Origin of the sequence: Flagellimonas meridianipacifica, from assembly GCF_003001695.1 — a bacterium.
Taxonomy (GTDB): Bacteria; Bacteroidota; Bacteroidia; order Flavobacteriales; family Flavobacteriaceae; genus Flagellimonas; species Flagellimonas meridianipacifica.
Window position 1 is genome coordinate 1,441,786 of the sequence record NZ_PVYX01000001.1, and the last position, 115,343, is coordinate 1,557,128.

Annotated in this window: 115 protein-coding genes and 1 tRNA gene (2 of these 116 only partly in view); 45 read left to right on the forward strand and 71 right to left on the reverse strand. The window is 38.9% G+C overall.

Going from position 1 to position 115,343, the window contains the following annotated elements:
• From mgtE to CLV81_RS06615, 7 genes are all read right to left on the reverse strand, one after another.
• Window positions 1-1,282, reverse strand: the 5' portion of a protein-coding gene (gene mgtE, locus CLV81_RS06585; protein WP_106144235.1) for a magnesium transporter. The gene continues 71 nt to the left of window position 1, outside the view; the window shows 1,282 of its 1,353 coding nt (coding positions 1-1,282); the start codon lies at window positions 1,280-1,282; the stop codon falls past the left edge of the window.
• Window positions 1,269-2,120: a 16S rRNA (adenine(1518)-N(6)/adenine(1519)-N(6))-dimethyltransferase RsmA gene (gene rsmA, locus CLV81_RS06590; RefSeq protein ID WP_106144236.1), complete on the reverse strand. Its 852-nt coding sequence runs from the start codon at window positions 2,118-2,120 to the stop codon at window positions 1,269-1,271. Before rsmA ends, mgtE begins: the two co-directional genes overlap by 14 nt.
• A gap of 67 nt (window positions 2,121-2,187) precedes the next feature.
• Complete coding sequence (locus CLV81_RS06595) at window positions 2,188-2,514, reverse strand: DUF4286 family protein (protein ID WP_106144237.1); 327 nt, start codon at window positions 2,512-2,514, stop codon at window positions 2,188-2,190.
• Between the two features lie 34 nt (window positions 2,515-2,548).
• Window positions 2,549-4,333, reverse strand: a complete 1,785-nt coding sequence (locus CLV81_RS06600; protein ID WP_106144238.1) for a tetratricopeptide repeat protein — start codon at window positions 4,331-4,333, stop codon at window positions 2,549-2,551.
• A 53-nt stretch (window positions 4,334-4,386) separates the two neighbouring features.
• Window positions 4,387-5,658: a serine--tRNA ligase gene (serS, locus tag CLV81_RS06605; protein ID WP_106144239.1), complete on the reverse strand. Its 1,272-nt coding sequence runs from the start codon at window positions 5,656-5,658 to the stop codon at window positions 4,387-4,389.
• Window positions 5,659-5,713: 55 nt separating this feature from the next.
• A complete protein-coding gene (locus tag CLV81_RS06610; protein WP_106144240.1) occupies window positions 5,714-7,030 on the reverse strand; it encodes an HTTM domain-containing protein in 1,317 nt (438 codons plus the stop codon).
• On the reverse strand, window positions 7,023-7,958 hold the full coding sequence (locus tag CLV81_RS06615) for a bifunctional riboflavin kinase/FAD synthetase (protein ID WP_106144241.1): 936 nt from the start codon (window positions 7,956-7,958) through the stop codon (window positions 7,023-7,025). Before CLV81_RS06615 ends, CLV81_RS06610 begins: the two co-directional genes overlap by 8 nt.
• Window positions 7,959-8,015: 57 nt before the next feature.
• On the opposite strand from CLV81_RS06615, the gene CLV81_RS06620 reads away from it, so the two are divergent.
• Window positions 8,016-11,777 carry a reprolysin-like metallopeptidase gene (locus CLV81_RS06620; RefSeq protein WP_106144242.1) on the forward strand — a complete coding sequence of 1,254 codons (3,762 nt, stop codon included), beginning with the start codon at window positions 8,016-8,018 and terminating at the stop codon, window positions 11,775-11,777.
• Complete coding sequence (locus CLV81_RS06625; RefSeq protein WP_106144243.1) at window positions 11,774-12,463, forward strand: hypothetical protein; 690 nt, start codon at window positions 11,774-11,776, stop codon at window positions 12,461-12,463. Before CLV81_RS06620 ends, CLV81_RS06625 begins: the two co-directional genes overlap by 4 nt.
• A 2-nt stretch (window positions 12,464-12,465) precedes the next feature.
• Here the strand turns inward: CLV81_RS06625 and pth are convergent, their stop codons facing one another.
• From pth to CLV81_RS06640, 3 genes are all read right to left on the reverse strand, one after another.
• Window positions 12,466-13,095: an aminoacyl-tRNA hydrolase gene (gene pth / locus CLV81_RS06630; RefSeq protein WP_106144244.1), complete on the reverse strand. Its 630-nt coding sequence runs from the start codon at window positions 13,093-13,095 to the stop codon at window positions 12,466-12,468.
• A gap of 79 nt (window positions 13,096-13,174) precedes the next feature.
• On the reverse strand, window positions 13,175-13,825 hold the full coding sequence (locus tag CLV81_RS06635; RefSeq protein ID WP_106144245.1) for a 50S ribosomal protein L25/general stress protein Ctc: 651 nt from the start codon (window positions 13,823-13,825) through the stop codon (window positions 13,175-13,177).
• 17 nt (window positions 13,826-13,842) lie between these two features.
• Window positions 13,843-14,784 carry a ribose-phosphate pyrophosphokinase gene (locus CLV81_RS06640; RefSeq protein ID WP_106144246.1) on the reverse strand — a complete coding sequence of 314 codons (942 nt, stop codon included), beginning with the start codon at window positions 14,782-14,784 and terminating at the stop codon, window positions 13,843-13,845.
• 223 nt (window positions 14,785-15,007) lie between these two features.
• Between CLV81_RS06640 and CLV81_RS06645 the strand changes: the two genes are divergently transcribed.
• The 9 genes from CLV81_RS06645 to CLV81_RS06690 all read left to right on the forward strand — a co-directional run bounded on the left by CLV81_RS06645 (window position 15,008) and on the right by CLV81_RS06690 (window position 24,445).
• A tRNA-Leu gene (locus tag CLV81_RS06645) sits at window positions 15,008-15,089 on the forward strand.
• A 326-nt stretch (window positions 15,090-15,415) separates the two neighbouring features.
• Entirely contained in the window at window positions 15,416-16,588 is a 1,173-nt protein-coding gene (locus tag CLV81_RS06650) for a hypothetical protein (RefSeq protein WP_106144247.1), read from the forward strand.
• 764 nt (window positions 16,589-17,352) lie between these two features.
• Window positions 17,353-17,697 (forward strand): single-stranded DNA-binding protein, encoded by a 345-nt coding sequence (locus CLV81_RS06660; RefSeq protein WP_106144249.1) that lies wholly within the window; start codon window positions 17,353-17,355, stop codon window positions 17,695-17,697.
• Between the two features lie 73 nt (window positions 17,698-17,770).
• Window positions 17,771-18,151, forward strand: coding sequence for a DUF6876 family protein (locus tag CLV81_RS06665; RefSeq protein ID WP_106144250.1), 381 nt, complete (start codon window positions 17,771-17,773; stop codon window positions 18,149-18,151).
• 444 nt (window positions 18,152-18,595) lie between these two features.
• Window positions 18,596-18,976 carry a BfmA/BtgA family mobilization protein gene (locus tag CLV81_RS06670; RefSeq protein ID WP_211297987.1) on the forward strand — a complete coding sequence of 127 codons (381 nt, stop codon included), beginning with the start codon at window positions 18,596-18,598 and terminating at the stop codon, window positions 18,974-18,976.
• A gap of 11 nt (window positions 18,977-18,987) precedes the next feature.
• Window positions 18,988-20,019 carry a MobB family relaxase gene (gene mobB / locus CLV81_RS06675; RefSeq protein ID WP_106144252.1) on the forward strand — a complete coding sequence of 344 codons (1,032 nt, stop codon included), beginning with the start codon at window positions 18,988-18,990 and terminating at the stop codon, window positions 20,017-20,019.
• On the forward strand, window positions 20,016-21,458 hold the full coding sequence (locus CLV81_RS06680) for a type IV secretory system conjugative DNA transfer family protein (RefSeq protein ID WP_106144253.1): 1,443 nt from the start codon (window positions 20,016-20,018) through the stop codon (window positions 21,456-21,458). Before mobB ends, CLV81_RS06680 begins: the two co-directional genes overlap by 4 nt.
• Window positions 21,459-21,557: 99 nt before the next feature.
• Window positions 21,558-22,451, forward strand: coding sequence for a helix-turn-helix domain-containing protein (locus CLV81_RS06685; protein WP_146129844.1), 894 nt, complete (start codon window positions 21,558-21,560; stop codon window positions 22,449-22,451).
• Window positions 22,452-22,519: 68 nt separating this feature from the next.
• Window positions 22,520-24,445 (forward strand): alkaline phosphatase family protein, encoded by a 1,926-nt coding sequence (locus CLV81_RS06690; protein WP_106144255.1) that lies wholly within the window; start codon window positions 22,520-22,522, stop codon window positions 24,443-24,445.
• A 31-nt stretch (window positions 24,446-24,476) separates the two neighbouring features.
• On the opposite strand, the gene CLV81_RS06695 is transcribed toward CLV81_RS06690, so the two are convergent.
• The 9 genes from CLV81_RS06695 to CLV81_RS06735 are packed head-to-tail and all read right to left on the reverse strand — an operon-like array spanning window position 24,477 to window position 31,608.
• Window positions 24,477-24,839: a hypothetical protein gene (locus CLV81_RS06695; protein WP_106144256.1), complete on the reverse strand. Its 363-nt coding sequence runs from the start codon at window positions 24,837-24,839 to the stop codon at window positions 24,477-24,479.
• Window positions 24,840-24,846: 7 nt separating this feature from the next.
• The gene (locus tag CLV81_RS06700; protein ID WP_106144257.1) at window positions 24,847-25,671 is read right to left on the reverse strand and encodes a DUF4138 domain-containing protein; all 825 of its coding nucleotides are present in this window, start codon (window positions 25,669-25,671) and stop codon (window positions 24,847-24,849) included.
• 11 nt (window positions 25,672-25,682) lie between these two features.
• Window positions 25,683-26,618, reverse strand: coding sequence for a conjugative transposon protein TraM (gene traM / locus CLV81_RS06705; protein ID WP_106144258.1), 936 nt, complete (start codon window positions 26,616-26,618; stop codon window positions 25,683-25,685).
• The gene (locus CLV81_RS06710) at window positions 26,608-27,222 is read right to left on the reverse strand and encodes a conjugal transfer protein TraK (protein WP_106144259.1); all 615 of its coding nucleotides are present in this window, start codon (window positions 27,220-27,222) and stop codon (window positions 26,608-26,610) included. Before CLV81_RS06710 ends, traM begins: the two co-directional genes overlap by 11 nt.
• A gap of 2 nt (window positions 27,223-27,224) precedes the next feature.
• Window positions 27,225-28,049, reverse strand: coding sequence for a hypothetical protein (locus CLV81_RS06715; protein WP_106144260.1), 825 nt, complete (start codon window positions 28,047-28,049; stop codon window positions 27,225-27,227).
• Window positions 28,050-28,052: 3 nt separating this feature from the next.
• Entirely contained in the window at window positions 28,053-28,619 is a 567-nt protein-coding gene (locus tag CLV81_RS06720) for a conjugal transfer protein (protein WP_245911969.1), read from the reverse strand.
• Window positions 28,620-28,642: 23 nt separating this feature from the next.
• A complete protein-coding gene (locus CLV81_RS06725; protein WP_106144262.1) occupies window positions 28,643-31,048 on the reverse strand; it encodes a TraG family conjugative transposon ATPase in 2,406 nt (801 codons plus the stop codon).
• Window positions 31,041-31,319 (reverse strand): hypothetical protein, encoded by a 279-nt coding sequence (locus tag CLV81_RS06730; RefSeq protein ID WP_106144263.1) that lies wholly within the window; start codon window positions 31,317-31,319, stop codon window positions 31,041-31,043. The genes CLV81_RS06725 and CLV81_RS06730 overlap by 8 nt, the downstream gene beginning before the upstream one ends.
• 1 nt (window position 31,320) lies before the next feature.
• Window positions 31,321-31,608 (reverse strand): hypothetical protein, encoded by a 288-nt coding sequence (locus tag CLV81_RS06735; RefSeq protein WP_106144264.1) that lies wholly within the window; start codon window positions 31,606-31,608, stop codon window positions 31,321-31,323.
• A 190-nt stretch (window positions 31,609-31,798) separates the two neighbouring features.
• Between CLV81_RS06735 and CLV81_RS06740 the strand changes: the two genes are divergently transcribed.
• The gene (locus tag CLV81_RS06740) at window positions 31,799-32,458 is read left to right on the forward strand and encodes an N-acetylmuramoyl-L-alanine amidase family protein (RefSeq protein WP_106144265.1); all 660 of its coding nucleotides are present in this window, start codon (window positions 31,799-31,801) and stop codon (window positions 32,456-32,458) included.
• Window positions 32,459-32,527: 69 nt separating this feature from the next.
• On the opposite strand, the gene CLV81_RS06745 is transcribed toward CLV81_RS06740, so the two are convergent.
• The 26 genes from CLV81_RS06745 to CLV81_RS06875 all read right to left on the reverse strand — a co-directional run bounded on the left by CLV81_RS06745 (window position 32,528) and on the right by CLV81_RS06875 (window position 57,602).
• A complete protein-coding gene (locus tag CLV81_RS06745) occupies window positions 32,528-33,478 on the reverse strand; it encodes an HNH endonuclease (protein WP_106144266.1) in 951 nt (316 codons plus the stop codon).
• A gap of 17 nt (window positions 33,479-33,495) precedes the next feature.
• Entirely contained in the window at window positions 33,496-35,412 is a 1,917-nt protein-coding gene (locus CLV81_RS06750; RefSeq protein WP_106144267.1) for an Eco57I restriction-modification methylase domain-containing protein, read from the reverse strand.
• Entirely contained in the window at window positions 35,413-36,192 is a 780-nt protein-coding gene (locus CLV81_RS06755; protein ID WP_106144268.1) for a hypothetical protein, read from the reverse strand.
• Window positions 36,185-37,300, reverse strand: a complete 1,116-nt coding sequence (locus CLV81_RS06760; RefSeq protein WP_106144269.1) for a hypothetical protein — start codon at window positions 37,298-37,300, stop codon at window positions 36,185-36,187. Before CLV81_RS06760 ends, CLV81_RS06755 begins: the two co-directional genes overlap by 8 nt.
• A gap of 2 nt (window positions 37,301-37,302) precedes the next feature.
• A complete protein-coding gene (locus CLV81_RS06765) occupies window positions 37,303-39,651 on the reverse strand; it encodes a sensor histidine kinase (RefSeq protein WP_106144270.1) in 2,349 nt (782 codons plus the stop codon).
• A 14-nt stretch (window positions 39,652-39,665) separates the two neighbouring features.
• Window positions 39,666-41,030 carry a nucleotidyl transferase AbiEii/AbiGii toxin family protein gene (locus CLV81_RS06770; RefSeq protein WP_106144271.1) on the reverse strand — a complete coding sequence of 455 codons (1,365 nt, stop codon included), beginning with the start codon at window positions 41,028-41,030 and terminating at the stop codon, window positions 39,666-39,668.
• A gap of 21 nt (window positions 41,031-41,051) precedes the next feature.
• Entirely contained in the window at window positions 41,052-41,780 is a 729-nt protein-coding gene (locus CLV81_RS06775; RefSeq protein ID WP_245911940.1) for a winged helix-turn-helix domain-containing protein, read from the reverse strand.
• A gap of 66 nt (window positions 41,781-41,846) precedes the next feature.
• On the reverse strand, window positions 41,847-42,509 hold the full coding sequence (locus tag CLV81_RS06780; protein ID WP_106144272.1) for an ATPase: 663 nt from the start codon (window positions 42,507-42,509) through the stop codon (window positions 41,847-41,849).
• Window positions 42,493-43,245 carry a hypothetical protein gene (locus tag CLV81_RS06785; RefSeq protein WP_106144273.1) on the reverse strand — a complete coding sequence of 251 codons (753 nt, stop codon included), beginning with the start codon at window positions 43,243-43,245 and terminating at the stop codon, window positions 42,493-42,495. The genes CLV81_RS06780 and CLV81_RS06785 overlap by 17 nt, the downstream gene beginning before the upstream one ends.
• A 3-nt stretch (window positions 43,246-43,248) precedes the next feature.
• On the reverse strand, window positions 43,249-43,533 hold the full coding sequence (locus CLV81_RS06790; protein ID WP_106144274.1) for a helix-turn-helix domain-containing protein: 285 nt from the start codon (window positions 43,531-43,533) through the stop codon (window positions 43,249-43,251).
• A 264-nt stretch (window positions 43,534-43,797) separates the two neighbouring features.
• Window positions 43,798-44,667: an RteC domain-containing protein gene (locus tag CLV81_RS06795; RefSeq protein WP_106144275.1), complete on the reverse strand. Its 870-nt coding sequence runs from the start codon at window positions 44,665-44,667 to the stop codon at window positions 43,798-43,800.
• 84 nt (window positions 44,668-44,751) lie between these two features.
• Window positions 44,752-46,962, reverse strand: coding sequence for a DUF5916 domain-containing protein (locus CLV81_RS06800; RefSeq protein WP_106144276.1), 2,211 nt, complete (start codon window positions 46,960-46,962; stop codon window positions 44,752-44,754).
• A gap of 71 nt (window positions 46,963-47,033) precedes the next feature.
• A complete protein-coding gene (locus CLV81_RS06805; protein ID WP_158259083.1) occupies window positions 47,034-48,020 on the reverse strand; it encodes a polysaccharide deacetylase family protein in 987 nt (328 codons plus the stop codon).
• Between the two features lie 4 nt (window positions 48,021-48,024).
• Entirely contained in the window at window positions 48,025-48,504 is a 480-nt protein-coding gene (locus CLV81_RS06810) for a hypothetical protein (RefSeq protein WP_106144278.1), read from the reverse strand.
• Window positions 48,504-48,929, reverse strand: a complete 426-nt coding sequence (locus CLV81_RS06815) for a hypothetical protein (protein WP_106144279.1) — start codon at window positions 48,927-48,929, stop codon at window positions 48,504-48,506. The genes CLV81_RS06810 and CLV81_RS06815 overlap by 1 nt, the downstream gene beginning before the upstream one ends.
• Before the next feature lie 70 nt (window positions 48,930-48,999).
• Window positions 49,000-49,875 (reverse strand): helix-turn-helix transcriptional regulator, encoded by an 876-nt coding sequence (locus CLV81_RS06820; RefSeq protein ID WP_106144280.1) that lies wholly within the window; start codon window positions 49,873-49,875, stop codon window positions 49,000-49,002.
• Between the two features lie 2 nt (window positions 49,876-49,877).
• On the reverse strand, window positions 49,878-50,855 hold the full coding sequence (locus tag CLV81_RS06825; RefSeq protein WP_106144281.1) for an NAD(P)-dependent alcohol dehydrogenase: 978 nt from the start codon (window positions 50,853-50,855) through the stop codon (window positions 49,878-49,880).
• A 4-nt stretch (window positions 50,856-50,859) separates the two neighbouring features.
• Window positions 50,860-51,267, reverse strand: a complete 408-nt coding sequence (locus CLV81_RS06830; RefSeq protein WP_106144282.1) for a DUF6326 family protein — start codon at window positions 51,265-51,267, stop codon at window positions 50,860-50,862.
• A gap of 63 nt (window positions 51,268-51,330) precedes the next feature.
• Window positions 51,331-52,185, reverse strand: coding sequence for a helix-turn-helix transcriptional regulator (locus tag CLV81_RS06835; protein ID WP_106144283.1), 855 nt, complete (start codon window positions 52,183-52,185; stop codon window positions 51,331-51,333).
• A gap of 6 nt (window positions 52,186-52,191) precedes the next feature.
• The gene (locus CLV81_RS06840; RefSeq protein ID WP_106144284.1) at window positions 52,192-52,788 is read right to left on the reverse strand and encodes a dihydrofolate reductase family protein; all 597 of its coding nucleotides are present in this window, start codon (window positions 52,786-52,788) and stop codon (window positions 52,192-52,194) included.
• A 1-nt stretch (window position 52,789) separates the two neighbouring features.
• Entirely contained in the window at window positions 52,790-53,590 is an 801-nt protein-coding gene (locus CLV81_RS20760) for a nuclear transport factor 2 family protein (RefSeq protein WP_245911942.1), read from the reverse strand.
• Window positions 53,587-54,285 carry a hypothetical protein gene (locus CLV81_RS06855; RefSeq protein WP_106144285.1) on the reverse strand — a complete coding sequence of 233 codons (699 nt, stop codon included), beginning with the start codon at window positions 54,283-54,285 and terminating at the stop codon, window positions 53,587-53,589. The genes CLV81_RS20760 and CLV81_RS06855 overlap by 4 nt, the downstream gene beginning before the upstream one ends.
• Window positions 54,286-54,287: 2 nt before the next feature.
• Window positions 54,288-55,247, reverse strand: coding sequence for a DUF4892 domain-containing protein (locus tag CLV81_RS06860; protein WP_106144286.1), 960 nt, complete (start codon window positions 55,245-55,247; stop codon window positions 54,288-54,290).
• A gap of 261 nt (window positions 55,248-55,508) precedes the next feature.
• Window positions 55,509-55,868: a YciI family protein gene (locus CLV81_RS06865; protein ID WP_106144287.1), complete on the reverse strand. Its 360-nt coding sequence runs from the start codon at window positions 55,866-55,868 to the stop codon at window positions 55,509-55,511.
• An 8-nt stretch (window positions 55,869-55,876) separates the two neighbouring features.
• Entirely contained in the window at window positions 55,877-56,302 is a 426-nt protein-coding gene (locus CLV81_RS06870) for a YciI family protein (RefSeq protein WP_158259084.1), read from the reverse strand.
• Between the two features lie 37 nt (window positions 56,303-56,339).
• Entirely contained in the window at window positions 56,340-57,602 is a 1,263-nt protein-coding gene (locus tag CLV81_RS06875; RefSeq protein WP_106144289.1) for an RNA polymerase sigma factor, read from the reverse strand.
• A 151-nt stretch (window positions 57,603-57,753) separates the two neighbouring features.
• On the opposite strand from CLV81_RS06875, the gene CLV81_RS06880 reads away from it, so the two are divergent.
• The 6 genes from CLV81_RS06880 (at window position 57,754) to CLV81_RS06905 (ending at window position 61,476) form a co-directional block, all read left to right on the forward strand.
• Window positions 57,754-58,074: an ArsR/SmtB family transcription factor gene (locus tag CLV81_RS06880; RefSeq protein WP_106144290.1), complete on the forward strand. Its 321-nt coding sequence runs from the start codon at window positions 57,754-57,756 to the stop codon at window positions 58,072-58,074.
• Between the two features lie 2 nt (window positions 58,075-58,076).
• Complete coding sequence (locus CLV81_RS06885; protein WP_106144291.1) at window positions 58,077-58,538, forward strand: SRPBCC domain-containing protein; 462 nt, start codon at window positions 58,077-58,079, stop codon at window positions 58,536-58,538.
• Window positions 58,539-58,550: 12 nt separating this feature from the next.
• Window positions 58,551-58,931 (forward strand): DoxX family protein, encoded by a 381-nt coding sequence (locus CLV81_RS06890; protein ID WP_106144292.1) that lies wholly within the window; start codon window positions 58,551-58,553, stop codon window positions 58,929-58,931.
• 108 nt (window positions 58,932-59,039) lie between these two features.
• Window positions 59,040-59,480 carry a hypothetical protein gene (locus CLV81_RS06895; RefSeq protein ID WP_106144293.1) on the forward strand — a complete coding sequence of 147 codons (441 nt, stop codon included), beginning with the start codon at window positions 59,040-59,042 and terminating at the stop codon, window positions 59,478-59,480.
• 102 nt (window positions 59,481-59,582) lie between these two features.
• Window positions 59,583-60,491: a TolB-like translocation protein gene (locus CLV81_RS06900; protein WP_106144935.1), complete on the forward strand. Its 909-nt coding sequence runs from the start codon at window positions 59,583-59,585 to the stop codon at window positions 60,489-60,491.
• 256 nt (window positions 60,492-60,747) lie between these two features.
• Window positions 60,748-61,476: a TolB-like translocation protein gene (locus tag CLV81_RS06905; protein ID WP_146129845.1), complete on the forward strand. Its 729-nt coding sequence runs from the start codon at window positions 60,748-60,750 to the stop codon at window positions 61,474-61,476.
• A gap of 197 nt (window positions 61,477-61,673) precedes the next feature.
• Here CLV81_RS06905 and CLV81_RS06910 read toward each other — a convergent pair whose 3' ends face one another.
• From CLV81_RS06910 to CLV81_RS06920, 3 genes are read right to left on the reverse strand one after another with little or no spacing between them, the layout of a single operon-like run.
• Window positions 61,674-62,096: a hypothetical protein gene (locus tag CLV81_RS06910; RefSeq protein ID WP_106144295.1), complete on the reverse strand. Its 423-nt coding sequence runs from the start codon at window positions 62,094-62,096 to the stop codon at window positions 61,674-61,676.
• A gap of 3 nt (window positions 62,097-62,099) precedes the next feature.
• The gene (locus CLV81_RS06915) at window positions 62,100-62,477 is read right to left on the reverse strand and encodes a nuclear transport factor 2 family protein (RefSeq protein ID WP_106144296.1); all 378 of its coding nucleotides are present in this window, start codon (window positions 62,475-62,477) and stop codon (window positions 62,100-62,102) included.
• Window positions 62,478-62,515: 38 nt separating this feature from the next.
• Window positions 62,516-63,340, reverse strand: a complete 825-nt coding sequence (locus CLV81_RS06920; protein ID WP_106144297.1) for an RNA polymerase sigma factor — start codon at window positions 63,338-63,340, stop codon at window positions 62,516-62,518.
• Window positions 63,341-63,732: 392 nt separating this feature from the next.
• Between CLV81_RS06920 and CLV81_RS06930 the strand changes: the two genes are divergently transcribed.
• From CLV81_RS06930 to CLV81_RS06950, 5 genes are all read left to right on the forward strand, one after another.
• Window positions 63,733-64,266 (forward strand): GNAT family N-acetyltransferase, encoded by a 534-nt coding sequence (locus CLV81_RS06930; protein ID WP_106144299.1) that lies wholly within the window; start codon window positions 63,733-63,735, stop codon window positions 64,264-64,266.
• A 272-nt stretch (window positions 64,267-64,538) separates the two neighbouring features.
• Complete coding sequence (locus CLV81_RS06935) at window positions 64,539-65,342, forward strand: DJ-1/PfpI family protein (RefSeq protein WP_211297988.1); 804 nt, start codon at window positions 64,539-64,541, stop codon at window positions 65,340-65,342.
• 138 nt (window positions 65,343-65,480) lie between these two features.
• The gene (locus CLV81_RS06940; RefSeq protein WP_158259085.1) at window positions 65,481-66,311 is read left to right on the forward strand and encodes a PD40 domain-containing protein; all 831 of its coding nucleotides are present in this window, start codon (window positions 65,481-65,483) and stop codon (window positions 66,309-66,311) included.
• A 17-nt stretch (window positions 66,312-66,328) separates the two neighbouring features.
• Entirely contained in the window at window positions 66,329-66,898 is a 570-nt protein-coding gene (locus CLV81_RS06945) for a Crp/Fnr family transcriptional regulator (protein ID WP_106144302.1), read from the forward strand.
• 101 nt (window positions 66,899-66,999) lie between these two features.
• On the forward strand, window positions 67,000-67,875 hold the full coding sequence (locus tag CLV81_RS06950; protein ID WP_245911944.1) for an alpha/beta fold hydrolase: 876 nt from the start codon (window positions 67,000-67,002) through the stop codon (window positions 67,873-67,875).
• A 51-nt stretch (window positions 67,876-67,926) separates the two neighbouring features.
• Here CLV81_RS06950 and CLV81_RS06955 read toward each other — a convergent pair whose 3' ends face one another.
• The 7 genes from CLV81_RS06955 to CLV81_RS06985 all read right to left on the reverse strand — a co-directional run bounded on the left by CLV81_RS06955 (window position 67,927) and on the right by CLV81_RS06985 (window position 74,456).
• Window positions 67,927-68,382, reverse strand: coding sequence for an SRPBCC domain-containing protein (locus CLV81_RS06955; RefSeq protein ID WP_106144304.1), 456 nt, complete (start codon window positions 68,380-68,382; stop codon window positions 67,927-67,929).
• Between the two features lie 36 nt (window positions 68,383-68,418).
• Entirely contained in the window at window positions 68,419-68,715 is a 297-nt protein-coding gene (locus CLV81_RS06960) for a DUF1330 domain-containing protein (protein WP_106144305.1), read from the reverse strand.
• An 18-nt stretch (window positions 68,716-68,733) separates the two neighbouring features.
• The gene (locus CLV81_RS06965; RefSeq protein WP_106144306.1) at window positions 68,734-69,924 is read right to left on the reverse strand and encodes a hypothetical protein; all 1,191 of its coding nucleotides are present in this window, start codon (window positions 69,922-69,924) and stop codon (window positions 68,734-68,736) included.
• 71 nt (window positions 69,925-69,995) lie between these two features.
• Window positions 69,996-70,769 (reverse strand): outer membrane lipoprotein-sorting protein, encoded by a 774-nt coding sequence (locus CLV81_RS06970; RefSeq protein WP_106144307.1) that lies wholly within the window; start codon window positions 70,767-70,769, stop codon window positions 69,996-69,998.
• A gap of 20 nt (window positions 70,770-70,789) precedes the next feature.
• Window positions 70,790-73,144 carry an efflux RND transporter permease subunit gene (locus CLV81_RS06975; RefSeq protein ID WP_106144308.1) on the reverse strand — a complete coding sequence of 785 codons (2,355 nt, stop codon included), beginning with the start codon at window positions 73,142-73,144 and terminating at the stop codon, window positions 70,790-70,792.
• Window positions 73,145-73,169: 25 nt separating this feature from the next.
• Window positions 73,170-73,952 carry an SDR family NAD(P)-dependent oxidoreductase gene (locus CLV81_RS06980; RefSeq protein WP_106144309.1) on the reverse strand — a complete coding sequence of 261 codons (783 nt, stop codon included), beginning with the start codon at window positions 73,950-73,952 and terminating at the stop codon, window positions 73,170-73,172.
• Window positions 73,953-73,967: 15 nt separating this feature from the next.
• Complete coding sequence (locus CLV81_RS06985; RefSeq protein ID WP_106144310.1) at window positions 73,968-74,456, reverse strand: hypothetical protein; 489 nt, start codon at window positions 74,454-74,456, stop codon at window positions 73,968-73,970.
• A 114-nt stretch (window positions 74,457-74,570) separates the two neighbouring features.
• On the opposite strand from CLV81_RS06985, the gene CLV81_RS06990 reads away from it, so the two are divergent.
• Window positions 74,571-75,017, forward strand: a complete 447-nt coding sequence (locus CLV81_RS06990; protein ID WP_106144311.1) for a winged helix-turn-helix transcriptional regulator — start codon at window positions 74,571-74,573, stop codon at window positions 75,015-75,017.
• 59 nt (window positions 75,018-75,076) lie between these two features.
• On the opposite strand, the gene CLV81_RS06995 is transcribed toward CLV81_RS06990, so the two are convergent.
• On the reverse strand, window positions 75,077-75,499 hold the full coding sequence (locus CLV81_RS06995; RefSeq protein WP_211297989.1) for a winged helix-turn-helix transcriptional regulator: 423 nt from the start codon (window positions 75,497-75,499) through the stop codon (window positions 75,077-75,079).
• An 85-nt stretch (window positions 75,500-75,584) separates the two neighbouring features.
• On the opposite strand from CLV81_RS06995, the gene CLV81_RS07000 reads away from it, so the two are divergent.
• The 3 genes from CLV81_RS07000 (at window position 75,585) to CLV81_RS07010 (ending at window position 77,898) form a co-directional block, all read left to right on the forward strand.
• Window positions 75,585-76,049 (forward strand): SRPBCC family protein, encoded by a 465-nt coding sequence (locus tag CLV81_RS07000; protein WP_106144312.1) that lies wholly within the window; start codon window positions 75,585-75,587, stop codon window positions 76,047-76,049.
• Between the two features lie 324 nt (window positions 76,050-76,373).
• On the forward strand, window positions 76,374-76,955 hold the full coding sequence (locus tag CLV81_RS07005) for a Crp/Fnr family transcriptional regulator (protein WP_106144313.1): 582 nt from the start codon (window positions 76,374-76,376) through the stop codon (window positions 76,953-76,955).
• Between the two features lie 64 nt (window positions 76,956-77,019).
• Window positions 77,020-77,898 carry an enoyl-CoA hydratase/isomerase family protein gene (locus CLV81_RS07010; RefSeq protein ID WP_106144314.1) on the forward strand — a complete coding sequence of 293 codons (879 nt, stop codon included), beginning with the start codon at window positions 77,020-77,022 and terminating at the stop codon, window positions 77,896-77,898.
• A gap of 52 nt (window positions 77,899-77,950) precedes the next feature.
• Here the strand turns inward: CLV81_RS07010 and CLV81_RS07015 are convergent, their stop codons facing one another.
• Window positions 77,951-79,153, reverse strand: a complete 1,203-nt coding sequence (locus CLV81_RS07015) for an MFS transporter (RefSeq protein ID WP_335341153.1) — start codon at window positions 79,151-79,153, stop codon at window positions 77,951-77,953.
• Between CLV81_RS07015 and CLV81_RS07020 the strand changes: the two genes are divergently transcribed.
• Window positions 79,083-79,748: a Crp/Fnr family transcriptional regulator gene (locus CLV81_RS07020; RefSeq protein ID WP_146129846.1), complete on the forward strand. Its 666-nt coding sequence runs from the start codon at window positions 79,083-79,085 to the stop codon at window positions 79,746-79,748. The two genes, CLV81_RS07015 and CLV81_RS07020, sit on opposite strands and share 71 nt — an antisense overlap.
• A gap of 52 nt (window positions 79,749-79,800) precedes the next feature.
• Here the strand turns inward: CLV81_RS07020 and CLV81_RS07025 are convergent, their stop codons facing one another.
• Complete coding sequence (locus CLV81_RS07025; RefSeq protein ID WP_106144316.1) at window positions 79,801-80,508, reverse strand: hypothetical protein; 708 nt, start codon at window positions 80,506-80,508, stop codon at window positions 79,801-79,803.
• Window positions 80,509-80,536: 28 nt separating this feature from the next.
• Complete coding sequence (locus CLV81_RS07030) at window positions 80,537-81,751, reverse strand: site-specific integrase (protein ID WP_106144317.1); 1,215 nt, start codon at window positions 81,749-81,751, stop codon at window positions 80,537-80,539.
• 545 nt (window positions 81,752-82,296) lie between these two features.
• Here CLV81_RS07030 and CLV81_RS07035 point away from each other — a divergent pair.
• From CLV81_RS07035 to CLV81_RS07060, 6 genes are read left to right on the forward strand one after another with little or no spacing between them, the layout of a single operon-like run.
• Window positions 82,297-84,138: a hypothetical protein gene (locus CLV81_RS07035; RefSeq protein WP_146129847.1), complete on the forward strand. Its 1,842-nt coding sequence runs from the start codon at window positions 82,297-82,299 to the stop codon at window positions 84,136-84,138.
• A 7-nt stretch (window positions 84,139-84,145) separates the two neighbouring features.
• Window positions 84,146-84,538 carry a hypothetical protein gene (locus CLV81_RS07040; RefSeq protein WP_106144319.1) on the forward strand — a complete coding sequence of 131 codons (393 nt, stop codon included), beginning with the start codon at window positions 84,146-84,148 and terminating at the stop codon, window positions 84,536-84,538.
• The gene (locus CLV81_RS07045; RefSeq protein WP_106144320.1) at window positions 84,519-84,986 is read left to right on the forward strand and encodes a hypothetical protein; all 468 of its coding nucleotides are present in this window, start codon (window positions 84,519-84,521) and stop codon (window positions 84,984-84,986) included. Before CLV81_RS07040 ends, CLV81_RS07045 begins: the two co-directional genes overlap by 20 nt.
• Window positions 84,967-85,446 (forward strand): hypothetical protein, encoded by a 480-nt coding sequence (locus CLV81_RS07050; protein WP_106144321.1) that lies wholly within the window; start codon window positions 84,967-84,969, stop codon window positions 85,444-85,446. Before CLV81_RS07045 ends, CLV81_RS07050 begins: the two co-directional genes overlap by 20 nt.
• The gene (locus CLV81_RS07055; RefSeq protein WP_106144322.1) at window positions 85,427-85,987 is read left to right on the forward strand and encodes a hypothetical protein; all 561 of its coding nucleotides are present in this window, start codon (window positions 85,427-85,429) and stop codon (window positions 85,985-85,987) included. The genes CLV81_RS07050 and CLV81_RS07055 overlap by 20 nt, the downstream gene beginning before the upstream one ends.
• Before the next feature lie 25 nt (window positions 85,988-86,012).
• Window positions 86,013-86,399, forward strand: coding sequence for a hypothetical protein (locus CLV81_RS07060; RefSeq protein ID WP_146129848.1), 387 nt, complete (start codon window positions 86,013-86,015; stop codon window positions 86,397-86,399).
• Window positions 86,400-86,411: 12 nt separating this feature from the next.
• Here CLV81_RS07060 and CLV81_RS07065 read toward each other — a convergent pair whose 3' ends face one another.
• Both CLV81_RS07065 and CLV81_RS07070 read right to left on the reverse strand, forming a co-directional pair.
• Window positions 86,412-87,275, reverse strand: coding sequence for a hypothetical protein (locus tag CLV81_RS07065; protein WP_106144324.1), 864 nt, complete (start codon window positions 87,273-87,275; stop codon window positions 86,412-86,414).
• Between the two features lie 297 nt (window positions 87,276-87,572).
• Complete coding sequence (locus CLV81_RS07070; protein ID WP_106144325.1) at window positions 87,573-88,016, reverse strand: DM13 domain-containing protein; 444 nt, start codon at window positions 88,014-88,016, stop codon at window positions 87,573-87,575.
• Between the two features lie 270 nt (window positions 88,017-88,286).
• On the opposite strand from CLV81_RS07070, the gene CLV81_RS07075 reads away from it, so the two are divergent.
• From CLV81_RS07075 to CLV81_RS07085, 3 genes are read left to right on the forward strand one after another with little or no spacing between them, the layout of a single operon-like run.
• Window positions 88,287-92,426: a T9SS type B sorting domain-containing protein gene (locus tag CLV81_RS07075; RefSeq protein ID WP_106144326.1), complete on the forward strand. Its 4,140-nt coding sequence runs from the start codon at window positions 88,287-88,289 to the stop codon at window positions 92,424-92,426.
• Between the two features lie 37 nt (window positions 92,427-92,463).
• Window positions 92,464-93,384, forward strand: coding sequence for a PorP/SprF family type IX secretion system membrane protein (locus CLV81_RS07080; RefSeq protein WP_106144937.1), 921 nt, complete (start codon window positions 92,464-92,466; stop codon window positions 93,382-93,384).
• Window position 93,385: 1 nt separating this feature from the next.
• Entirely contained in the window at window positions 93,386-95,335 is a 1,950-nt protein-coding gene (locus CLV81_RS07085; protein ID WP_158259086.1) for an OmpA family protein, read from the forward strand.
• An 85-nt stretch (window positions 95,336-95,420) separates the two neighbouring features.
• On the opposite strand, the gene CLV81_RS07090 is transcribed toward CLV81_RS07085, so the two are convergent.
• Window positions 95,421-96,269, reverse strand: a complete 849-nt coding sequence (locus CLV81_RS07090; RefSeq protein ID WP_106144328.1) for a DUF4249 family protein — start codon at window positions 96,267-96,269, stop codon at window positions 95,421-95,423.
• Window positions 96,270-96,272: 3 nt separating this feature from the next.
• Window positions 96,273-98,678 carry a TonB-dependent receptor gene (locus CLV81_RS07095; RefSeq protein WP_245911946.1) on the reverse strand — a complete coding sequence of 802 codons (2,406 nt, stop codon included), beginning with the start codon at window positions 98,676-98,678 and terminating at the stop codon, window positions 96,273-96,275.
• Between the two features lie 179 nt (window positions 98,679-98,857).
• On the opposite strand from CLV81_RS07095, the gene CLV81_RS07105 reads away from it, so the two are divergent.
• The 8 genes from CLV81_RS07105 to CLV81_RS07135 all read left to right on the forward strand — a co-directional run bounded on the left by CLV81_RS07105 (window position 98,858) and on the right by CLV81_RS07135 (window position 103,977).
• Complete coding sequence (locus tag CLV81_RS07105) at window positions 98,858-99,397, forward strand: RNA polymerase sigma factor (protein ID WP_245911947.1); 540 nt, start codon at window positions 98,858-98,860, stop codon at window positions 99,395-99,397.
• The gene (locus CLV81_RS07110) at window positions 99,397-99,936 is read left to right on the forward strand and encodes a hypothetical protein (protein WP_106144330.1); all 540 of its coding nucleotides are present in this window, start codon (window positions 99,397-99,399) and stop codon (window positions 99,934-99,936) included. The genes CLV81_RS07105 and CLV81_RS07110 overlap by 1 nt, the downstream gene beginning before the upstream one ends.
• Window positions 99,920-101,005 (forward strand): hypothetical protein, encoded by a 1,086-nt coding sequence (locus tag CLV81_RS07115; protein ID WP_146129849.1) that lies wholly within the window; start codon window positions 99,920-99,922, stop codon window positions 101,003-101,005. Before CLV81_RS07110 ends, CLV81_RS07115 begins: the two co-directional genes overlap by 17 nt.
• Window positions 101,006-101,078: 73 nt before the next feature.
• On the forward strand, window positions 101,079-101,750 hold the full coding sequence (locus CLV81_RS07120) for a hypothetical protein (protein ID WP_106144332.1): 672 nt from the start codon (window positions 101,079-101,081) through the stop codon (window positions 101,748-101,750).
• Window positions 101,747-101,887, forward strand: coding sequence for a hypothetical protein (locus tag CLV81_RS20535; RefSeq protein WP_158259087.1), 141 nt, complete (start codon window positions 101,747-101,749; stop codon window positions 101,885-101,887). The genes CLV81_RS07120 and CLV81_RS20535 overlap by 4 nt, the downstream gene beginning before the upstream one ends.
• Before the next feature lie 20 nt (window positions 101,888-101,907).
• Window positions 101,908-102,738, forward strand: a complete 831-nt coding sequence (locus CLV81_RS07125; RefSeq protein WP_158259088.1) for a GIN domain-containing protein — start codon at window positions 101,908-101,910, stop codon at window positions 102,736-102,738.
• 44 nt (window positions 102,739-102,782) lie between these two features.
• Window positions 102,783-103,376, forward strand: a complete 594-nt coding sequence (locus CLV81_RS07130; RefSeq protein ID WP_106144334.1) for a precorrin-2 dehydrogenase/sirohydrochlorin ferrochelatase family protein — start codon at window positions 102,783-102,785, stop codon at window positions 103,374-103,376.
• A 136-nt stretch (window positions 103,377-103,512) separates the two neighbouring features.
• A complete protein-coding gene (locus CLV81_RS07135) occupies window positions 103,513-103,977 on the forward strand; it encodes a hypothetical protein (protein ID WP_146129850.1) in 465 nt (154 codons plus the stop codon).
• Window positions 103,978-103,998: 21 nt separating this feature from the next.
• Here CLV81_RS07135 and CLV81_RS07140 read toward each other — a convergent pair whose 3' ends face one another.
• The 8 genes from CLV81_RS07140 to CLV81_RS07175 form a co-directional block, all read right to left on the reverse strand.
• Complete coding sequence (locus tag CLV81_RS07140; RefSeq protein ID WP_106144336.1) at window positions 103,999-104,751, reverse strand: LytR/AlgR family response regulator transcription factor; 753 nt, start codon at window positions 104,749-104,751, stop codon at window positions 103,999-104,001.
• An 813-nt stretch (window positions 104,752-105,564) separates the two neighbouring features.
• Window positions 105,565-105,729 (reverse strand): hypothetical protein, encoded by a 165-nt coding sequence (locus tag CLV81_RS20540; RefSeq protein WP_158259089.1) that lies wholly within the window; start codon window positions 105,727-105,729, stop codon window positions 105,565-105,567.
• Window positions 105,730-105,962: 233 nt separating this feature from the next.
• On the reverse strand, window positions 105,963-106,508 hold the full coding sequence (locus CLV81_RS07150) for a hypothetical protein (protein WP_146129851.1): 546 nt from the start codon (window positions 106,506-106,508) through the stop codon (window positions 105,963-105,965).
• Between the two features lie 359 nt (window positions 106,509-106,867).
• On the reverse strand, window positions 106,868-107,260 hold the full coding sequence (locus tag CLV81_RS07155) for a hypothetical protein (protein ID WP_106144339.1): 393 nt from the start codon (window positions 107,258-107,260) through the stop codon (window positions 106,868-106,870).
• Between the two features lie 197 nt (window positions 107,261-107,457).
• A complete protein-coding gene (locus tag CLV81_RS07160; protein ID WP_146129852.1) occupies window positions 107,458-108,456 on the reverse strand; it encodes a dienelactone hydrolase family protein in 999 nt (332 codons plus the stop codon).
• 20 nt (window positions 108,457-108,476) lie between these two features.
• The gene (locus CLV81_RS07165; protein ID WP_106144341.1) at window positions 108,477-109,421 is read right to left on the reverse strand and encodes a PorP/SprF family type IX secretion system membrane protein; all 945 of its coding nucleotides are present in this window, start codon (window positions 109,419-109,421) and stop codon (window positions 108,477-108,479) included.
• A 10-nt stretch (window positions 109,422-109,431) separates the two neighbouring features.
• Complete coding sequence (locus CLV81_RS07170) at window positions 109,432-113,316, reverse strand: T9SS type B sorting domain-containing protein (RefSeq protein ID WP_106144342.1); 3,885 nt, start codon at window positions 113,314-113,316, stop codon at window positions 109,432-109,434.
• A gap of 358 nt (window positions 113,317-113,674) precedes the next feature.
• A protein-coding gene (locus CLV81_RS07175) for a DUF5723 family protein (protein ID WP_170068327.1) crosses the window boundary here: on the reverse strand, window positions 113,675-115,343 show its 3' portion. The gene runs 497 nt beyond the window's last position; the window shows 1,669 of its 2,166 coding nt (coding positions 498-2,166); the start codon falls outside the window, past its right edge; its stop codon occupies window positions 113,675-113,677.

The following is a 115,343-nucleotide window of genomic DNA, read 5'->3' on the forward strand; positions in this document are numbered from 1 at the left end:
TAAAAGGCCCAGTCGCTATAGCTGGGTCAATTCCACGTTGATTTAAAAAAAGTGGTATAAAAGTGCCGATTATTCCAGCTACCACAATCACGGCAACCAAAGAAATGGAGATGGCCATTGCAGTTGATAAGTCACCTTTCCATATCCAAGTGAAGAACAACAGCAAAATAGCAAGAATCAATCCATTTAAAAGGGCCAAAAGCATTTCTTTCCATAGGCGATTTCCAACACTTCCTTTAAGGTCATCATTGGCCAAACCTTGCACTATGATTGCGCTGGACTGTACTCCGACGTTTCCTGCCATTGCAGCAATAAGTGGGGTGAAGAAAAAAAGTATGGCGTGTTGTGCTATCATCTCTTCAAAGCCACCCATAATGGCCGCTGCCCCCAATCCGCCAAACAATCCTAAAATCAACCAAGGTAAGCGGGCACGCGTCAATTCCCAAATACTATCGTCCGCTTCCACATCTTGGGAAATACCCGCGGCCAATTGATAATCCTTATCCGCTTCTTCACGAATAACATCGACAATATCGTCAATGGTGATGCGACCTACCAAACGTCCAATTTCGTCTACCACAGGTATTGCCTCCAAATCGTATTTGGACATGATTTTGGCCACTTCTTCACCCTTTTCATTGACGGTAACAGAATCTACTTTAGGAATGTAAACATCTTTGATGTGCGTCTTAGTGGATGTTGTCAAAAGGTCCTTTAAGGAGAGTCTCCCTTTTAATTTGCCTTCATCGTCCACTACATAAATGGAATGGACTCGGGTTACATTCTCAGCTTGAGCCCTCATTTCCTTGACACAGGTAAGCACATTCCAGTTTTCATTGACTTGAACCAACTCCTTTGCCATAAGACCCCCTGCGGTATCTTCATCGTAGCGTAACAGGTCTACAATATCCTTCGCATGTTCCTTGTCCTCAATTTCAGAGATGACCTTCTGAACAATATCCTTGGGCAGTTCACTGACAATGTCGGCCGCGTCATCCGTGTCCAGCTCCTCCAACTCTCCGGCAATCTCTTTTACCGATAGATTGTTAAGAACGGCCTCACGCATATCCTCGTCCATCTCCGCAAGAATATCCGAGGTTTTTTCGCTGTCCAATAGCTTAATGAGATAGGTAGCCTCTTCAACTTCAAGCTCATCCGCAATTTCGGCGATATCCGCATAGTGAAACTCCTTCATCATGAGTCGCAAATCGCCATTTTTGCGGTCTGCAATCAGTTGTTGGATTTCAACAAGAAGCTCATCTGTAAGTTTAAACGGAGTCATTGGCTATCTGCTGTGTCAGTGAAACAAAATCAGCTACATCAAGCTGTTCAGGACGCTGACCAAAGATAGTATCTTCTTTTAGATTATCGGAGAGATTGAAGGTTTTAAGGCTGTTTCGCAAAGTCTTTCTCCTTTGGTTGAAAGCAGCTTTCACAACTTTAAAGAACAGATGCTCATCGCAAGGGAGTTTATACTCATTTTTGCGTGTAAGGCGCAATACTCCCGACTGAACTTTTGGCGGTGGGTCAAACACTTGGGGATGAACCGTGAAAAGATATTCGGCCTTATAAAAGGCTTGGACCAAAACGGATAAAATCCCATAAGTTTTGCTTCCTGATGTTTCGCAAATACGCTGGGCGACTTCTTTTTGGAACATTCCTGAAAACTCAGGGATTTGGTTGCGCATTTCCAAAACCTTGAAAACAATTTGGCTTGAAATATTGTAGGGAAAATTACCGGTTATTGCGAATTGCTCATCACCATAAAGTTGCTTTAAATCAAACTTTAGAAAATCAGCCTCAATCACATTGAGTCTATTGTTCTTTTCTAAAACGTTTGGGTGTTCCAGCGGAAAACTATGATTGAGATAAACTATGGATTCGGCATCCAAATCCATTGCTACTAAGTCTAAATCCCTTAAAAGAAGATATTTTGTCAATACGCCCATACCTGGGCCAATTTCCAAAACATTGGTATATCCCTCTAGGGATAGGGTTTCCGCAATACGCTTGGCTATAGCTTCATCTTTCAAGAAATGTTGACCAAGATGCTTCTTTGCCTTTACTAGGTTTTCGTCATGTCCATTTGGGGTAGGTTTTTTTTTCTTTTTTTTGGACACGGTAGGTTTTTTTGCAAGTTACTGGGATTTTTTGACTTGGATTAGAGTCGGTTTCGAAAAAGCCGTTTTACAGATTTTGCGGAATCTGTTGACTTACCACCTCCAGTTCAGTTCGGAAAGCCACAAATTTGTCTGCAAAAAGCTTCAAGCCATCTTGCCTTAATCTATCTGCATCTTCTTTATAATAGGCTTCTAGTGTAGACCGGTCTTTCGTGGTATATTGAATGGAATATGAAGTTCCTCCCATTTCCTCCTCAACAAGTATTCGGGTCATTTTGGCATGGGAAAACTTGCCTGTGGCCAACATATCTGGAATATGTTTATCCCGCATCCAATTCAACCAATCATCATGGGCAGAGTCATCTATGTTTATGGTAACATTATAAATGAGCATGAAACAAAGCTTTTCGCTCTAAAAGTAGGGAGAATTAGTTAATGATATCACCTCGTAGCCTTCTAAAATGCTTCCTGGCTTTAGGGAAGTAATAGCTATCTTGATAGTTATAAATAATTTTTTCGTACTGAATTTTGGCATTTTCAGGCTCATCGAGCACATTTCTGTACAGTTCGCCCAAGGCGAAGTGGGCATCATCCGCCAAAATACCGTCCGCATAGAACTCGGTAATTTTTTTATAGTTGAATTCGGCATCCTTGTATTTGCCAATAGTTTCAAGTAACTCACCTTGTTTTAGCAAAGCCTCATCCTCAATTTTTTCACCTTTGTGATTTTGAAGAATATCTTCCAATGAATCTATGGCTTCGTTGGTTTTGTTCTGATAGGCCAGCAAATCGGCTCTTGCATATTTTTTAAGTGCGGTTTGGGTTGAATCTTCTAGTGAATTATCGGAAATAAGCAAACTCAATTGCATGGCGTCATTGGCAATGAGCTGAGAAGTAGAGCCTCGTAAGACCTTAAGTTGGGTCAAAGCCCAGTCAAAATCCCCTTTATAGAAACTTGTCTGCGCTACTTTGTAACGAGCATCTTGACCCAAAACATCGTTTTTTAGGCTTTTTTGAATCTGGGTGAAGTAAATGAGCGCTTGATTGAATTTTTGGTCGAATACCAAAATATCGCCAAGAGCCATCTTTATGTAGGCTTTGGGCATTCTTCCCATGGGAAGTTCCAGGCTTTCCTTCAGCATGGAAATCGCTGGTTTTGGAGTGTTCTTTTTGAAGGTCAAAAAGTTGGCATAGGCAATCTGAAGCTGCTGGGTTTGACTTTGATTACCATACTCCAAAATCAAATCCTGGTATTTTTTTTCTGCGGATACCAAAGCTTTTGGACTAATTTCCATCAACTCAATGTCAATAAGGTTCAGATTTGCATTAAGTTTGGTGACAGGGTCATTTGCGTTCTCAACCACAAATTCAAAGACTTCAACAGCACTATCCGTATCCCGGTCCTCCAAAGCAATATGGCCGAGACTCTCCATACGTTCCATTGAAGTTATTTCTGAGCGTTTATAGATGGCCTTTTCTTGGTTAAATGCACTTTTGTACTGCTTTTGTTGTATAAACAGCCAGCTTAAAAGTTCATTCCAAAGGATATCCGGGTTCTTTTGTGCGTTTTTTAATAACACCTTTCTCAGGGTTACATTATTTGGTTGCGAAGCATCTTCCGAAATAAACTCGTCTATGTTCCTTAGAACATTTGACCTGGACGTTCTTCCGTCAACGATGAGATTCAGATAGGCCTGGTACATTTTTTCAATATTGCCTTGTTCACCATAGATTCGGGCCAGTTGAAAGTCGTAGTTCAAATCCGGCTTTAAGTCCATGGCTCTGGAATACGCTTTTATTGCTTGGTCCAAAAGAGCATATTTTTGAAAACGATACCCTACGCTATATCCAAAATTTGGGTTTTCATCAATTTTCAATAAAGCTTTTTCATAATATTCAGCCGCCTTTTCAGGCTGATTCTGTAATGCATAATTGTAGCCCAGCTCAATGAAAAAAGTGGGAAACGCATAGGATTCTTCTACTTTTTTAAGAAGAAAGTTTTCGGCATCCTCATAGCGTTCCAATTGCTGGTAACAGGCTACCAGACCTTCACCGTAATCAGTTCTTCGTGGATTTTTTTTGGCCAATTTTTCGAAAAAGACAACCGCTTTTTCATACTCTCCATCATTGAAGTATTGCTTGGCCAAAAAGTCTTCTTGACCATAAGAATGGGAAAAAAGTAGAAATATAGCTATGATACCTATCCATCGCATCGTCTAAATATAACGGGGAAAGATTGATTTTTATGTTAATTGAATCTCAAAAATCAACGTATACTGTCGAATCCACAGTAGGGTATTAGGACCTCAGGGATTTCTATCCCATCTTTAGTTTGATAGTTTTCCAGGATTCCAGCCAAGACCCGCGGCAGTGCTAAAGAGCTTCCGTTTAGGGTATGAGCTAATTGACTTTTTCCATTTTTATCCTTGAACCTAAGTTTAAGTCGGTTCGCTTGGAAGGTTTCAAAATTGGAGACCGAACTAATTTCCAGCCAGCGGTCTTGCGCGGTGGAAAACACTTCAAAATCAAAAGTTAGGGCAGAGGTAAACCCTAAATCACCACCACATAACCTTAAGATTCTGTAAGGCAGTTTAAGGTCTCTTAGAATATCTTTTACATGTTCCACCATACCATCCAAGGCTTCATATGAAGCGTCAGGGTGTTCTATCCTAACCAGCTCAACTTTATCAAATTGGTGCAGTCGATTGAGCCCTCTTACATGGGCACCATAGCTGCCCGCTTCTCGCCTAAAACATGGAGTGTACCCTGTATATGTAATCGGAAAATCCTTTTCGGATAGCAAATCTCCTCGGTGCATATTGGTAATCGGAACTTCGGAGGTAGGAATAAGATATAGGTCGTCTTCTTGAACGTGGTACATCTGTCCCTCCTTATCAGGCAGTTGACCTGTGCCATATCCTGATGCTTCATTTATCATAAGAGGTGGTTGTACTTCAAAATATCCCGCATCGGTATTTTTATCCAAGAAATAGGAAATCAAGGCACGCTGTAGTCGAGCGCCTTTACCCTTATATATGGGAAAACCAGCTCCTGTAATTTTCGCACCAAGTTCAAAATCGATAAGGTCATATTTTTTGGCCAATTCCCAATGGGGAAGTGCATCTTCGCTCAATTTCGGAATGTCACCTTCTCTAAAAACCTCTTCGTTGTCCTCATCTGAACTTCCGGGGGGCACCGATTCATGAGGGACATTGGGTATTAGGTATAGGTTTTGCTGAAGTGCCTCAGCAGCTTGATTCAAATCCTCATTCAGTTGTTTAGAACTTTCTTTTAGTTCTGCAGTCTTTGCCTTTAAGAGGTTTGCCTCTTCAGCTTTTCCAGACTTGTATAGGGTGCCGATTTCTTTGGACAGCTTATTGGACTCAGCCAACGAACTATCCAGCTTTGCTTGAATAGAGCGTCTTTTTTCATCCAAATCCAATACGGTTTCCAGTATGGATTCCGCATCAAAGTTTCGCTTTTTCAATGCTTTGCAAACTGCATCTTTATTTTCCCGTAGAACCTGTAATTGAAGCATGGGCTGAGTTTTTGAACGGCAAATTTACATCAATCTGTGAAAGAAGAACAAGGGATTAGTCGCTTTGTGATGGTCGAATCCACTCATTGTGCGAAAAGTGCTTCCATGGCACGTTGGCTAAATCAACCTTAGGGTCGATAAACTCTGAAAATTTACTTTGGTTGACCCTTACCTTATTGATGGCAAATACTTGAATATCCTCTCCTTTTTTTGCGTACTCTTTTTTGAGATATTGGGCAAATTGCCAAGCAAAATCTGGATAACAAGCCACTTTTCGTTTCTGTTTCTTGGTCAAATGGTCATTAAGCTTTACATATTCGGATTTGCCATTTTCTTTGTTCACTACTTTAAAGCGGATGTTGCCTGAACGGCTACGCAGCATCATTCGCCAGCTTAAACGATGCCCCTCCTCAGTCCAGAGCACATCATCGGGAAAGGTATGATGGCGAAGTGGAAGCAGAACTTGGATTACAAAGTATATACCCAGTGCACTAACAATCCATTTACTGTACTTAGGAAAAGAGATTTCTTGTGGGATTTCCACTTTTTTCTTTTTCAAGAAAATGTTTCGAATGGTTTGGGGTTCATAAAAAAAGACTATGAACGCTAGGGATAAATATGGGAATATCCCTATTTGGAAAACAATGCTATTGAACAAATGGAAGAAAATGGAAAATATGAAGGCAATATTTCTGGTCGGTTTCCAAAGTAAAGCCGGGACCACCAAAAGGTCAAAGAAAATCCCGAAGAACCCTATGATTTTGTGAACCCATTTTTGCTGTAGCAAATCACCAATCAAATAATAATCCTTCTTGCCACTCATCAAAATCTCAATGATGCTAAAATCCAACCAATCACCATATAATTTGGCGATAGAGGCATAGGTGTACACGATAAAAAGTTGAAGTATGATAATCCAACGAAAATAATTGGACATGCTATGCGACCTAAAGTCAGGATTCAATTTACTGTCCAATGATACATCTCTATGGGCTGGAAACATGGCCATAATAAAGCCCAAAAGCATTAATAAGTAATAGTGGTTATTATAGGATGTTTTTTGCATTAGGTACACTCCAGCCCACATGAAGGCAAAAGTGAATGCACTGAAACGATATTTATACCCAATGGTAATCAATATGCCCATGATGCCCATGACAACAAAGTAGATGTACATTCCATTACCGGGTAAAGGTTGCAACCATTCAAACCCAATAAATGAAAAGGTGAATTTCGGTTCAATAAAGGTTCTACGTACCCAACCCGTGGCAATGGCTCCAAAAGCTTCGGCACAAATCAATAGTCCGTAGAAAATCCTAAAAACCACTAATTGCGCATTGTCTATTTTTTTAAACAGAAATTGATTAAGCATAGTGTTCATCAATTAGTTGCAATGATTTCTGTTTGTCTTTTTCCAATTGTTTCCGTAATTCTTCCACAGAATCAAACTTGTGCTCATCCCTAAGGCGATGCAGTAACTTTACCTGGACAGATTTGTTGTAGAGGTCCGCATTTATATGAAAAAAATTAACCTCAATGGTTTGTTCTTTTCCAGAGACTGTAGGATTGCTCCCAATGTTCATCATCCCAAAATACTCACTGGAATCCAAAGTGCCCTTAACGACATAGACTCCTTTTTTTGGAATGAGTTTGTAGGACTCCTTTATATGAATGTTGGCGGTGGGGAATCCAAATTGCTTACCTAACCCTTTACCTGCCTTAATAGTGCCGGAAAGTGTATAGGGATAACCCAAATAAGCATTTGCCGTAGCAATATCACCTTCCAACAAAGCGTTTCTGATTTTGGTCGAACTTACGGAAACATCATCTATTTCTTGAGCAGGTATTTCCTCCACCTCAAAATCCAGACTGTTACCAAAACCAATTAAATCTTGAATACTGGCATTCCGATTTCTTCCAAATCGGTGGTCATACCCAATGATGATTCTTTTGGTGTTCAGAGTATTTACCAAAATATCGCGAACAAATTCGGTGGCAGACAATCGGGAAAACTCCTTGGTAAATGGGTGGATAATTAGATAATCCAGTCCCAAACTCTTCAGAATTTCAATCTTTTCGTCAAGTGTGTTAAGAAGTTTGATTTCAGTGTCTTTCTGCAAAACCATTCTGGGATGGGGGAAAAAAGTAAGTACCGTGGATTTGTGCCCGGCGGTTTTGGCATCATTTATGAGGCGTTCCAGTATCTTCCGATGTCCAATATGTACACCGTCAAAAGTGCCTATGGTCACGGCAGTTGAAATTGAACTTTTGAATTGGGATATGCCTTGAATTGTCTTCACCTAAAAACGAAAAAATAAAAAGCCTTATTTTTGGACCGATTTACACCCCACTTATGCATGAGAGCTAAATTACATCTTGTTTGTTCAATTACCATATTTTTTAGCTTCTTTTACACTTCTGCTCAACAACAGTATTGGAGTCAATCGTCAGGTTCCGGAATGAAGAGTATTTCCTTGGGGAATATAAAATCAGAGAATACTGTTTTTACTTTAAATACTTTAGATTTTGAAAAGGACTTGAATGCTCTTAGTGCTTCAAAATCCACAACTAATCTTGTATATCTTCCGAAGGCTAGTGGAGACATAATCCCATTCAAGCTGCAAGAGAAATCAGTCTTACATCCAGAGTTGGCAAAAAAGTTTCCAAATATCAAGTCGTATGTGGGGCAAAGTGTAGATGGAAAATATCGGGTTAGACTGAGCAGTTCACATAAAGGCTTGCAAAGTATGATAGTTCAGTTGGATGGACTAGAAGCGACTTTTATGGAGCCTGTACTAGGACAAAAAGGGACCTACGTAGTCTATGACAAACACAATTCCGCAAAGACCGCATTCGTTTGTGGAACTGAAAAGATAAAACAACAAGTTCAAAAGACTTTGAATCCCCTTGTTGATGACCAGGTTTTGCGAACCTTCAGAATCGCGGTTTCTACTACCGGTGAATATACAGATTATCATGGAGGAACTGTGGCGGATGCACTCGCGGCCATTAATGCGACACTGACCAGGGTGAATGAAGTATTTGAAACAGATTTAGGGGCAACTTTAGAGTTGATTGCCAACAATGATCTGGTCATTTTCACAAATGCGGCAACCGACCCATACAATGGAAACTTAAATGCTCAGACGCAAAGTACTTTGACGTCGACTATTGGTGAGGCAAACTATGATGTTGGACATCTTTTTGCAAGGGCGCAACAGGGCCAGGATAATGGTAATGCAGGATTCATAGGGTCCGTTTGTCAAGATAATCGAAAGGGGAGCGCTTTCGCCTCCGGATTTATCCCGGAAGGTGATGTTTTTGATTTGGATTTCGTAGCGCATGAATTGGGACATCAATTTGGAGCGAACCACACTTGGTCCTTTGAATCCGAGGGTACTGGTGTTCAGGCAGAGCCGGCAAGTGGTACAACCATTATGGGATATGCTGGAATCGTTCCTGGGAATAATGTGGAGCCCAATGGGGACGATTACTTCCATTACAACAGTATAGTTCAAATTCGCGATTACCTAGAAACGGTTAGTTGTGGAGTTTCATCTGGATTATCCAATAATCCACCTTCGGTAACTCCTATAGGAGATTTTATTATCCCCAAAGGAACCGCCTTTGTGTTAGAAGGCATCGCAACAGACCCAGACCCTGGAGATGTGCTTACGTATACTTGGGAACAAATAGATGATGGTGTGGTTACTACTGGCTCATTTGGACCAGAGAATCCGGTGGGTGCCAATTTTAGGTCTTTGCCACCTTCCACTAATCCCGCTCGTTATTTTCCTAGATTGTCGCGAGTTGCACAGGGTAATCTAACCCAAACCAATCCCCCCCAAAGTGGTGCCTGGGAAACAGTATCAAATATTCAAAGGGATTTAAGCTTTGCGCTCACTGTTAGAGATAATGCATTGGGTGGAGGACAGGTGATTTCAGATATTTTAGATGTTAAGGTAATCAACTCCGCAGGCCCATTTGAGGTTACTTCGCAGGGGGCCAATGTTACTTACGATGCTGGAACGATTCAAACGGTAACTTGGGATGTGGCAGATACCGATGTTTCTCCTGTTAATGCCCAGACGGTTGATATTTTTCTAAGCATTGACGGTGGACTTTCATTTCCTATCACTTTGCTCGAAAATACGGTTAACGATGGTAGTGAAGAAGTATTGCTTCCAGGAGATGTAACCAGTACTGCCCGAGTTATGGTAAAGGCAAGTGACAACGTATTTTTTGCCATGAATTCCTCAAATTTCACGATTCAAGCCTCTGAAGTTGTGTTGGATTTTGAAAGTTTGTCCTATGAAGTGTGTGAGCCGAACGACTTGGTCATTCCATTTAATTATCAAACTTTTAACGGTTTTAATGAAACCTCCACTTTTTCGGCAGATGTTCCTGTAGGTATGTCGGCTGTTTTTTCCCCAATACAAAGTAATACCAATAACACGCCAGTTGATTTGACACTGTCAGGGACCAACGCGGTTGCTCCAGGAGAATATGTAATAACTGTAAGATCTGAATCCGCCTCTCAAACTACTGAGGTGGATTTGACAGTGAATGTCCAAAATACGACCTTTTCAAATGTGACTTTGATTTCACCATCGGATACAGCGACAGACGTTTCTCTTCAAACCGAATTCAATTGGCAAATTGAACCAAATAGCGGCAGTTATGATATTGAAATCGCAACAGATGCCGGTTTTACAAACATTGTTGAAGCTGACAATACTGTTTTGAATAACTACAAAACGAATTCTTTGCTTCCTGACACTAACTACTTTTGGCGAATCCGCCCACAGAATGATTGCGGTCAAGGAAGTTTTAGTTCACCGTTTTCTTTCAATACCATAAACGTAAACTGTCAAAATAAAGAGACCAGTGACACACCAATTTCCATTTCTTCTGCTGGTGTTTCAACACAAACCGCGACAGTTCAGTTTATTGATGACCTTCCGGTTGCGGATATCAATGTGAACCTGATCCTTAATCATACTTTTGTTGGAGATTTGGTGATAAACCTTATTTCTCCATTGGGAACCAAAGTGGCGCTGTTGGCCAATACGTGTGGCGATTTAAACAACATCAATGCTACTTTTGATGATGATGGTGCGGAAATAGTCTGCTCAGGAAACCCAGTAATATCAGGAACCGTAAAGCCAGTTGGGGATTTATCTGCCTTCAGGGGTGAACCAACCTTTGGGGAATGGACGCTGGAAGTTAGGGATACAGCTCCCGGAGATGGAGGTTCAATACAATCATTTTCTTTGGAAATCTGTGCGGAGGGTGAATTTAGACCGGATGATGATGGGGATGGTGTTTTTGATGATGGAGATGATCTTTGTTTGGGGACACCTGAGGGAGTAGAGGTTGACGTAACAGGATGTCCTGTGAACCGATTGCCAACTGATAACTTTTTGGTAGAAATCAATAGTGAAAGCTGTAGAAACAACAATGATGGGACAGTGGAGATAACACCAGTAAATGCCTCCTTGCTGTACACTGCTGTTTTGGATAATGGAAGCTCTACATTGAATTCCGATTTTTCTTCCTCCGGATTATTTGAAAACTTAAGTGCTGGAACCTACAGATTGTGTATTTCCGCAACTGATGGTTCAATTACTTATCAAGAAACTTGCTTTGACGTGGTATTGACGGAACCAGAGCCGTTATCAGTTGTCGCATCTGCAGAAGGCGGTACTGCTTCATTGATTTTGGACGGTGGGACTTTATATAATGTAGAGCTGAATGGAATAGTTACCCAAACCGAAGACTCCCAAATCGAACTAAATTTGAAAAATGGATTGAATACCTTAAGGGTATCCACTGCTTTGCCTTGTCAAGGAACTTTTGTCAAAACCTTTATTGTTGGTTCGGTTGGGATTTTATATCCCAATCCTGTAGGTGAAGAGACTAAACTTTTTGTCAATGAACTGAGAGGAGATGTCAATCTAAAAGTGTATTCCGTTACTGGGAGGTTGGTAATGGAAGACAACAGAACAATGAACGCCAGTGAACTGATAATGGACTTTTCTTCGTTATCAACAGGAACCTATTATTTGCGAATTGAGGGAGAAGGATTTAATGATGTATTTAAAATGATTAAACAATGAGGTACTTCATACTTATAAGTTTCTTATTGGGGCTAACAATGATTTCATGTGGTGGAAGCGATGACCCACCAAGAGTCCCAGGTACGGTACAACTAATATTCCCGGAGGAAAACTCTGAGTGCACAACAGGTGTAAGTGTAAATGAAGAACTGAGTCAGGTTACTTTTGAGTGGCAGGCTTCTGAAAATACTGAAAGTTATACGCTTAGGGCAGTAAATCTGAATACGAACGCGCCACAAACAATTACTACGGCTTCTACCTCAGCAAGCATTTCCATAAATAAGGGGACTCCATACTCTTGGTCGGTAAGCTCTTCAAATTCTCAATCCAGCGAGACTGCTATCAGTGAGACATGGCTTTTCTACAATTCGGGATCACAGACTACGTATGCTCCATTTCCTGCACAACTGGAGAGCCCGGCTTCTGGGTCAACAATTTTACCCAGTTCATCCAATGAAGTGGTTTTGGATTGGTTGGGTGCCGATGTGGAAAATGATATAGAAGAATATCAGGTATTTTTTTCAAACCAAAATCCACCAACAACTGAGCTGGGAACATTTGATGCTTTCACCTCCTCAGTTTCCGCTTCGGTCTCTGCCAATACGGTTTATTTTTGGAGGGTAATAACCCGCGATGCTGAGGGGAATACTTCAGATTCTGGAGTGTTCGAATTCAAAACCCTCTAGGTTTAGGTTCCATTAAATTGGTTCATAGTGTTTTTTGCACCTGCGAAGACAAAGGATCTAACAAGCTCAGAGGCCTTGTCCAACCGTTCAGGTAAAGACGCCCGTTCTTCTTCGTTCCATTTTCCCAAAACATATTCTATTTGTCTGCCTTTCCCAAAATTAGCGCTTATCCCAAATCGGAATCGGGGATATTGAGTGGTTTGAAGTAGGTCTTGGATATTCTTTAAACCGTTATGTCCACCATCGCTGCCCTTTATTTTTAGTCGTAGTGTACCGAAAGGGAGGTTAATGTCATCTGTCACAATCAAGACATTCTCCAAGGGTATTTTCTCCTTTTCCATCCAATACTTCACCGCTTTTCCGCTTAGATTCATGTAGGTGGATGGTTTTAGGCACAACACACTTTTTCCCTTGTGTTTGAAGGTTCCCACGGCACCCAGTTTGTCAGTTTCAAAAGAAAACCCTTCTTGTTCAGCAAGATGCTCTAGAATCATGAAGCCAATATTATGGCGTGTCTCTTCATAATCCGGTCCAATATTTCCCAAGCCAACTATCAAAAATTTTTTCATTGCGTCCTCTTCTTCAAGTAAACGTGTAGATGAACTCAGCCATGTTTTTAAACTTTTCCACATCTTGTTTTGAAATGCCCAAAAATAAAAAGCATCCCACTAAAATCTATTAGGGGATGCTATCTTACAAAAATAAAATTATCTATTCCGCAGCAGCAGCCTCTGGTGCAGCTTCTCCACCTTCAGCACCTTCGGCACCTTCAGTAGATTCTTCTCCTTCTTCCTCTTCTTCCTCATCTGCAACCGAAGTTCTAGAAGCTTTCACTTGAACAACAGCTGTGCTGTCAGGGTGCATGATAGTGTAATCATCACTTAAAAGCGTTTCAACCGAGATGGTTCCACCAATTCTAAGCTTGGAGATGTCCACAGTAATAAAATCCGGAAGCAACTCTGGCAACGCCTTGATGGAAAGCTTACGTTTTCTGAAAAGCAAACGCCCACCGTTACGTACCCCTGGGGAATTTCCTTCCAAACGTACAGGGATGTTCATGGTAACCGGTTTGTCCTTGAACAATTGATAAAAATCAATGTGAAGGATTTTGTCAGTCACTGGGTGGAACTGAATATCTTGCAAAACCGCTTCCAACTTGGTGCCATCTTCCAGCTCAATTACAGCTGTGTGGGCGTTAGGGGTGTACACTAAGTTTTTGAACGCTAGTTCATCAGCTGAAAAGTGTAATGGATTTTCCCCTCCGTACAGCACGCAAGGGACCTTTCCAGCATTACGTAAGGCTTTGGTAGATACCTTGCCCACGCTTTCTCTTTGGGATCCTTTGATTGTAATTGACTTCATTATATTGAATTAAAAATTTACATTAAAAATTTTGATGAAATTGAGGTGTTATGATGTACTCGGTGCATTACATCGGCAAACAAATCAGAACAGCTCAATACTTTTAATTTATCGTGTGATTTTTCAACAGGAATCGAGTCCGTTATTATTAGCTCCTTTAACTGCGAGCTTTCAATTTTTTCGAAAGCATCGCCAGACAATAATCCATGTGTGGTAATGGCCCTTACACTTATTGCGCCTCTTTCCATCATTAGGTCGGCCGCCTTGGTCAAAGTGCCCGCGGTATCCACTAAATCGTCTACTAGAACCACATTTTTCCCTTTTACCTCACCAATAAGTTCCATATGGGATATCACATTGGCTTTAGCTCGCTGTTTGTAACAAATCACTACATCACTTTCCAATGCCCTTGAATAGGCATATGCTCTTTTGGAACCACCCATGTCAGGTGAAGCGATACAGAGATTGTCCAAATTCAATTCCTTGAGATAAGGTAAAAAGAGGGTAGAGGCGAACAAATGATCTACAGGTTTTTCAAAGAACCCTTGAATCTGGTCCGCATGAAGGTCCATGGTGATGATTCTAGTAGCACCAGCGGTTTCCAACATTTTGGCCACTAATTTGGCAGCAATAGGCACCCGTGGTTTGTCTTTTCGGTCTTGTCGAGCCCAACCAAAATAGGGCATTACCGCCGTAATATGTCTAGCTGAAGCTCTTTTGGCCGCATCCAGCATCAACAGCATTTCCATAAGATTCTGTGGTCCCGGATTGGTAGAACCAATAATGAAAATTCTGGCACCTCGAATGGATTCCTCAAAAGAAGGTTGAAACTCCCCGTCGCTATATCGGGAAAAACGTATCTTGCCCAATTCAGCGCCGTAGGACTTCGCTATTTTTTCTGCCAAAACCGTACTTTGAGTACAGGCAAAAATCTTGGGTTCTGGAACTTGATACGGCATTATAAACTATTGTTGTCTAGTTTTTTAAACTTTCTTTTTTTCAAAAGAGGTGCAAATTTAAAAATTTATTCGGCTTGCTAAAGGATAAATGTGAAATTTTAGTTTTGCAAATACGAAGTATTTTTTAGCTTTGCAGTCCCAATTTTATGGGGAGTCTATTTTTTAGGCCTTGGTGGCGGAATTGGTAGACGCGCTGGATTCAAAATCCAGATTTTAAATAGAGGCCTCGGTGGCGGAATTGGTAGACGCGCCGGATTCAAAATCCGGTTCTTTCGGGAGTGTGGGTTCGATTCCCACCCGAGGTACAGAAAAAGCTTAGATGAAAATCTAGGCTTTTTTTATGCTCAGGTAAAACATAGGTACAACAAATTGTGATTTCTCGCATGAATATATAATCTGATGTAAATTAATAGCATATGATGATATTCTTCATTGATATTAACCTATGAAAACAGACTTACTCATCGGGATTAGCTTGTATTTATCAATTTTCATAGAAAAAGAGTGCTTTGGAATTAAATGAAACCTGTGCACAGTTTTTTTGTGTTAGCTGTTGATAATGAAGCATATAATAACCAAATATTTGACTTAAAAAATGTACATTGCTCAATAGTCAGGCTCAAAAAGAAAAATGAATTTTAAAGACGAATTTCAAAAATATGACATTGATGAAGAGAATAATCTTCGATATAAAAGAGATTTAGAGGAAAGATTGTCTAAGAAATCTAGGATTGCTTTTTATGAGAGACCAAAGTCCTTGATGAAAGGCAATCTATTATTTGCCTCTGCTCTTTTCGCGACAAGTTTATTTCTCATTCATTTTGTTGCGTCCTTCTTCGAAAATGAAAATGTTACCGCCAATACTATAATCGAAGATTTCTCCTTTTTTATCTCGATTTTATGTGGAGTGGGCTTTTATTTAATAAACCTTGCAGCTGATAAATTGAGAAGTTTTATCGTCAATTTAGTCGATTTGACGAGGGATGTTAACAGAGAAAAAGCTGAATCCTTCTTTAAAATTTACATAACGGATTTTTTAAGCAAAAAACGACAACTACTATTTGGATTAATTTTTGGAGCTCTTAATGTTATTGTTGCTCTGATTTTAGGAGTTTGTTACCAAGAGATGAAGTATTACTATGTGTTTACAACTCTCATGATTCAAATATTTATTATTGGGTTTATTGGAGGAATATCTGTAAATCAGACTATAGTTGTTTTAAAGTTGATTGATAAAATTTCTGTAAAAGACGACATTAATTTAAAACATTTTTACCCTGATAAATGTGCTGGTACTTTGATAATAGGAGACATACTATTTCGCTTTTCAATATACTTTATTACTATAGGTATATTCATTTTCATTTTCATGCATAATTTTGAGTGGACTAATCTTAAAAATGGATTTGCTTATAAGTACTATGTTAAAGGATTGGCTATTTTTTGGGAGATTTTCCCTTTTTTGTTAGCTGCTGCAATTTTCTTTCTCCCGGCCAAAAAAATAAATTCAATTTTGGATGAATATAAAGTTTTTGAACAGCTGAAGATTCGTAAAAGACTGAAACATTTATCTGATTTAATGCTAGATTTAAAACCTGAAAATCCTGATTCTAAGCAAAAACTGAAAGTGCTAAATCATCATTTTAAAAGACTAGAAAAAATTGATAGTTCTCTAGAAGAATTGAATACATGGCCTTATGATTTCAAATATAGAGCAACATTTCTAAGTGTTTTTATTCCTGTGTGTGTTGCCGTAATACTGGAGATTACCAAACAAATAATATCTAACTTTTTACAATTTTGATATTTTCGCATAGCTCTCAATACTCATATTTAGACTCTTGTCGTCGATTATTAATGAGTTCAAGCAATATTTACTTCGCTTTTGTTAGTTAACCCGTTCAGCACATTCCCCTATATTCCGTTGCTCTTCATTCTGGGAAAAGAGCTTCACTCAAATATTCTTGGACACAATCCCCAATTTTAGCTTTCCATTCTGCTAACCCTTCCCGCTGGGGGCTGGGAAGGAACTCTTCATTCCCTAGCTAAAATTGGGGATTAAGTCCGCTTTTTCAGCGGAAAGACATCGCCATGGTTTTCTTAACGGTATTTATGGCAAGGACTTCCTTAGTCCTTGCTCGGAAATCCCTAAAAACCAAACCGCTGTCTTACACATTTTAAGGGGTTTATAATGGCTGAAGCCTTTGCTGTTTTTCGGGTCATCGAAAAACAGGACGTACATAACCAATTCTACATTAAACCCAACTGCTCAAATCGCTTAACTGTCGGTACGCTCTGATCGCAACCGGCTTTAAAAGAATTGCTAATGCCCTTATGGAACTTGTCAAGACCTTGACGAGTTTTCGTGAAAAATAAGGTATCTACTTCCTTGAATCCGCCTTTGGCGTGATTACTACGTCTCAGACACACCTGATTTTTCCCAAAAAGTCTTGACAAAACCCACTTCACCCATTGGTGCCTTGCACGGAAGAAATCAAACAAACACCCCTTAAAATTTAATGTTGATTGAATGGAAAAGGGATAATAGTAATCTTTAAATCTTTAGTTATGAGTACGATTAAAAATCACGTGCAATTGATTGGAAACGTTGGTCAAGAGCCAACCATTACGAACCTAGAAAGCGGGAAGAAAGTCGCCCGATTTTCTGTAGCCACAAATGAGAACTACAAAGACAGCAAAGGCGAGAAACAAACGGACACTAACTGGCATACTATTGTTGCTTGGGGCAAGTCTGCTGAAATCGTCGAACAGTATGTAGCGAAAGGAAAGGAAGTGGGTATTGCAGGAAAGCTAAAAACAAGAACCTACACCATTGACGATGGCAACCAACGCTATGTTACCGAGGTGGTCGCAGGTGAGATCCTATTGATGGGTTCAAAGGATAACAAGTAATCAAAAGAAAGAGGGCGTGCCTGTTTAAAAGACGCGCCCTCTTTTCATTATCCAAACTTAAAATTATTGAACAATGAAAACTCAAGTTAATGAAATAAATGAGAATTTACAGCACTTCACGGGAACAGAAGTGTTTTACCAAATACCACTATTGAGAACAAGATTCACCGATGGTTTGAAATACCTGTCCGAAGTTGCCGAATGCTTTTGGCTTATTACGGATGCTTCGGTAATAGCGAAAAGTCTAATGAACCGGAGCAAGTTTATCACTATTGATTATCAAAGGTTGTCAGAGGACAAACAAGACTATACAGGTTATGAAGCTGAAATCATTTACAGCGATGGCAACGACAATGTTTTGGAAACATACCGTTACAACGCGACCGATTTTCCATTAGATGAACTACGATTGTTTTTTGTAAATAATACATTAATGTTGCCGAGTGAATATTGAGAGTTTATTGACTTGGACAATACACCCTTGACTATTCGGGGGTGTTTTTGTTTTGATAGACCATTCGAACCAAGAAAAAAACGTATCTTTATTTTGCTGAATTACAGCAATAAAATTTATATAGCTATCCCAATTTTTGACTTTCGCTGGTAGCTATATCCATCTATATTTTAGGCTTTGGGATTGTTGAAATTCCCAAAAAATGCAATCAGCTTTTTAGCTGGATTGTATGGAATTTTTGTCCCGCTCGCGGGACGAAATGGAATAGCAAGAGGGTAACACGCTGCGCGGTGTTAGGTATTCCATTTCTGTTGTAAATCATTGATTTTTAGTTTGGTGAAAATCAATCGGATTTTGAAATTTTCCGCGATTTACGTCAAATACACTCAGAATGCCTGAAAATAGGGATGGATTTACGTCAAATCTTCAAAAAAGCGAAAGAAAATGGACTCATTCATTACCATCCGGTTCAAACGGAAAACCGCAAAGCGTTTTCAGGAATTTTCCAAGATGCACTTCAAAACGCACACCGATGCGATGGAAGCAATTCTCGATTTTTTCTTCTATAACGAGATTTCACCAAAGGAAAATTTAGGACCAACGGGGCGCACCATCGAAGCCAGATTACTGAAGCGCATCAATGCGGTAATTGCCATTATGCGCGATGTGGAAAAGACCCAAACCAAACCCACGGTCGCAATGTTGCAATCGCTGTTTGAACTAGAAGAACCCAAAAAGAAACCCTTGATTCTTGAAAAGAAATTTACACAAGAAAGTAAAGAAGTCCGCTTTCGCGAAAAGCGAAACACCACCGATGAACTTTAAAAATTGTCACTATGTACTTCAATATTACCGCACAAAAATTAGGAACGAATTATAGTCAAAGTTCGGTGGATTTTGTAGACTATCTCGAAAAGGAAAATAAGGGTTTGGAAAAGGAAGAGATGGAACATTTCTTTAACCAATATGGGGATGAGATTTCAGCCAACGAAGTGGTCAAAGAGATTGATGGAAATACGGCAAAACTCAAAAAGAAAGAACCAAAATTCTATTCCATTACAGTCAGTCCATCCAAATATGAATTGCGAAAACTTCAGAACATCAGCGAAGATTTAAAGCTATACACTCGTGAGCTGATGAAGGATTATGCCGCATCATTTAATCGGGAAATAAACGGACGACCAGTTGCAGTAGATGACATAAAATACTTCGCCAAAATTGAACACCAACGCACCTTTAAGGGCACGGATTTTCAGGTGCGAGAAAACCAACCTTTTGCTACCAAGATACTTGAACTAAAACAGGAAATCCGGCAAATTCAGCGAGGCGCATCCAAAGGAAGCATCGATAGGTTAAAGCTCAAAATTGCCAAACTGGAACGTGAAGCGCCGCACCAGCAAAACAGTAAGCGCATTGTCCAGGGAATGAAAAAGGAAGGCAACCAAAGCCATATCCATGTTATCGTCAGTCGAAAGGATGCATCTAATTCCTTTAGTCTTTCCCCAGGAAGTAAGCACAAGGCATCTGAAGTTGAAATGCACGGTAAAAAAGTAAAGCGTGGGTTTGACCGAGACCAATTTTTTGAAAGGGCCGAAAAGACGTTTGATAAGACTTTCGGCTACAAACGCAACTATGCTGAGACCTATAAAGCGAAGAAAGATTTTGTGAAGAATCCTAAACTCTACTTTGCTGCTTTAATGAAATTACCAGCCAATGAAAAAGCCTTTGCTTTTAAAATGATGGGCAAATCTGGTGTGCCATTGGTGCCTAATATCCCAACAAGTAAAGCGCAACTGGCACTCAAAGCTATTAAACAGTTGCGAAAAGGCGTTGAAGTCGCAGTGAAATCAAGCTCTATAGGAATATGAGTTGGTCATTGGTAGAAATAGTAATCTATATTGTAGTGCCTGTGCTGTCATTAGTCATATTGTTCTATGCTCTTTACAATAGCGAACCCACAGGTAAAACGGATAAAAAGTATCAGGTAAAGTTTCCCACGAAATCGGGAAACTTAAAAATTGATAACATAAAGCGTGGCGCATCCGTCATAGGATCTGCAGGAAGTGGGAAGACCGAAAGTGTGGTATATGGATTTCTAAAGCACTTTAGTAAAAACGGTTTTTGCGGTATCATACATGACTACAAAGATTTTGAATTGACTGAAATGGCATATCCGCTTTTTAAGGATAGCAACATCCCTATGAAGGTCATCTCTTTTGACAAGATTATCCACAGGGTCAATCCCATTGCACCAAAGTACTTAGAGAATGAAGAAAGTGTCAACGAAGTTTCAAGGGTACTTATTGAAAACCTTTTGGAACAACGAGAATCGGGAACTACCGGAACAACTAAATTCTTCAACGATGCTGCAGAAGGGCTAATCGGAGGACTAATTTGGAAACTGAAATCCGATTATCCGCAGTTCTGCACACTACCACATTTGATCGCGATATACCAAATGCTCGATACTGATAGCCTGATTCAGTTTTTGGAAACCAATACGACATCAAGGGCACTAGCAGATGCATTCATAAGTGGCAAAGATTCTGAACGGCAGACTGCGGGTGTTAAAAGCACCTTGGCGAATGCGTTGAAACGCATCAGCACCCAACGGATTTTTATGGTATTGTCCGCAGATGAAGTACCATTAAATATCAACAGCGAAGAAAATCCAGCAGTCATTTCGGTGGTGAACAATCCCAAATTTGAAACCTCATATTCACCAGTTATTGCCACTATAATACATACGATTATCAAGCAAATGAGTGTGCGCAACTCCAAACCTTCTTTTTTGTTGATGGAAGAAGCACCTACCATAAGATTATTGAATATGCACCGCATTCCCGCAACGCTGAGGAGCTATGACATTGCCACCATCTATGTAATGCAAGATAAAATCCAAAATGATATGATGTATGGTGACAAAGCAAGCAAGGCGATTTTGAGTAACCTATCCTATCAGTTTTTTGGTAAAGTCAACGATCCAGAAACCGCTAAATATTATGAACGCTTTTTTGAAATTATCAAGAACCCTACTAAAAGTGTGAGCAAAGCTGCAAACATTTTTAAAACCGATACCCGAATTACTAAAGGTGAAAGGGAAGTTTCTAAGAGACGTGCTGATATTTTCTTTAGATTAAAGCAGGGTGAGTTCGTCACTTTTGCGGATGGGAGAGATAAAAGAGTACAGTTCATCCTACCTAAAATCAAAAAATTACTTCTTGAGAAAAAAGAAGAGTTTTCAAATGTTGAGATTAAGAAGAACTTTGACAATGTATATCAAGAAGTAAAGTCCATTTTTCAATAAACATACCTCTGATTCTTTGATTATGACCAGCACCTAAACAAGGGAGGAGGTCAATTTTGGGGAAGGCCGCGGGCTCTTTATTCTATCTATATTATAAATTTGAATCGGAATAATCATTCTAATATCAAAAAATCAATGCGCAAATTCAAATTTGATGGAAAAAAATACGGCTATGATTTAGCAATGGATTTACATCCCTTAGATGGTCGTCCTGCGGATTATTTTGAACATCAACTACATACTATAGATTTTTTTGAGATTATGTTTTTAAAAAATAGTACTGGTCACATAAACATCAATGGGTTTAATGCTGCTTTAAAACCTTTTACTATACTTTGCAGTTCACCAAATCAGAGGAAAACAAATGCTATTTTGGAGGTTGAGGGGTATCACTTAGTATTTAAAGATGATTTTTTTGCCGATTTTTTCTTGGACAAACTCTTTGTTTACAAACTACACTTTTTTTACAACGCCATACATCCGCAATTCTTCCAAATAGACCAAACTGAATATAATATCATCGCGGACAGTTTAGAATTAATTACTAAGGAAATTGAAAATTTTAGGGAAGATAGTCGCCATATTATTCGTTCACTATTATACTTTGTCCTTACTAGATTAAACCGACAGTATTCTGATTTTTATGATATTGGATTATCTACTTACACAGATTCTATGGTCTATAGTTTCAAAGACTTGTTGGAAAAGAATATAAGGACATTGCATTTGGTCAATGATTACGCTAATCTTTTGAATATTGAAAGAAGCACACTGAATAGATTGGTAAAGAAACAATTTGGCGCAACAACAAAAGAAATGATTCAACATAGGTTGCTTATTGAAATAAAAAATGAATTGGTGTTTACTACAAAATCGGTTTCTGAAATTGCCAATGACCTAAATTTCAGTGAGCCTAATAATTTATCCCGTTTTTTTCAAAGATTGTCAGGAATATCCCCATTGGATTATAGATCAAATAGCAAAATGATATAAATAAAAATGTAAATGATAGGTGTGTAGAGAGGTTTAGATTTGATTTTAGCGTCTACAAAAGTAATGACATGAAATCACGAATTTACACTTCGACCATATACTGTTTTCTATTGATGCTTATCAGTATGTCCACCTTTGGACAAAACCCAAAACAAAAGACAAAAGTTGTTCTAATATCTGTTGATGGTGCTGCGGACTGGATACTTGATGATTTACTAAAGCACAAAGCTTTGCCAGAAAATGGTGCCTTCTCTAAAATGAAGAGAAAAGGTGCATATGCCCTTAATATGATACCGGTCAGCATTAGTGCAACAGCTGTTTCACATATCTCTCTATTTACGGGAGTTCATCCAAATATACATGGTGTTGTTGGTAATAATATCCTAATGCCTGGTGAAGAAATAAAATCACCTAGGGGAACTTCAGGATTTTCAGCTTCCCTGGAAACTGAAACTATTTGGAATGCAGCTATGCGACAAGGTAAAAACGTAACCAATATAAATGCAGTAGGGCAGGACAACACCACTCCTGAAAGAAGAGGCACTAGAACCTTTGGGTATGGAAAAAAAATGGCCAATTCCGTAGTATCTGATTTAACTATCTCCCAAACCCGTACAGCTGTCCATGTAGCAGGTTTTGAGTACGTAGGCAAACTTAGTTCAAAAAGCAGGGCTTTTTTTAAGCTTTTTAAAGGGGGTGAAATTCCAGTTTTCTATTTTCTCGCTGATAGCACTTTTGATGGAATTACCAATTATGATACGATTTTGGTTGACCTTGATGAAAATATTGATAACGGATACATTGGCAAACTAAAGACAAATGAATGGTCAGAAATGACTTTTGAAGTAGGAGAACAAAAAGTTGCTAGTTGGTCCTATATCATGGATTTGAATCCAAGAACAGGAGAGTCCAAGGTTTATCTCGGAGCAATTGGTTTTAACCCTTCCAGCCCAATAAGCTTTAAACAGAAAATGGATAATAAGGTCGGTATTTGGCCCTGTGAGCAAGATAATATTAAGCTTAGCAAAGGGTTGATTACCGAGAAGATGTGGTTCGACCAAGCTGAACGCTTGGCCAAATACTACCAAAAACTAATTTTATCCAATATAAAGGAAGAGAATTGGGATTTGCTGAGCGGCTACTTTACGCTTATAGATGATGTACAGCACCGCTTTCTTCTAAAAGATGAGCGTCAATTAGACTATACCATGGAAAACGGAGATAGGCGCGAACGATATGAACGTTATATATTTTGGGCTTATCAAACAATAGATAGTTTACTAAGTGAACTTATTCAAGCTGCACCTGAAGATGTTAATTTCATAATTGTTTCGGACCACGGAATGGCTCCTATCCATTCCATTGTACTTATAAATAAGTTTTTAGAAGATCATGGAATAAATGTAAAAGGGGATAAAGTTGAAGCAAGGGCCTATAGCACCGGCCCAGCCGCTCATATATATGTAAATGTAATGGGTAGACAGAAAAACGGTGTTGTTCCCAAAAAAGAACTTTCCAAACATATAGATAACATCGTAAAAATCTGTAAAGAACTCAAGGATCCAGTAACCGAATTACCTGTTTTTCAAACCGTTTTAAAATCTTCTGAACTCAAAAAAATTCAAATAGACCATCCAAATAGATCAGGAGATGTATTTGTTAGTGCACGAATAGGTTGGTCTATTTCATCTAAACTAGTTTCCGGGATACCTTCCATTGTTCCTAACTCTTTTAACAAAGATTCCTATTCGCATTTAGATAAGAAAGTACAGCAATTTCTGAGTTCTGGTTTTATGAATGAAACTGGACTTGGTGTTCATGGTAATCTGGGAACCAGAAGAAAAATGCACGCTATTTTTTATGCTATTGGGCCTGATGTACCAAATAGGAGATTGAGTTCTATAAGTGCTTTGGACGTAGTGCCCACAATTGCTGAATTACTCAAAATTAAGCCCCCGAAAAAAGCAAGAGGTATTGATGTTTTTGAGAATTAGCAGCTGAGTTCAACTGCAAATAAGTAATGTTTCAAAAAGGCCCACGTTCCTTTGGTCCTTTACTCGTTACCTTCCACTGACCATCGACTCGAACCAGTTTAAATATGCCAGGTCTGTTGTCAAAGGAGGTAGTGTACTTCACCCAGGCGGTTTCGCCTTCAATAGCTTCGTCCAAAATTTCAACAGTGATGTCCTTATCTGAGGTTTGCATCATACTTTGAACGGTCACAAGGCTGGCATAGCCCTCTTCTGTCGTGTGCTTCTTTAAAGCGGATTCATCTTTATTGAAAAAGCTTTGCGCTACTTTCTTGCCAGTTTCCGAAGGCGTAAGGGATTCTTGTTCACCGCAGGAAACAAAAAGTATCACCATTACATAAATCATTATTTGCTTCATAATCAAATCAATTTGGGTTATTAATCAATCGATGTGGAATTTTCATTTTGATGTTGCGCTCACCATTGTCTTCATTTACCTCCAATACCACACGCCTTTCATTGGATATCGAAAACTTGGGCAACACATAAACCAACCTTTCCGAGGAACCTTCTTTGATTTTGGAAGGCAGTTGATATTTATAAATCGGTTCTTTATAGATACGTTGCAACGACTTCCTTTTGCCTTTTTGTCGGGTTTCGATGTATAAGTTTAGAAAGTTCACATCATAGTCCATCGAACTGTTGTTCTTGATTTCGACCACGACATACAATTCCTCTTTATCGAAAACAATACTTTCAAGGCTCAAAACAACACCATTGTTTCGTTTTCTTTTTAAAGCACCGTTGGTTTTTTGATTTAAAAGATAAGCGGAAAACCGTTCATAATTGTGGCTCTTATTAACTGGAATTTCATTGATGTCATCGGTATCGATTTCGTCTGTCCCAGCCCTGTTTTCATTACCGATACTACTCGAATTCGAAATAAAATAATTCAGTTTTGAAAGCTTCGCTCTATACTTAACAATATACGAAAAAATAGCTCCATTTTTGTTGATTACCAGTAGATTGCTTTCCTTGCCGGGCTTGGCTTGAAGCAGTCCCAAGTGCTGTTCTTTTTCCCTATTGAAGGTGAATACAAAATTGTCCGAACCCGTGATTCCTTGACGGATAGGCTCGGGGAAAAACAGCGCAACATTTTTGGTGTCGTTAGCGTAAATGGTATCGAGGGGTTTCTGGGCAAGTAACGGTATTGAGCAAAACAGTATTGCTGTAAAAACGAATGTTTTCATAATGAAATAATTTATTGCCGATAATCGGCTTTAAGGATGAGTTTGTAATTGTTGACCACCGTGACCTTTACATTACGGTTACTACGACGAAGTACTTGGCCGATACCGCTTACTTGTGGTACGCCGGGTACGTTCACGTCTTGGATGATGTCGTCAAGGACTTCACGGCTGGCATCTGCCCGAAAGTTGTTCTCTACGTAGATACCCTCAGAACCATCTTGTAAATCGAATGCCTTGAGACTCGTTGGATGATAGTTGATATTTTCAATCGAGATTAGGGCGCGATTGGGCCGAAAGCTGATAAAACCAAAGACGGGAGTGTTCTTGGGCATCAGCTTGCCATTGATTTGGGCCGCCTCGGTCAATCGCATTCGAAGACGGCTATTGTTTTTTACCACCTGATTGCCATCGACGATTACTTGAATCGTTTCATCGGTATGTCCAATAATTGCTAATTCGTTGGCCTTTGGCGAGGCGGCAAAGAACAATTGATGCTCCAGTCCGATTTCTTGGGCCGCGATTTTTTGTCTCTTTTGAGAGGCTATCGTATCAGTAGTTTCGGTTTTCTTTGCGGTGGTCGGCTTTCTACTGTGGCGCTTACGGCTTTTCCCTGAGTATTGAATCCTGTTCGCCTTATAGATACTATCCACAATTTGCTGTTTTCTCTGCTCTGGTAAATCAGGATTGTACAGCCCTGTGGAGTCCAACAATTTTTCATCATAGATGCTTGGCGCTGTACTCTCCCGTACCTCCTTGAGGTCGTTGATGGCATCTAGCTTTGAATCGTATTCCTTTTGGTCTTCCTCCAGTTCTGGAATCAAAGTCTGTTGCAGGGTATCTGTATCAGCATCCTCATCGTCCATCAGCATTACCGAATAAGCAATGAGAAACAGGAAAATGACAGCTAGCACCGCTGCAAAAATGATTTTATTCTTTTCAACTTTCATCGTTAATCTTTTTTAAAGTGTTCTCGAAATAATTGGTGATTAACAATCCGTGTGGATTATTGGGGAAGTTCCTATCCACTAGTATCAGATTCCCCGAGGAAACCAGCTCGTAGGTATCGATGACCGAACCGCGGTTGATTTCAAAAATGGTAACCGTTCTGAAGACAAAAGTGCTATTTTGTTGCTCTACCTGAGATTCAATGCTCAGCACTTTTTGAACTAGGGAATACTGTAACAGGCGATTGTAAACACCATCGGCTTTCTTCTGGCGGTACAGATTATCCACAGAACTGTTGCCCAGCCAAAGTGCCTTTTTCAGATTACGTTCGTAATTGCTGGCATCGATGTTATAGAAATAGGTGTGGAACAGTTCCAAGTGCGCCAACGCCTCCACTTGAAAATTTTCCTTCTGGGTGACGAGCTTCAGAGGAATGATGGTGCCATCGGTATTGATGGCAAAGGCACTGTTGAGCGCATCCTTTTTAGTCTGGAAAGCCATCCAAATTGAAAAACTACTGGACAGCAGGGAACAGACCACAACGGCCAAAACGATAAATCGATTCAGTTTGAGGACACTGTAAATGTTTTTGTAAGGTGTTTTCATAATCAATTGGTAAAGAGTCTGAGTGTAAAAGAAGTTGCACGACGATACAGTTTGAATTTCAGGAAAACGATGAATCCGACAGAACCCAATTGAACTACTGGTGCAAAAAAGCCTTGCCCTGTATCGGTACCAAAGAGTGATGTCCAAAAGTTGGTGTTGAGTTCCGTATAGAGCGCATTCACAAAAATGTTGACCAAGAAGAATGCCGGCACCAACATATACACAGCGGCATACAACTTAAAAAAGGTATAGGCCAACGAACGGAACTTTTCAAATACGGCCAAACTTATAACCAAAGGGAAAAACGCCTGCATTATTCCCAAAAGGAAAAACCGCTCGGCCAAGAACAAGGGATAGATGAACAAGTCCAAAAGCCAAAGAATCACACCTAGGATAAAGGCAAAGATTTTAAATCCAAACAGAGGAGTGACCAAAGCCTCGTACAATAAAGACATTGCGGCCTGGGCTACTTCGATAATACTTACTTCCTCCTCAATGGGAACATCCTGTAATTGCAAGGGCAGTAATGCCGGCGCGGTGCCGCGATATTGGGCTTCGATGGAAACCAAAATGGCATCGAAGAATCCTAATACTTGCGTCGAAAAGATGACCAGGAGAACAATGGCAAAGTTCTTTGCCAGTTCCCCCGGACTCAACCCCCAAGTGTAGCCATCTTTATTCGCAACCCCTTCGTTGTATTTTTTGAGAATATTGACCAGAAAGAACAGTACTGCAAGTGCCTTCATTCCCGCAATGGTGTACTGCGAGAAACTGCTGTTCTGTATGGTCTGAAAGACCGTGTCGATATATTCCAGTCCGAAAGACATTGGTTAGTAGGCTGTTTCGCGATTATTGACTTTGTCCTGCATTTTTCTGAAAGAAATGATGTCACGATACCGCTTGGTTCTGAGGTTGATGCTCGATACCATTTCGTTGGATTCCGCTTCTTTCTTTTTGAGGATTTCTGCACGCTCGGCATCACTCATTTTCAGGTAGTCACTGGATAGAATTTCATCAATGAAATCCATTGTATCCAAAGAATCTTGAACAATGGCCTCAAAGGATTCCGTGACCCGCACGACTTCCTCGGGTTTAATGTAGGGCGAGTTCAAAATGTCTTGCATATCGTTTTGCATCACTTGAATGAGCCTTTGGTTATTGCGTCCGATTTCCTCGACAGCCCTCAACTGTTGAACCACGCTGGATACCTTCTCTATGGCGTCTTTAGCATCCTTCAGAAATTTTACGGATTTAATCATCTCGGCCGTTTGCTTGCCTGATTCTATAAGCTGTTTTACGAGGCTTACGAAGTTGGTGTTGTCATAGACTGGCATCCCTTGGGCGGAGACATCAGTTGCAAATAATAGCGCTTTCGCGAAAGCGAAAACCAAAAGCATTTTTTTAAATCTTTTTCTCATAATTACTGGGTTTTAGATGTGAATTGAATGATTGCCTTTTCCATATCTTGATGCTCATTGTAGAGCTTCATTATTTGCTCGTTCTCTTCGCCATCGGTGAGGTAGGCTGCATACACTTCCCTTGGAACTTCCAGGCGGAAGATGTTGCTTTCCTTCCCGATTTTGATAAGCAGCTCGGTGTAGATGCGGGAACCAACAAAATTGTTCTTGATTGATTTCAATTGGTTCAAATCGTGGCTGGAAAGGTTGAGCCGTTTGACCAGTTCGTCATACCCTTTTTCATTGTTTAGGCTATAGATGACCTGTGTATTTTCGAGGATGCTTGCCGATGTGGAATTATTGGGAAGTTGATTGATGGATTGTAAGATGATACCGATGGCACCGTTCTGTTTCCGAATAGCCTGGTAATAGAATTCCACGCTTTCCAGTACGTTCTCAAACTTCAGTTGCTTCGCAAACTCATCAAAAAGGATGATGCCCTTTTCGGCTCGGTTACGCCAAATGGTTCTTTGGATGGCCGATTTGATGAGCTTGAGCATCACGGAAAGGATTTCCTTGTTATCCTTCACTTCATCCAGCTCAAAGACAATCAAGCGTTTGTCCTCAATTTTATAGGTCTGGTCTTCGCTGACCTCAAACAGGAAGCTGTATAGACCATCACCGACATACTCAGACATCACGTGCAGAAAGCTCGTGACATTAAAGTAGTCGGGATGGATTTTCAGGTCACTCAGAATGCTTTCCTGATGCCTTTCTATAAAATTGTAAAAACCTTCAAGCGAATAACTATCCGAGGTACTGTTGTAGTAATGGCGCAGAATCTTTTTGACTGAAACGGATTGAGCCTTGGTCACCTTTAAATCCGAAGCAAATAGTTCAAAGAGAAATACCGATAAATCTTCAAGACGCTCTGGTGTCAAGTCATTTCGGTTACTGATAAAAAATGGATTGATGCCCAGATTCTTTCCGCTTTCATAACGAAGCACGGTGTATTTGTCAGGATAGAGCTTTGCAAATTTGGTGTACGAGCCACCCAAGTCGATGATGACCAAGCGGACACCGTTTTCAAAATATTGACGTAGAATGTTATTGGCCAAAAAGGATTTGCCCTCACCCGTAGGTGCAAAAATGGCAAAGTTCCGTGCTTTGATGCGTTTCTTTTGTTCATCCCAAACATCCTTCAGTACCGGTATGTTATGCTCACGGTCGTTAAAGATGATTCCGGTATCGTCAGATTTGTAGTTACTATTGTTGATGAACAGGCACAGGGCGTGTTTCAAATCCGTGACGTATAAATCATTGTTCGAGAAATTGGAAGAGAAACAGCAAAAGCTATTCAGTATATAATTTTTCCGTTCCGTGCCTCTTGGGTAATAGGGTACGATGTCCAGCTCCTTGAACTCCGTTTTGATTTTCGAAGTAATCTTATCCAGATTTCTACTGTCCTTCGCCCAATACACCACATTTAAGTGGCCACGGATTACCCGTGCATTGTCATCGGCGTTGATTTGGTCAAGAATGTACTGGATTTTCCTAAGTACCACCTTGTTCTGCGACCCGAAGTTTGAACTCTTGTTCAGCTCTTCAACTTTCTTGTCAAGCAGTTTGCGCCACTTTTGTTTGTCATCGAGATAGAGAATCTGGTTGACAATGTGGTTCTCATTTAGGGTAAGCCCTAAGCCATCAATAAACCCTTGATGAAATACAAAATCGTCAGAAGTGAATTTCTCATTGGTCTTGCTACTCTGCACACTTTCGCCAAAGCACAGTTCGCTATTGACGGCCAGGGCATCAAAATGGTTTTTCCCTATGTAGATGTCATCTTTACCGAGAATGACATCGGTATCTAGATCTTCATTAAACCCGTTGAAATAGGTCGTGGTCAGTTCTTCTATTTCTTTCGCTTTAAGGGAAACAAACCGCATCTTTCGGCTGTTGTTGATGAAGGCTATGGAATCACTTACCGAACCCACAAAGCCTTTGATATTTTCATCATAATCCTGAATGATACTCTTAGAAACCTTGCGGAAGGGATTGACGTATTTCGCATTGTTAAGTGCCTTGTTTTTGGTCAGGATGAAAAACAGGTAGCACGAATGCTCAATGTATTGTCTTCCCTTAAAATGTTGATGGGTTGCTTCCGCCAGAAAGGTGTCATTTGGGAGTGCTGCCGAAGAATAGGATTTCTTCAAGTAGATATCCTGTTTGTGGACAACCGTTCCAACAGGCAATGATTTCAGGGCTTGGAACCAAGCACCGTGGATGTCTTCAAAATCCTTTTCGGACAAAGAATAGATTTCAGGAAGCTCGCCTCTATAACACACTACCACATTGCCATTATTGGCAAATACGATATTATCCTGAATATCAACGATGGGTCGGTATGCCGAAAGGTTGATTTTATTCATAAGTAAAACCGGAGTTGCGTTTGTTGCTGATGATTTTTGGGAAGGGATTGCCCATTTGAAACAGCTGTGGACGGTTCGCTATTCGCAATAGAATGACATAGAGACTACCGTTGCATACCATCAGCGCGATGATGATGCCAAAGCTGAACGAGAAGATGATAATAAGCAGAGACGCCAGGATGGATACCATCATCAAGGCAAAAAGGGAAATGGGCAGGCCAAAAATGACTGCCCGTTTCCGCATATTTCTATAGACCTCGAACCGCTTCATATTAAACTACGATGCCTATGAGGTAGGTAAAGATTCCGACTACGGCACCTGCGATAAGTACAAAGACCAATACACGGGTTATCCCTTTTTTGAGGTCGGCATTCTCACCAAAGAAATGTCCCGCATTAAATAGGAAGCCTATTAAGAAGATGACCCCCAAGATGATGGGGAAGATGGTTCGAATGGTATCGGAAACATCATTGACCGAATCTTCGATGCCACCAATTTGAGCAAACAATGAAGTTGAAAAGAGCGAAAGAAATGTCGCCAGATAAAGCGTTTTTTTCATAACGAATGGGTTTAAATTTTTGGTTCATTTTCATTATGAAAAATTTATGTAGATTTAACATTCAAATACCTGATAATCAGTTATTTGTTAATAAAATATTATTTGAATTCGGATGAATTATTTTGATAGTATTTGATATCAAATGCTATGAAAATTTGAAAGTCGATTGTTAATAACTCAAAAACTGTAAATGAAAAAGTGGCTCAAAAACGTCAATTTGGTGATTTTGCTCTTGAAAAGTTGCATCCTTTTGGGGCAGGATTTGGATGTAAAAAAGAGAGTTGTCATTGACCCTGGTCACGGTGGAAATGATTCGGGTGCTGTGGGTCAAAATTCGGTGCAGGAAAAAGAGGTCATATTCAATATTGCGGACGCCATTTTGAGGCTTAATGAGAAAGCCAATTCGCCTTTGGAAATATATTTGACCCGATACAATGATACGCTTGTTTCACTATCGGATAGAGCCAATTTGGCCAAAGCTTTGAAAGCGAATTTGTTCTTGTCTTTGCATTGCAATTATTCCGATAATTCTAATGCAAGAGGTGTGGAAGCGTTTGTGGCCAATCAAGATTCCAAGTTTTTGGATGATGCCACTTGGTTGGCATTTCAGCTACAAGCTGACTTGAACGAAAATGTGGGCTTTGAAATTCGTGGCGTAAAGTCTGCCAACTTTCAGGTGCTTCAAGAAACAGCGGGCTTTATGCCGTCTCTGCTGTTGGAACTGGGGTTTTTGAGTAATGGGGATGAGGGTGGTTATTTGATAAAACCAGAATCTCTTAAAGCTTTGGCGGTCGTAATATGGGAATGTTTAATCAAAAATTTAGATAGTTATGAGAGAGTTGGGGATTGAAGTGATAAAATCCTTGAAGATGATTATAACAGCTATTTGGAAAGAAATCAAGTTAATAGCAAGAAGCCTCTAGCCATTATAAATATTAGTGTTGTGCCAATCTAGATATGCTGATTTCGGTCTATGTTCATTTCTAGCAGGCATATTTATCATAGATTGACCTTGTAGCTTATAGTAGTCTTTTCCATTTTCAAACTCTTCTTTAATTTTCCTCGAAACTTCAACCTTAAATCCCTTATTGATAGTTAAATACCCTGCATCAAAAAGTTTATGCAAGTCAGCTCTCAACAGGAGTCCATTTTGGATATAATTTGGTCCTGATTCCGAGTATGGTTTTATATGGGCAGCTTCTAGAGTGGGTAGGGTTTTTTCACCTGAAATTGCACATCTTCTAGCATAGGCATCAGTAATCTTTACCCTGAAAGCACCCTGGCCCAACCTAACTTTAGTCAAATATTTCTTTGAATAGCCTACCTCGCCTTGCTCAAGAATTAATTGGCTTTTTTGGCTTTCTTCTCTATCGAATAGTTTATAACGACCTAGTCGTTCCTCTACTTGATTCCACAGGCTTTTACCAATTTCGTCGATGGTGTCATAGACCTTGCCCTGTACAATACTTTTACTCCAATTGGATGGTACAGGTATCCAGTCTTCTTCGGAAAAAAAGATCGGGTCAGTTAAAACTATGCAGCCAATATTGGAATTTTTACGAAACGGATTGTTAAGAGTGTTTCTGTATGCTGTTATCTTTTTCTTGAACTCGAAATACGAATCTAGACCATTTCTTTGCTTGAATACATCCCAAGCTACGTCTAAGGGTAGAATAGAACTTGAACTGAAAAATCCTATGCCTCCTATGGCATTCGCTGGATATTTAAGTTTAAATAGAAAAGGTGCCCCGGATTCAATTGCCTTAAAGTTGGTATTTCCACTAGGTTGCCAGAAATTGATATCCTCATTTGACCGTTGAGCCAAAAACGAAAACCATTCATTATCTGTAACACCTAGATAGAATTTCATAGTTCATCTGCAATTTGTTAAGAAGTAAAGTCGATATCAGTTATATTATATTTTTTCAAAAGGAAATTTTCGAGAGATTTTTTATTCCTATATGCCATAATACGATTCTTCTCTGCATCTGTAAAATGCGGCACGCTAAAGTTTTTAATGTAATTCTTTGCCAAAGCATAGTAATCATTTGTATAGGGTTTACTAGTATGCCTTATATAATACCAAAAAATGCGCGTCATCAAAAGTCTCTTGATAAATAACAAATCATCCTGACTATCTGAAACTAATGCATAACCGTTGTAGAAAAGTAAATCTTCATCTTCTGTTAAGACAAAATAGGGTGCATCGGAGATATATGGGAATAAAAGTTTTATACCACTGATGTAAAGTGCCTGGCTTCTACCAAAAGCAAACCAAGTTTCATATTCCCTCTTGCCTTTGTCGCGCTTTGCTAGTTCTTCTTTCTGTGAATTTAGGTATCTATAAGCGAACGGAAATCTCCTTCTAAAAGTTGGTTCATCAATAGGTTTGACATACCTATTTGTACTCTCTTCAAATAAATTGTCGTTTTGCCTGTCAAGATAGGTATAGGGAAAAATTAATTTTTCTTTGAATCTCGGAATGTCATCTTCCTTCTTGAGAATATTTGGTTTAATGGCTTCTTTGCATACCTCCCGTTCTATTTGATATCTTGTTTCATTCTTTTCAAAATAGTAGAAATCTTCATCCTCACGAATCGGATTAATGAGATAGATTTTATTTCTCAGTGTTGCAAAACCATTACGTATGGGAAACAAATCTCCTAATTTCTGCCCTGTGTTTTCCAACTTTGAGATATTCAGTTTAGTGTTTAAATCATCTAAATGCCATCCCTCAAAATCATTTAGGTCAGCATACTCCAATGGGATATAGTCCTTGGAATCTAAACTTTTGATTTCAGTTGGGAGTGACCTTGTATATTGAATACCACCAGTTTGTTTTGTAATAAGGCAGATACACGTATAGGTCAGTCTCGATTTAAATACTTGCGAACCTCCAAAATCGATGAGTTGAAAATGAAATTCATTTTCGGAGAAATATTTGCGAAGACCTCTGCCATTTAGGCTTCGGTAAAAATTGTTTACCGTTATATAGCCAAGAATCCCTCCGTCTCTAAGCCACTTAAGTCCAATTTCGAAAAATGGAATATACAAATCTAATTTGCCAGTAGATGCGACAGACCAGTTCGCCATAAGCTTTTTAGTTTGGTCATCTAGATTTGATGAACCAACATAGGGTGGATTACTAAAAACATATTGAAATCCTCCATTATTTTTGATGTTATCGTCAACTTCAAACCAGTCAAACTCCAACGAGTCACCAACATAGAGATTAAAATGGTATTCTTGCCTATCCTCACCATTGGATATTGCCAATAGTGACAGTAATATTTTGGTTCTTTCAATACTATATTCGGTAATGTCTATACCATAAAGATTTTCACGAATAATACCGGTAAGGGATTTATTTGTATTTCGGTGAAGTAACAAGGCATATTCGTATAGAAACCCGCCACATCCGCAGGCCACGTCGCAAGCGGTCGCCGACTTCGGCTTTTCAGCCTTACCCAAAGCCTCTTGAACAATGAATTGTCTTATATATTTTGGCGTATAAACCGCACCATTGACGATTTTATCATTTGGGGATATGACAAACTCAAACAACTCAATTAAACATTCAAAATTAAAAGCTTGTTTCGTTTTCTCAAAAAGCTTGCATAAGTTATCGAGTGCTAGTATTTCTTTTCTATTTGAATCATTTATCAATAAATTTCTAATGAGTTGATTCTTAGTATTGACTAGGTCGTTTTCTTTACAGAAAGCAGATGTAATTAGGCGATTTATTTGCTCGACATCATACGAATAATTTTTAAGGAAGGAGAGTATGGATTTATCTATGGTCATTTAAGCGTTCAAAATTTGCGGGTAAATACTAACACACTCCCATTCAAATCTCGAATCATCATCTGGATAACCAGGCCAGTTCCTCGCCACGGAATGTGTGTATGGCCTCCAAATCAATCTTTGAATATTACTAACTGAGGTAGTATATGGTCTTATGGCACAGAGATTTTGCCTTTGTTCTCCAAAAAAATTAGAAAGCACAAAATCAACGCCGAGAATTATATCAAGTGGAGGGTGCACGAGTCTAGGTGAATCAAGTACTAAATGCCTGCCATATGCATTGTTCGGTAGCGAAAGTCTTTTGCCTCCGTATTGAAAGTGATATGCTGGATGAGCCGAAATTGAATCACTTTTGTCAGGTTGGCGGTCAAGATGCCAACTTGAAATGTAAGTATCCCCAGATTTGTCAATACCTTGAACAGTAAGATTGAACTCAAGATGAGATAGGGGGTCTTCCGCATAATCTTCTCTCGTAAAATTCCCTATGACCTTCGAAGCAATGTTTATGGAATTAATACTCACTTCTTTTGGAAATATTTCTAGTGTTGGATTACTTTGAGTAAAGATGATTTGAAGATTTGGTATCTCATACCCCCAAGAGTTGGCATAGTCAATATTTACTCCTTTAATATCGGGCAAAGGCCCATTTATGCATTGATTTGCGGCAGTCTCGAAAACCTTTTTATCGTGAATTAAACCAGCATCAAACAGCGCTTTCCCAAATAACTTCAAATCTCTTGACAAATCCGATTTAAATACTTTCTTTTGATGCTTATTCATTCTTAAGAATTTTAGAAAACGCCTTTACCTTTTCCTTTTCGGATGGATGTGGAATAAGTCCAGCAGCTTTACTACCAACATCTAAGGCGGCCTTCATAGAGATGTATCTATTCTCTTGCCAAGGCTGGCTAAGGTTATCTTCCTCTAGTACAACACCATCAGTATAAGGGTCTAAAGGCTTTTTGTAAAACTCGCATAATGCCCAAAACTTACTACTGTAATTAGAAGCCAATGCTTTGGCAGATTTCAGTTCTTCTAGCTTAACTATTCTTTTAAGTTCATCGACACGTTCTTCTGCAGTCATAAAAGAAAGTTTGAAATTAGACTTGCTACTAAACCAATTTTCTATTAAGGGCCACCACCATCTTTCCCAGTGGTCTCCGAACGCACCTTTATACTTATAATTATTGATTTTACTTAAAAGCTCCTCTAATTCTGGTGAATTTTCATCTACACCTAGTCTAGCCAATACGTTTCCCTTATCGAGTAATATTCCCGGTGGGATTATAAGTTTATCGAAGACGAAGCTGGCATACTCGTGAATTGGTAATCTGGTTTTATATTTATTAAAGAATTCGAATACTCTTTTATCAATAAATTTTAATTGAGAATCGTTTAGCAAAAGGAATTTATCGAGTTGCACTCCCTTTCCTTTAAGGTCTGATTTTATAGAAGATAGTAGAGCGTATCCCTTTGCCAGGGATACCAGTTCATTTGCTACCGTCTTTGAATCGTCACCTAAATCTTTTGTTTTTAAATATTTCCTGTCAAAAAGGTCTTGGCCCGAAGTATCTTTGTTATACGATGCCTTTAGTTTTCTATCTGTTGAACATACTACTATAGGAATATCCTTCATAGTACCTTCCGTTGCTCTCGTTCTTATCTCTTGGGCCAAAGAAAATGCTCTGTATTCTGCATCAGACTTCTGGTCTAATCGTAAATCAAGCATTAAACCATCATATACTTCTGATTTCAATCTTTTAATCTCTTCTCCGAAGGACTTGGGTTGAGACCAAATTATTTCTAGGTCATCTCTTTCCGATTCCAACAATTCAACAATATCTTGAGTTAGCTGAATCTGTTCATCATCTAGGTATAAATACTTCATATTTAAGCTGTTTCTAAATCTTTATCAGTCGCTTCGGGTATTTCTATTCGTATACAAGTGGAAAATCCTTTTGGCGAATCAACGACTTCAATATTTCCGCCGTAAGCATCGATAATATCCTTTACAATTTTTAATCCTAAGCCAGTGCCAAGTAGTTCCTCATCCTCATCTGTAAAGTGCCCAGATGAATTGGAAGTTGTGAAAAAAGGCTCAAAAATTTTATCCTGGTTGTCCTCGGGTATTCCATCTCCATTATCACTAAATTCTAGGTATATCATATGATCATCACTACCTATCTCTATAAAAATTTCTCCGTTATTTATTTCGGCTCTTTTTATTGCCTTCAAGGAGTTTGTGTACAGATTATATAGAATAGTAGCCCATTCTGAAGAGTGCATAGGTATTGTGTACAGGTCACTTCCTTTAATTTTCAAAGGATGTATTTGGGTTTTGTTTTTATGATTGTCTAGTGAAATTGTCTTAAAGAACTGGGTAACCAAAACAGGAATTTCTTGTGGCACTAATTCCCTAGTAACATTTTCGGATACGGTCTTATCGAAATAGGAGGTGTACGTCGTTAATATTTCGACATTTTTCCTTAGACGTTCTATCTTGCTTTGATAACTTTTGTCATCTGGAAACTTTTTGGAAAGAAATTTTACTGAAGCATTGATGGATGCTAAATACTGTCTTACTTCGTGAGTATATATCCCTATAGATAATCCTAGACTCGCCAAAACCCTCAAAATACTTATCTCTTTGAGTTGAAATTGATTTTCTTGCTCTTGTTGCAGAATAACCTCATCAATTGTTTCAACTACTTGCTTCAACTTGTTTGACTTCTTGTCTAACTCTTCGGCAATATCGGATTTGGTTTTTCCGCTGTAATTTTCAATTTTGGTGTTTTCTGATTCCTTCTTTAAATCATCCTTAATAATTTTTAATCTTTCGACAGGTCTTTCGTATTTTCTTTCCCAGTTTTTTTGGTTAGTTGTTACTTTAACTTCTCTCTCATTAGCTATTCTAACTATACCTGTTGTTAGCGCTCTATACAGAAAGTCCCTCAGTTCTTGGAAGCTTTCGGTCTCTAAAAGTCCCTCGCGACTTGAGGTTTCTTCAAACTCGACACCATCTCTGTCAATTACCTCTACAAAACCAAAAAAATTAGAATTACTATGCACAGGAAGGAAGGTTCTTTTCTTTACAGATTCATCTAATTCTAGCCAGTCATCACCGAATTCACCGTATGGCAAAACTCTAAATCCGTTCCTGTAAAGTCTTATTCCACCTGAATGCTGAGCCAAATCGACAATTTTTTTTCTTTGTTGTGAGGGAATGAATTCAGGCAGATATAAAAAATAGTGTGCTTTGAAATGAACGTTCTTTAAATTGGCATATTTAGATTTGGGGAAGTCCTTTTTAGCACCCAATTCTACAAGTTCGGAAATGCCTAATTTTTTGCTCTCAATTGAAACGAAGCTACTGCCTTCTTTGTCCACATATCCTTCGAAAACTGCGGCTGCATAATCCAAAATCATTGATTGTTCATCGGCTATGGTAACAACTTTGTTTTCCTGCTTCTTAAACATTTCGGCTTTAAAGCCAGGGTCTTGACTAGTTTTATTTCTTTCTTCTTCCTGAAGAACCCTAATTTTGGATAACGGGAAAGGCTGGATGAGACCTGATACATATCGGTAGATTCTTTCGATACTTGCTTTTGTCCATTTATCCCTAAGCCCTATAAGTCTAAGACTCGTACCATTAATATCCTCCGAGGGGGTTTCTTCTATTTTATTGGTGATATAAAGCAGATTTTTGTCACCCTTGTATTTTGACCAATCGATTTCCAGCCTATGGGCAATGTTATCTCCTTCCTTTTTTGTGAGAATTACGAGTTCCTTTGCTAATCGTTGAACTGCAAAGCGTCCAATGCCTTTTCTACCTGCTCTGTGCCTTTTAAATTTAGGTGATAATGGATTGTGAATCTTATCGGTTGAGGAAATCTTCATAAAACCATTTATCAATTCTTCTCTAGACATACCAACCCCATCATCCTCAATAATAAGTGTCCCGCCCTCCTCATCCGAATTGTCAAAGATTAATCGCACAACCGTTGCATCAGCATCGTACGCATTTTTAACCAGTTCGGAAACGGCAGTTTCCTTTTTGCCAACTAACTCAGTCCCCAGTCTGTTAATAATTCCTGCATCTACTGAGAATCGAACATTATCCACATCAAGATTGGCTATTTGCTGAGATAATGATAGTATCACGTTATTATCAGGTTTAGTTTTTTCAAGCTCTAGACTTAACCTATTTTTAAGTTCTTGTATGTCTGGTTTCTTCTCCATATTGGTTTGATATTCTATCGAGCATCTATTTTATATTTTACCCTTGTTCTCAGATTAGATAAGGGCTCCAATACTTTCCGTTTATTCATCACCGAGGTCTGAAAATCAAGACCAACATATTCGTATTCCTGCATAAAAGCTATGTTCTCATCAATCACTTTGAGCATGAGTGATAGCTCATTTCGATTGTATCCTACAAACGGGCAGTTCTCCTTGATTTTTGATTGCACTTTTATAATAGGGTCACTAGTCGAAAAATTACCCTCTCTGCTCCTGTAATATGAATAGGCTGTGTTAAATGTTGCCGTATCAGTTTGGCTCAATACGAGTTCTTGTTGTTGATAAAGTACTATCACTTTATACCAATAGAAAAACGCTTCAGGATTGCTCTTCTTTAACTTATTCAACCTGTTATAAGGTGCGAGTTCTATAAGCCAATCTTTTATATCCATTGGGTCATTATATCTCTCAATGGATTGCCCTTCCCTTTTAAGAATTTCGGATAGATAAGCAACTTTAGCAGCTGCTATTATCGCTTCATCAATATTGAACCTAATCAAAGTAAAATTGGTAAAGTTGGTGATGCCTGTTTGCAAATGATTGAACGCTTCTGATTTGTCTCGGGTAGATAGCGTGAAGCAGTTTTGCTGGGTGTCTTCCAAGACTTCAATTGGTTCGATATCCAATTTTCTAAACCCTATTTCCTCGGCAACGACTTGCAAATAGCTCTTTCTTACCAGTGGTAGGTCTTTTAGATTGTCCATCAAAAAGGCGACATCAAACAGCTGCTTGATTATCTCTACCGGTCTGTTCTTTGTATATAGAATGCCTGTGGTCTGTGGTGCAAAGGCTGTTAGCTTATCACCCAATATGGAATCAAATGTTGGCATATTTACGAGTATCGGTTCCCCCTGAGTTTCTATCCAGTTATGGCTGATGGGTACTTGCATCAGTTCTGGATATGGGTTTGGTGCAAACAATAGGTCGAGAAGGATGGGCTCATTTTTTCCATCGATAGCACTATCATAGTACATTTTGTAATGCCCAATGGGTGCATCTGGGGTGTGTTTCCTGTCATTGTCGTCTTCCCAATGGGTAAAGATTTCTTCTTTGGATATTTTATCTAAAATGGCTTCGATGCCCTTCTGGTTTTCTTCTGTAATGATGTCAATGTCTATGGAAAATCTTTTCGGCTCTTCCGTAGCAAGCAATAGTGCCGTACCACCTTTAAAGATGAAATCCAGTTTATTGACTTTAAGTTGTTCTAAAAATGTCAGGGCATAGACTACCTTTTCTATGAGCTTGGGGTCATATTTTCTTCCAAGCCGGCTTCTGAGTTCAAAAATCCAATCGGGATGGTATGTAGTTGACTTAATCATATATTAAAGATTGGCAAAAATTTATTTTTTTGCCAAAGTTAAATCTGTTAGCTTTTCAACTTCCTGTTCTCTATTTCTTCGATACGCATAGCGCTTCATTTTGTTTTTATTCACCTCGTACTTATCAAAAGCATTTTCGTAAATAAACCTTAATTCACCCTGTTGTGCAGCATACAATTCGGTATCAATGGTCATGTCCACCAGAAGCTTTTCAAGAGTTGGTGTTTTCACTTTGTTCGCTTTTTTTAAAGGTGATTCTGAAACCAGTTGCTTTACAATCAACGCTTCCGAACTATTGGAAATGTATAGCTGAAAAGTCTCAGCATCGGGCTCAAGGAACACTGGTTTTCCTTCACCATTAAGAGCGTGAAATACCGATTCAGCAACCTCTTTCTCTACTTCCAATACGGTGTAATATTTAAAAGGCTGATGCCGCATAAATTCGTTCAACCACTTTGTATTCCAAACGCAGAGTTCAGCAAACGGGAACTCTTTTTTTACTCTATTGAATAGCCGTTTGAGCTTGATGTCCACATTGGGTTGGTATCCTTCCTTGCCTTTTATACTGTAAAATCCCCTGGATGGGTTTTTTATTACACCTTCTTTTTTAAGCTGGGACAGATATACATTTATAGAGCTTTTCTTAAGCTTTGGAAACTCACCATATATATATTCCAAGAGCGTTTCTTTGGAAACAGTCTGTCCTATATCTAAAAATGATTTTATTTTATTGGTAAATTCGGTGTTCAACCCAATAATTTTTAAACTTTGGCAAAATACAATTTTTTTGCCAAAGTTTAATTTTTGAAGACCACATTATTTCCTCTTATCCCCAGCCTCTTTATCAAAAGCCACCAGATTAAACAGCTCGCGCATCCGGCTACGAACACGGTTACCATAGCGTTCTTCCAATTCCTCAGCATTAAGGTTGGTGGTGGCATGGGTCTTTATTTTTCGTTTGGTGCTTAGGTATAGTTCATATCGTGAGAGTAACACTTCGCCCATCACGTTCAGATCCTTGCCATAGAAACGACCGGCAGGTTCAACGCCCAAATCGTCAAAGCAATAGAATTTAGTGTTTCCATATTCTTCAACGGTTTTGAAGCCCAAGTGGTTAAAACTAAAGGTAACATTCCGACAGGGAATCATCTCGTACGGGCGTTGCAGTGGAACGATATGGCGCAGCAGTTTCATTAAACTGGTCTTGCCACATCCTACTGGTCCTGAAAGCAAGATGCCTTTATCTATATCGATTTCATACTTTTCGCAATTGGCCTTATCACGGATGAAATAAGAACAGAGCTTCAAGAGAATCTCCTTATCCTCGTGATAAATCCTAAACTTTTTGCCAAACAACAGCTTGCCTTTGGCATTCAGATAAATCAAGATTTTAGGGAAATCGTAAACAACATTTTTTCCATCAAACTTGCCCAGCGAGTATTCCACGCCACCTTCCGTGATTTTAGAGGGGTTGTCCATAGTCTTTGTTTTTAGTGGTTCGCAAGTTGTCCTTGATTTGGGATGCTTCTTTTTGGTTTGGCTTGTTTTCCAATTCAAAAAGTTCGGTTCTATCCATCCAATTGATGGCCACAGCTCGCCAATCACGAATCGGTTCACCATCGCCTGTTTGCCATTCTCTGTCAGCGTAATGCGTATAAAACTTTTCAGCTTCAGCTATTTCAAAACTCTTTTCTTCAAAAAAGTCAATGACGGTCTGACAGTCTTTTGGCTGTTTTATAAAGTTTTCCTGTTTGGTATTGTTTGTATTAGATACCAATGCTTGTCCATTGGTGGGACGGTGCGGGTACACAGCCTGTCTGTTTGCGGGATGGTGGTGTCCCTCAAGTGGTACACCTCTGGGATAGTACTGTTCTGCAAGTTGTTCCAATATGGGATTGTACTGTCCCGTTACCGGTTCATCACTTGTACCAATAATGGTCATTTTGATTTTGCTGCCCTTATATGGATTGTTGGATGGAAAGTAAGATAGGTAAAGCCAAGCATCTAAATCAACAATGCATCTGTGGTACGTGGACTTTGACCCAATCTTTGCCACGCGCATCAGTTCCCTGCGATTCACATAAAATTCATCGGCAAAACGGCAACTATTCCATTCCTGGAACAGCGCCATATACAGACTGATATGGGTAGGATTTAGGCGGTCATCAAAATAGAACTTTTCAAAAGCCGCATTGAGTAGCTTTATGTAGTTCATACGCTAGGAATTTAATCCGTGATGCACACGGTTGGCTTCCATTACATTTTGAATTTCTTCGGCATCGTAGTAGATGATTCCACCTACTTTGGTGTAAGGCAAAGTACCATTGATACGAAGGTTTTGAAGTGTGCCCGGACTTACCTGAAGCAAATCCATTACTTCAGAAGATTTTAGATATTTCTTCAATCTTCCTTTGGATTGTTTAGCGAGTAGATTTTTGATATCATCGAGCAATTCCATCTTGAATTCCCGAAGGTCATCGGTAGTAATAATTGATGTTGGCATAATAGAACGATTTAAAAGAAAGGGACTATCGCCTTGCATTCAAGGAATTCTGATAGCCCCTGACCTGATTTGACTTTCGTTCTACAAAATTGAAGTGGATTAATGGGTTTTGTTCACAAGGTGCACCCAAGCTGTGTGATGTTTAACATTCATAATTATCATAATAGTTTGAATTGATTTGGTGGGTATTTGGAGGCGAAGCACTTTAAAATTTTTCATAATTTGAGCCCTCAAATAGGACACCCAACTTGGGGATACCTTGGGTTATTTTTCTCCCTCCTGAATCCTACTTTCCAAGGAGTTTTTTAGAACATCAATAAATTTGGTTTGGCCCGTTTTTCGAGACTTTAGCTCAAGAAAAGTTCTGTAGTAATCCCCTAGTTCGACATTGAAAATTTTTTCAAACGTGAGCGCAATTTCCTTTAGGTCCGCTGTTCCGCTATTTATTGCACCGCAACTTTGCAACGCATAGATTAGTTCTATTAGATCGGTCTTACTACTAGTCCAGAAAAGCTTCGTATTTAGATTTGTGTAAAGGGAGGTATTGTTTTCCATATATTGGTTGTTCTCAATTTTGTCTATTTCTTTTTTTAAATGGACGATTAACATATCATAAGCCATAATGGTGGCTACGACACTATCATGGCTGGTCGAAAATTCCTCATCGGTGAAGAAGTGATAAGAATCTATGGCTAATCTTATATCGGCCATACCACGCACGAAATACTGCTTATCAAAAGCTGTGGAATTTCTTCTGTAATAATGATAGAACTCTAGGTTGTCATTGAAAAATAGTTGCAATCGGCTAATATGTTCATTAAGGTATTTCACCTGGGATTTTCTACTTCCTCTGGGTTTCTTGCTCTCTACATTAAAAAGTTTTACATAGTATATCAGCTTACTATAGACCTGTGGTTTGATGTGTTTAAAAAATTGAATCTCTTCTTTTTCATCAATAAAACCTTTTTGCAAAATCTCGTTTCTTAAATCATGCAATGCTTGTTTTACAACTCGAATAGCATTCTCGGAAATCAACAATTCATCTTTGTTGTCTACTTCCAAATGCTCAAGTTGTTTTTCAAGCTCATTCAATATGTTTTCAAACCTTTGCAAAACCAATCCATTGATGTACATTAATTTCAGGAATTTATCGGTCTATGGCTTGTTGTATTGGTTCTTGAACTTAACTGAAAAGTTCATTTAAATCATCTTCAGTAATTAAAATTGCTTTAGAAACGTAATCTTGCTGATAAACTGTGTATTCCTTTGCATCGGATCAAAAATATCTGTCTGGGTATCGTTAAAGACCAAGTAAATAAAGGAAAGTGGCATATACTCCCAACTGAACCTAACATTCCATCTGCCCTGTTCGTTAAAACTATTGTATTGGTAAAATGTGGATAGCTGAACCCTTGGGTTAAGTGCCAGGCGTAAACTTCCTGTATACAGGTCTGCATCCAAATCTTCATTATCAATCCCAATCCCATTGAGATTGTTCCTTTCATAATCCGCAGTTAAGGAAACATGTGGCAAGGGTGCGTACCTTAAACCCAAGTTCAAGGTGTTTCGGGTTCCGTTATAAAAGTCTCCGAATTCAAAACGTGCAGAGCCTGACAATTTCTTTGATTGGTCTGAATTGTAGCGCATCAAATAACGCGTGTAGCTGTAATTATCTTGCTCAATTTGTATCCCTAATGGCGCAAAATCAAAATTGATATTCTGCCAAGTAGGGGTAAACGAAATCTCTAAAAAGCTGTTATCCCTAAACCAGGTATAAACGGGAAAGATGTAAAGACTGGACTGTTGAAAATTACCAAAATCTTCAAAGTCATGATAGTAGTAAAAGTATGCACCAGGATCCCACCGGCGAATAAAGGGAACCCACTTCGGGCGTAGAATGGCATAGGCCCCAGGAGTATGGTACATTACGTCTTTTTGAAATACAAATCCCATATCTGGCGTGTAATTCTGGCTTACAAAGGCATTGGTGTATCGTAGAAAATATTTATTGGTCCTTTTGCTTATTCCGATACGTCCGGCAAATCCAGTTTGGGATACTTCACTGTCCAATGATGTTGACAATAGGTAGGAGAAGGTTGTTTCACTTTTTGGTCGAATAAGTCCGTCAATGGAAATGGTGGTGTTGTTTCGGTTGCCGATGGCCAAATCTGTAGTAGAATCATCCAAACGATAGGTTACCATGGCCCCAATATTGTTCTCTTTACCATAATTTTGAGTATATCTAGCCACCCCAAAGGTGCTTCCCGGGCTATTAGCGGTTTCTCTCTGCCGAACGGCCAATGCCGCAATCGTTCGATTTTCATTTCTATCAGTGTAACGAGCTCCTGCATCCAGAGGAGCTGGAGCTGCATTAAAGGTGTTTTCCAAGCCAATGGTACGGCTAAAAAATGGTCTTACTTGGGAGTTGCCTGAACCTGCCCAAATACCGGAATTTTCCAAAAAGAACTGCCTACGTTCAGGGAAGAATATGTTGAAACGCTCTAAGTTGTTTACGGCTCTGTCCACATCGGCCTGGGCAAAATCAGTATTAATGGTCAGGTCTAAAACAGCGTTGGGGTTCATGGCCCACTTTACATCGCCACCTATCTTTGGTTCATTAAGTTTAGAGGTAAGCATATCGCCTGCTCTGTTTTCATCGTACTGATATAAGGCGTAGGGCTCGACTCTGATATTTGCTGATGGTGGATGCACCTCCAATCCTGTAAGTTTGGCGGCATATACCATCCTGTTTTCCGAAAAGGATTGGGGAATAGCTGGAAATACTATTTTTTCAAAGTCCTTTCGGGCTAAACGATAAAAGGTAATACCCCATTCTACTTCCTTTCCTTCAATCGGTTTGTCGTAACGAATGGACTTAAAAGGAATGGCAAATTCAGCGTAGTAACCTTCCTTGGTACGGGTTGTTCGTACACTCCATAAAGCATTCCAATCCGTATCGGTACTATTTCCATTGAAATTTTGTAAATCCAATTGGTTTCCGTGCGGTGTCGTTTGAAAAGATGCCGCATATTGCTTGGTGTTTTGGGCATCAATTTGAATTCCAAAGACGTCGTTTTCCGTTCTATTGAAATCACGTCTGAGGTCTTGCATTCGTAGACCTTTTTTGCCCATGGTGTCTGTGGCAAAAACTCCAAAATATAGGTGCTTATCATCAAAAAGTACCTTGACCGTGGTTTTGTTTTTAATCGGTCCACCTTGAACAGGTTCAACCCTAAAAAAGTCTGTGATAGCTTCTGCTTTTTGCCAATCCTCTTCATTTAACTTACCATCCAAATCTATTTTAGAGGAAGTTCTGAAAGCTTTTATTTCAACTGGATTTTCTGGTGGTGGAAAGTTGTCTGTTATTTTCTCCTGTGCTACTGAAATTGTTTGAACGATTAGAAGAATAATTAATATGCGTATTCTCATGTAAATTTTAAACTGGCATTTGAACTAAACTGCCATCCGATATTTTTTGGTTAAACATTCAATCTTTTGAGTTAAAGCCCTAGTTTCTCCATTTTTGGTTTCTCATAGCGACTATCCTCTGCGGGATACCTTAATTTTTCATTATAGTTGCCCGTTTCTTTGGCCATGGCCCAAATCAAACTTTCCCCGGCCGGGATGATGTTGAGAACATATTCGTATACTTCATCCGTAAAAGCGCTTCTACTATCAACCAGTTCCCATCCCTCATCTTTGAACCTTTGAATTAAATCTGGGAGAAAAAGAGCACTGGTAAGGTTGTGGTGTAGTAACAAGGTATGGTCAATATGCCTCCTAGTTAGCTCAAAAGAGAGTCGTTCATAGTAGGTAGCGCGTTCTAAAATATGCTGCAAATAGAATTCTTTGTACTTGGCAATTTTAGGGCTGTTGATTCCTTCTTCATCAATACACTTTATCAACTCTGAATTCACGTACCAATCTGACGCATCTATGGTAACATGACCGTTTTTATATCCGTGTTTCTTGAGAATCTCTCGAAATCCCAAAACCTTTTCTTCGGTATTGCCCTCTTTCAGGTAAGGGAATCGGAATAGCTTTGAAAAAGTACTGTACTTTGAAATTACAGAGTCGGTTTTTAAAAGTTCCTCTTCGAAATCGGCAACTGTTTTCTTGTCACTATTGAAATAGGGATGCGTAAATGTATGGTTGGCTATTTGGTGCCCCTTGCTTGACCAACTTTCCAATAAAGAGATTCCTTTTGCATCAAGTTTGTTTGAACCGGTAACAAAGAAGGTCGAATTAAGTTCAGCCTCATCTAAGGCATCCAAGATCATTTGATTCCACTCTTCAAACTTGAAAGTGGCGAGGTCGGTGGTAATGCCATCGTCAAAAGTGAAACTCACTTTTGGTCTGTTTTTTGGCTCGTTGATTTTATCCGCATTCACATCCGTAGTTTTGACGGATTCTTTGGAATCATGCTTCATAGTTTGATTGCAACTTGCCAAAAGTATTGACGAGACCATTAACAATTTTATCCTCATAGTGCTACTTTTTGACAAACCATTTGATAGGATACCCAAAAAGTTTAGGTTCGTAATTAATAACGGTATCATTTACTTTGTTTACCATCATACTGCTCCGCAGGCCATTGGTACTCAATATCCAATGGGTTTCATTGGCCATAGGTACAATAGACAATGTATCGCTCTTGAGGTTGGGTCGTTGTGCCCAAAAAGGTTCTAACATCGCAAATACTTCGGTTTCATTAGCTACGGTCAAAAACCTGACGTCAATCGTATGTTCAACTGAGGTTTTGCCCATACTTTCCCAACCTATTCGAACAGGATACCCCTTTCTTACCAATTCAATGAGGTTATCTTTTGAGCCATGGGAAATCTTACCATTCTTATCGGTTTCAAAAATCAATTGCCATTCGTCATTTCGTTTTTGGGAGCAGCCTATTTGGATAATGATAAAAACTGCAAGAATTGACTTTATGTAGCTATTGCTTGTACTAAGACGCATTAAGTATCAGGATTAAACCTAAACAGATTCTTTAGAAAAGTATGGTAGACGTACTTCCAAGGAATGATAAGCACATCCAGGATTATGGCCGTAATACAAACCGTCAAAAAACCTTCAGCAGATTCTGTGACTAAGTCATTCCGTTCCATGGGAAGATAAACTCCCAATATCCATACTGCCTTGTAAAACAACTGCAACAAGAGTAATGGAACCATTTTTAGGGGATAACGTAATCCTAATGCCATTAACGTAGCATAAGCCACCCAAAAGCTGTAGACAATTCCATCAATGGTTTCTAAAGGGGTTTCTGGTGCAATTACTTCTGCCCAAGCTTGATACCCAACACCAATAAATGTGAGGAGGTACAACCCTTTCATTAGGTACTTCCGGATTTTGGAAACATTTTCTTTTTGTGCTTTTCCCATCGAGATAGTTTAAGCTTTCAAGATGCAAAACAGCACAACAACTCACTTGTCAAATTGGGTCAAACAAGTGTTATGAACCAAAAAGTTCGATTTGAGCATTTTCATAGGTATCGCTTGGGTTGTACCCAAACTTCTTTTTGAATTCTTTACTGAAATGGGCCAAATCCTCAAACCCCAATTCCAAATACATTTCAGCAGCCTTTTTTTGGCGAAACTGCATTTCGCATCGGGCATAATGTAAGCGTTGGTCCTTTATCCATTGATGTGGTGAAAGCCTCATTTCTTTAACAAGGGTTCTGTAGAATCCCGATGTACTCACCCCGTATTTTTGTGCCAACTCTTCCAACGTTATATTTTTCGTAAGGTTTCTGAAAAGAAAGGATGCAAGGCGATGTTTTGAACTAGAAAAGTAATCTTTGATGAATTTTTCATGATTCATTTGTACTTTGCTAAGTACTACTTTCCTTAGGGCATCGACTTTTTGAGTATCAACCTTCTTGCCCATGGAGAATTCATTTGAAAGTTTTTCAAAGAGTTCGCTGTAGGACTTGGTCGTAATTTGAAGTGGGGCGGTTTCCTTAAAGGGTGTTGCATCTTCTTCTTTTTCAAAGCTATCTGAACCCAGGTCAGGAAGAACAAAAGCGAGTGCCTCGAAAACATCGGAGTTTCTATCGAGAATACGTTTGGCTTTGAAATCTGAATATTGCAACAATAAAATGCACTCGCCAGTATAGTAGGTTTGTGATATGCTGCCATTATCCAACTTTAACTGGCCCTGTCGAATAAAGAGCAGTATGCTCGTGTCATTCAAAGTTGAGTAAGGTTCCGTATTCACGGTTAGGAAACGTGCGGCAACGGGAACTCCCGAATGTCGTATTAGTTGAAATAGTCTAGGCTTATTTTCTTTTACTTCTTTAGCAGGCACTTCTTGATTAGGGTTTAGCAAGGTTAGAAGTTATGCGTTTTAACAATTACATTTCCTGCTTTATTGCCTTTGTCCACATATTGATGTGCCTCGACAATATCATCTAACGGAAAAACTTTATCAATCACGACATTCAACTTTTCACTTTTCACCAATTCGACCAAATACTTCAAATCTTTATTTGATTGGGGAAAGTCTTTGGCCATGATGAATTTCATCTTCTTTTTGAGTTTTGATACGAGCATTCCCAAAGTTGCTATGGGCTTTGATATGTTGATATAAGTACCTCCTTGTTTTATGGTGTTTTCTGCAATGGAAAATGAACATTTGTCCACGGCCTGAAAGAATAGATCATAGCTCTGCAGGTCCTCATGCCAGTTTTTGGTTGTATAGTCAATGGCAAAATCAGCACCCAAATCATGGGTCATTTTAAAGTTTTTTGCGCTGCAAACTGCTGTAACTTCAAGCCCTTTAAGCTTTGCTAGTTGAATGGCATATACACCCACGCTTCCCGAGGCTCCATAAATCAAAATCTTTTGACCAAGTTCAACTTGGGCTAAATCTAAATAATATAAGGCTGTTTTAGCACCGATTGGAATTGCGGCTGCTTCTAACCAACTGATGTTTGAAGGTTTTTTTACAATTGGGCCATTTTCATTGACACATAAATACTCTCCATATCCGCCAAATTTTGGCAATGAGGCACCTAGCACTTCGTCGCCAGGCTTAAAACGACTTACTCTTTTTCCACAAGCGGTCACTACACCAGCAAATTCGGCTCCTAATATTTGCCGTTTCGGTTTTGTAATACCCATCATCAAACGGGCCGGTAACCACATAAGCATAGGCACCTTAAAACTCCTAACCCTGTAATCGGCGGCGGCTACCGTACTGGTCCTTACCTCGACCAAAATTTCCTCTTCATTGGGGACAGGTGCCGCCACTTCTTGAATCTTCAAGACTTCTGGCGGGCCATATTTTGAGCAAATTGCTGCTTTCATTTGATTAATTGGGATAGGGGTAGGCTTTTTTCGATTCCCATTTAAAAGCTGTCCAAAGTATAAAGATTGAGGCAGTGATTTCAAAGAAGAGAAAGAAGAAATCATCCGTATCAGCAGTTTGAATATTGAATATCAAAAATGCCAAGATGATAATGCCAGATACCAGATTGAAAATACGGTTGAGCTTTTTCTTCAACACCAAGGAAAGGACTACCATTGCTATCGGGATTTCTGCCAGCACACCGCCAAATAGCATGAGGCCATCCGTTATTTTCACCCCATTGACATGACCGGTCAATGCTTCTTCCAAAAAATCCTTTGAAGCGAATTCGTGCAGATCGCGAAAAATCAGGTTCATTAAAATAAAAATCCAAAGTACGGACAGTTTGGTTCTAATATCAATTGAATTCATGTTGTCACTTCTTTTTCCAGCAAAGATCAAGCAATTAGGGTGTGCCAATCTATTTCAGAAGCCCTATTGTTTGACTGTAAGGTCCAATCTGAACTTGGAAGGTGGCACCCCATATTTGGATTTGAAGCTTCTTGAAAGGTGTTCCAAACTACTAAATCCACAATCGTAACCTATATTGGTGATTGAATCGTCTGATGAGGAAAGTAATTGAGCTACGCGCTCCAATCTTTTATCTATAATATAAGCGCCTGGAGTTGTTCTATAAACTCTTTTAAACTCTCGTTTGAATGAGGATAGGCTTTTATTGGTCAAAACCGCAAGGCTTTGGATGGAGAGTGGGGTAAAGAGATAGGCATCAACCGTTTCCTTAAACGTGAAAATACGGTCCGAGAACAGACTGTTGATTATCAATTGTATTTCTGGCGAACTTTCCGATTGAAGCAACAGCAATATCAACTCTTGAACTTTAAGGCATAAAATATCTTCAGTGACAGCCTCTTGGTTTTTGAAGATATTTCCGATGCCTTCAAAAAATCCTACGATTAGATTGGTGGCCGCTTGTTGAACAGTAAATTTAGTAACAGGTTGTTCCAACTCGTTCCATAGTTTTGGTTTGGAGTTTTTGTAAATCTTTTGAAGTTGTTCTTTATGAAAATGCGCAATGATAGCGCTCATTTTACCTGGCTCTTGTTTCGCTATCATGTGTCCAACTGTTCTACCACACACTGAAACTATCACGTTGCCAGATGTTGCGTCCACACCCTCTTGAACAAAAAGACTTTGCCCATTACCTTCTGAGATATAGGCAACACATGCTTCGGAAGGTAGGGGCACATCTGTTTCGTTGGGCGTGGTCAAAACTACCCATGAAAAAATAGGCTTTCCGAATAATTCAATGTCTTTATGTTCTAGAATCATACTTGTCTAGCTTTGTACTTGGCGTTTAGATTTATAAATATTCATTACTACACCATTCTCACATTTTTCTGATTTGATTAACTTTAAATTTAATGGCAAATGACCACCGCTAAATAGCCGTTTGCCTTTCCCTAGTACTACTGGGAACGTCCAAACCCTGAACTCGTCAATTAGATTTTGCTTTAATAGTTCTTGGATTAATTCCCAACTTCCGTGAACTTGAAGAAGAGGTCCTTCTCCTTCTTTCAGTTTTTTAAGTTCTTCGTTGATATTACCTTTTAGGTAGATTGTGTTCTTCCACAATGGCTTATCCAATGTAGAACTGACCACGTATTTTGAGGCATTGTTGAGTTTTTGAGCAACCAGATTTTCTTCTGTGGCATTTGGAAAGTGAGAAGCAAAAATATCATAGGTCTTTCGGCCTAATAACAAATCATAAGGCTCTGCCATTGCCTCTTTCATCACTTGTTGCATCACTTCATCCCAATAGGGATTCGCCCAACCGCCTTTTGTAAAATCATTGGATTTGTCTTCCTCGGGACTACTTGGAGCTTGCATTACCCCATCTAGGGATTGAAATGTCAAAATGGCTAATTTTCTCATATCAGTAATTGTTGGTTGCAAAGGATTTATGGATGATGCGCCATTCACCCTTTATCTTTAATAGAAGAAGGTAGTCCATCACTCTTCGATTGCGTTCAGGCATCCTAACTTCTACTTTCGCGTATGCAGCTGTATCTTCAAAATCTATCCCTACAACTTTTCCAATTCGATTGTTTTTTTTGCCTTCGGTGAAGTTTTTTAGGTAGTTTTTACCAGTCAGTATTGTTATTTTTCCATCCTTCACATAATATAGATTGAAACCCTCTTCAAATGCACTAGTGATTCTTGCTACATCACTGTTTGCGGTGCCTTCGATATAGTTCAGTAAGGTTTCATTGAGTTTGGGTAAATTGTTTGTTTCACCTTCGGGTAACTCCTCACCAATATCAATGGACTTTAAATCGATGATTTTATGGACTATTTTCCAGCCTTCATTTTCTTTTAGTAGTAAGAGATAGTCCGTTGCCACTTGCTTTCTGTCCGGAAAGTACACTTCGATTTTTCCAATTGCGGTGTCATGCTCTTGGTCTATACTGATGATTTTGGCTATTCTGTTATACGTTTTTCCGTTTTCTACACGAGCTATGTAATCACTACCCTTAATAATTCGTAACGTATCTGAGGAAACCAGAAAAAGGTTAAAATCGTCGTGAAAAGCCTTTCTTAACAAATCTTGGTTGCCAATCGCTGTACCTTCTATGTATTGATTCAAGGTTGATTTTATAGATTCAATTTCTAACTGACCATTTAGGGGCATGACCAAAAGACCGAATAGAATTATAAATGCTAAATCTTTTTTCATAGGCTCTTTTTTATTTGGACAATTGATAATACGTGCAGAAACACCGCAACAGGCATCAAAAATCCAGCGATCAGGACATAGGGATAGGTCAACATCTCCATTGGCAGCATAGGCTCAGACTTGCCCCATAGCTCTGGCTTGTATATCGAAGTCATGAACAAAAAGATAATACTGGCTATTATCGCCAGCCCTAGATAATTCCAAAGAAGAACGGTCTTTCTTGGGAGTATTTTCTTGGTATAGACCAAGAAAGCGATAATGGGTGCGGTAGCTGCAAAAACCATATCTACATTGTATCCTTCGATAGTGACCAAAGGATGAAGGATGCCTTTTGCAACAGAGAGTACAAAAAATGTTTCTACCAAAACCCTGAATGTTTGAAAGTAGATTACCCAGCTTTGGGGTATGGCATTAATCCACTCTTTATTTTTATTTCGATGGAGAAATACGCCAATGAAAATAAATGATGGTAGGATAAAGAACATTGCAAATCTAGGGGGGAAGTCATAAGACTTTAAGATGCCTGAAGAGGCTACAAGAAAAATAAAGGCTTGCCAAAAAAGTAACGCTGTTACAAGCAAGGTCATATCCTTACTCTTGTTCAGACTGGTGCGCTGAATGGCCGTCTTTCCTATCCAAATCAAAAAGATAACCGTTGTTAATGTCAGCCCAATATATCCGAGTTTTAATCCCATATTTATTTCATTACAATTTCTACCCGTCTATTTAATTTTCGGCCCTCTTCATTGTCATTTGTGGCAACAGGTGAAAGCATAGCTACCCCTTTTGCTTCCAAACGACTTTTTGAAATACCATGTTTTTCAATTAATTCTTGCATTACGGCCTTGGCCCGACCTTCAGAAAGTGCCAAGTTGTTCTGAAAATTGCCCACATTATCTGTATGGCCAACGATATATATAGAAACTTTGGAATGCCGATTTAAGTAATCCGCAATTGTACCAATGGCTTCAGATGATTCTGGTTGTAATGTCGTCTTGTTGAAGTCAAAAAGAATATCGTAAAAGACAACACTGCCCTTTTCTTTTAATCTGTCATCCATGTCCTTTACGGTTATCAAACCTGTGCCCATATTATTAGACTCAATGATGTCCAATCGATACGTACTGGCGTAATTCGCAAACCCACTCATCACAACTACGGTGGTGGTTTGATTCGATGCTTCCTTTTCTGCAACTAAATAGGTGGCACCGTTTTTTCGATAGGTATTTCCACTTTTCGCCAATTTTGGAAGTTTTTTAGCTTGATACAGTGAGTAGACAACTGAAGAGAATGAACCTGGTACGGGATTGCAATCTGCTTGATAACAAGAGTACAGTATATTGAACCCTTTTCCTTTTAGGGCATCTTCGTAATTTTTATGGAGTTCCAACTGTGATTTTCCTTTCGGTAATTCATAGTCAATTGAGGTGATGGTACCTTCAATGGTTTTTGATTTTCCTTTTGGAAAGGTATTATCCATGGCAACGGTATAGCGGTCGTATTCTTTTTCCGCAAAGCCAATTATCCACGAATCCGGAAAGCGGGAAATTAATTCTGAGTCCTTTGAATTTGGGATATCCTTTTGGGAGAGTATTGGATTTAAAAAGCCAATCGAAAATAGGAAGTAAATAGTTATTTTAAGATACGTTAATTGCATAGTAGGATTTGTTTTCTATGTTCGTGATTAAATAATAAAGCGATTGTAAATTACAACTGGTTGCAATATAATATAATTTCTGTTTGCAGTACAAATTTTGAGTTGGCTTTTCCGATTGGCTACAGGAGAATCAAATTCCTTTTTTCGTTGTATGTGATATGGATATGAATGCATAAAGAGTTGAGCATTGGATAATCTTAATCAAGCCTGTCAACACAAAGCCCAAAAGTCATGGGCTTTGTGTTGACACGCCCGATGCAACTAGTTTATTCCTTCGACCTTCATTATCTGTCTTACTTCAATTTTCCAATTCCCATCTTCAAATCTGGGGTCAGCTTTTGCAATTCGGATGGCTTCCTGCAAATCGTCAGCCATTAAATGATAATACCCTGAGATTACTTCTTTTGTTTCATTGTACGGACCGTCCACTAGACTGCCATTTTTTAACGAAACAACAGACCCCTCGCTTTCCAAAGGTTGTGCGCTTTTCATTTTGCCACTTTTCACCAGTTCTTGAATGTAGGCACTAACTTTTTCGACATGTTTTTGTTGTTCTTTCAGGGAAAAATTGGCAAGAGGATTGTCCTCATCACTTCTAATAAATAACATAAATTCTTTCATGACTCTTTTTAATTGATTCCACTTACTTGTTTAATTGGTCGTACTTCTAGCTGCCAACCATTTTCCTCAAACCTGGGGTCTGCTTTTGCAATGGCAATTGCTTCTTCCAAGTCTTTGGCTTTAACCACGTAATAGCCAGCTATAGTTTGATTGGCTATGGTGAGTTTTTTTTGACTGACCTGTCCATCTTTGGCACTAATAAGTTCACCTTCCATTGCCAATGGCTGGGCATCAATAAGCTTTCCTAATTTTGCAAGGCCACCTATGTACGCTCCCACTTTTTGAATGTGTTCTTTTTGATGTTGAGCGCTCATTTCGGTCATTTGATTCTTACCCGAATGAACAAGAAACATAAACTTGGCACTTTCCGATTTTTGCGCCATGCTGGTCAATGTTCCTACTAACAGGCACATTAGTAATACTGTTTTTCTCATAATTGTTTTATGTAATGATTCTATATTCATACAACCATTAAGAATTCGATATCGGGACAAGTGCCTCCCATTTTTTTTTGAGAAATTCTTTATCTATTTCTGTGGATGCCAAGGCTATGGCCTCTTTATAATGCTTTATTGCTTTTTTTTCATCTTTTTCATCTCCATAGAGTGCGGCTAGAGTGGCATGGTAAAGGTGATTTCTATGGGAAAGAAAATCATCCTTAAGTGACTCAAGCTCAAAAATAGCTTGCTGATTTCCATGCACGTTTGACACTGCAATTGCGCGATTCAGGCGGACAACAGGAGAATTCTCAAGTTCCAAAAGCGTATCATACAGTCTTAAGATTTCCACCCAATTGGTTTTGTTATAAGAAGGTGCCACGCAATGGTTGGCAGAAATGGTAGCCAAAATGAGGTATTTCGATACTTTTTTGTCCTTAATTGCCCAATCAAGATATTGTAATCCCTTATAGCGCATGGATTTATCCCATAGATTACGGTCTTGTTGCGATAGTTCGATGATGGTATTTTCGGAATTCATACGAGCTTGAAAACGGCTCGCGTTTAAAAACATAAGTGCCAGCAGGGCGTAAACTTCAGACTTATTTTCAATGGACTTGGAATTTGCCAAAAGCTCACAGAGACGCACCGCTTCTAGACACAAATCGTATCGTACTTGAATATTTTTTTGGGAAGATTTATAGCCTTCATTGAATAATAGGTAAATAGCTTGTTGCATCGTATCAAGATGCTTTTCCAACTTATCCAGGTCGTCCAGATCCAAACTGGACTCCCTAATCTTTTTCCGACCCCTAACGAGTCTTTTGTTAATGGTTTCGGTATTGGTGAAAAAAGCATTTGCAATCTCCTTGACACTAAAACCACAAAGGATTTTCAATATCAGGGCTAGTCTATTGTCCTCTGAAAGTTCAGCATGACAACAGGCCATCATCATTTTTAGTTGGCTATCGTTTATTTCGCCTTCGGAAAAATCAATGCCGTCTGTTGGTTTGACATCTCCCATTTCCAGCTCTAGCCTAGACTTGATGTTTTGTAGGTTATTGGAACGTGCGACGGTATTGATTGCTAGATTTTTTGCCGTTGTATACAACCATGCCTCAGGGTTGTTGGGAATTCCATCAAAAGTCCAATGTTGTAGTGCTCGGTAAAGTGTCTCTTGCACAATATCTTCCGCAGTATGGACTTTTTCAATACCAAGATAACCGGTGATTACAGAAATCATTTTTCCGTATTCATTTCTAAAGCAATGTGCTATAAGTTGATTCGGTTTTTTCATACTTCTTGTTAAAATTAAATTCCAAGATGCTTAATCACTTGTCAATTTCGGTCAGCAGGTTGACTGAAAAGTTCAACTTTTCAAAATACTGAAAATAATATTGCGCAACCAAACGATTTCATATACATTTGCTATCAAACGGTTGCGCATTATGAGAAGAGACATTTTTCAGGCAATTGCAGATCCGGTACGCAGGGAAATTATCACCTTGCTTGCCAAAGAAGAGATGACGGTCAATGCGATATCCGACAAGTTTGACATAAGCAGGCAAGCGATATCAAAGCATATAAAAATCCTTGAGGAATGCGGCATAATTTCAATACATCAAAAAGGCAGGAAGCGCTATTGCCTTATCAAACCTAAAAGTCTTATACCCGCATTTATGTGGATTGAACAATACAAAAAATTGTGGGAGGAAAAGTTGGATTCCTTTGAGAATTACCTAAACGAATTACAATCTAAAAAACAATAACAATGAACAATACAAACGATTTAACAAACCGAACATTGACCCTGGAAAGAACCTTTAACGCACCAATAGATTTGGTATGGGAAGCTTGGACTCAACCAGAGCATGTTGCCAAGTGGTGGGCTCCCCATGGTATGGACTTAGAAGTGATCAAACACGATTTTTCAGTAGGTGGAAAATGGAAATACGCCATGCCAATGCCTGATGGCAATCAATTTATATCGGAAGGAGTCTATTCCGAGATAGTTCCGCAAAAAAAGATAGTCACTACCGCAGATTTTAGGCCTATGACGGAAGGTGTTGAATTGCATATCCAATTCGAAAAGGACGGCAATCAAACCAAGTTTACCTTTAGCGTCATTCATGAGACCGAGGAATATTGCAAGCAACAGGAAGAGATGGGCTTCTATAATGGCTGGGGCTCGGCTTTTGAAAGGCTTGACAAAATGCTCAATGACTTAACTTAAAAGTTGATTATCATGAAAAAAAGAATTCCCTTCTACATTGCTACAGGACTGTTGACTTTAATGGTCTTGGCCACAATAGCCAATGCTATTTTTAATCCAGAATTTGCTAATCGGTTTTCCGATATTGGTTATCCAACCTATTTAATTATCCCCCTGATGATTACCAAGGCCATAGGTTTATTAGCGCTTTGGCTCAGTAAGAATACCCGAATTCTTGAATGGACATATTCAGGTTTTTGCTTTCTCTTTCTATTGGCTTTTTTGGCAGAGGTGAACGCTTCGAATCCAGATTATTTTTCGCCGGTGATTGCTTTGTTGCTTCTTTTTTTGTCCTATCGTTTTAAACAACAAAGGGATGGTAAACGCGAAATTGCCCTTGAAAGCAATTCTTGAACGTAGACCATAAATTATTGAACTTTTTTATCAAGCTATTAAAGACTGGTTTTATGAAATTGCCAAAAATTAAATTGCGAAGTTTCATTAATCTAAAAACAAAAAGCTATGATAAAGTCGTATAAATTCACCTCAATTTTTTTACTGGGTCTTTTTTCGATTCTTCTGATATCATGTAACAATAATGATGATGATCTTGACCCTGATGCTAGTTGTGAAGATGTCATATGCACGCTAGAATTGAGAAGAATGACCGTGACGGTTCAAGACGAAAACGAGAATCCCGTGGCTTTGGATTCTTTTGAAGTGGTCAATCTTAAAGATGGTTCAAATATAACAATAGCCGTAAGCCCGTCTGAGTTTGAAGGAGGGCAAGAGTTTGGACAATATCCCTTGATTGAAGATGGGGTTTTTGGTAAAAATCAAGTCGAGCAAATACAATTTAGGGGTTTTATTGATGGTCAAGAAGTCGTTAGCAGTGATTATGAGGTCAGTACCGACTGTTGTCATATTGGTTTAGTTCTTGGGAGTTTGCTCATTACCCTTTGATTTTCTATTCAATCATTTAAGAATTATTGCTCCAATCCAATTTTTCCCACTTTCGGATTGCTAAAGATATCATGTAGACAGAATAGTCTCAAAAACAACCCAATGAAAAACTTCAAGTTTATTCTATTATTACTTGTATTAACAATATTTGTAAATGCTTGCAATACTAAAAACCAGAAAGCAAACGATTCTGATTTTCCGGCCATGGAAAATCGCTATTTTGGACAAAAACCACCAAGTTTAATTCCTGAACTCTTTGCTCCTGATGTTCTTTCTCAAGATGGGAATTTAGAAGAAATCACATACGCTTCAGATATGAAGTCGTGTTACTTTGTACGGACAAACGGAAAACACAATGAACGTACTTTTTTCATTATCAAATACGAAAATAATCGTTGGGGGCAGGAATCTGAGACAGACATAAAATGGCCACAATTTTCTGCTGATGGCAATAAGATGTTCATTGGCAAACTGTATAGAGAAAGAAAGGGTAATGAATGGTCTGAACCTAAAAGTCCTGGTGCTTTTCTAAAACATATGGCGCATGGTCGATCTGTCTCGGTTAAGGGCACTTACTATTTCACAGTATACAAAGAACGGGGTTCGATTGGCGCTATCTATTATGCGCGACTTGTTAATGGTAAATATGAAGAGCCGATTAAATTAAATGACGATATCAATACGGGAGAATATATTGCGGGATCTCTGATCTCTCCCGATGAGTCCTATTTAATCTGGAGTGTGCAAAGAGAAGGCGGATATGGGCAATCTGATCTTTATATCAGCTTTAAGAAAAATGACGGCACTTGGTCTAAAACAATCAATATGGGGCCAATAATAAATACTGATATGGTGGAGAGCTCTCCAAAAATATCGCCTGATGGTAAATATTTCTTTTTTATACGAGGAGAATGGAAGTTAAATGAAGACGGTAACCGTACTTACATTGGAAAACAATATTGGGTTGATGTTAAGGTAATAGAGAATCTAAGAGCAAAAGACAACGAATAGAAAGGGATATCAAAGAATTAAAAAGATAAGTAACAAAGAAACGTTTGGTAACAACACCTAAACTGCATTAAAACGCAGTTTGGCTAAAACGTTGGCGGTAATTAAAAAACACAGAACATTGAAAAAAAACGGACTTAAAATTTCTTTACTGATACTTGTAATATTTTTAAGTAATTGCAAAACGGATAAATCGAACACAAAAAAGAATGATTCATCGAACGAAGAAAACTTATATCTAGGTCTAAAACCTCCAGGTTTGACTCCCAAGCTTTTTGCACCTGGCATTGTCTCAACAGAGGCGCACCTTGAAAGTGCTGTTATGTTTTCACCCGATATGAAAGAGCTCACTTTCACAAGACAAGGTGGAGAATATAAAAAGACCGAATTGTTTGCTATGCAATACCAAAACAACCACTGGAGCAAGCCAACTATCTTACCTGTCGATGATATCAATGCCTATCGAGAGCGATTCAAGCCCAGTTTGTTAGAGATAAAAAGTCAAGAACCTTTTAAGGACATTCCCATTATAGGCTTTACAGTCTCATCTTCAGGAACTATTTATTTCTATGTTTTGGACTTCAATGATGGTAGTGGCCATATGAGTTATTCCCGTTTTGTAAACGGGAAATACGAAACCCCTCAAAAAATGAATGAGAGTATTAATTCTTCAGGAAAATATATTGCCCATCCCTTTGTCTCTCCAGACGAATCATACATATTATGGGATGCTGAGAAAGAGGGTGAAGCCACCCCCGATATTTTTATCAGTTTTCGTCAACCTGATGGTTCTTGGGGGCCTGCAATTGATTTGGGAAATCAGATTAACACCCCTGCCTATGAGCAGCACGTAAACGTGACACCAGATGGAAAATATTTATTCTTTTGGAGGGGAGATAGAAAGGTTAAAGAAGATGGAAGTTCATATTTTATAGGAAGTCCATATTGGGTGGATGCTAAAATTATTGAGACACTAAGACCTCAATAGCCTTTTTTAGAATATTAAAGGTAAAACACAACTACCGCCAGCACGGTGTACAAGCTATAGCGGTTTGAGTGCTTACCCAAACCGTTACTGTATAAATTAAAGTATATTGTATTCTGAAAAGTAGTTCCTCCTTATACACAACACCGATTAATTTGCCTGTTTTCTTCCTAACCAAAAAGGGTCAGAAGGACGTGATGCTAGCTTACAGGACTGTGGAGCCGAAATCTACTGTGCATAGTTCCTAATAGAATACCAAACAGACAGAATTGAATTAATCCTACGGTCCCCTCTACTGCAATCCAACTAACAATATCAGGCACTTTATATTTTCCTGCTTCGGTAAACGCTGGATAGCTTACGAAAAGTAAAGACATTAAAAAACCATAGGTTAACCCATTCTTCCAGCTTGGACTCTCTTTACAAAAGAACGGATACATATAGGTTAAAACACCGCCCTGCAAAATCATGGTCAAAAAACCGAGGGGGAAAATAACTTCGTCATCAGGTCGCATATGGGGAACCTGGGCATAGTGCTCGGTGTTGATTACAAAATGGGATAGGGCCTGTACCGCAAAACTGATGATGATAAATACGATTGTTCCAGAAATAATTCTTTTCATAGCCTAGTGATTTGCAGACATTTCTTTTCTGAACTCCTCTGCATCATAAAACACTTTTACGGATTGTATTTTTCCATCAGCAATACGATACCACTCGCTCATATCTAATGTTATCACTTTTCCAGAGGGCGTAGATACGTTAAACTCAACTTGGGTAATGACCCAATCTTCATTGGAAACAATTTCTTTCAATGTGCTGCCTTTTATCATAGGCGCAAAAGACATGTTTAGCTCAATAAAGTCTTTTTTGCCTTTTACTTGAGCTGCTGGGCCAATAAATTGAACATCGTCAGATATTACCTCTTGCCAGGAATCTGTACCTGATTTTAATCCTTCATCAAATTTTTTGAATACTCCTAATGTTGTAGCTGAATTTACCATTTTTACTTGTTTTCATTAGTAACTACTCTTTAGACAAATTAGAAGACCTTTTCGGACGGGTTTTTTAAAATATTTTTCTTTTTGCCTTCGGCTGTCCAAGTTTCCAAGGATTCCAACATAAACGTATTCATTAGGGTATTTGGTGAATTCAGGGGGTCTATGCTCTGGGTCAGTTTCATTCGAACATTGAGAAGATGTTCTTGATTATTGGCCTCCTCATACTTTAAATACTTATTTCTGGCTTTTTCAATATGTTCTTTTTGCTTATGGTTCAATATACTTGTGAGCGTAGTGCATTGGGTGCAATGTCCTTTTTTATTGACCAAGGCGCATCTTTCATCGAATATCCTATTCATATGTTTTCTGGCATTGGCGATGGCATGTTTTGCCTTGCCTTCGGTAAGTTGGGTGATTTCCAGAATCTCAGAAATTTTAAATTGATATACCTCTTTTAGCCATAGGCAAACTTGTTGCTCCAGAACAAGCGTTTTTACAATACAATTAAAACAATAGGCAATGTGTTCCTTGGTCTCATACTGTTTGTCTGGAGTGGTCTGGAATACCTGTTCGAATTTATCCCAATAGTCACTTGGTGGACGGTTGATTTCCGCACCGTAGTCTTGTGCACGTTCATCCCATCTTTTTTGCCTCGCTAAATGATTTTTCGCGGTATTGTAGGCGATGCTAAATACCCAAGTTTTAAAGGACGAATCTTTTTTAAATGAATCTATGTTGTCATGTACCTTTACATAAGTGGTTTGCATGATATCTTCCACGTCTTCAAGATTGGTGAGCAAGCGAAACAAAAATGACTTTAATTGGTCACGTAACTTAAAAAAATCACTATTAAAATTATCGGTCATTGGTGCATGCGATTTTAAGTTTTGATTTATTTGGATTATACTTCATGTAAAAACGCTTCCTGTGTGCAAATTAAGTACTTAAATTAGGAATGTTGTTGAGGAATATGACCAGTTTCCTTATAGGGAAGTATCAACGTTCCCATCCCAAAGAGTTTAACTGTATTTTTTGAGCTGCCCGAAAAATGACTATTTCAATAGGCTATCGATACAAACAAAAGGCAAGCAAAATAAAAGTCGAAGTCATTGGAAACTTTAATTCATATCACCTCTTAACAAAAATTGAACTTATGTATCAAGTTAATGATGGATGCCTTCCCTACTTTTCGGGTATCATTAATGCTCGTAAACTGTTTCAGCATAAATAACAAAATGGTTGCTCTAAGATTAAACTGATGAGGGAGGAACACACTAAATATAAAATTCGAAAAGCGAGAAGTGAGGAGTTTAAAGTAATTGGTGCACTTCTAATCGACGTATATTCTAATTTAAGTGGTTTTCCCAAACTTGAAGAACAGCCGGAGTATTACAAGATGCTCAAAAATGTTGGAGCGTTAACCAAAAACCCGAACATTAAGATATTTGTTGCAGTTTCCGAACAAAATAAAATTGGCGGAGCAGTTGTCTATTTCCATGATATGAAAGACTACGGTTCTGGAGGAACCGCAACTAAAGAAAAAAATGCTTGCGGTTTCAGACTGTTGGGTGTTGACGTAAGTGTAAGGGGCTTGGGTTTAGGTAAAAAACTAACTGAATTTTGTATCAACAAAGGGAAAGTAGACAATTGCGAAACAATGGTTATCCATTCAACCCAATCTATGGAATTGGCATGGGGAATGTATGAAAGATTAGGTTTTCAAAGTGCTCCTGATTTAGATTTTATGCAGGAAGACCTACCAGTTTATGGTTTTAGATTAAAACTTAAGTAAAACAGACTACAAAATTGCTATGTACATATTCGTTCAGATATGTGCGAGCCATTTCATTGTATGAACTTTCGTGGTCAACGCGGGAAACACCCTATAATTTCAATTCTTCAAAAAAGCATAAAGCAACTTGAACTTATCTATCAAGTCAATTGCTTGTGGTATTCATACATTTCAAAAAAAATAAGGGTATTGTGAATATGATTTATGGCGTGTTCTGCAACATTTGACTATTCAATAAGTCATTGAAATACTTAAAATTTATCAATCTAAAAATGAAAACAAAATCTATCTTATTATTCAGGTTTCTTGTGATTTTATGCTCGGCAATCGCTTTCACAAGTAATGTAACAGCACAAATAGATACTCCTGCTGTATATCAATGTGCACCATGCGGTTGTGATTCAGATGGCAAACACTTTTCTGAGCCTGGTAATTGTAAAAGTTGTGGTATGAAGTTAGAAAAAGTGATAGAACCAAGAGCAGAGCTGAAAAGTTTGGATGTACCTCTTAACGTTGCGATATTAATTTATCATCATGCTCAGGTATTGGATTACGCTGCGCCCTACGATATATTTTTTGCAGGTGGCGAAAATTTTAATGTCTACACAGTCGCTGAAACCTCAGAAAAGGTCATTACAATGCCAAATTTTAGTGTTAATCCAGAGTATACTGTTGGCAATGCTCCAAAACCTGACATCTTAATCATTCCAGGGGGAATGTGGAACGTATTAGGAAATAAAACTAAAGAATGGATTAAACAAAGTGCTGAAGATGCAGATTATGTTTTGTCTGTCTGTACAGGCGCTTTTATTCTTGCCGATTTAGGAATGCTTGATAATTTGGAGGCAACAACGCATAGTGCGGGAGTAGATTTATTGGAAAAAAATTACCCCAACATAAAAAAAGTGCAACGTGATGTGCGATTTGTTGATAATGGTAAAATCATTACATCTGCAGGGGTAACCGCAGGAATGGATGCCTCTTTCCATCTTATATCAAAAGTACTTGGGAATGATTGGGTGGAAGCAATTGAGAGAAATTTAGAGTATGATTTTCCAAATACTGAACGAGAATAAGTTTGTTGCCAATCGTCATCTTTCAAAGCATAAAACGATGTAGTCAATTTTGATAATATGAAGTTTATAATCACACTATCTATTTTAACTTTTCTATTGATCTCTTGCCAAATCAACAAAACATCTAATCTTACACTATTGAGTGAACCCGTCCCTACGGATGAACCCTTGGTTTTTGGGGAGGGAGTTATTTCAACTATCAGTAAAGAGTTCTCGATTACCTTCAACCCAGAGATGGATGAAATGTTCTTTACGCGCCGAAGACAAGGAGCAAAAAATGAAATTTATACCATGAAGTTGGTTGAAGGGAAATGGTCGGAACCGGAATTGGCATTTTTCGCTACCAATATGGGATGGGATTTTGAACCCCATATCAATCCTAAAGGCGATAAGCTGTATTTTGGAAGTACAAGGTCGTTGAATGATACCATTGAATCTTCAGGAATGCATCAGTGGGTTAGTGAGAAAAACGGAAACGGCTGGGGTCAACCTAAACCGTTGGGAGCGCCATTCGTAAATAGGTTTGTTATGTATCCTTCGGCCTCGGATGATGAAACACTATACTTTACCTCCAGGGAAGAAGGCGTTAATCGTGAAGATTCCAGTATTTTCTTTTCGGAAAAAGAGGGAAATCAGTACACTGTCGTCAAAAACATGGCAGAGATGATTACCCTTCCTGGGAAGTGGATTGCGCACCCATACATCGCACCCGATCAAAGCTATTTGATCTTTGATAGCCAAAAAGATTCAGAGTCTGGGGATTGTGACTTATATATTGCCTTTAATGAGAATGGTAAATGGACAGAACCTTATAATTTGGGTCCTAAAATTAATACGGATCAATGTGAGATGTGCGCCTGTGTGTCACCGGATGGAAAGTATTTGTTCTTTCATAGAGGGGGCAAGGGAACCGGGGATATGTATTGGGTTGACGCAAAGGTCATCGAAGAATTAAGACCCAAAGATTAATGCAATACTAATTTTAAATGATTAATCTAAAAACGTTTCTAAATCAAATACATCAAGTAGATGATGACATTCTTAATAAATATTTAGAGTATTGGCAAGAATACCACTTGCCCAAAAAGACGACAATGACGGCCCCTGGAGAAATGGAGAAACATTGGTATTTTGTCACCAAAGGAGTTCAAAAATCGTTTTACTTAACAGGTGACAAAACCCATGTTATCGCTTTTACCTATAATCCATCATTTAGTGGTATTCCAGAGTCTTTCTTTCAGCAAAAGCCTTCAAAGTACTATTTGGAAACGATAACCGAGAGCAGTTTTTTACGTATTCCATTTCAAAAGCATCAAGAACTAATGCAGGAATACAGACCGATTGAAACCCTTTTTCGAGTCGCCATTGAAAAGATTCTTTTCGGCTTGCTTGATAGGTATTATGAGCTGATGGCGCTCGATATCGAGACACGATTTAAGAACTTTACCGCAAGAAGCCCACATCTGCTGCAAATGGTATCTCAAAAAGACCTGGCTTCATACTTGCGCATTGACCCGACCAACTTCAGTAAATTGATGAATTCTGTGCGTATTTGATTCTTGGTAAGTACCAAGAATTACGTGAATAGGTTTGTTGAATTTTGTTTCATCAGTAATAAAATTCTAAGATGAAATATTTAATTCTAAATCTATTTATCATGAGTACATTGAGCATATCTGCACAGCACTGGGTAGACACCGTACTTTATCCATTTCAAAGTAAACACGTTCAACTTCCCTCGGGAAAGATGCACTACGTAGATGAAGGGAAAGGAGATGTATTGCTATTTGTACACGGAACCCCGACCTGGTCTTTTTTATACAGGGATTTTGTAAAGGAGTTATCAGAATCGTATCGCTGTATTGCCATTGACCATTTGGGATTTGGTCTATCAGAGAAACCTGCGGGATTTGAAGGAACACCTCAAAACCACTCTGAAAACTTAGCCGCATTTATCACTGCCCTTAATCTTAAGGACATCACTTTAGTTGTCCACGATTTTGGGGGTTCGATAGGTTTAGGGGCTGCATTGCAACAGCCTGACCGTATAAAGAACGTGGTTCTTTTTAATAGCTGGTTATGGTCCACAAAAGAAGACCCAATGGCCCAGGAAATAGACGGTCTTTTAAATAGTGAAGCTGGACAGCAGTATTACCTTGAACAAAACTACTCGGTACAGGTCTTGCTTAAACAAGCATTCATTGACCCATCAAAATTGACTGATGAGGTACACCAACAGTATTTAAGTCCTTTCCCGGATAGTGAATCAAGAAAGGCTTTGCTAACCATTGGAAAAGGATTTGTGGGAGCTTCTGATTGGTATCAAAGCCTTTGGGAAAAGTTGGACATTCTTGAAGACAAGAAATGGCTTATCCTTTGGGGAACAAAGGACCCATTTTTAAATACAAGTTATCTTGATAAATGGAAATCTAAACTACCGACTGCAAAAATCAAGGAGTTCGACAGCGGCCATTTTGTACAAGAGGAAAAAACGGCAGAAGCCATTGTGGCAATGAAGCGTTTTCTTGACTAGTTGATTTCTGATGTAAAAAAGAGCCCCACTTCGGGGCTTTTCTCTTCACTTTTATTGCTTCACTAGATTCGGCGCTCCTTTTCCAGTTTCCAAATATTGTTTCAAACTGTTGGCAAAGAAATGAGTCCACCCGGCATCACACATCTGGTAGCAATTGAGCTCTGGTGTCAATCCTTTATGTTTAAAGAATAGCTCGACTTCATCATTTCCTAAATCCTTGAACTCAAATATGACTTCACTGTTTAACCACTCATCGGTTATTCCATTCAAGTCCCCACTGGTATGGTTTGCATAGATGCATTTCCAATGTACCTCGTTGAACTTATTTAACTTGGTTATGGTGAATCGCCATTCTGTATTATTTTCAAAATAGATTGAAAATTCATTGCCAATCTCGTTAGCTTGATCGGTATCTACATTTCCCCACCATTTGTTGATTTCTTGGGTGACGGCCGTAAAGGCTTTTTCCTTTGTTGTTTTTACCTTGATTGTTTTTTGAAAGTCCATTAGTAATAATTTTTGATTTTAATTGATTTATCTTTTCTAGCGGGTAACTTTGTATTCCGGAGCACTGAGAACCCAACCTTGAGTGGTTTTTTCATAAAGCTCCCTATAGTTGGCGTAGTCTTTTGAATTATAGAAATCCAGTGCATTTTGATTGGAATTGAACTCTATGATGACTATAACTTCTAAAGGTTTTCCATGTAATGTTTGTGCTTTTGGTGTGGCCACTAAAAATTTACCATTATGTTTCTCTAAGATTTCATTAATTACTTTCACAGGGGGTACATAGTTCTCCTTATCCGCGACTTCGTAATTTTCTATGAGGTATCCTTTCATACTTATTTCTTTTTTTGATTACAGATATTTTAATACAGATAGTCGAAAAAAGCTATCTTCCTGGAAGTTTGATAAAATCAGTTCTCTATTATCTATATGGCTAAAAAGCCGTGCCTCGATTTCAAGCTTCCAACTGGCACCGAGCCTTCGCGAAGCCTCAAGGCTAAAAATTTTGCTACTATTTTTTAGGTCTGCAATACCACCAATAAGAATTTCGGTGCTTTGAACATCATTAAATGCAATTCTGCTTCCAAAGAATATATCATTTTGGAGACCGGTCAGGGCAAGTTGGTCTCTTTCATCATAGAGATACTCCAACAAAACCCCGATATCAATACCACTACTTTTGATGTTCCCAAATGTATATTCAGCACCTGCTACCAACGCAAAGAATTCTTGAGCGTCCGCATGGCGGTAGATGGATTCCAGTTTCCATAAAAAGGCATTATGTGTCACTTGCAGGTCTAATCCAGTCTGGTGGATGATGGGATAAAAGGCATTGATACTTCCTAACGTATCAAAAACGAATAGTGGTTCCCTACCCGTGCCGTAAAAATGTGATAACCCTATATCAACACTGCCAAAATAATGTTTCCATCTAAAGGCAAAGTCTTGGTGCCATTCTTGAGCATCACTTTCATACTCCAAATCGTCCTTGTCGATTACAAGAGGAAAACGCAATCTTGCTTTTACGCCAGGAAAAGTTCGCCTACGGTGATACGGTAAATAGAAGATATCGAATGTTCCCACGTTGTTGGTGTAAATGGAAAATTGCGCCATTGGCTGACCCGACTTTTGTTCCCCATCAAAACTTTCAACGGCATCGGTTTGATTGATGACGTCCACTAAATGATTGCTTTCGGCAACTCCCCAATAAACCTTCTTCAATCCTATACTGATTTCCCAATTGTTTTTTGTTTTTTGATAGTATAGCTCCCTGATATCCCAATGGGTTCTCTCATCATCTACATCCAATCTGAAAAAACCTTTGAAATTCAGTGCATCGTCACCCTGGTTCCAGCTTATGGAATATTCTGGCCTTATGGCCAGAGAAGGGAAATGATCTTTTTGTCCCTCAAATGCTGCATCCTTAGGAAAGTATCTATATTCCGCTTCCAATGTAAGTTCAAAGTCATAGGTCACTTTTTCTTCTTGTGAATGCCCTATAGATATAAAAAGAAAGAATAATAGGTTTAATCTAATTCGCATAAAGCCAAATTGTTTATAAGGAATCGCTTACATTTTTTAATTGCTTGCGATTCCTTACCATCAACCATTAATCAACTACCAATTCTTTTCAAGGCATTTTCTGTGAAATCTTCTTCCGCTAAATCAAGACCAAAGTCATAATCCGAAAAAATCAATGTGGTCTCTTTTCCATTCTGATGATTGGTCATCACCATTTTTCCTGACCGCCAGTGCTTATTCTTGTATTGCTTATAATCGCCATAATTTAGAGTTTTGAGCAATGTATTTTTACGGTCATAAAACTCAATCTTTTCTACGCGATAGTCTTTGTTTTGATTATAGGAAACCAACCTTCGGGAATAGCCTGACTTAGGGTCTACGGGGTCTTGTTCTACAATGAGGAATCCATCTTTTTCCTCAATGAATTTGTGGGTGTACTTTTCCACTTCATCTGAAGAAAGATCTTCAAAGGCAAATTCACTTCCCATAAAGGGCCCCGATTTATTGCTAGAAGAAATACGCTTCACCCTTTTTATGGAAGGTAAATACAACCATTGGTCATCACTACCTATTTTATGGGTATAGGTCAATGTGGCTGTGCCTTTGACATCTTTTGGAGAGTTGAACGCTACCAACGACTTATCCCCATCTTCAATCTGTTCAAGGGTTTTAGTGGTTATTTCACGTTCACTGGTCTGCCCATTCTTGTTTTTAAGAACCATTCTTAAGTTCACACTAGAGCTGCCAAAACCTTCATCGGCTTTGTTGGCAGCTTGAGCAATCTCCAAACCTTTTTGTTCTGGATTTTGGGCGTTCATTCCACTTATGAAGCCAAGCCATAGTACCGTTAGGATTATTTTTTTCATTTATTTATTGGTTTTTTAAATTAATTTTTTGCCTTTATTAATTTTTTTTCATTGCTGATTAAAATCAGCAATGATGGCAGTAAAATGAAATCAACTAGAAGTGCTGCGGGTATGATGATGCATGTTATTCTGGCCATATAGCTAGTCATCGCGAAGGATGATTGTGCCAAAACCAAAAAGCCCGAGAGCAATACGATTGTAGTGATGACAAGTGCTTTTCCTACTGTTTCAAATGCGTATTTGACTGCATCTGTAGCTGTATAGCCCAATTCCCTTCTAGCCCTTAGAAATTTTGATACGAAGTGCACTGTGTCGTCCACGATAACACCCAGGGTCATGCCGAAAACAACTACCATACCTGTATTTACTTCACCTAGGTAAAGGGCCCATATTCCAAACCCAATTGCTATGGGAGCTACATTGGGAATAATACTTAATAATCCAATCTTGAAGTTTCTGAGGGCCAACATAAGTATCAAGCAAATCAAAATAAGAGTGATGATGTTTCCGCTCATCATGCTATCAGCTTGTCTCACCCCAAGTTTGGAGAACATCAGCGTGCTGCTCGTACCCAATGCGCTCATTTCTTCGGAGGCATTTTCTTTTAACCATTTTTCTCCACCTTCTGATAGTGCGATTAATTCGGAACTTCTAAGGTTTCTGGTGGTCACTGTAAATCGAGTCTCCGACTTGTCTACGTTAACTTGATTGTTAAGGTCAAGACCAAATGGTAACGACATTTCATATAAGAGCAGGTATTGGGCGGCTTCTTGCCTCGATTCAGGGATTTTGTAAAAGTGCTGCTCATCACCGTGCATCGATTTGTTGATTCTTCGTGCTACTTCGGTGAAGGAGTTTACGTGTACCACGTTGGGCTGTTTTTCGAACCACCTTTCGAACCGCTCCAGTTTCTTGAGATATTTGGGATTATTTATGCCACCACTTTCACCAGCTCCGATGGAGTATTCTATGTTATATATCCCTGTGATGTTATCACTGATATAGTCGCTATGAATTCTGAAATCCACTGTCTCGTCAAAGTATTTGATAAATTCATCGTCGAAGAAATTTCTAAAAGAGAGTACTGATAGCACCCCTATAACCAATAGCGAGATAACGGCCAGTTTTTTGGGATTTTCCGAGACATATTCGCCAAAGCGATACAGCCAATCTTTCTTTGGGAATCTGCCCGTATTGCTGCTTGGTTCTCTTTGCTTAATCGGCATAATGGCTAGAAAAGCTGGAAGGAATGTTACGGAGAATACTAAGGCGGCCAGAATTCCAACGGAAACGATATTGCCTAAATCTGCAAATGGAGGTACATCACCAAAATTCATTGAAAGAAACCCTATGATGGTGGTAATACTTGTTATAAACACCGGCATAAAATTCAATCGTAGGCTTTCGACAATTGCTGCATTTTTGGACATCCCTTCTTTGCGGATGCCATACAGAAAAGTGACCAAGATGTGAATGCTATCCGCTACGGCAAGTGTCAAAACTATAGTTTGGAAGGATCCAGATGAAGGTGTCAATTTAATTCCGGCAATACCCAAGAAGCCTATGGACACGGCAATAGAAAATATAATTGTTAGCAACGTAACTATGGTACCATAAAAACTACGTGTAAGAATGATTAACATTACAATGACAATAACAAACATTATCACCGTATACATCATGTCTTTTTGCGCAGTGGTGAACATGGCATCTTGTAACATGACAATACCCGAAAGATGTACGTCAAACTGAGGATGTTTCTCTTGGAATCCCTCAATTAAATCGCGGACGAAAGCAACGCTTTTAGGATTTTCATCATCACTTAAGCCAGGGAAAGTTACATTGATATTGACAGCCGTAATGGAGCCATCTTTATTAATCAATCTATTCAAGAGAAGTGGTTCGCTTAGTGCAATTTGCCTAATACGTTTGATATCCTTCTCAGATTTTGAAAAGGTTTCATACGATAAATCTTCAACATACAAATCATCGCCATCGGCTCTTGTGTATTGAAAATTGGTAATGGCATCCACCCTATTTGAAAAAGGCGTGTTCCATGCTTGGGCAGTAAGTTCTTCAATGGCCATTAGGTTTTTCTTGGTAAAGACATCCCCATTTTTAGCTGTCAATACAATAAAGGCGTTATCGTCTTTGGTGTACTTTTCCTGGAGACCATCAAATGCTAAAAGCTCAGGGTTATCATCGCTGAAATAGGTATGATAATCCCCGTCAAACTCCATCTTGCCCTGAGAGGCTATTCCTAAGGCCAAGAGAATACTTGCCAATAAGACTCCCCATTTGTACTTGATGACGAACTCGGCCCATTTAGTGGAAAACGAGTTCAGCTTACTGTCAGTTTTTTTTAGTGGATTCATTTAAAAATCGTTGGTTAAGTATGGCTTATTCTAAAATGTGTCCTCCTGAGTGATTAAGCATTGTGCCAGTCATATATCCCGCCAAATCTGAGGCGGCGAGTACAACAACTTCTGCCGTTTCTTTCGTGGACGGAAGACGCTTTAAAGCAGTCTTTTGTTGTTCTATGAATCCTTGCATTTCATCCCGACCCATGCCCATGTTGGCGCCCATAGTGGTAAAGGTGTAATCAATGGTCGGCGAATCAGGCATAGCTTCGGAACGCACCCCTATGACGCGAACGCCTTCTGCCCCCCATTCAGTAGCCAGACTTTTCACCAAACCTTCGGTCGCGGCGTGTGAAGCTGTAAGCGCAGTACTCCAAGGGGAACCAACTTTTGCTAAGGTGGAGGTGATAAAAATGATGACACCTCTTTTCTGTTTTGACATCAATGGATATGCTGCTTTTGCTGTTACAAATTGATTGGCTGTAGTCGTTTTTAGAGGAATCAAAAATTGTTCTAGGGAAACGTCCATTGCAGGTTTGCCATGGTTGTATTCCGCAGGGTTGGAAGCGCTTAGATTGATAACAATGTCAACCGAAACATTTTCATGTTCGAACCATGAAAAATAAGCTTTGACTTCCTCTTCGTTTAATGTATCCACCCTTCTGATTTCACCCAGGTCGGATGATTCAATGCCTTCAACATTGATATCTGAGAGATAAGTGTTTGCCCCGCTTTCTTTGAAAGCTTTTGCCACCTGTTTCCCTAGTGCACCCTTTGCTCCAAATATGAGTGCATTTTTACTTTGTAATAATTGATTTTTCATTTTTAGTCCTTTGTTTTAATTATACTGCATGGCCTCATAGCCAAAGATTTTTCTTAGTAGTCCCATTTGACCTATTGAATACGATTCCCTATGGATTATAAAAGTGATGGTATTTAGCAGATTTGATTTACCAAGTAAGGGTGTATCAAAGGGCTGGTCGCTCAGAAGGTCTTCTTTGGTTAAAGACAGCAACTTTTCCCTTAAAATTGGGGTTATGCGAAGCCATTCCTCTCTTATTGGCACCAAATCAGGGTAGGTAATGTGATTTTGAATAGGTCTTTGGTTTTTAAAGATCTCATCAAATTTGCTCTGTTCTCTAAGCCCAATGCTCTTCCCCAGCTGGTATCTAACAGAAACGAGATTTCCTGCCAACCAGGCAATGTGGTTTGTATCCAAGGTTACTCTTCTTTGCGCATCACTCGGTCTTATGTCTTCTAAACAATTTTGATAAAGTTTAGTGTGAAAATCATATTGCTCAAGTAAGCGCACAATTGACAAGTCCATTCTCAAATTTTTAATCCTCGGATAAATTTGTATTTTTGACTGGTTGCAAAAAGCAACTGGACAAATATATAAAACCAATTTTGTTTTGCAACTACTTTTGAAAAAATATTAGATATGCGGGAATGTAAATCCTTTTGTCCCATTACCCAGGCACTTGAGGTCTTTGGTGATAGATGGACGCTTATTGTTGTGCGGGATATAATGTTTGTGGGAAAGCGTTATTTCAGGGAATTGTTGGATTCAAATGAGAAAATAGCCAGTAACATTCTAGCGGATAGATTAAGTAAATTAGAGGAATTCGGAATCTTAATTAAAACAAATGACGAGAGTCATAAGCAAAAGCTCCTGTATACCTTGACACCAAAAGGCATAGATTTGATGCCCACCATGCTAACAATTACCGAATGGAGTTTCAAATACCGCAAGGTGACCGAGGATGAAAGTGACTATGTTCGATATTTGATTGAGGGTGGTAAGGAATTACAGATAAAAATGCAAAAGGAACTTTTGAACGAGTACAATAGAGTTAGAAAATTTGACAACGAATTAACTGAATTATGAGTTCACTATTGGTGTTTTGAGTTATAAGTATTGAAGTGACTATTACATAGTTTTTTACGCTAATCTAAGTGCTCATGTCGAAGTTGTTCCATTATCTGTTCAATTGCCTTTTGCCCTCCATCTAGAATTGCTTGTGCCTTGGCCCTGTCAATATCCTCAACAGGTTTATACTTCAAGCTCCATCGCGCGTTTTCCATAAGAATGGGGAATAGGTCAATCCCTCTTTCCGTAAGTAAATAAATGATTTTCTGTTTGTGATTGGGATCCTGCTTTCTACGGATGATACCCTCTTCCTCAAGCATCTGAAGTCTATTGGTGAGAATATTGGATGCTATCTTTTCTTTGGACTGTAGAAATTCGCGGAAGTACTTCTTACCATTAATCATCATGTCCCGAATAATGAGGAGGGTCCATTTATCGCCGAATACTTCCAAAGCCAGATATTGAGGACAGTTTGACTTGTATTTCTTCTCTTTTGCCAATTGAAAAAGCTAGTTAAAAATTTGCTTAACAAAAATAAATAAATAACATTGCAACTAGTTGTGTTTAGCAATTACTTTATTAATTATGAATATAGGAAATAAAACGTTACAAGATTACAGAAAGAGTGTTTTGGTTAATGCTTCACAGGAACGTGTATTCGCATCTGTCACTCAACAAGTAGATGCTTGGTGGTCCGAAGTTGATGAACAACCAAATGAGCTTGGTAAAATTTTTAAAATCACGTTTGGCGGAAAATCGTATTGGAGATTTAAGGTGATAGAGTTAAGCGCCAATGAGCATGTTACTTGGGAATGCATTGAGTCTCATCAAGACCATAACATTAAAGGTATGGATGAGGAATGGCTTGGTTCAAGGCTACATTGGGAATTAACATCGGATGCGGAAGGTACTATAGTCGATTTTTTACATCAAGGTCTTGTTCCTCATGCAGTATGCTATGGGGTATGCTCGTCTGCATGGGATTTCTATATAACTGAAAGTTTGAAAAGCTATGTGGAAACTGGTAGAGGAATGCCTACCGAAATGTAGGTATATAACCGAGCAAAATCCCAGGATGGTTGAACGGTAAACTAAAAACTGACCCATGCGGGCAATCTTGGTATAGATTCAAGAGGTTCGGATACAAATCCAATGAAAGAATTACCTAGGAACGTATCCACATCTATCCGTTTGTTGATGGATTTTATGGCATCGAAAAGGAAGGAGAATCGCACTACAATTTATTGAGGGCCTAACTAAAGAAGCTATAAATTGAGTAAAGAAATGTCTCAATTTAGATGCTATTTTAAATAACAGCACCTTTGTAGACCATAATTTAAATAATATTGTTTTTAAAAAAGTTCAATAACCTTCATGACCATACCTCCATCAAAAAACAACACTAAGAAGTACCAAAGTGCTTCAGAAATACTTAAAGCGAAGGTTGAGGAACACATATTGACTTCTGGGCTTACCCCTATTGAGCTAAAGCGGAATGACTTTCTGATTAAAAAGGGACAAATAGCTTGGGATATGCACATAGTCAAGTCTGGAGCTTTAAAGATTTTTGTAAGCACTAGAAAAGATGATATCATACTGCGTCTGGGATATAATGGTTCATGGATGACATCTTTTCCATCCTTCTTAACAGGCGAGCCATCCAAGTTTAATATTCAGGCCATTAAAAGAACATCGCTACTACCGATAAGCAGGATGGATTTTTTTGATTTTATTAATTCCTCTGAGGAAACCAAAAATCTGTGGTTGAATATGTTGGAGGAATTTGCCGTTCAACAATTGGATCGGGAGATAGACGTACTCACACGCTCTCCATATGAGCGATATAAAAGGCTTCTTGAAAGGAGTCCACATATATTTCAGGAAATCCCCAACAAGTACCTTGCATCTTACCTGCGAATGTCTCCTGAAACTCTAAGTAGATTGAAAAAACGTTGACTTCAATCAATCTTTTTGACATTGAAAGTTGGGAGTTTTGTAAACTCATAAAAACATAACTTCAATGCAAAACACAAAAAATAATAATCAAGATTCTTCAGCACTATTAAACACTGAATTCAACAGTTTAAAGGTCGAAACAAACAAAGGCGTTGCCTTTGTAACTTTTCATCATGGCGAAATCAATGTTTTGGATATGGTTTCGGTAATGGAACTTGTTCAACTAGCACAATTTCTTGAAGAAGATTCTAATATTAAGGTAATCGTATTTCAAAGTAGTAACCCCGATTATTTTCTTTCTCATGCAGATTTTAAACTTTTACAGGAATTCAGGGACCAAGGTGCTTATGATAGTGATGAAATGCCTTTATATTCCGGATTACTGGAAAAGTTTAGAACTATGCCAAAGGCTACCATAGCTAAAATTCAGGGTCGTGCTAGGGGAGGGGGAGCAGAATTTGCCATGGCCATGGATATGAGTTTTGGGGAAATCGGGAAGGCATTTTTATCCCAAATGGAAGTGATTATAGGCATTCTACCAGGAGGTGGTTCGGCACAATATTTAGCTAGAAAGATAGGACGCTCCCGAGCTATGGAAATTTGCTTGGGTGGTGGAGATTTTTCGGCTGTGGAAGCTGAAAAGTATGGATATATCAATAGAGCATTGTCTTCAACTGAAATTGACTCTTTCGTGGATGAATTAGCTTACAGAATAGCTTCATATCCGGCGCAAGCTATAGCCTTGAACAAGGCAGCGGTAAATCTTTTTGAAGAAGGACGGTCCAATGAATTTATTACTTCCAACGCGTGGTTTGCAGAATTGGTAAAAGCCCCGGATTTTGACAAGAGAGTTGAGCACTTTTTTGCACAGGGCGGACAAACTAGAAATGGTGAAATGGAAAACTGGAGTGAATGGGCGCCTAAGTTGACGGACAAAAATTAGCTAAATAAAATCTTCTAGTATCAAATTTTGATAGGAACAAAGCCTGCCTTTACTAGATAGATTTTAGGGTATTTCTTAACCATGCGCAGTAGGCTATTGTGAAGAGGGCCAGTATGGCACTCCAGATGAAAATCATTGGGATGTTTTTAATTTCATCATGAAAATACCAACCTGAAACTAGTGCACCAAGACCTATACCGACCTCTAATGCTATAAACATGGTTGAAATTGCTCTGCCCTTAGCATCGGGAGAGCTTAAATCTATGGTCCATGCACTTAAGGATGGTGTAAGAGTTCCCATGGCGGCACCGTATATGAGTGCTCCAATAAATAAACCATAAGCTGTGTGGAAAAAACCTATGATGGACATAGCGATAGCTAAAAGTATCAGACCCCAATTCAGAACTTTTAATCGTCCATGAATATCGGATAGTTTTCCGGAGAATAAACGAATTATTATTGATGATAAGGTAAAGAAAATAAAAAAAGCTCCCTTGTTGCCAATAGATAAATAATCGCTCCAGTCGGGCACGATGGTAAGAACGACACCAAATTGCATGTAAACTAAAAAAGTAACCATTGCGGGCTTAAATACCCTTATGTCAAAGATATCTTTCGGTTTTAGGTAAAGGCTCTTAAATTTAAAAGAATTTGAAATACTCTTTGTTTCTCGAATTCCTAGAATATGAATTATTGAAAGTAGTGCCATTGTTACAGATGAATAGAACAACAGATTATAACTACTATTCAGCTTTATAAAACTTCCAAGGGCCGGTCCGAGGGCAAGGCCGGTGACAAAAAATATACTTTGAATTCCCATGGCTTCACCCATTCTTTCCTTAGGACTTATATCAGAAACGTAAGCAGCATATCCTGTTGGGCTAAATCCAGTTGAAAAGCCATGGAAAAAACGTAAAACAAAGAAGCTCAATACTGTTTCCATAATTGGGTATATCAGCCCACAAATGATACAGACCATTGCACCAATGAAAATTACAGGCTTTCGGCCAATGGTGTCGGTCAGCCTGCCGCTAAAAGGTCTTGAGACACCAGCAGTAAGAGTAAACAATGAGATTATAAGACCCTTATATTCAGCACCCCCAAGTTCACTTAAATAGGAAGGAAGTTCTGAAATTAACATATTATAGCTTGCTGAAAAAAAAAGCGAGCTGAAACAAATAAGAATGAACTCAGTTTTGAAAATGGTTGATGACATCACTCTAAATATTAACTTTATGCAAAGAAATGATGGCATTAATTTCAAAGCTAGGACATATGTCCCGTATCCAATGATCAGAACAAATATTGAACTTAAAGAGTATATAATTGATATAACAAAGTACAAGAATTCAGACTTTGTAAGAATTGGTTATAAAGCCTCGGATAAAATCATTGAACAAGGTTCTAGAGTGAAAAACATTTATATCATGATTGAAGGATTGATAAAGTGTTTTTTAATAGAAGAGAGTGGAAAGGAATTTGTGCAAGAGTTTTTCGGTACTGGTGAGCTCTTCGGTGAGCTAGAAATCGTTAATGGTAGCACTAGTCTTTGTGCGGTGGAAGCCATCACAGATATTGAGGTTTTTAAAATTAAACACGAAAAGTTTTTAAAATTGATAGAGAAGGATAAGAAGCTAAACAGGCTTTATATAAATGCATTGATTTCCAAGATTTATTATAAAGGGACTCGGCATTCTTACAATCAACTGCATACACTCGAGGAGAAATTAAGTAGTTTGTCTCAATTTGATGAAAATACAAGGTCCAAAATACATAAGCAAGATCTCGCTAGCTACTTCGGAGTTTCCATAAGAAGCTTAAATCGGGCACTTAGGAAATTAAATGGGTAAGTAGATAGCACGTGTAGCCAATAAATACTTTTTTCATAGTGATTGCTTCATGTTATTGTTTGAAGGATTCATTTAGTATCTCAAATTCATCATATGAGGCTTTAGCAGTGTTGAGAAATTCCATTACTTTTTTTGATGCAAACGCTCTTAATTTCCTTGTGTTTCTTTTTTTAGTGTAAAGTTTGATTTTTATAGCTTTTCTATCTTGGTATTTGAAGGAAGAAGGCTCGGGTAGATAAATATCAGGCCTGTAATAATCCCATGTCGCATAAACCTTGGAAATTACACTTAATGGAACTCTTTGGCCAGATTTGCTGGCTACCCAAGCTTGACTTATTTCTTCAATTGATTTTTCGCGAATCGAATCAATTTTTTTATCAAGTACTTCCATCGCTATTCCATACCGAGTGATGGCCATAGTATCTATTTGAAAAGCAAAAAGTGATTTTTTTATAGGCAAACCGACAAAATGAAGACTATCAACCAAGTCTGATTTTAGGAATTCAGCCGTTATCGAATCATAGTTCTTTTGAGAATAAAAGAAGTTGTTGTAAACAATAACGTTAACCTCATTTGCGGTTTTTTGTGTGCCACATGCATTAAGAATTGTTACCGCAAGTATCAGCCAAACAATTCGAGTTAAGATGGTTGAGGATAATCTAAAGAAAAAACGGTTCACAACGATTGAATTAGTAAGTGTCGTTCTATAGACGGAGCCAATCGAAGTAACAACACATTTTGAACCTCCAAAATTGTTCAAAAGAATACCATTGACTTGTTAAATAAGGTCAAAAGTTGATTACACTATCTAATGCTTCATCTGTCTCTTTATGAATAAAGTTGGCTTGATAATTTATGGTTGTTGTTATTGACGAATGCCTATAAAGCTTTTGAAGCATTTTAATGGGAATTTTATCTTCAGAAATGTTTCCGAAACTATGGCGAGCAATATGCATAGTTACCTTTTTTGTAATCTCAGCTTTTTCAGCTACTTGCTCTAAGTATTTGTTGAATTTTTTAGTGGCTGTTTTTATTTTGTTATAAACGTCTTTGGGGTTTTTGAAATCAGCTTTTTTCATTTCGGGAAAGACAAAATCATTATCATGATGCTTGCTTTTTAAGTATTGGTCCAAAATGCTATATGCCTTATTTGGAATTTTTAAAGAAAGAAGTTTTGAGTTTTTATCCATTCTGTAATGAAGTCTACCATCATAAATATCGCTCCATCTAATCTTTAATACATCAGCCACCCTTATGCCGGCAAAGTAGAAGCTGAAAAGCCAGACATTTCTGGAGTGAACCTGATTTTCGTTAAGTTCCTCAACTGTTTCTAAGGCAATTACCTCTTCTTTTTCCAGACCGACCTTTTCAGCTTCCGGAAATTTAATTCGAATTTTATCAGAACCAAAGGGATATAACTTCTTGTCTACAATACCCAATTTTATAGCTCTGTTGTAAAGAGTTCTGACTACCACAAAGTTATTGATAACAGACCTTTCGGATACGTTTCTTTTATTTCTGAGATAACTCCTAAATCTTCTAAGAAACTGTTCATCAATTTCTTGAAAAGTAAGCTGTTTATTTTTTGAAAAACTCAAGACATGGTTAACACGAGCTTTATCCGCAGATAGACGAGCTATTTTATTGTTGGCTTCCAATTCCTTTAAAAATTCCTCGGCCACTTCAAAAAAAGAAGTTGATTGCGAAGATTTATAGAGCTTCTGTTTAATTTGGTTAGCGGACAAGTCTTTCTTATCGGATTGTAAATCTATAAGTGCTTTATTGGCTTCAGAAAGCTCCGTTACCAGCAAACTATTAAGCCTTTTATGATTTGGATGAGATTTTCTTACCCTAATATTTTTTTCATCCCAATCTTTCAATTCGATATAGTGACCTATATAATGATAATTGGAACGACGATTTTTTGTTATCCTTATCGCAAGTGGATAGAGCCCCTCTTTGTTTGATTTTTTTCTGAGAACTATTTTTGCGTTTGAGGCCATATACAGAAATTTTTACTATATAAAATTAATCAATTTAGGTACAACATAGGTACAACAAATTTTAATTTTAAAGCATATCAAATAATATCTTGAATCATTAAATAATTCATAAGCAATTGATTATGAATAAAGTTAGTGGTTTTTGATTATAAATTCACTGGATTCAAAATCCAGTTCTTTCGGGAGTGTGGGTTCGATTCCCACCCAAGGTACAAAAAGCCTGAACATCAGTTCAGGCTTTTTTTGTTCACCATTGGTTTGAGTATATCTATTGACTCAAACAGCACATTCGTCAACCCAATTAGCCCATCCATAAATTGAACTACTCCGTTTCTTAAATACCCGGTTAAGTTTGATAAATGCGTATTGTCTTACATCTTAAATAGGAGAAAACTTTTATCAGTCGCTCTGGACTTTGTTTTTAAGAGCAATTAAGTTAACACTCGGACTTTTATTCTTGCCCCAAAATATAGAAGTCCCAAAAGGTTGCCCTCCCTATTTCATTTTGGTACAGTACCCAATAACCAATCTTAAAGAACTGGAAAATGAAAAAACTTAACCTACTTACTCTAAGTATTGTTTTTATGCTTATGCATTCATGCCAAAAGGAAGAACCCTCAATTAATGTAGTTGCGGACAATCCTAAAACTTATGTTGAAGACACAGGCAAAAAAATGGTACTTGGCAAAAAATTGGAAAACCCATATTCAGTCACTAATATGCGCAGGGCACTGATCAAATTGCAAGAGGTGTCACCAGGACTGGATAAGAAATATAAGGGGCTTACTTTTAAGGATTCTACGGATATACAAACAACCGATGTTTACGTAAAGTTCTGGATAGAAGATGATGAGCAACAAAAGCTATTACTTGCCGACTCCCTTAATCTGTCCAACACCCCCATGGATATGGAAATCTTGGAAGAAGGCGACTATCTTCCTGCGGAAGACACGGTGAATGTAGAATCCAAATGGGCATATACATCGGTTCCTGTGGATTATAAATTCCATCCTGAAGTGAAGTATGAAAAAATTGAAGACTTATTTCTACCTGAACCTGCACACATAGAGGAGGAAGAGGAAGACGAAGAAGAAACCACTACAGTTGGAGGTAAGACCAAGGTTTCCAAGCAATTTCTTTTTGATTTGGAAGATGAAGCCCTGCGTCTAACAGGCAATTATGAAACCCCGGAAGATGACCAGTATAACAACTCCCCAACAGAAAGACGCAAAAGAAGACCACAAGGCTATGTAAAGGTCAAGAATACGGTCACGGGGCGCATGGATCCCGTGGTGGGGGTAAAGATAAAGACCCGTAGATGGTTCAAGTGGGCCAAAGGGTGGACAAACTCCCAAGGATATTACAGTGTCAACAGAAGATATAGAAGGCCCGTTCGTTATACGGTGGTGTTCAAGAATACGCGGGGCTTTAAGGTATGGAGATCAGTGGTTACAATATCCTCTGCCAGATATCGTGCAGGGCGGCGTAGCAATAAAGGGCACAATATGAATTTTTATACCAATAATAGAGCTTGGAGCTGGGCGACCGTGAACAATGCCACGGTAAAGTATTTGAACTATTGTACAAAGTTTGGCGTGGGCAAACCACATTCCAATCTCAGGATTGTGGCATTGGGCGGCACTGGGCCATCTGCCGCACCCATGTTGAGAAGGGTTTGGGGCATCTATGGTTTTACCTCAAGATCAAAAGTGAAGAACTTTTTGGCCAAGGCTAACGGCATTAGTATATCGCTAAATACATTGGCCCATATGCTGAAGTTTATACAACCCGATCTTATTATTAGAGCGGGGGCAAGTAAGGGAACAGGTAGGGTTTTCGAAACTACATTTCATGAGTTGGCCCATGCTTCCCATTTTAAAAAGGTGGGCAGCAGTTATTGGATAAAATATATCAACTACATTATCACCTATGGTACATTTAACTCGGGAAGACGTCCTTATGGAGATGGACATGGCCACAACCATGGTGTTTGTGCATTAGGTGAAGCTTGGGCATATCATTTAGGATATGACTTTACAATTAAAGAGTTCGGTATAAACCAAGCACCTTTTCCTTTAAACTCTTTTGAGAACTTTGACCCGTTAAAAAAACCAAACAATTTAAATATAGATAGATACAGAAATAATAGTGGTTGGACAGGATGGATTCCTGGCGGAATAATTCAAGACATTACCGACAACAAAAGGGACTTAGTACGATTGGGATATTACGATGATGTGTCAGGATACTCCATTAAAAATGTTTATGATGCCTTAGATAGTGGTATTGAATCCCCTCAAAAGTTTAGAGATAGGTTGCTTATTGAAAATGGAAATAGGGATGCAAATGACTTAAAAAAACTATTTGAAGCATATTACTGGAAGTAAAAAAATTATGAAAAAGTTTTTTTTAAGCCTAACAATGATTCTGACTTATGCTGCCTGCGATCCAGAATCATGTGTGGATGAGGTTTTGGTGAATAGTACAGAAATAGATTTGTTAATCAATTACGTTGGTTCAATGGATGATTCGGACCAAATACTCCTTAAAAGCGATGGAACAGTATCAAGAGGTGTTCTATGTGCAATGGGAGGAGTGGTGGTAAACAATTCAATTTATGACTCTATATATATTACAACATCAACGAATGATTTGTTAAAAGTATTTAAACCAGATACCCCAGGCAAGAACATTTACAACATAGACCAATATTGGACAATACGAGAGACGAGCAAAAACCATTTTGAGTATACCTACACGATTACCAATGAAGATATTGGGAATTGACAAGGTTATCCTGATTGGCCATAGTCTTGTTTTGTTTACTGGCTGCGGCATAACCGAAATAGACCCTCCAAAGGAGTTGTATTTTGACATTTACCAAAATTCGACAAACAAAGATTTATTTATACTTCTTAAGAATTCAAATATGGAAGATATTAATTCCTTGTTACTTACTGCAGGCGAGGAAGGTGCACTAAAGAACTCTGAAGTCGCTTTTGTAGGCGGCGATGATCCAGTTCAAGAATATATAGGTGATTTAATTAGTTCAGATTTCATCATTGAATTATATATTGACAATGGCTTAGTAAAAACATGGACTCCAGCAGACACGGCTATAAAAAGTCCATTCAATAGAAACTCATGGCAAGTGCAAAAACCAACTTTATTGCAAAGTGGTTTAGAGCGTGGTAGAATTTTTTTCACCTTAGAAAATGAGGATATTGAGAATTAACAAGTCTTTGCTGGTTGGCTATAGTCTGTTAATATTAGTTAGCTGTGGTATTACAGAAATTGATCCCCCAGAGATACAAAGTGTTGTAAAGTTTTTAAATAACTCTGATTCTGATATTAACGTTGTTTTGACAAATTGGCCCCTATCTGGCAACGGTAATACTGTTTCTTTAAATATTTCAGCAAAACAGGAAATGGGCAATAACGCTTTTGTATTTGAGAATGATCAGGTGGACGAGTATTTCTCAATCATCGAGGATTCTGAAAATATGAAAATTGAGCTTATTGTGTCAAACCAATTGGTTCGTGAATGGGCGCCTCCAGTTGGAAGTTTTGGAAAAGAAATAAATAACCCCTTCAATAAGGATTCTTGGAGATTTGAATCACTATCTCCTCCATTTAACAATGATATAGTGGGTAAAATAGTATTTACAATAACCGATGAAGATATTGGGGATTGATAAAGTTTTGACTTTTCCTTTTTTGCGTTGTTTTGTCTGGATGATCGGGGTTAGTTCAATTTTAAGCTGTGATCCCGAAGAATCATTCGAGGACAACATTTATCAAAGGGTTTTTAGGAACGCTACAGATGAAGAAATAAAGTTAGTGTATCGTAGTTTTGGTACTAATGGGCCCGATAATGGAAATACTATAATTGCAGACACCCTCGTTTTACCTCCAAATACTAAAAAAAAAGACTTTTTTGAGCAACGCTACTCTTCCGATGGTGTCAAAGAGGATGATTTCCAGACTGTTATCGAAACGAATATAAGCATATACAATACAGTTGCTGAAGTTCCTAGGTTTGAGCTTTATATAGGCAATGATTTCATTAGAGAATGGAGTGGGGTAGCAGATTACTTGGGAAGTGAAGTTAACAGCCCATACAATTTCGACTCATGGGAGATTTTTAAGTTCAAAGAGATTGTTAATCCTAGTTTTGGGCTATTTGTTTATGGAGAAATAGTATTTACAATAACGGATGAGGATATTGGAAATTAAAAAATACCACCTTTTAATCTTTCTGATGATTTTAAGTGGTTGCGACCCAAGTGAAAGTCTTGATGCATTGTTGGAAAATGCTACCGATAGTGATTTAAGAATCCATTTTATAAGTGCTATTTTGCTATCTGAGTTTATCGATAATGCTGAAATCATTAATGTAGAATCAATGGATAGCCAAGACTATCCACGAATTGGGGTAGCGGAAGGAATAGGTCAGGCAGGCTTGTCACTCTCAGTCTTTGATTCTATCTACATTTCAAATAATGCTAACGAAATATTGAAGATTTACAAACCGAATAGCCCAGGCAAGAACATTTACAACATAGACCAATATTGGACGGTACGGGAGACGGGTAAGAACCATTTTGAGTATACCTATATGATTACCGATGAGGATATTAGCAATTGATAAAATGTTAGTTTACTTTTTTACACTGATGAGAACTGCTTCACAACTTCTTAGGTAGGAATTCAAGGTAATGGTTTCTGATTTTTTGTCGCTGGTGATTTCAACTGAAACCGTGTTTGGAGATACTTCCCCTAAATTATGGGCATATAATAAAAAGTCATTTGCTTTTTCCGAGTCTAGTTCAATGTCAAATTCTTGGTGGTCATTTGTCAACAAATGTTTGGAGAGCACCAGATCTCCATTGAGATATATGGAAACGATATCGCCATCCTCTTCTTGATGGTCCCACACTTTGACCTTTAAACGCTCACTATCAAAGGTCAAGTTTTTGACATAGGATATTCTGCGACCCTCAAACTCCTTTGGAAGTGGAGGACTGGGGGTTGGTTGATTTCTTGTTTTTTTCTTTGTAACCTTTGAGGGAGTTGCATTGCTTTTGGCTAATTCATACTCCTTTTTTCGTAAGTCAGCTTCCCTGTTCCTGATTGAGAAAAAACCAGTGGCGTATTTAGCAATTTGTTCTTTATTGTTTGGAAACAACTCAATGCCCATTACTTGATAATTGTCCCCTGAACCCACATTTTTGGCAAGTCTGATTCCCATGGCACCTCCACTATTTTTGAACCTGCCCAACTCTTGTACCACGGTTTTATTCCGTAGCAAAAAGAAACGAATGGACTTCGAAGTATCAATATTTTGGGTTTTCCATTGTAATTCAGCCGGTTCATTGGTTTCCCAAACAGTTGAACTAATAGGATAGGTTATGGTAATGGTAGATTTGTTCTGCGCCGAACTTTTTTGGGGATGAATTGCCACACAAACAAAGAGGGAAACAAACCATACTACTCTAGAGATTGATTTTCCAAATTTTTTCATGTGCAGTTATTAATGGTGCTAAGCAGTTTTTATTAGAGGCCAATAAAACCTCATATTATGAATTTTTTTGGAATAAGCGTATATGACTGGTAATATAAGGAAGAAATACGTATGCACTTGACTTATAATCAAGTGGATAAGAAGGCTTTTATAAGTACGGTCTGGGCGTAGTTTGAAAAGGTCAGAAGCCTTAACCAATGACAATTCTAACTTAGACTATCATGAAACGTGATTTACTTATCCAGTTCGTCTTTTAATCCATTCTGAATCAAAATAATAAAAACATCCAATACCATATTATTGAAAATTAACTGAACTAAAGTCGATATCGAATTCAAAGCACCAAATACTAAAACTATTTATTTCATCCAAGGTCCTGCCTTCGGGTAAGAAGACAGTTAATGTCTCATCTTCGAATCTTCGACCATTTAGACGCTCACTTAGGCTTATTCCCTCATCGAAGTTGCCATTATTGGCACCATAAACACTAACAGCAGGGCCGAAACCATTGTAAAAGAAATTCGTAAATCGAATTTCGCAGTCTGAAACAATGGTGACAGTTCCTCGCACACCATAAGTTGTACTGACCGGAAGTTCTCGGGATTCACCTACCAAAGGATGTGTTGAATCACACTCTTGAGATTGTGGTACTTCGTTAGAAAGGGAAACGGAGTCATCACCAACATCACACCCTACAAGTATGAATGCCGAAATGATTAATAAAAAAGAATATTTTTTCATAAATCTATTTATACAAAACAGTTGAGGGTATTTCGTCGTAGCATTTGTTTTTATTTACAGTTTTAACTGAAATAAATGTGGACGGAGTGCTAAGAATGATCTTCTGTGCACTACTTGTGAAGACAGGGGATTAAAATTGAGCAATATCATTCATCGATTAATAGACCATTCACCACAAATGATCGATGAAATACAACATATTTTCTTTTTAACACTGATTTTAAGATATGTTTAGAGCTTCTTACGCGTAAGAACAACCTCAATTCTACTATGATTCAAATTTTAGACCATACCAAAAACAGAAACATTGCTTTGTTTTTACTGGTCGTTCTGGGCACTTTTTATTTGGGTTTCGGACAATGTACCTCAGAGGCTGGTCCAAACCAGACATTGAATCAGGGGACCCCTGTTTTCTTAAATGCCACTACTCCAACGGTTGGAACAGGCACATGGACTCAAATTTCTGGGCCTACAGGTATTTCTTTTGATAATGCCAACAATGAAAACACGGAAGTTTTTGGAATTACTGCGGGAGATTATGTTTTTCAATGGACCGTTTCAGATGGAGTTTGTGTTCCTGCTTCAGATACCGTGGAAATATCCGTTTTAGGGGTTGATTTGGAACTTGACCTTAGTGCTTCCGATTTGAATCCTGGTATTGGGGATGTGGTTACTTTCACGGTTAACATAAGAAATAATGGAGATTTAAATGCTACTGGAGTCTCCGTAGAAAATCTTGTCCCTTCGGGATATGGTGGCATTTCAGCAATTAGCAATGGAGGCACCTTTAGTTTTGTATCCAACACAGTTTCATGGACGGGTCTAAGCATAGCTTCTAGTGGAAATGTCGATCTTACGTTTAATGCCACCGTTCAGACCCCAACAGGAACAGCTGGAGAATTCACGCATATAGCTGAAGTAACGAACAGCGATCAATTTGATACCGATAGTATCCCAAATAATGATGATGGTGATCAAAGTGAGGATGATGAAGACGCTATCACTGCTACACCTCAACAGGCAGATTTGTCTTTGACCAAAATTGTGGTGGACAACGATGTTGCCCCTAATGTGGGTGAAGAAATAAGTTTTGAAATTACAGTTACGAACAGCGGTCCAGATGACGCTACCAACGTTCAGGTGGTTGACCAACTGCTTTCAGGATTTGATTTTGTACTCTATAGTGCAACTAGCGGAGTCTATGATGAAACAACTGGATTTTGGCAGGTGGGAACCATCGCCAATGGGGCTTCAGAAACTTTGATTATTGATGTTTTGGTTAATGCTTCTGGCTTATATACCAATACCTCACAAGTTATCGCTTCAGATGGTTTTGATATCGACTCAACACCTAGCAATGGAGTATCCTCAGAGGATGATCAAGACGATGTGGCCGTCAATCCGGTTCCGGTGGTCGACCTTTCATTATCGAAAACTGTTGATGATAGTAATCCTAATGTGAATACTAATGTGGTTTTCACACTCACCGTTACCAATGATGGCCCAAATGATGCGACCAATGTCGCAGTAACCGATCAATTGCCATCTGGGTTTACTTATGTTTCTGATGATGGCGCTGGGGCATACGTCAACACATCCGGGGTTTGGACGGTTGGTAACCTTACGAACGGAGCTTCTACTACTTTGAATATTACAGCTACCGTAAACACGACAGGTATTTACACCAATGTCGCTGAAGTTACGGCTCAAGACCAAGTGGATTCGGATTCCACACCGAACAATGGAATCTCGGCTGAAGATGATCAGGATGATACTTCTGTCAATCCTGTTCAAATAGTGGATGTATCAGTAACTAAGACAGCAGATGATTTAACTCCAAATGTGGGGGACCCTATTGTTTTTACAGTATCGGTAACCAATGATGGTCCAAGCGATGCGACCAATGTGGTAGTAACCGATTTCTTAGCCTCTGGGTACGATTTTGTAAGCGCGACGCCAACGACCGGGGTCTATGAGCCTTTAAATGGCTCTTGGACCGTAGGGAATCTCGCTAATGGTGCAACCGAGACGATTAGTATTACGGCAAATGTGCTTGCCAGCGGAGACTATACCAACACCGCTGAGTTAACGGATTTAAACGAAACGGATATTGATTCGCAACCTGCCAACAACGATGATACGGAAGATGACCAACAGACCATAAATCCAGTTCCTGTTTCGGTATCTGATTTGGTCTTGAGAAAGTCCGTGGATAATCTGACACCTTTTGTTGGGGATGAAGTGATATTTAGCATCAGCATCAGTAATGATGGTCCAAGTGATGTCACCGGAGTTGAAGTGCTTGATCTTCTTCCTTCAGGATATACTTATGTATCCAATTCAAGAACTGCTGGAGTGTACAATCCAGTAAGTGGCATCTGGGAATTAAATGGCGGTATTCCAAATGGAACTACTGAGACCTTGAATATTAGGGCCTTGGTGAATCCAACGGGGGATTACTTTAATGTGTCCGAAGTTTTTGCTTCCGATAATTTTGACCCTAACTCAACACCCAACAATAATGTACTGGCTGAAAATGACCAAGATATAGCGGGAACAACACCTTTGCCTTCATCGGATTTGAGCTTGCAAAAAACGGTGGATAACGAATTCCCTGATGTTTTGGACAATGTGGTCTTCACCCTTACCCTGGTCAATGATGGTCCAAGCGATGCCACTGGAGTGGTAGTATTGGACCTATTGCCATCAGGATATACCTATGTTTCTGATGATTCAGGAGGTAACTACAATTCAACTACTGGTGAATGGAATATAGTAACCCTCGCAGGAGGCGGTACAACAATTTTGAATATTACCGCGGTGGTGAATCCCACTGGAAACTATTTGAATGTTGCTGAGGTTATTTCGGTTATTCAGCAGGATCCCGATTCCTCACCAGGAAATAATGTGCTCTCTGAAGATGATCAAGATGAACAATCTACCACCCCAAGGATATTGACCGATATTTCTGTATCAAAGACTGTAAATGATTTAACACCATCTGTAGGGAATCAAGTCACTTTTACCGTTACAGTCAATAATGCAGGCCCCAATGATGCGACCAATCTTGTAATTGAAGATGTTTTAGCTTCTGGCTATGCGTTTGTAGCCGCAGTTCCGTCTTTGGGTACTTACGATAATTTTACTGGTGCTTGGGCTCTGGCAACTTTGGCAAATGGAGCAACGGAGACCCTTCAGATTACAGCTACGGTACTTCAAAGTGGTAATTATGCCAATACGGCCGAGCTGATTGCTTTGGACACCTTTGACCCAGATTCTACACCAAATAACAATCTAATTTCCGAAGATGATCAAGATACGGTTGTTCCTGTACCCAATGGACAAGCGGACCTGTCCTTGACCAAAGCGGTAGACAACCAAACACCAAATGTGGGTGATGTAGTTGAGTTCGCATTGAACTTGACCAATGATGGCGCAAGTGATGTATCAGGCGTTATGGTTACCGATGTACTTCCCGGAGGATTTACATTTCAATCGGCGGTGGCGACAGCGGGGATTTATCAACCTTCAACGGGGCTATGGTCAATAAATGGGTCAATTCCCAATGGAACTACCGAAACATTGATCATTTTGGCAACGGTAAACCCACCCACAGGGAATACTGAAGAATATTTGAATGTTGCTGAAATAACGGCAAGTGATTTTGCAGATCCGGATAGTAACCCAAACAGTAGTTTGGACCAGGATGATTTGAACGATGGTCTCCCAGATGACGATGAAGCTACGGTCCAAGTTACTCCCCAAACCGTGGACATTGGTCTACTAAAAGCAGTGGACAATCCTACTCCGACAATTGGGGGAGAGGTGACCTTTACAATTACAGTTTCCAATCAGGGAAGTTCTACCGCTACGAATGTCGGTATCGAAGAGACTCTCCCTTCTGGATATCGATTTATTTCCTCGCAAGTGGACAATGGAGTTTATGATGAATCTTCTGGTTTTTGGGAGGTAGACCGATTGGACCCTCTGGAAACGGCCAGCCTGACTTTGACCGTTGAAGTACTGGATGAGGATGATTACCTAAACATTGTAAGCCTGTCATTCGTAGACCAATTTGATACCAATGACACCAATGATCGTGCGGAAGCTTTTATTGAACCTTCATGCTTGACCGTGTACAATGAGTTTTCTCCGAATGGAGATGGTGTGAACGAGACGTTCACAATAGATTGTATTTCCAGATATCCCAACAATGTTCTCCAGGTATTTAACCGATGGGGAAACATAGTATTTGAACAACGCTCATACAACAACGATTGGGATGGAACTTCCAATGGGCGAGCCACGGTGCAGAAAGGTCAGCAATTGCCAGTAGGCACATATTACTATGTGCTGGATTTAGGAGACGGCTCATCGCCAAGAACGGATTGGTTATACATAAACAGATAAGGGGATGGGGAACGAAAAAACGAAATATACTAAGCGAATGAGCAAGAAATGTAAAGGTATCCTTTTCCCTTTTTTCTGTCTCATTACATTGGCAGCCTCCGCTCAGCAGGACCCTCAGTTTACGCAGTACATGTACAATACCTTGAGCGTAAACCCAGCTTATGCAGGTTCTCGGGGTCACTTAACCGCTCTTTTAATACATCGTTCGCAATGGATTGGAATCAATGGGGCACCTACTACCCAGGTATTGGCTGTTGATGGACCTATGGGAAACAATGTGGGTCTTGGATTAGTCCTTTCCCATGATGCTCTCGGTCCTTCTTCAGAGGTTTTTGTGGATGGTAATTTTTCGTATACGCTTCAGTTGGATGATGACAATCGAAAACTATCCTTTGGACTTAAAGCAGGGGGAAGGCTGTTTAATGTGGATTTTAATGAAGGAACCATTCAAAACCCGGACGTAGCTTTTCAAAACAATATTGAGAATAAATTCTTCCCGACGGTTGGAGCGGGAGTATACTACCATACAAAGTCCAGTTATCTTGGTCTAGCCGTTCCAAACTTCTTCTCTGAGGAGCACTATGACGGTGCGGAGCAAGAAATCGCAACTGAAAGACTGCACTATTTTTTAATTGGAGGTAAAATCATTGACCTTACGCCTGATTTAAAATTCAAACCGGCCTTTTTTGTAAAATGGGTACCTGGAGCACCGGTCATTGCCGATATCTCGGCCAATGCCCTGCTACGGGAAACTTTTAATTTTGGTGTTGCTTATCGTTGGGATGATTCTTTTTCTGCTTTGCTGGGCGTTCAAATATCACCAGACCTTAGTGTTGGCTACGCATATGACCTGACCACTTCGGATTTAGGAGACTTCACCAGTGGAACCCATGAAATCTTTCTACGGTACGAATTCAAAACGGTTGAGAAAAGACTTAAATCACCTAGATTTTATTAAGATGAAAGGGATAAAAATATATTCAACTGCTTTTTTTCTATTGGCCATGGGTTTTATCCATGCTCAATTAAAGTACAACGATGCAGATACCAATTTTGATAACCTTCTCTATGCTAGGGCGGCAAAGCAATATGAAAGTTTGGCGAACAAAGGAGATGATTCACAGCATGTTCTACAGCGGCTTGGGGATTCGTATTTCTTCAACACCGATATGGAAAATGCCGTAAAATGGTACGGATTGTTGTTTTCAAAATATGAGAAGGTCTTGGAACCTGAATATGCATTTCGATATGTACACGCGCTAAAGGGAGTGGGAAATTACAGATTGGCCAAAGCCATTATGAAAATTTACACCAAGAAGTTGGATACTTCTGAGTTTTCTGTAGAGCAGCTAGCAGATAATGACGAAAAATTAGACGAATTGCTCAACAAGCAACCAGAGTTCTATATTTCAAATTTGGCGATAAATACCCCGGTCGCAGATTTTGGCCCAGCCTACTATAAGGACAAAATTGTGTTTTCGTCCAGTAGGGATTCATTAAAGTTTGAAACTCGGGTCTACGAATGGAACCAACAACCTTATTTGGATTTCTTTATAGCGGATACGATTGATTTGGGTTCGGATTTGGCTGAGGTGATTCCTTTTTCACCGATTTTAAACACACGATATCACGAAGCTGTCGCCAGTTTTATTCCAGAGGGAAATATTATGTATTTCACCAGAAACAATTACACCGCTAGTGAACTGGGTCGGGATGATGAAGGAACCAATCACCTAAAGATGTATAGATCAGAACTCAAAGGGGGAGAATGGACGGAAGCAGAAGAAGTCCCTTTTAATAGCGAAACATATTCTGTAGGACAACCTGCCTTAAGCCCAGATGGTCGTTCCTTGTATTTTGTTTCGGATATGCCGGGAAGTATTGGGGGCACTGATATCTTCGTCGTGGAAATTGATAGAGATGGTAATTATTCACAACCCAAAAATCTTGGTCCAACAATCAATACAAGTGGTCGCGAAATGTTTCCTTTTGTGACCGAGGAGAAAATCTATTTTGCATCCGATGGTCATTTAGGATTGGGCGGACTCGATGTTTTTGAAAGTGAAGTAAAAAATCAAACCTTTCAAGACCCCATAAACCTGGGACAGCCCATAAACAGCAATCGAGATGATTTTGCTTTCATAGTCAGGGAAAAAACCAATAGAGGATACTTTTCTTCGAATCGTAAAGGTGGAAAAGGAGATGATGATATTTATTCGTTCCAACGGTTAGAGGAAATATGCTCTCAAACTGTCAAAGGAAGTGTGGTCCGCAAATCGAATGCCCAGCCTGTGGTAAATACGCAAGTCGAGCTTTTTACATCTGATGGAACGTTGTTGGGTAATACAACCACCGACCCTTATGGAGCTTTTAGTTTTGAAGTATTTCTGGATTGTGAAATCGGTTACACTTTAAAAATTGGAAAGGAGGGATTCATCCCGAACGAGGAAAACTTCAGTACTACAAACGAAAAGGATTTTGTCAATACGGTTCCCATGCAAATTGAAAAGGAACTCAACAAATTGATTGTCAATGAAAATGGAGTTTTAAAAATTAAAATTGACAATATTTATTTCGATTTGAACAAAGCTGATATTCGACCCGATGCGGCCCAGGAGTTGAACAAGATTGTTGAGGTGATGAAGGAATATCCTAAAATGGTCATCAAGATAGAGGCTCATACAGATTCAAGAGGTAGTGATAGTTACAATGAAAAACTATCTGACCAAAGAGCTAAATCCACCGGTAATTACATTGTCTCCCAGGGAATTGAGGCAAACCGTATTGAAAGTGCCATTGGTTATGGAGAAAAACTACTCTTAAATGGTTGTAGCAATGGCGTAAAATGTACAAATGAAGAACATGATTTGAACAGAAGGTCGGAATTTATCATTGTAAATCTGGAGTAATTTCAAAAGTTCCATTGTTTTGCATCAATAGAAATGCCGGGTCCCAAAGGAACCCGACATTTCCCAAGCAAAAAACCAACCTAAACTAGTCTTCAATAAATGTATAACTGGCCTTGTCTACCTCCGTTAGACGGAAATACCCAAATGCATAGTTTTCCGGATTTGTCACGTTGATGCAATTTCCTCTAACAGCAACAGGAGTTGCCTCAAAAAGGCCAACACCACCTAATTGTGAAATAAGAATTTTGATGTAGTCGTAATAATCACGGGAAATGCCATACATTTCAATGTCAACGACATCACCGGGCATAAATGGCAGAATGTTTTGGTCCTCGTCCTCTTCAATCTCATACCACCAGTCAATTTCATTACCATTGATGAACTCGTCTTCGGCCACTTCCAAATCGGGTAATAAATCTCCACGGCGTTTGAATCTGAAAAGATAATTATTCCCCTCTTCAATGGGGTCGGTGAATACAACATGTACTTCCAATTCCTCATCATCAAACCCATCAATACGATCTTGGAAAACATTGGTGATTTCCGTTACCGGGGTCATGGTCTCCGTGGCACGATATATATCTCCATTATATTCAATTTGAAGAGTATAGGATTGCCCCATAATAGGTTCAAAACCAGTGGTCAAATATTCTCCATTGTTTTGGTCTTCAAAAACAAATTCCTCATTGCTGGAATCATTTGTTACCACTACGGTAGCACCAACTACATCGGTTGTGGTATTCGTTTCAAAGAAGGGAGTGGAGGTTCTAAGGCGAATACTTTGATTATTTCCTGGAGTACCTTTCTCCCAATCCAGAGATGCTTCCACTACCAAACGAATGGGACCATCTTGAACTTCCACATCTACGACATCTGTGCAGGCAGAGGATAATATGATAATAACTATTAAAGTGAATTTTAATATGGTTTTCATGTGCTAGAATTTAAAGTTGTAGGTGAGGGATGGTACTATGCCAAAAATTGCGGTTCGGGTTGCCTCATTGGCACCGGTTTCCAGATTTTGGCCAAAGGAAATGGCGGCTGCGTTTCGTCTATTATATAAGTTATAGACACTTAGAACCCATTCCCCTTTGAAGCGTTTGTTTCGATACTTTTTCGGGACATAACTGACAGATACATCCATTCGGTGATAAGCTGGTAAACGGTCCGAATTTCTCGCAGCGTAACTGGCAATTGACAAGTCTTCGTACTGGTACTGTCCATTGGGATAGGTTACGGGTCTACCTGTTTGGAAAACCAAATTTGTTCCAAAACTCCATGAGTCATTAAGGCGATACGCTCCTGATATGGAAATATCATGGGTCCTGTCAAAAAACGTGTTGTACCAATCTCCATTATTGATTCCAGGCCCACCAGCAATTCCTCCTAGAGTGCGCTGCTCCGATTTTGAGAGCGTATAGGCTATCCACCCTGTAAAATCGCCCTCATTTTTTCGTAACAGTACCTCTAGACCATAAGCTCGCATTTCCCCGTTCAAGATTTCGGTTTCTATGGTATTCTGACCAATAAGCTCAGACCCGTCAATATAGTCAATGCGATTATCCACCGTTTTGTAATATGTCTCTACTTCCAAAGAATAGCGTTTATCCATAAAATTTCTGAAATAACCCAAAGCGTATTGATTGGATAATTGGGGTTCTATAAATGGGCCACTCGGCGTCCAAACATCTAATGGGGTAACGGATGATGTGTTGCTTAATAAGTGAATGTATTGCGCTGCTCTTGAGAACCCTGCTTTTAGCGAAGAGTCTTCATCAAGTAAATAGGCCAATGATACTCTGGGTTCAAAATTGCCAAAGGTCTCTATGGCTTCGCTTCTTGAAAAATCAGTTTCTCCTATGGCTACGCCACGCTGATAAATACCCAAAGTAGGATTATAAACAACAGGCTGTCCGTTGGCATATTCGGTAATGGGCTGTCCACCCAACCTAGAAAAAGCACTGTACCGAAGGCCATATTGTGCGGTTAATCTATCGGTAAACTTATGTTCCGCGCTTATGTAGGCCCCACTCTCAAAGGCTCTTTTTTGATCTAAAGTAAGTGGATTTACGGGTGAAGTTGGCGCAGTAGGCTGTACCTGCCCCGGGTCAAAATCATAGTAAATTCCGTTGATGCCGAAATCCAATGAAAAACGGTCACTTAAATAGTACTTGAGGTCATATTTTATGTTATAATTTGTAATGGAAGAAACCCATTCAAACTCTTCCTGGTCAAAGTTTAGGTCATAATCATACCTACTGGCAATGATGGATAAATTTGAAAATAACTTCTCATTAAAAATATGGTTCCATCTTAAATTACCGGATGCATTGCCGTAGCTATTTTCAAAGTTGTTGCTGAAATTAAAGGCATCGCGCCCAAAGTATCCTGAAAGAAACAATTTGTTGTTTCGATTGATGCTGTAATTTGTTTTTAAGTTCAGGTCATAGAAGGTAACACTGTTGTCCTCTCCAGCAGCCTTCAAAATTAAATCAACATAGGATCGTCTTCCTGCTACCAAAAAGGAACCTCTATCACCAAAGATTGGTCCTTCGGCGGTCAATCTGCTGGAGATTAATCCAATTCCTCCAGTTAGTGCAAAGTTTTTGCTGTTTCCATCTTTTTGACGGATATCCAATACCGAGGAGACCCGACCGCCAAAACGCGCAGGGATTCCACCTTTGTACAATTTCATGTCTTTAATTGCATCGGCATTGAAGACCGAGAAGAACCCAAACATATGGGAAGTATTGTAGATAATGGCTTCATCCAGCAACACCAAGTTCTGGTCTTGTGCTCCACCTCGCACGTGAAAGCCACCGGTTCCTTCACCATTGTTGGTTACCCCAGGAAGCATTTGCAGAGATTTAAGGATATCCACTTCACCCAATACTACGGGCATCTTTTTTACGGTACCCACATTCATTTTTACCACACTCATTTCGGGCTTACGAAGGATTGCCCTTTCCGGTTCCTCGGCGGTCACCACTACCTCATCCAGTTCTGTGGAAAACTCCGTTATCTCTACATCCTGATTGATGTCCTGGTTCAAGTTGATGCTAATGTTGACATCTGAGTACCCTATATAAGAGATGTTCAGAACATACTCACCTTCAGGAGCGGTAATGGAGTAGAATCCGTACTCATTTGTGATTCCTCCAATCGTTGTGCCCACAAGAAATACAGAGGCACCAAACAAGGTTTCTCCATTACTTCCGTCGGTAATTGTGCCACTGATTGTATGGCTGGTTTGAGCGGTTGCCAGTGCACAACCCATAAAGTAGATCCATAAAAGCCAAACTAGGGTTTTGCTGATAGGGTCTAAAGATTTTTTGCTGTTCATTTTTTTTGATGGTTTATGGTTGCAAATAATTTTCACAGCTAGAGACAGAACAGAAAAGCGAGGGTTGCATGATTTTGAATTCTTTTTGGAAAAATCATTTTTTTTGAAAGTTTTATCCCTTAGAGTGCAACCCTTTACTTTTGATATTGTCTTTAACACAGCAAGCATCAACCTAAACTTTGGAAACCGACGTCCGTTTTACACATAAAAACTTGGTAGAAGAATGCAAGAAGGGCATTCAAGGTTCGCAGTATGAGCTCTATTCGCTATACGTGGATGCCATGTTCAATGTGGGATATCGTTTTTTGGGAAGTAAGGAAGATGCAGAGGATATTATTCAGGACAGTTTTGTTGATGCCTTTAGGAACCTTGAAAAGTTCAAATATGAAAGCAGTTTTGGAGCATGGCTCAAAAGAATTGTAATCAATAAAAGTATCAACCATTTAAAAGCAAAAAGAATTGCTGTAGTACCCATGGAAGCACATGAGTTTCATTTGACTGAAGATGAATCTGTAGAAGTTGATAAGGTGGATATCCAAAAGGTAAAAAAAGGCATTGCCGTACTACCTGATGGTTATCGACAAATTATTAACCTCTACTTAATAGAAGGGTATGATCATGTGGAGATTGGAGAGATTTTGGGGATATCGACAAGTACTTCAAAGTCGCAATATCACAGGGCGAAGAAAAAATTATTGGAAATCATAAGCGAATTGTAATGGACAATTTTGAAAAACATATTCGAGACAATGCAGGCCAGTTTGATGAGCACAAAGCAGACCGTGCGAAACTGTGGGCCAATATCTCGGCAGAGCTCCAGAAAGAAGAACCTAAGGTAATTCCACTTTGGAAAAGACCGGCTTTCCGCGTTGCTGCAAGCGTAGTTCTTTTGTTTGGTCTTGCTGGAATAATCTTTTTGTCTTCATTGGGAGTGAACTCCAATGAAACCCAATACGTTTCCAAAGAGTTGATGGATATTGATATGCACTATCAAAATTTGGTGTCCTATCAAGTGGAATTGGTCCGAAAGAACCCTAACCTTACCGAAGAGGATAAAGTTGAGTTTTTGTCTTTCATGGATGAGTTGGATTTGGAATACGAAGCACTTCGCGAAGAAATGGGAAGCAACTTGGACAATGAACAGGTATTGGAGGCCATAGTTGCCAACTATAAAAAGCGGATTGAGCTTATTGAAAATTTATTGAGACAGATTAACGATTCTAAAAAAGTGGATAAAGAGTATGGATACACGTTATAAAATAGCATTTTGGATGGCTTTCATGCTGTTTTCAGCATACTTGGGAACCGCACAGGAAAGGGTGTCCAAAACAGTCGAAAGGAGTTTTGAACTCTCCGATGCAGGGGAATTTCAGATAGAGAACAAATATGGTAACATAGACATTACGGGGTGGGAACAGGATAAGGTGGCCATAAAGGTTTCCATACATGTTAACCATAGAAAAAAGGATAATGCCCAAAGTCTACTAAGTCGAATCAACCCCGAGTTCAAATCGGGCACCAATTATGTGGGGGTGGTTTCTAAGATCAGGAAAAAAAACACAGGCTGGTTCGCTGATTTTTTTAATAAGACAAACCCGGTAGATTTTGACCGGAGCCATGTGCAGATAGATTACGAAGTGTTCATGCCTTCCAAAGCAGAACTTCGCGTAACCAATAGATTTGGTGATGTGATAATAGAAGGTTGGAGCGGACCTCTGAATGCCTTAGTGGAACACGGGGATTTATGGGTAACAGAAGACCTCAATAAGGCCGATGTTATCTTAAAATTTGGAAAGGTTCGTACACAAGATTTGGAATATGCCAGTTTGTACCTTAAAAATGGAGAGTTGGAAATGGAAAACTCCAATAGTCTTCGCCTTAATAGTAGTGGAACCGATATGGACATTACTTCAGTGAAGACCCTGGAAATCTATTCAAACAAGGATGACATTGCCATAGCCGAGATAGGTTCAGTGTATGGTACCTTGAAGTTCAGCACGCTAAACATTCAACGTTTGATGAAGGAAGTTAATTTGGATACCAAGATTGCTGATTTTCGGATAACCCAGTTCATTGAGCCCCAATCAGAGATATCGTTTGAGCAAGAATCTTCCGAAATAACCTTAAATGTATCAGGTTTTTCCCATCGGTTTAGGGCTACTTTGGAGCAGGGTGTGGTCCGTTTACCCAAAAGTTTTGAGAATGTAAACTCCACAGTTTTGGACAAGGGTCGAAGACTTCGTGAAATTGAGGCGACCTATGGCGATGATAATGCAGGACTCATCTCTATAAATGGGATCAAAGGAATTGTAACAATAAATGATTAAAAAAGTCAAAGGAAATGCAACCTTTTAAAAGTTGCTTTGTCTTTAGAAAAAATCAATCAATACACTAAGCAAAATGAACAATCAAAAAACAACAATTCCACTTTTAATCTTTCTGCTTTTTGGGCTTTTTACAAAGGCTCAAGACAATGATGAGAAATATATCACTTTTAATGACCGAAGGAATGTGGTGCATGGTGTTTATCTAGGTATTGCCATGGGGTATGGTGAAATTGAAGGAGAGGACACCTACGTGGGTACGTTTAAGGTAGCCTATGTGGCGAACCGGCAATTTGAGGTAGGTTTTTTGGCAAAGGGATTGTACTCCCGTCAAGACATCTTTAATCCAAGGTCGGGAGAAAATGATGATTTGATTGCTGGCTATGCTGGTTTTCATTTAGAACCCATACTTTTTGGAAGATCCCGTGTGAGCCTATCATTTCCATTATTCATTGGTGGTGGAGCAGTTGGCTACGTAAGTCGTGATGATATTGACAATGATGTGGACATCGATATTGATGACGATGATGTTGATGCCGTATTTGTGTTGGAACCCGGGGTAAGTGCACTTTTTAATATATCAAGATTTGTCCAAATTGAGGCGGGTGTAAAATACCGTTTCTCGAGTAAAATCGAATTGACAGATAGTCCTATAGACCGGATTAACGGATTTACCAGCCAAGTGGGTATCAAGTTGGGAATCTTCAATATGGGAAGAAATCGATACAAGAAAACCTTGGACCAATGAAAGAGGAAAGAAGTTTAGGAAGTATCCCAATTGTTGCCATACGGGTATTTACTGAAAACAATCAAGTATTCAAACAAGAAGGCACCGGAGACTGGCATGTTGTTCCATTTAAATGGACTTCGGTAATCTTCAGATAAACAATCCTAAAATAAACAAGATGAGATTAATTAAAACCAATTTGATTTGGATGGTAGCCCTATTGGCTGTATCCTGCTCAACAGAAACAGTAAGAGTGTCGGATGAGGTATCCGCCCGAAACTATGATTTTAACGAAATTACCGCTTTGGAAGTAGCCACAGACTTTAAGGCTTACATTAACTTTTCGGATGCAGAACAAAGCATTCGTATAGAAGCAAATAGCAATCTATTCGATAAGATAGATGTCTTTGAACGGAATGGAAAGTTAACGGTTAAAGTAAAGAACAATGTGAATATCAAAGGAAAAGAAACCTTGAATCTATTTATCAATGCAAAGAGTATAACTGAGTTTAAAGCTTCTTCTGACGCTTCCATTTTTCTAGATGCCCCTTTAAACGCACCTTCAACATCAGTTCAACTCAGTTCTGACGCTTATTTTGACGGGGATGTGACCACAGATGATTTTGAATTGACTGCTTCATCTGATAGTAAAGCAACATTATATCTTGATGCCAAAAATGCTCGTATGGATTTTTCCTCTGGCGCTCAAATGGATGGTGAGGTTACAATTGATGAAGTCAATGTCAAGTTATCTTCAGACAGCGAAATAGACGTAATGGGGACTATCTCAGAATTAACAGCAACACTTTCTTCAGATAGCAGAATAAAAGATTATGCTTTGGGAGTGGAGAACTTAAAAGTAACGTTAACCTCAGACAGTGAAGCATACCTTACGGTTTCAAATACCATAGATGTAACGGCAAATTCTGACAGTAAACTGTTCTATAAGGGAGAGGCTGAAATAATCAGTCAAAATTTGTCGAGTGACGGGAAGGTTATAAAAAAATAGCATTTCTTTCTATCTTGGTATGGCCGAAGAAAAGTAAAGATGATATGGAAGAACGAAATGAGTTATATCCGGTTTTTTTAAAGGTTTCCAACCTGAACATACTCATTGTAGGTGGAGGCAATGTGGGCTTGGAAAAACTCTCTTTTTTGTTGAAATCTAGTCCAGAGGCAAAAGTGCAAATGGTTGCACCAGAATATTTGGAAGCTACCTTGGATTTGGCTAAAAACCATCAGGTGGAAATAACTCATGATATATATAACAAGAGTTATTTGGACGGCAAGCATATGGTAATAGCCTGTACGGATAAAGAAGAGGTAAACGAAGAAGTATATCATGATTGCAGGGAGCGAAGTTTGCTGGTCAATGTGGCTGACAACCCACCTTTTTGTGATTTTTATATGGGAGGTATAGTGACCAAGGGCAATGTAAAGATTGCTATATCCACCAACGGCAAATCACCGACCACGGCCAAACGGTTGCGTCAATTTTTTGAAGATGTGCTACCGGAACGAATAGACGATTTGGTTAAAAATCTTAATGAGTATCGTAAAACCCTTAAGGGAGATTTTGAAGAAAAAGTTGAGGCGCTCAATGAGTTTACCAAAGGACTTGTTGAGAAGAAAGACAGTTCAAAATAGAACGGCCCACGTTGCGTTAAAAAAGCTATAAAGTAGTTCGCCGAACTGATTTCAATTTCAAAAAATCATATTTTTGGATTCACCATAAGTTTCCCCTTTGTATTTGTTGTTTAGTTTCAATTCAAAACAATTTGAGATGAAAACTGTTGTTATAAAAGTGTTTTTGGGGATGTTTATTTTTCCGTCTTTTTTGCTGGCTCAATCAGGGGACAACCTAACGAGGTTGAAGGAATATATTGATAATGGTCAGTTGGTAATTTATACAGAGTCGTCCATAGTACTTGATTCAAGTTCCAGTGCCATCACTTACGTGGATTTTTGTGATGATGGCACGTATTATTATGACTACGAAGGGTCTTTCAATGTAAAGGGAACCCAAAATACAAGCAATAGAAATAGTCGGGCCAGTGGCGCTGGAGTAGCTAAAAACTCCGGAAACTGGCAAGTCTTGGAGTATCAGAATGCTTTTTATCTTGAGGTCACAGATGCTTTTGGCCAGAAAACTTATTATCCAATAAACATTCAAAATTTAGCTGCAGGCAAATGGAAACAAGGAAACACAACCTATGTTTTTGCTCCAAAGAAGGGGAGGTGTTTGTAGAGCTAAAAGATTGCAATTAGGCTAAAGTCTTTTCATTGAATCCAATAGGTCCTCTTTCTTTCTGGGAGAGATACTTACATGCATGTCATTGCTCATTATTATGTACCCCCCGTCGGATTTAATATATTTCTTTACCTCTTTTAAATTTATCAAGTAACTGTTGTGCACCCGCATAAATTGATGATCGGACAAGAGATTTTCATACTCTTTGAGGTGTTTGCTCACGAGAAGGCTGCTGCCATCCTTTAAGGTAAATGATGTATAGGAACCATCTGCCTTACATAAAATGATATCTCGAATAAGAATAAATTCCATTCCGGCAGTGGTGGCCAAACATATTTTTTCCTGTTTTTGGGCTCCCTGACCTAGATTCTGCATTAAAGTTTCGATCTGCTGCCTGTAAACACTGGTATCCATTCTGCTTCGTGCTTTGTCAACAGCTTCTTTAAGTTCTTCCAAGTCAATGGGTTTCAATAAATAATCTAAAGAACTAAACTTAATTGCTTTTAAGGCATATTTTTCAAAGGCCGTGGTAAAGATTACCTCAAAATCTGGATGTTCTATTTGATTGAGTATATCGAAACCCTCCCCAGACTGCAGTTCAATATCAAGAAAAACTACATCAGGGCTAAATATGGAAAGTACTTTGACCGCTTCGGGTACAGAACCTGCAGTCGCCAGTACTTTTACATCATCGCAGAACTCCTCTAATAGAGTTTTTAGAGTTTCTCGGCTGTGTTTTTCGTCTTCTACTATTACTACTTTTAATGTCATGGTGTGATGTTATGCTGCCATTATTTTGTGATTGCCCTATTTTTAGGATCTTGGTACTTGAATTCTATGAACATTTAACTGATAAATATCTAAGACTTACCTTGTTTCTGTTATACCTTGAGAAATTCGATTAGAAATCAAAAAATTTTGATGCTAATGATTAAAAAGGTACGACTTTTAGGGCGACTTGTGTTTTACGATCAAATCGTTTTTTTTAACAAAATGAACGGTAAAAAGAATATAATTAGTTTTAATCGGAAATTGTCAAATCTTACAAGTGGGTTATTTATACGGTTTTTATGGATTGTCCTCAAAACAATAGAAAGCCAAATACCTATATCCAATTTCGAAATGAATGGTGTTGTGCAAACTTAATTTAGGAAACCTACCGCGTTTTTTCTTTTGTATGTGGCCTACGCAGCATAACCCCATACTCGTCTTAGGCTCGGTCCAAAAGTATTCGCGGCAGGTATTTTGTAATACAAAGGTTTTGGTAAATAAGCCCTATTTTATAAAAGTTAAGGGCCAAACCACATTTTATATCATTAGCTTTAAATTTTTAATAAAAACTCCTAGAGTATCAGTTATTGACGGTTTATCGTTTCTCGGTATTTCATTGTGTTTTCTTTTCTTATATCCTTTGGCGTAAAAATCGGGGTTAGTTTTTGCTGCTCTTTAGTGCTTTACAAATAAATTGGCATGTTCCATTTAAAAAAGACTTCCGGGGTTGTTTCCCAAAAAAGCACCTGCTATTCTTATCTTAAGACTATTTGTTGGGTTGTCATTTTTATTTGATAAATGCATCTTTGGAATTTATATATTGGATGTTTGTTCAATAGTACTTTGATTAACTGATAAGAATGAACCTTCAAAAAGGCCGCTGCGGTCTCCAATGACACCACACCAAGAAACGGGACTGGAGAAAAATACAGCGGCCCAACCTATGCTTTTTAAGTTCTTAATTTGAACTACTTTCATCTTACTATTTCATGAGGTTATAGGTTGCTTGCCAACCGGTTCTATTTTTATTGCTTATGATAAAAGCAAGGCTAATTTCCTTTTTTTTTCAAACTAAATTGTTCAAAATTGATGGTTGTATAGTTTCAATTGATGAATGGCTTTTATAAATCAAAATCCAAAATAAAATCTAATTGCGTCCTAATTTTTTAGTAATTACTTATCAAGCTTTGGGAAAATCGGAATACCTAACTTTATATCATTAGAGCGGAATACTTGGGCTTTCGTTTAGAAGCGTCTGAAACAAATTGGTTTTTAAGTGACATTGAAACACGGTTTTTATGATAACCACTAAAGTCTATTTTACAAAAGTTGCTCAAACACCCCAAAGTCTCTTCGTAATCATGGATGTTAACCCCATTGGCTTTTAAAAAGTTATGGATGCTATATTTTTTTTTGCGACCATATACTGAGCTTCGCTCTGGGTAGAAACTTTCAGGCTTAATAATTAGCATTTTTAATGATTTAAGATGGCACATAGGTGCAGTATAGTTGGATACACCATCTTTAATGCATTTAAATGTGAGGTATACCTTGCCAATGTTTTTGAAAACATTGGCTGTATAACCCAAAGTCTCATTGTTTACAGGAAGTTTAAGGCATGTATCTTCGGTCTCAAGATAGAAAAGAATTGTATTTTCCTGCAAAACATCTTTGGTCAATTCAGGAATTTCAATGATACTTGACCAACCTAGAGGTCTATCCCTTAAATCAAACAGGAGAAGTTTAACAGAGTCCAATAACATATGGTTATTATCTTTTTTATTTATGCGTATGTTATTGGATTTACTATATAGGAAAATAGGATAAATGATTATAACGGTAGCACAAATAAGAGTCCAAATAATGATCATCAGCTGCATTTTTCTTCGTCTTTAGAGTAATGAAACGTCTTAAATTCTAAATAAAGAAACCTATAATTCTGGATTCCATAGTGTGGAAATGTGTGGAACAGCCTTCTGAATTGATGAATAAATCATTTAAGGTGAAATGCAAATTTTACCGATGAATTGTATGCTCTTTATGTACATCTTTAGCTGCCCGACAAGACCCCCGTATAATTTATGGTTAAGGTTTCATGTCTGGTAGCTTTTTCTTACTAATTGTGAATGTCCATTTTTCTTATTTTCTCTAAATGGTCCAGTTGACCTATTACATTTTTTACGTCGTAGTCCACAATTTTTCGAGTACTGTAACTTCTCTTTATATGGTCTATATAGGTGTGAATCTCCAAAGTATAGTATTTTTCCATTTTGAAAATAGGATTATTCAAAACTTCAGTTTGGTTCGTTTGATTCTTTTTCCCAAATGCCCTTGCTCTATAAACCGTCTTGCATTCAACGTTTTCTTTATTAATCCATTCTACTGTTACTTCAACAAAATCGTCTTTCTGTTCTTTGAATTTATAAGTGGCATTTTTAGAAATGTTGCCTACTTCATATTCTGATTTTACAAGATCTAAAATCCATTTTTCTAAAAAATTATCCTTCATATTGGTTCCGTATTAAATATTTAGTTGAGACCATTTCTCTGGTCTCGGTTTTGATTCAAATTCCTTTAGGTTGAAATGTTCCTTCCTAGATTTTGAAGGTTGATGAATCTGGAACGTTACCCTTTAAGAGGATGAAATAAAAGACAGCTTTGCAAAGGGCGTTTACCTGTCCTTTCTGAATTTTGTTAAGCGGTTGGTCAGTTTTTTGACCATAGTTTTTTAAACCATTCAATTGCTCTTTTTCTGGCCAAATCACTTTCAGGAAGACCATCAAAGTCAAATCCATGAGCTACACCTTCATAATAATTCATTTCTACCGGTGCTTCTTTTGATTTTAGAACCTCAAAAAGACACAAGGTATTTTCGGTTAATACGTCATTGGATGGTATTTGGAATAGTATGGGGGCGTAGGGAAGGAATACATTCCCTTCAGTGGCCTGTGAGCCACACGGGTGTTTGCCAAAATAATTATAGCCAACGGAACCACCGTAGTAAAATACAGCACCTGAAAAGCCGATTTCGGGTTTACTTTGAGGGGGCAATACCCCATCTGAAAACCCATATTCTTTGCCGTTTTGACTTTGGGTCCATTCAAAATCCTTTGAAACTCGATTAGTGTCGAGCATGGTGGCTACAACAGCACTTGCACCATCCGAAAAACCTAAAAGTGCAATGTTTTCTTCCTCCACAATGGGGCTTCCGTCTTCATACTCCAAATTTTGAAGTAAGGATAATGCAGCATTTGCATCTTTTGGCCTTTCAAATTGAGCACTTATCTTAAAATTATCTGGAAGCTCTCTCCATTTTCCAGTTCTTGTGGTGACACCTCTCCCAGAATAACTATCCACAAAGGCACCTACTATGCAATTTTCAGCGAGCAAATTTTGCCATTGTATAAACTGTCCGGACATGGTTTCAGAACTAGGATCTTTATTGGTCCACATACCATCTGAACCATGCATAACCACAACTGCAGGCAAAGGTCCATCTGGGCATCCTTCAGGGATAGAAAGAAAAACGGGAATTTCATAATCACCAACTGGTATTTGAACTAGAGTCTTAGAAGTGCCGGAGGGAATGATCTGAGCGTTTTGTAGAGAACCTAAATTATTTTCAGAATCATTACTACAGCCAAAGCATACCAAAACTAGAGCAAAAATCAATTTCAAAGCTATTTTTTTACGAGTTGTATTCATTTTTAATTTGTGTTTACGTTTTAATAAGTACATGTACAATTGGAAATACCCTGAAATAAGTCTACGCCCAAGGTAACCACATGGGTGCCACTGGAGTACCCCAATAATTCAGTAAGGATTACTTGATAAGAATAACCAAAGTAAAAACCACTTTTGTTTAGCCCTAGAATTGGTGCTACATAAAGAGGTTGGGCTACTTGATCATTTAAAAACCGATATGTTATACCAGCATAATAACTATCTATGAAGTCGTATAACCGAAACTTGACATTTAAGTCTGTTACTGAACGGCCATCGCTTTCGAAATATTGAAAAAATACGGAGGGTTCTATTTCAAAATCCGCTCTTCCATTTTTTCTGAACTTATATCCAGAGTATAAGAAGTAGTTTCGTAAAATGTTTGGCTCATATAAAAAATTGAACTTTTCAAAATCTTTGTTCAAGATGTTGGACACGTTCAAACTCAGAAAATAGTTTCCTTTTCTGTATAGTGCGCTCAAATCAAAATTTGGATTGCTTGATGCTCTATCATCGGTGATTGCCAAATCGTTGTTTTCTTGAAAATTTTCGATATCAATTCTGAATTGATTTAGGTTAAAAGAAAGGGCCAAGGAAAAATAATGGTCGTCATATTGGTCAATCGTTAAATGATGAGCAAAAGAAACTCTACTTCCTCTTTGCTTTGTTTCACCGTTGGAATCATTATAAAGTACCATGCCAATTCCAGACCGATTCCCCAGTCGTACATCAGCAGAAAGCGATTGAGTATCTGGAGCATCTGGGATGCCTACCCATTGACTCAATCCGTTCATACGTACCTTTACATAATTGCCTATTCCAGCGTGGGCAGGTGACATTAAAAAAGGATTATCGGATAAGTATTGAGATAATTGAGGAATAGTCAATTCTTGACCTCTAAAGGTCATTGCCCAAAAAATGAATAGAAGGAATGTTATTTTTCTCATTTTTATTGGTTTATCTGTAAAGGGTAAAATGCCCTACAAATTCACGCCCGCTACCATCATTCAACTGGATTACATACCAATAGTCTCCAGAGGGCAGGGGTTTTGACTCATACAAGCCATCCCAACCTTGGTTCAATGGCCCCATTATATTTATTTTCCTGCCGTATCTATCAAAAATGAAGGTTTGGATATTAGGATAGGGTGAGATGTTTCTAGGTCTCCAAAAATCATTTTGACCATCACTATTTGGTGTGAAGAAGTTGGGAATATCAATACCATCAAAATTTAAGGTAATCGTTTCTATAGCCTCACAACCGTTTCCATCCAATACTCGAACTACATATGTTCTGCTCTCATCAATAGGAAAAACATTGTTCGAAGTTCCAGGTTGGTCATCAAAGAAATAGGTATAAGGAGGAGTGCCACCAGAAGCATTGGCAGTTATTTCATTAATGTTGGAATTAGTTAAATCAAGTTCTACTGGAGTTGTTTCTTCAATCGTAAAGGGAATAGTTGTTAAACAACCATTGGTATGTAAAATTGATAAGAAATGATTTCCAATGGGAATGTTTCCAAACTCTGGAGTAAGAACAAAATCATTCAATTCTGTTGAATCTAAGGCGTATAAAACTTCTGAATCTATCGATGTATTAGCAAGACTGACCATAATAGAACTATTAGGTGCTCCTGATTCACAAGAGTAAATAGGCTCTATTACGGCATCAAGATTGGGTCCCCCAGGGAGAATGTCAAATTCGGTTATAGTTTGACATCCATTACTATCCATTATGCTTATCGAATAATTTCCTGGATTTAATCCATTTATGGTAAATGATTCATTTGTAAATATCTCTACTTGTTGAGTATTGATTTGTACATTGTATGGTCCTACGCCATTTTCTATTATTATATCAATAAAACCATCACTACTTTCCCAACAAGATTCATGACTTATATCCAGTGATATGGACAATGAATTTATGGTGACCACGAAAGAGTTCTCCACGTCTGGGCAGGAGCCGTTGCCGGGGCTGAAGACGTAGAGTGTGGATGTTGCGGTTATGGCGTCCCCTGCGGAGAGGGCGCTTCCCCCACCGTTGGGCGCGTCGAAGTAGCTTCCGTTGGCCAGTGCCGGGAGGATGTATGAGTCACAGCTCTCGACGTCCGCCGGAGCGTCTGCGATGGGAGTGGTGTTTATGGTGACCACGAAAGAGTTCTCCACGTCTGGGCAGGAGCCGTTGCCGGGGCTGAAGACGTAGAGTGTGGATGTTGCGGTTATGGCGTCCCCTGCGGAGAGGGCGCTTCCCCCACCGTTGGGCGCGTCGAAGTAGCTTCCGTTGGCCAGTGCCGGGAGGATGTATGAGTCACAGCTCTCGACGTCCGCCGGAGCGTCTGCGATGGGAGTGGTGTTTATGGTGACAGTCATAGTTGCGGAGTCAGAAGGGCAGGCCCCCGTAGATGAGACGGTATAGGTGAAGTCGTAGTTTCCCTGTCCGATGGCGGAGAAGTCTATGTTGGAAGGGTCCACCACTACAGAGTTGATCCCATTGCCGAAGGCATCGTCGAAGTCTCTCCATGTGCCCCCGCTGTCAGCGCCCGCGAGCTGTGCGTTCAAGTCGTATGGTGTTGGGTCACCCCCACAGAGGTCGAGGTGGGTGGCCGTCCCAGCCTCATTTGTGGCGTCGATGGTAAGGTTGAAACTCTCTTCATCAAAACAGTTCGGGGTGGTGCCAGTTTCATCGTATATGTAGTACGTACCGGATGACGTGAGCACATTGTTGGGAGCATACTGGGTGCCCGTTCCACCGGGGCCGTCATAGTACGCCTCGTTGCCCGTAAGGTTAGCCCCCGTTATCGCTGGAAGGGTGTAACTGTCGCAAACTGTGGGGTCAGGTGTCAAATCGTCGATATCGGGGCTCAGGTTGACCGTTAGCACAAAGGTCTCTTCATCAAAACAGTTCGGGGTAGTACCAGTTTCATCGTATATGTAGTACGTACCGGATGACGTGAGCACATCGTTCGGGGCGTACTGGGTGCCCGTTCCACCGGGGCCGTCATAGTACGCCTCGTTGCCCGTAAGGTTAGCTCCCGTTATCGCCGGAAGGGTGTAACTGTCGCATACCAATGGATTAGTTGGCAGGGCGTTGATATCTGGTGTTTCGTCAATGTATCCAACAGTAAATACTTCTAGATGATTGAAGTTTACATTATCAAAATAGACGTTACCAGCCAAATCAATGCTAGTGGCATCAATTTGAGTTATAGGTCCGGTAGCAAAATTACCATCCAAATCGTTATCAATAAGTAGTTTAAGGGTACAACTGCCATTACTTAGTATATCAGAACTACTGAGGTTTATCCTAACACTAACATTTGCTATTGGATTGGAAGCTGATCTTACTGCCTGTACTCTCCACTCTCTTTCAATTCTGGAGTCAATCCCCACGGGTAGTTCTATGTTTGATTGGTTAATGGTCTGATTATCGTTTGCCCAAATCAAATAGTTATGTTCATAAGGATTTAAGCTTCCCGTTATTTGTCCATCGATTGTTGTTCTAGTCAAATCGAGATTGTCCGTGGAAAAATCACTATTGGTGGACATAGTGACAATGGCATCAGAGTTAACGCTTTTTGATATTCTTTGATCAATGTAATAACGTAGGCTCAATCCGCCCCCAGTATCTTTGAACCTGTCTTTACCCAATCCAGCAATATCATGCTGATAAATTGGGTCTGCCTGCCAAATAATGGAACCATCTGCCGCTAGATAATTATATGTTGCATGGCCTCCAATACTTCCCAACTGTGTCCCATTACTCAAGGTTATTCCGTATTTGATTGCCAGATAGGATTCTACTCTTTGCCTTTGATTTGCACTCATACTAAAATCGGCTAGCAATATCTCTGCAACATCCCCTGTCAGGTTTCTGTTTGAGTCGTTGCTATTAAAATGTTTTCCTACCCGGTTAAAGTAAAACAAGTCGTTGTCCGCAAGGGGATGGTTACGCGTAACCGAAATGTCAGGAATTCCATTTACCGTAGTGGTTAGTCTTTCAGCGTTCATTAAAGCTGTTCTTGTAAATACTCCGATGGCAGGCTCTGCTAAAAGATTTATGCCACCACTCACAAAGAATTCACCGGCATCTACCATAGATACTGGGTTCCATGTTCGACCTACTGAAAAACGACTTCCATCAGAAACACCCAGAGATAGGTTAGTGGTCCAATTATTTTGATTGAAAGTTTCATGTTGTATATCAACGTCACCCCCGAACAATAACCTTTGGGTTTCAGCTGAGTTACCCATACCCCGTGCTCTAAAAACTACAAATATGGTTACGTTTCCGCGTGAGTTTGACCTGAAATGTAATGCTTGACCATCGCCACTACCATCAAACTCAACGATGGGATTAAAGTTCATATTATCGGCATCATTTCTTCTGACTGTGGGCAAACCAGGAGTCGATCCTGAAGGTGTTAAGAATTGGGCAAGACCACCGCTGTTGGGAGTGGGGTAATCAAAACCAGGTGGGCTTCCAAAAGGGTCATTGGGATAATCCACCGGATTAGGATTCGGTATCAAATTCTGTTCGGTAAAATATACAATATCATACCATGTGTTGACTGAATTACCATCTTGCCCCAATGTTGTTATCGGATTGGGATTTGACAGTCCAAAGCCATTGGTGGGGGAGTTGATTCCCTTTCCTGCACTGAACCATGTATCTATTTGTTGCGCATGATTATGGAGTGAAATAAATAGAAATAAAAAAAGGAAGATGGATTTAGAATATCTTGACGATAATTCATCCTGATTGGAGAAAAACTTAATGGATGGTTTTTTTCTTCTGGAGGAAAGAAAATATAGCAATGCAGCAAGTAGTTTTTTAGTCATAAGCAATTGATTTGGGGTTTGGATGTTGCCCTTTTGAAGAACTATCCATTATAAAAGAAGAAAAAGTGTTTTGGATATCGATTTACGAATTCATCAATAGCTTGTGGTAATTGACGAATGGCCGAGCTGAGGCAACAAAGAATTTTGTATATACTTCAATTGCAATGCTTTAACAAGAAAATTAACGCAAAATTCTTAAAGATGGATTAAGCAAAAAAACCATCAAGAGAGATGCTTGATGGTTTCCATTGTGATCGTAGCTTAGAGAACACAGTTTGCCAAATAATAGTAGTAAATAACTAGAGCTTGCTTACGACCACGTTAAGTATCTGGTTAATCTAGACCCTTCCTTATTTTTTTACTTAATTAGGTTAATTTCTACTCTTCTATTTTGTTTTCTCCCACTTCGGGTCGCATTATTCGCTATAGGTTTCTCTTCACCGAAACCTATTGCTTTCAATCTATTAGGGCTGATGCCTTTGCCTATCAAGAAATCACGCACAGAATTAGCTCTTGCTTCAGAGAGTTTTTGATTGCTGGAACTACTTCCTACACTATCGGTATGACCTTCTACTGTAAAAACAGCCAATGGGTATTCATTTAATATTTGGATGATGTCCACTATCGTTATCACAGATTCAGATTTTATTGTCGCTTTTCCAGTATCAAAAAGGATTGTTCTTGCGTAATCGTTCAATTGTTTTTGAACTTCTTCGGTCACTTCCGGACAACCATTGTTGGATACAGGACCTGCCGTATTCGGACAGGCATCATCGACATCGGGCAGGTTATCCCCATCTGTATCTGGACATCCTTGGTGTTTTGGAGTCCCAGGAATATCTGGACAACGGTCTTCGTCATCAATTATGCCATCATTGTCTGAGTCTGGACACCCATTGTATTTAGCAACACCGGGAGTTTTTGGACATTGATCATCTTTGTCAAGAACGCCATCTCCATCCGTATCTTTCCAGGGGCAACCTTTGTTTTTCAATGGCCCTTTGGTATCCGGGCAATCATCTTCTTTATCCAACACACCGTCTTTGTCCCTATCTTCCCAAGGACATCCATTGTTTTCCAATGGCCCAGCTATTTTTGGACAGGCATCCGATTTATCTTCTATACCATCGCCGTCCTTGTCCTTAAGTGTCTTCTGATATATGGGGACTTTTAGACCCGCATATATGTCAAGGGATTGTGCGTCGTTTCCAAGCAAAGAGGTAATTATTGAACCGGAACCTAAGTACAACGGTCCTACCCTTAAACCAGCTCCCCATAGGAAACCTATATCTTCCACCATGCGTAAAGGAGAGTAAATACTGAGCCATTTTCTTTCTAAACGTGGAGAAAGGGATATCTCGTTTAAAATACGGTTTGAGTTGAGTTTATCGGTTCGAATCAAAGACAAATCCGTATTGAGATTTAGATAAAACAATGAATTGATGTTCCAATCAATATTTGTATGAAACGCGGCAGGTAATTGAGAATCTACTGGGTTGTTTTGTGATTCAATCAGGTTAAAGTTATTTCTAATTGCCTCTTCCAAATCCTGTCCGTCAAAGTTGTCAATGCTCTGAGTTCCGCTCAAATCATATATTTCATTAAAGCCATCACGGTTGTTTATTTTTGAAATATCCGTGATAGATGCGCCAATCTTCAATTTGTATTTATTGATCCCTCGGTTGGAAACTGGTTTTCCATCTTTGATCAATTGACTATTTACCTGATGTTCAGGTCTCCATTCATAGACCAGGCCTAAATCGAACCCGAAGCCACTTGCATTACCAAATTCGAGAAAGTTATCAAAGTCAACTCCGGTATTGAAATCATATTCACCATACGTTAACTGCCCTGAAGTTGTAATCAATCTGGTATCGGCATCATAATCCAGTGTTATATCTTCTCCCCTTATATATGCGTTTTGAACTCCTACCAGATATTTTAGAGTTATACCTCCCTTTAGGAAATGTTGTTCTTTTTCCAGTATGGTCCTTGCGTATGTAAATCCAAATTCAGTCCAAACATTT

Coding starts and splice junctions, on each gene's coding strand:
- CLV81_RS06595 (WP_106144237.1), bottom strand. CDS start 2,514: ATGCTCATTTATAATGTTACCATAAACATAGATGACTCTGCCCATGAT.
- CLV81_RS06600 (WP_106144238.1), bottom strand. CDS start 4,333: ATGCGATGGATAGGTATCATAGCTATATTTCTACTTTTTTCCCATTCT.
- serS (WP_106144239.1), bottom strand. CDS start 5,658: ATGCTTCAATTACAGGTTCTACGGGAAAATAAAGATGCAGTTTGCAAA.
- CLV81_RS06610 (WP_106144240.1), bottom strand. CDS start 7,030: ATGCTTAATCAATTTCTGTTTAAAAAAATAGACAATGCGCAATTAGTG.
- CLV81_RS06620 (WP_106144242.1), top strand. CDS start 8,016: ATGAGAGCTAAATTACATCTTGTTTGTTCAATTACCATATTTTTTAGC.
- CLV81_RS06625 (WP_106144243.1), top strand. CDS start 11,774: ATGAGGTACTTCATACTTATAAGTTTCTTATTGGGGCTAACAATGATT.
- pth (WP_106144244.1), bottom strand. CDS start 13,095: ATGTGGAAAAGTTTAAAAACATGGCTGAGTTCATCTACACGTTTACTT.
- CLV81_RS06635 (WP_106144245.1), bottom strand. CDS start 13,825: ATGAAGTCAATTACAATCAAAGGATCCCAAAGAGAAAGCGTGGGCAAG.
- CLV81_RS06640 (WP_106144246.1), bottom strand. CDS start 14,784: ATGCCGTATCAAGTTCCAGAACCCAAGATTTTTGCCTGTACTCAAAGT.
- CLV81_RS06650 (WP_106144247.1), top strand. CDS start 15,416: ATGAATTTTAAAGACGAATTTCAAAAATATGACATTGATGAAGAGAAT.
- CLV81_RS06660 (WP_106144249.1), top strand. CDS start 17,353: ATGAGTACGATTAAAAATCACGTGCAATTGATTGGAAACGTTGGTCAA.
- CLV81_RS06665 (WP_106144250.1), top strand. CDS start 17,771: ATGAAAACTCAAGTTAATGAAATAAATGAGAATTTACAGCACTTCACG.
- CLV81_RS06670 (WP_211297987.1), top strand. CDS start 18,596: ATGGACTCATTCATTACCATCCGGTTCAAACGGAAAACCGCAAAGCGT.
- mobB (WP_106144252.1), top strand. CDS start 18,988: ATGTACTTCAATATTACCGCACAAAAATTAGGAACGAATTATAGTCAA.
- CLV81_RS06680 (WP_106144253.1), top strand. CDS start 20,016: ATGAGTTGGTCATTGGTAGAAATAGTAATCTATATTGTAGTGCCTGTG.
- CLV81_RS06690 (WP_106144255.1), top strand. CDS start 22,520: ATGAAATCACGAATTTACACTTCGACCATATACTGTTTTCTATTGATG.
- CLV81_RS06695 (WP_106144256.1), bottom strand. CDS start 24,839: ATGAAGCAAATAATGATTTATGTAATGGTGATACTTTTTGTTTCCTGC.
- CLV81_RS06700 (WP_106144257.1), bottom strand. CDS start 25,671: ATGAAAACATTCGTTTTTACAGCAATACTGTTTTGCTCAATACCGTTA.
- traM (WP_106144258.1), bottom strand. CDS start 26,618: ATGAAAGTTGAAAAGAATAAAATCATTTTTGCAGCGGTGCTAGCTGTC.
- CLV81_RS06710 (WP_106144259.1), bottom strand. CDS start 27,222: ATGAAAACACCTTACAAAAACATTTACAGTGTCCTCAAACTGAATCGA.
- CLV81_RS06715 (WP_106144260.1), bottom strand. CDS start 28,049: ATGTCTTTCGGACTGGAATATATCGACACGGTCTTTCAGACCATACAG.
- CLV81_RS06720 (WP_245911969.1), bottom strand. CDS start 28,619: ATGCTTTTGGTTTTCGCTTTCGCGAAAGCGCTATTATTTGCAACTGAT.
- CLV81_RS06725 (WP_106144262.1), bottom strand. CDS start 31,048: ATGAATAAAATCAACCTTTCGGCATACCGACCCATCGTTGATATTCAG.
- CLV81_RS06730 (WP_106144263.1), bottom strand. CDS start 31,319: ATGAAGCGGTTCGAGGTCTATAGAAATATGCGGAAACGGGCAGTCATT.
- CLV81_RS06735 (WP_106144264.1), bottom strand. CDS start 31,608: ATGAAAAAAACGCTTTATCTGGCGACATTTCTTTCGCTCTTTTCAACT.
- CLV81_RS06740 (WP_106144265.1), top strand. CDS start 31,799: ATGAAAAAGTGGCTCAAAAACGTCAATTTGGTGATTTTGCTCTTGAAA.
- CLV81_RS06745 (WP_106144266.1), bottom strand. CDS start 33,478: ATGAAATTCTATCTAGGTGTTACAGATAATGAATGGTTTTCGTTTTTG.
- CLV81_RS06750 (WP_106144267.1), bottom strand. CDS start 35,412: ATGACCATAGATAAATCCATACTCTCCTTCCTTAAAAATTATTCGTAT.
- CLV81_RS06755 (WP_106144268.1), bottom strand. CDS start 36,192: ATGAATAAGCATCAAAAGAAAGTATTTAAATCGGATTTGTCAAGAGAT.
- CLV81_RS06760 (WP_106144269.1), bottom strand. CDS start 37,300: ATGAAGTATTTATACCTAGATGATGAACAGATTCAGCTAACTCAAGAT.
- CLV81_RS06765 (WP_106144270.1), bottom strand. CDS start 39,651: ATGGAGAAGAAACCAGACATACAAGAACTTAAAAATAGGTTAAGTCTA.
- CLV81_RS06770 (WP_106144271.1), bottom strand. CDS start 41,030: ATGATTAAGTCAACTACATACCATCCCGATTGGATTTTTGAACTCAGA.
- CLV81_RS06780 (WP_106144272.1), bottom strand. CDS start 42,509: ATGGACAACCCCTCTAAAATCACGGAAGGTGGCGTGGAATACTCGCTG.
- CLV81_RS06785 (WP_106144273.1), bottom strand. CDS start 43,245: ATGAACTACATAAAGCTACTCAATGCGGCTTTTGAAAAGTTCTATTTT.
- CLV81_RS06790 (WP_106144274.1), bottom strand. CDS start 43,533: ATGCCAACATCAATTATTACTACCGATGACCTTCGGGAATTCAAGATG.
- CLV81_RS06795 (WP_106144275.1), bottom strand. CDS start 44,667: ATGTACATCAATGGATTGGTTTTGCAAAGGTTTGAAAACATATTGAAT.
- CLV81_RS06800 (WP_106144276.1), bottom strand. CDS start 46,962: ATGAGAATACGCATATTAATTATTCTTCTAATCGTTCAAACAATTTCA.
- CLV81_RS06805 (WP_158259083.1), bottom strand. CDS start 48,020: ATGAGGATAAAATTGTTAATGGTCTCGTCAATACTTTTGGCAAGTTGC.
- CLV81_RS06810 (WP_106144278.1), bottom strand. CDS start 48,504: ATGCGTCTTAGTACAAGCAATAGCTACATAAAGTCAATTCTTGCAGTT.
- CLV81_RS06815 (WP_106144279.1), bottom strand. CDS start 48,929: ATGGGAAAAGCACAAAAAGAAAATGTTTCCAAAATCCGGAAGTACCTA.
- CLV81_RS06825 (WP_106144281.1), bottom strand. CDS start 50,855: ATGAAAGCAGCAATTTGCTCAAAATATGGCCCGCCAGAAGTCTTGAAG.
- CLV81_RS06830 (WP_106144282.1), bottom strand. CDS start 51,267: ATGAATTCAATTGATATTAGAACCAAACTGTCCGTACTTTGGATTTTT.
- CLV81_RS06835 (WP_106144283.1), bottom strand. CDS start 52,185: ATGATTCTAGAACATAAAGACATTGAATTATTCGGAAAGCCTATTTTT.
- CLV81_RS06840 (WP_106144284.1), bottom strand. CDS start 52,788: ATGAGAAAATTAGCCATTTTGACATTTCAATCCCTAGATGGGGTAATG.
- CLV81_RS20760 (WP_245911942.1), bottom strand. CDS start 53,590: ATGAAAAAAGATTTAGCATTTATAATTCTATTCGGTCTTTTGGTCATG.
- CLV81_RS06855 (WP_106144285.1), bottom strand. CDS start 54,285: ATGGGATTAAAACTCGGATATATTGGGCTGACATTAACAACGGTTATC.
- CLV81_RS06860 (WP_106144286.1), bottom strand. CDS start 55,247: ATGCAATTAACGTATCTTAAAATAACTATTTACTTCCTATTTTCGATT.
- CLV81_RS06865 (WP_106144287.1), bottom strand. CDS start 55,868: ATGAAAGAATTTATGTTATTTATTAGAAGTGATGAGGACAATCCTCTT.
- CLV81_RS06870 (WP_158259084.1), bottom strand. CDS start 56,302: ATGAGAAAAACAGTATTACTAATGTGCCTGTTAGTAGGAACATTGACC.
- CLV81_RS06875 (WP_106144289.1), bottom strand. CDS start 57,602: ATGAAAAAACCGAATCAACTTATAGCACATTGCTTTAGAAATGAATAC.
- CLV81_RS06880 (WP_106144290.1), top strand. CDS start 57,754: ATGAGAAGAGACATTTTTCAGGCAATTGCAGATCCGGTACGCAGGGAA.
- CLV81_RS06885 (WP_106144291.1), top strand. CDS start 58,077: ATGAACAATACAAACGATTTAACAAACCGAACATTGACCCTGGAAAGA.
- CLV81_RS06890 (WP_106144292.1), top strand. CDS start 58,551: ATGAAAAAAAGAATTCCCTTCTACATTGCTACAGGACTGTTGACTTTA.
- CLV81_RS06895 (WP_106144293.1), top strand. CDS start 59,040: ATGATAAAGTCGTATAAATTCACCTCAATTTTTTTACTGGGTCTTTTT.
- CLV81_RS06900 (WP_106144935.1), top strand. CDS start 59,583: ATGAAAAACTTCAAGTTTATTCTATTATTACTTGTATTAACAATATTT.
- CLV81_RS06910 (WP_106144295.1), bottom strand. CDS start 62,096: ATGAAAAGAATTATTTCTGGAACAATCGTATTTATCATCATCAGTTTT.
- CLV81_RS06915 (WP_106144296.1), bottom strand. CDS start 62,477: ATGGTAAATTCAGCTACAACATTAGGAGTATTCAAAAAATTTGATGAA.
- CLV81_RS06920 (WP_106144297.1), bottom strand. CDS start 63,340: ATGACCGATAATTTTAATAGTGATTTTTTTAAGTTACGTGACCAATTA.
- CLV81_RS06930 (WP_106144299.1), top strand. CDS start 63,733: ATGAGGGAGGAACACACTAAATATAAAATTCGAAAAGCGAGAAGTGAG.
- CLV81_RS06935 (WP_211297988.1), top strand. CDS start 64,539: ATGAAAACAAAATCTATCTTATTATTCAGGTTTCTTGTGATTTTATGC.
- CLV81_RS06945 (WP_106144302.1), top strand. CDS start 66,329: ATGATTAATCTAAAAACGTTTCTAAATCAAATACATCAAGTAGATGAT.
- CLV81_RS06950 (WP_245911944.1), top strand. CDS start 67,000: ATGAGTACATTGAGCATATCTGCACAGCACTGGGTAGACACCGTACTT.
- CLV81_RS06955 (WP_106144304.1), bottom strand. CDS start 68,382: ATGGACTTTCAAAAAACAATCAAGGTAAAAACAACAAAGGAAAAAGCC.
- CLV81_RS06960 (WP_106144305.1), bottom strand. CDS start 68,715: ATGAAAGGATACCTCATAGAAAATTACGAAGTCGCGGATAAGGAGAAC.
- CLV81_RS06965 (WP_106144306.1), bottom strand. CDS start 69,924: ATGCGAATTAGATTAAACCTATTATTCTTTCTTTTTATATCTATAGGG.
- CLV81_RS06970 (WP_106144307.1), bottom strand. CDS start 70,769: ATGAAAAAAATAATCCTAACGGTACTATGGCTTGGCTTCATAAGTGGA.
- CLV81_RS06975 (WP_106144308.1), bottom strand. CDS start 73,144: ATGAATCCACTAAAAAAAACTGACAGTAAGCTGAACTCGTTTTCCACT.
- CLV81_RS06980 (WP_106144309.1), bottom strand. CDS start 73,952: ATGAAAAATCAATTATTACAAAGTAAAAATGCACTCATATTTGGAGCA.
- CLV81_RS06985 (WP_106144310.1), bottom strand. CDS start 74,456: ATGGACTTGTCAATTGTGCGCTTACTTGAGCAATATGATTTTCACACT.
- CLV81_RS06990 (WP_106144311.1), top strand. CDS start 74,571: ATGCGGGAATGTAAATCCTTTTGTCCCATTACCCAGGCACTTGAGGTC.
- CLV81_RS07000 (WP_106144312.1), top strand. CDS start 75,585: ATGAATATAGGAAATAAAACGTTACAAGATTACAGAAAGAGTGTTTTG.
- CLV81_RS07005 (WP_106144313.1), top strand. CDS start 76,374: ATGACCATACCTCCATCAAAAAACAACACTAAGAAGTACCAAAGTGCT.
- CLV81_RS07010 (WP_106144314.1), top strand. CDS start 77,020: ATGCAAAACACAAAAAATAATAATCAAGATTCTTCAGCACTATTAAAC.
- CLV81_RS07020 (WP_146129846.1), top strand. CDS start 79,083: ATGAACTCAGTTTTGAAAATGGTTGATGACATCACTCTAAATATTAAC.
- CLV81_RS07015 (WP_335341153.1), bottom strand. CDS start 79,153: ATGCCATCATTTCTTTGCATAAAGTTAATATTTAGAGTGATGTCATCA.
- CLV81_RS07030 (WP_106144317.1), bottom strand. CDS start 81,751: ATGGCCTCAAACGCAAAAATAGTTCTCAGAAAAAAATCAAACAAAGAG.
- CLV81_RS07035 (WP_146129847.1), top strand. CDS start 82,297: ATGAAAAAACTTAACCTACTTACTCTAAGTATTGTTTTTATGCTTATG.
- CLV81_RS07040 (WP_106144319.1), top strand. CDS start 84,146: ATGAAAAAGTTTTTTTTAAGCCTAACAATGATTCTGACTTATGCTGCC.
- CLV81_RS07045 (WP_106144320.1), top strand. CDS start 84,519: ATGAAGATATTGGGAATTGACAAGGTTATCCTGATTGGCCATAGTCTT.
- CLV81_RS07050 (WP_106144321.1), top strand. CDS start 84,967: ATGAGGATATTGAGAATTAACAAGTCTTTGCTGGTTGGCTATAGTCTG.
- CLV81_RS07055 (WP_106144322.1), top strand. CDS start 85,427: ATGAAGATATTGGGGATTGATAAAGTTTTGACTTTTCCTTTTTTGCGT.
- CLV81_RS07060 (WP_146129848.1), top strand. CDS start 86,013: ATGATTTTAAGTGGTTGCGACCCAAGTGAAAGTCTTGATGCATTGTTG.
- CLV81_RS07065 (WP_106144324.1), bottom strand. CDS start 87,275: ATGAAAAAATTTGGAAAATCAATCTCTAGAGTAGTATGGTTTGTTTCC.
- CLV81_RS07070 (WP_106144325.1), bottom strand. CDS start 88,016: ATGAAAAAATATTCTTTTTTATTAATCATTTCGGCATTCATACTTGTA.
- CLV81_RS07075 (WP_106144326.1), top strand. CDS start 88,287: ATGATTCAAATTTTAGACCATACCAAAAACAGAAACATTGCTTTGTTT.
- CLV81_RS07080 (WP_106144937.1), top strand. CDS start 92,464: ATGAGCAAGAAATGTAAAGGTATCCTTTTCCCTTTTTTCTGTCTCATT.
- CLV81_RS07085 (WP_158259086.1), top strand. CDS start 93,386: ATGAAAGGGATAAAAATATATTCAACTGCTTTTTTTCTATTGGCCATG.
- CLV81_RS07090 (WP_106144328.1), bottom strand. CDS start 96,269: ATGAAAACCATATTAAAATTCACTTTAATAGTTATTATCATATTATCC.
- CLV81_RS07095 (WP_245911946.1), bottom strand. CDS start 98,678: ATGAACAGCAAAAAATCTTTAGACCCTATCAGCAAAACCCTAGTTTGG.
- CLV81_RS07110 (WP_106144330.1), top strand. CDS start 99,397: ATGGACAATTTTGAAAAACATATTCGAGACAATGCAGGCCAGTTTGAT.
- CLV81_RS07115 (WP_146129849.1), top strand. CDS start 99,920: ATGGATACACGTTATAAAATAGCATTTTGGATGGCTTTCATGCTGTTT.
- CLV81_RS07120 (WP_106144332.1), top strand. CDS start 101,079: ATGAACAATCAAAAAACAACAATTCCACTTTTAATCTTTCTGCTTTTT.
- CLV81_RS20535 (WP_158259087.1), top strand. CDS start 101,747: ATGAAAGAGGAAAGAAGTTTAGGAAGTATCCCAATTGTTGCCATACGG.
- CLV81_RS07125 (WP_158259088.1), top strand. CDS start 101,908: ATGAGATTAATTAAAACCAATTTGATTTGGATGGTAGCCCTATTGGCT.
- CLV81_RS07130 (WP_106144334.1), top strand. CDS start 102,783: ATGGAAGAACGAAATGAGTTATATCCGGTTTTTTTAAAGGTTTCCAAC.
- CLV81_RS07135 (WP_146129850.1), top strand. CDS start 103,513: ATGAAAACTGTTGTTATAAAAGTGTTTTTGGGGATGTTTATTTTTCCG.
- CLV81_RS07140 (WP_106144336.1), bottom strand. CDS start 104,751: ATGACATTAAAAGTAGTAATAGTAGAAGACGAAAAACACAGCCGAGAA.
- CLV81_RS20540 (WP_158259089.1), bottom strand. CDS start 105,729: ATGAAAGTAGTTCAAATTAAGAACTTAAAAAGCATAGGTTGGGCCGCT.
- CLV81_RS07155 (WP_106144339.1), bottom strand. CDS start 107,260: ATGAAGGATAATTTTTTAGAAAAATGGATTTTAGATCTTGTAAAATCA.
- CLV81_RS07160 (WP_146129852.1), bottom strand. CDS start 108,456: ATGAATACAACTCGTAAAAAAATAGCTTTGAAATTGATTTTTGCTCTA.
- CLV81_RS07165 (WP_106144341.1), bottom strand. CDS start 109,421: ATGAGAAAAATAACATTCCTTCTATTCATTTTTTGGGCAATGACCTTT.
- CLV81_RS07170 (WP_106144342.1), bottom strand. CDS start 113,316: ATGACTAAAAAACTACTTGCTGCATTGCTATATTTTCTTTCCTCCAGA.